This is a genomic window from Thiothrix winogradskyi, assembly GCF_021650935.1.
GTDB lineage: Bacteria > Pseudomonadota > Gammaproteobacteria > Thiotrichales > Thiotrichaceae > Thiothrix > Thiothrix winogradskyi.
In genome coordinates, this window is record NZ_CP091244.1 from 1,879,363 (window position 1) to 1,992,283 (window position 112,921).

Consider the following 112,921-nt stretch of genomic DNA (forward strand, 5'->3'; position numbering starts at 1 on the left):
GGGCATGGATATGCCGCAAGACCGGATTGTGCCTAGCCGTCAGGAGATGCAGCAGCGGATGGCGGCGAAGAATCAGCCGCCACCACAGCAAGTTCCCCAGCAAGCACCGATGATGCCACCACAGGGCGGGCAGGGCGTGCCTGAGTTAATGCCGGATGGTTCGCCGATGGGCGGTCAAGATGCGAGGTTGTTCTGATATGAAGTTTGGTCGTGGGTGTGTGGGTTCTTCGCCTGCACGTAAGGTTTTGTCACCCGGTATGCCGTTGAACTTGTTGTTTGATGAGAGTACGCGGGTGTTGACGTTATCGCTGGATGGCTTGCCAGCATTGAAGGCTGAGATTCCTGACCTTGGTGGCGGCGGCGCTGGCAAGGATGGGAAGGATGGTATCAATGGGAAAGATGGCAAGGACGGCGTTAACGGTACGAATGGGACTAATGGTGTCAATGGCACTAACGGTACGAACGGGGTTGATGGTAAGGACGGTCAGGGCGTGCCAACGGGTGGCGCTATCGGTCAAGTGCTGGTTAAGACTGGTGCGGCTGACTTTGCCACTGGCTGGCAGGATGCGCCGTCTGGGTCTGGGGACTTTGACCCTAACGACAATGCCGACCTTAACAACCTCTTTGCAAGGATTGCAGCGCATCCAAACGCGGTTGTTGTAAGCGATCTGGCGGGGAATCCCATCGGTTACTTGATTCCAGCAACAGGCGCACCGACAACACCAACATTTACAGCATTGCCAGCAATCGCTGCGCCTAGTGCAATGCTTGCATCTGCTACAGCGGCGCTTACTGCAGCTGGCGGCGCAACTTCTGACGGCAACCCCGTCACTTATTTATGGACATACCCACAGGTAAACGGCTCTATGACAACTAGCACAAACAATCCACTCAACTGGACTGCCCCATCTACTCCCGGCACTTACACGGTATCGTTGCAAGCGGTTGCGTCGGATGGTGTAACCAAGTCGACTGTTGTAACGCACGATATTGTGGTGAGTGCGGCAGTGATTACGTTCACGTCGCCGCCTACAATCTCAGGCGCTGACAACATTGTTGCAGGCACTACAGGTAACTACTCTGGAGCTGGCGCGGCTGCTTCTGACGGCAACCCAGTTACATACGAGTGGATATTGCCAGATGGCTCAACCAGCACAACCAACCCGCTGGCTTATACCGCCCCGACTACCCCGGGCGATTACACTCTCACTGTTCGCGCTGTTGCGTCTGATGGTACTAAGTCTGCCCCTGTTACCAAGACAATTACTGTTGATGCAGTCACATTTACTGCGCAACCCACTATTAATGGTGACACAACCGCCACAGTAAATGGCACTGTTGTCTTGACCGCATCAGGCGGCGTGGCTTCCGATGGCAACCCGGTCACTTACGAGTGGACACACTAAGGGGGTAGGGATGGCTACTAGCACACTTAACCCTTTGTCTTGGGTGGCTCCTGCCACTCCCGGCACTTACACGGTATCGCTGCAAGCCGTGGCTTCAGACGGGGTGACTAAATCAAATGTCGTTACTCACGATATTGTGGTGAGTGCGGCGATGTATTTCAGTGACGGCTTTGGGGTTGACACTCAGGCGTTGCCAGTCGGTACGGGTGACATAACAGTGGATGATGGCTTTGGGGTTTCGTCTTTCGATGCTTTAAATCCGGGTGTTGGTACAACTGAATTTGATGATGGCTTCGGCGTTCCGCTGTTTTCTATCTAGGGAGTTTTACAAATGGTTTCATTGGTGCATGAAAATCGCTTACTGGGCGATATGGAAAAAGATACGGGGCTTGGTAAATACAAAATCAAGCTGTCTGGTGACGCTGGTAATTTACTGAGTCGTGGTACTGACGGCGGGCTTCTGGCTGTTGGTGTGCATAGCGTGGTCTTATCGGACTATGCCGATTATTTGGCAATAGACCCAAAAGACCCTAATGCGTTGTATACATGGGCATCACCCAGCGCGGGGATGGCGGTTGGAAGTCTTGTCGTGTCAGGTGGTGTTGCTCCGCCTCCCCCGCCCCCTAGCTTAACAAGCCTAAATCCCGACAACTTTACGGCATCAACAACTTACAGTGGAGGTCAGCCCGGACTGTTAGCTGATGGAGACCTCTTATCGGGTTGGGGGACTGATAATGTTACATGGCCACAATGGGTGGCTGTCGACGCTGAGGCTATTGTGCAGGTATCGGCATATAAAATCTCTCGCGCTGATTACATGCCTGGGGGCTGGGGCGATCCTAAATGGTCGCCTAGACGGTGGGAGTTGCAGGGCAATGATGTAAGTGCTGCCCCAGGGTCTCCGTGGCAAACAGTTGATACCCGCCTGATTCCAGCACCGATTACGACAGCAAATAGCCCGCAGGTGTATACGTTAACCGCACCGGCATCCTTCCGCTATTGGAGATTGCTGATTTCGGAAGGGTTTGACCCGGCGACAACATGGGTCAACATCACTGAATTTGAATTGATTTAATTATTCGAGGATTTGTATATGGCTACTATTCGCACGGTTATCGCTCCTACCGACCTACACACTGACCACTTTGAAACTGTCAGTAGCAAGGTTGTACTGAAAGGCACGCTGATTAACCCGTTTTTTAAAGATGTGACGCTGGATAACACGACCGACCCTGCGAATCCGGTCTATGTATTTACCGCCCATGACGGTACGACTAAGAGCGTTCCGGCGGGTGTGAATGACGTTCACGTCACAGATGCAGGCACGACTTTTGATGCGGCTACCTCGGTGCTGACGCTTGGTTTCACGAGCGGCGGCGCACCAGTCACCATCAATTTGCTGGAGCTTAGCAAAACCAGCACTCAAGACAGCACGTCAATTGCATTCACGGGCGATGGTCAGGCGGCTAACAAGCTGTCAGCAACGGTCATTGTTAAAGCAGCGGGCGGTATCTTGTCTGGTGCGGATGGCTTGGAACTTGACCCTGCAAACGTCAATGACATTACGCACGATGTGGTGCTGACGGATTTAGCGGGTAATTTCCTGATCTCTGGCGGCTCTCTGCCAACTGCTTAATGACTGAGGGTCTGGCATGACTACTACAAAGCAAGTTCTTGCGCCGGGTGATCTGGGCAGCGGTCATGCTATTGACCTGCTGAACCAAAAAGCCATCGTCCCATCGGCGGACGTTTGGCGCAAACAGTCGGACAACACGCAAGCAGGCGCGGACAGCGACAACATTCAGCACGCTGGTAACGTTGCAGTAAAACAAAACCTTGCTGCACGTACCAAGACGCTGGCAACGGTTGCGCAATTGGACGCGACGAATACTTCAAACATTCGCCTGACCAGTGCGGGCGTGATTGAGGGCATTACTGGCGGGGAAGATGGAAAACTGTTGGTGCTGACAAATGTCAGTGCTGGTGAGATTACCCTGACCAATGGTAGCACTTCAGCCACGGCTGAGACCGCTATCAAGATCGGCGATTCGTTCAACTTCGTGATGGCTCCAAATGCCAGCGTGACATTGAACTATGACCCGGTAGACCAATGCTGGCGCTCTGTCAGCCAAACTGTGTTGGGGTTTGCGCCTGAGTATTTTGAGGCTATTAACAACGTAGCGCAGACTGGGGTGGTGACGAATACTAACGTGGTGTTCCAGTCGCAACAGGGGACAAGCGGTAATTCCATCACTGCACCGACTACCAGCAGTTTTCTGCTGAAGGCGGGGCGTAAGTACAAGCTGACGGGTGTTATTGGGCAAGCGACAATACCGACAAATGGATTCGCTGCTTTTCGTTGGCATAACGGTACTGCGTATTTCGGCGGCATGGGACAGCTTGTGCAGGTGGCTACTCGCCCCGGCACTTGTGTCTGTGAGGCATTTATCGCGCCGCTGGTGGATACGACGGTTCAGCTTCGGTGCTTGAGCGCATCCGGGTCTACAGGTATTGACGCGAATGCAGCTTATGCACGGATTGAAGTGGTTGAAGGGCTTGCGCCTGCCAGTAACATCAAGCTGTTGAGCCGGGTGCATTTTGGCAGTCAGTTAGACCCGAATGTGGTTTCACCTGCGGGTGATGCGATTGAAGGCGAGACTTTCTTTCAGACGGTGGATGGCACGAAGACGGGCAGCAAGTTGGCAGTGTGGAAATACGATGGCACGACTTGGCATCGGATGACTCAGTTCAGCTTAGTGGGTACAAGCTCAACGGCTGACGGTATCCGCACGTATTACCCGTCTGTGGTGGCGTTGCAAAGCAAGTGGACTGTTGCATTCAATGCCGCGTCTATTGCTGCTAATGGCTTTACTGCCGTGGGTGGGGCAACGGTTGCGGATTATGGCAGTGCTTACGGTAGCCCTGCACAGCGGATGTTGGCACTCGATGCAACACGACCAACGGTAACAACATCAGCTAACACACTGCGTTCATTGCCCACTAGTTATATTCGGCACGAGATTGCAGTCAAGCCGACGACTGCAAACCATTACATGCTGCAACTGCTTACTGGTGGTGGTTGGCGGGAAGTGACGGCTGAGGTTTGGTTGTGTAACCCAACAACGGACGCTCCTGAAAAGCGGCTATACGGTCAAGCAGCTACCAACCCTGGCGATACGAATGGGGCTGGCTGCGGGTCATTGTGCAAAGCACCGGACAACGCCACGGCTTATGAAGATTGGTATCGTCAATGGGTAGGTTGGGAATTGCCACTGTCTGTTATCACGGCTTACAAGACGGCAAGCGACACGATCAAGCTTGCGATTCGCCCCAGTGGGGACAATGCTAGTAATACGTCTATCTTTGTTTGTGGTTATGCAATGCTCGAATCTGCGCACAGCATGATCCACATGCCAATGATGGCGTATGAGAATACTGTCAACATTCCGGGGAATCGCGTTGCAGCGTCTGGCGGAAACCAACCAGTGTGGTGGGTGGTTTCCGCCGGGTATGGCGCTGTATACATTCCGCCTGACCAAAACCGCATCTTCGATATTCCGTTGCCTGACACGAGCAAAGACATTTACCTGAATGCGCTGGGTTTGTGGCGTGATGGCACTGATACCGACGGCTACGGTGAGCCTCAGACGTGGTTCACCATTATTCATGCCAGCGGTGATGTGGCACTGGGTCGCCCACGACCTGACATTGTTGCACCGATTGCGCGGCAACAGCGGTGGGGTTGGAAGCCGATGGGCTTTGTTATCCCCGCTGCGGTGCTGCAAGCCAAGGCTACACAGCTAAATGCAATTGACGCAATCCCTTATCTGCGGGTGCGTATCAACGCGCCTAACCGTGGAATCAATGCGCACTTTGCGGCGCTGATTACTGAACAAGTTTAACTTCAAGGATAAATTCTCATGACTAATATTCAACTGTATCAATACCTTACTACTCAGTCTGGCGCTCAGACTGTGGCGACTATTGCCATCAACACCGGCATCAGTGAAGCTGAAGCGTTTGCGCTGCTGGTCGATAATGAGGGTGCGTTATTCACGCGCCAGAACACCGACCCTGACGCTATGCTTGATACGTGGGGTGTGAACCCTGCTTATGCTGACACGCTGAATGATGCGGATGCACTCACTGCATTGACGGCGGCTATCTGTACTGCACAAACCTGTAACAACGACGTTGATACGGTGTTGGCGGCGACGGGTGCAACTAAGGCTGACTGGCAGCGTGGTAGCAGCAATATGAACGCTCTGGTTGATATGCTACGTTGTGGCACGTTGCGCACCAAGCTGCAAGGTTTGGGTCTGGATGTCGCTAAGCTGGACGGCATGTTGGATAGCTGCGACACGGCGTTGCTGGTCAATGATGCGATGATTACGCATCACGGCGTGGCGGGCGTGTGATGGTGACGGGCGATGATGCGGATGTCATCCGGTCGCTCAAATCTGCGGTTTGCTGTGCATGTAACTCAATCCGAACTTTTGTCATGGGGGCATTGTTTGCGGCGCTGTTATTGTGGTTGGCGGCGGTCGCAGGGTTATGGGCAGCCGATCAGTACGCGGCTCGTGATGTGGGCGCTGCGGCGGTAGCTGCTCCGGGGTTGGCGTGTCCTGCTCCGGTTGTTGATGTTGATCGGTTGGCGCAGGTTTGTATGGATTTTCATAACAAGCCGAAAGCGAAAAAGTAACTCTCCTAGTGACTTGGGAGAGAACTGAAGCCTGTCTGGTTTATCTGGATGGGCTTTTTTATTGGGGGAACACAGGGTGATTGATCGAAAGTGTTTTTTTGACAGTGTACGGAACACGCTGTTTGACGGTGCATTGTCACAAAAGCAAGTCGATGGCATGGAAGCTGTGCTGGTGGAGTGGGATGCGCGGGGGTTGGCTGATCTTGGGCAACTGGCGTATATCCTGACGACGGCTTACCACGAGACTGGCCGCACGATGTACCCGGTTGAGGAAGTGGGCAAGGGCAGGGGGTATAAGTACCCACCGTATTACGGTCGCGGCTTGGTGCAGTTGACGTGGTTACGCAATTACCAACTGTTCGGTAAGCGTATCGGGGTTGATTTGGTTGGTCGCCCTGATCTGGCGTTGCGGCTGGATTACTCGGTGACAATCCTCATGGAGGGTATGTTGTTCGGGTTGTTCACTGGCAAGCGGCTGGAGCAATACGACCTGACAACATACCAAGGCGTTTACGATGCGCGGGCAATTGTGAACGGGGATAGGGATTACCCCAGTAAAGACAGACGGTTTAAGACACGCGGCGCGATGATTGCCTCATATTTTGAGAAATTCCGCGCGGCGCTCAAGGTGCAGGATGCGGAAGCGAAAACTCAAACAACGCAAGAGACGGGCGAAATTGTGGTACACGACGAGACAGATACAGCGGTCATGTATGAACGCGATAATACGGCACTGGTGCGCGGTGACACTCAGGGGATTGAAACCGACACGGTTGACCCTGAATACATCGCATGGCTGCAAGAGAAGCAGGCGCGTGAAATGCAGGAAGAATACCGTGCCAGCAATAACAAGCCCTTGGTTTCTAGTGTAGTGACGCGCTTTGTAATTGCGGGCATTAGTTCGTTTCTGGCGGTGCGGTTCGGGTTTGAGATTCCGGCGGAGTTTCAGCCGATGATTGAAACGGCAATCGTCACGATTATGGGGGCTGGTGCGGTGTGGGGAAGATCACGGGCGACAACGTTTATTTCGGGGGTGTTCAGTGGAAAATCTTGAGGTGTGGTTTGCCGAGACGCAAATGCAGCTTTATCGGAAGGCGCAAGAGATTGTGAATAAGCATCATTTGGTGATGCGGGAAGAGATTGAGGCGGTGCAGTTGAAGCACCAGCAGGCAATTGATCAGGATTTGGCGGTGCTGTTCGGGCTGGATGGTGCTGGCGTTGCCGAGGATGGCGGCGGGTAATGCAGGGATAGGGCTATGTCTGAAAAGTTGGGGAACATGACGGACGTGATAACAATCAAGGGCGGTATCGCGTCTACGCTGATTACCGCAACTGTTGGCTTTGTCCAGCAAAATAACATTATGTTGCTCTTGTCGGCGTTGGCGGCGCTGGTGACGATTGTCGCGGGGATTTCGCGGATTTTGACGGATTGGCGCAAGGATGCACGTGATCAGACGTTGTTTGATAAGCAGCAGCGCAAGCGTGACGATGAGTAATGGTTTCTGTGTGCAAGCATTGCCCTCTTTGGAGGGCTTTTTTATGTTGAGGTATTGGTGATGGCTGATTGTTCGGTTGGTTCGGGTTGCGGTAGCGGCGCGGGTTCGGCGCGGCTGGATGCGGTTAATGATCGGTTGACGGGGATTAACTCGTGCAAGCAGTCATTTACGGTGTCGCCGCAGTTGATTGCGCTGAAGGGCGCTATTTCGCTGGGTGGCGTGGCAGGCGACTGGGAGACGGTGCGCTTGTTGTTCGCGGCTGATAGTGAGCACATGCCTGCTGGTACGCGGGTGATGGGCAGCAATGGCATGGTGTATAAGCTGATCGGTGATGACAATGTTGACCCTGTGACCGATGACGGCACAAATTGGGTGAATATGTCGTCTGCACCGTTGGCGGGCATGGAAGAGGCGGCGAAGGCTGGCGCACCCATTGGCGACTGGCAGAAGGCGAAAGATGCGTATGCGGCAGCGGGGAAGAAGATTCCGCTGGGCGCTTATGTGCTGGGGTCTGATGGGGTGTTGTACAAGCTGGTGGGCAACCCTGACGTTGACCCGGCGACGGATAGCGGGGCGAACTGGCAACCGGTTGCGCCTGCTGTTGCTGATATTGCGGGGGCTATCAATACGGGCGCACCCGCTGGGGATTGGGCTAAGGTGTTGGCAGCGATGCAAGCAGCCAATAAGCCGATTCCGGCGGGTACGATTGTGGTGGGTTCGGACGGTGCGCTGTATCGCTTGATTGGGGATGCGACCAAGGACCCGACTACAGACAGCGGTAGCAACTGGGTGAACCTCACTTTGGCGGCGCACCATTACAGTCAATTGACGTTCTGAGGGGGATGGTATGTATCAACATCAACATCATCATGAGTGTGTGGTTGTGCCGGTGTCGGCGGGGATGGCGGTCAAGCCGTTGCTGACGGACAGCTTTACGCTGCATGACTTTTGTCAGTTTGTGGTGGTTGGGTCGGAATGTGAATGTCAGGTGGATATTCCCAGTGACCCGAATACGGGGCAGCGGGCGCGGTTTGTGACGTTTGTGCCGGTGAAGGGGGATTACACGGTTTCCATTACGGGGGCTACGGACTTTTCCCATGTGGGGGTGAATTGCCCTTTGCTGAATCCAGCCGGGTTTGATTTGACGGGTATTTCTGATTTGCGGGTGTTTTCGATGTCGGGGGCTATGGTGAAGGTGTGTTGGTATCGCAGTATGCCGCGCGGCTTTCAGGCTGACCGCTCGCCGTTGAATCAGGATGCTAATTTTGGGTTTTCTACGTCCATCCGTGATGCGACGCTTTAATAAGGTAGGTGATGAGTATGGCTCTTCAAAAGATTAAGCCGCTGGACGATTTTCTGTTTGGCGCACGGGTGTATGACGCGGTGAAGAAAACGGCAGACGATGAGTTTGTGATTCACCCCGCTGATAACTTTATTGCGTGTGCGTTGGCGATGGGTGCGCCACTGGGGAATTGGTCAACGGTGAAAGACCATTTTGCTGATTCCGGTGCGGTTATGCCGACTGGGGCGCGTGTCATCGGCAGTAATGGCAAGGTGTATCAGGTTGGCAGTGGCTCGGATGGTATGACTGACCCGACATTGGGCGGTGCAGGCTGGACGGATGTATCCGCCGGAAATGGAAGTAGTAGTGGTGGTGGTGTTAATGGCTCAACACCAACGGCGTACAGCGGAGACACTGCGCCAGCAGCCGGTAATGTGAAAGTTGGAGACACTTTTATGACCGGCACGGGGATTGCAGCACCGTTTTCAAAAGAAACACTGTATACGTGGAATGGTACTGCTTGGGCGTTTGTAGGAGGTGCAGCCTGCGCTTTCTTTGACTGGGTAGCCCCGGCTTATAATTCGGGTGGGGGTCATGCGTACAACTTCGGATCTGCTACTGCGGTTGTCAACAACTTAAATGTGGCAGTCAGCGGGGATACAATTACATTGCCAAGCGGTGGGATTTACGAAGTAAATTCCTATATCAACAACCTCGAAGTTGTTGATGGTCCTCTCGGTGCATACGAGTATGTTGGTACGAAGCTGTCAATTAATCTTAACGATACTGAGTTTGCGGCAGACAGTTCTCTTCGGGTGTTGGGCGCTGAATTCCCGGTAGGGTCAAGCATGAGCTTTTGGATGGGGCATACGGTAACAGCTAAAGCGCCAGTTGGACCGGGCATGACTGTCAAGGTCTTTCTTGAGACTTCGCGCGGGAAAATCCCTGCTGGCTCTGCTTGGCGCGTATCTGTTATTCGGGTTGGGTAATGCGCCGTCGTAGCTTTCTGCTGGCATTGCCATTAATGCCAGCAGTTCTGAATGGGTGTGGCGGTAGTGCCTCTGCAATGCCAGAGACACTTGACATTCCAGAGGCAGAACCGATCATCGGTTCTGCGGAGGCATCCATGTTGCAACAATTGATTGATGCCGCCGCCGCTAGTGGTGTCGGCGTTGTTAACGTCCCGCCAAGCACTGTTGTTAGCAGTACAATTCACGTCAGGGCTGGTGTTTCCTTAGTGGGCGCAGGCACAGGCAGAACGGATTCTGCTAACGGCAAGCTGATCGTATCTCGTGACTTGGATACAGCATTCGTGCTGTACCAAGGGTCGTCAATCAAATCCCTAGGAATCCACAGGGATGGGGTTGTTTTCGGTCAAGCAGATACTTCGGGTTTCGGGGGCAATGCTATTGTGGCGAACGGGGATGATGTTGAAGTTTCAGGCTGCATGATCACGGGTTTTGCTCATGCGTGCCGCTCGGTGCAGTTTGGTAGAGCCATCATCCACAATAACAAAATCGACTGTCTCAATGGTATCTGGTTGCACAATGTCTATGACATCTCGCGGATAACGGATAATCATTGCTGGCCGTTCGTAACTGTTGGGTGGGCGAACGCAAACGAACGTGGCGTATCACCGGCTTCTGCTAACAGGGAAGGCGTGGCGTACCGCTTGACTGGGGTGAATGACTGGACGCAACTGCGTGGTAATTTCTCGTATGCATACCGAATTGGCTATGAGGTCGCCGATGGCAGTGATGTGACACTGGTGCAGTGCGGGGCGGATGGCGCTCCGGGTACTGCTGATAATACTGGATTTTACATACACGGTAGATCAACCCTTGCCACATTACAAAGCTGTCAGTGTGCTGGCAATAGAACAGCGTTCCATTTTGACCTAGATGGCGCAGTTGTTGGCAGTGGAAACACTGTGTGGGGAATTCATGGATCGCCGTTGCGCATTGACCGTGGGGATGCTTCACGTTTCCAGTTTATCGAGAAGGGCGCGAGTGGTCATGACGTGCCAGGGTGGGGTTGGTGAATAATCAGGACGCTCATGCACTGTGCCGTTTGGCGCAATCGGATGATTTTGCGGTGTTCATGCTGTTCCTGGAAGAGCTGGAGCAGGGCAGCAAGGCGGTGCTGATGGTGAATGAGCATGAGGTGGAGTTACGCCGTCAGCAGGGTGAGTGCCGCCGTCATCGTAAGATGCTGTCGTTATTGGAGGCGGCTGAGGCGATTGTGAAGGGTGGTTGATTGAAATGATTGGTTTGCATAGCGAAAGCCTACTTTGCGGAGTGGGCTTTTTTTATGCCTGAAACTAAAGAACCCCAGTGCCAGCGCAGGCGCATGGCTTCTTGGTGATGTGCATTTTAGTTGTAGGCGCAATTCCCATCTGATCGGGTTCATTCCGGTTGGATACGGCTTGCGTCGTGTGCGTTAACTCCCCGGTTGGGGCTTATGCAGAAGGTATTGTATGGCTGGAATTCCTGAGCGCGTTCTGAGAATGAACGCGGAGACTGATAAGTATTTGGATGAGGTTGATCTTGAGGCGGGTGTGGTTGATGAAACTGAAACCCCGCTGGTTGATTCCGTGGATGAATCCCACGCCTTTGAGGGCGATGGCTCAGACGTGGCTCATGATGAAGGGGAAACCGATTCGGTAGGTGATGGTGGCGTGCCTGTGCCGCTGGCGGATAAGCCAGAGGCGACGGGCGCGGGTGGTGATAACTGGGAACATAGGGCGAAGATTGCGGAAGGGCGGTTGCGGTCACAGGGTCAGGAGGTGGCGCAATTGCGGGCGCAGTTGGCGCAGTTCCAGAGTGGTTTATCGCAGACGGTTGAGCAGGTGATTGCGCAGCGTGAGGCGGCTTTGAAGGCGCAAGCTGAGAAGGAGAAGGCGCGTCATGCGGCGCGTAGCAAGGTGTTGGAGACGTTTGATGAAGATACGTTGACGGCACTGGATCAGTATTACCAGTCAACCAAACCAGAAACCGCACCCGCACCCATTGCCAATAGCCAGACACAGCAGGTTGTGCCGATGGAGCAGCTTCACGCGATGCGTGCGGAAGTGTTTGAGGCGGATGTGCTGGACGCTGTGCCGGATTATGCCGAGGTTATCAGTAACCCGGAATTTCAGTCGTGGGGTCAGCAGGTGGATAGCGCCAGTGGCGCGACGTTCTATGACCTGATGGTGCAGGCACGGACTCAGATGCAGGCGGGTAGGCTGATTGGGATGATGCAGCGTTTCAAGGCGGACGTGCAGACCACCCAGCAGCGCAAGCAGGCGTTACAGAGTCAGGTTTCACCGGGTCGGAGTCGGGCGGGGACTGCCCAACCGGCTACCCCGCAATACCTTAACCCGCAACAAATTGAGCAGTACCGCGCGGATTTTCGGCGCGGGAAGTATCGGGAGCAAGCCATGTGGGACAAGTGGAGCAAAATTGAGAAGCTCATTAATTTGTCGGAAAAACACATGGGGATTGCGTAGTGTTTTTTTTGAGAGGTGTTTTAGATGGCTGTACAACGTGCGCCGGGCTTTCAAGACCAGAAAGCCAGTGGCTATATTCCAGAGGTGTGGAGCGGTAAGTGGTTGCATGAGTTTTATACTCAGACAGTCGCAAGCTCGATCACCAATACCGACTTTGAAGGCGAGATTCGCAGCAAGGGCGATAAGGTCATTATTCCGCGTGTGCCGGATATTCAGTGGGCGAAGTATCACAAGGGTCAGAAGCTGGAGCTAACGGGCAAGCTGGAAAGCGAACCGGTGGTGATGGAAGTGGGTCGTGCGCATTACTTTATGTTTGTGGATGATGACGTGGATACCGTGCAGCGTAACGAGAAGTCGTTGCCGATGAAGGCTATCAAGAAGTCGTCTATCAATGGTGCGAAGCGCATTGATGCGGAATTGTTGTGTGATTTGCCGTTCCATGTTGCGCCGTGCAATCAGGGTTGTGAGGCGGGTGCGGTATCCGGTGCTTATGACTTGGGCGGCATTGGTGCGGGTGGTTGTAACCCGTTGGAGCTGCTGTGTGGCGGCAATGATTGCCAGAACTCGGCAATGAATGTGCTGATCGACTTGATGAGCGCGTTGGAAGAAAACGATGTGCCGAATAGCGAGGGCAACTTGTTTGTGGTGATTCCGCAGTGGTTTAAGAACCTGGTGTTGAAGCACCCGCGTTTTCAGGATGCGTCGGCAATGGGTGAGAGTAAGTCGCCATTGCGTAACGGCAAGATCGGCATGATCGACGGCATGGAAGTGTTTATGTCGAATCTGGTGCGTAACTACGATGTGAGCGGTAAGCGCGTGTTTGACATTGTGGCGGGGCATACGTCGGCGATTACGTTTGCGACGCAGTTGACCAAGACGGAAAGCAAGTTGCGCTCGCAGGAAACGTTTGGGGATATTTACCGTGGTCTGCAAGTGTATGACTGGATGGTGACGAACCCTGAGTATTTGGCGCTGGCGCGTGTGACTAAAGGTTAAGGAGTAGGTTATGAATTGCTGTCAGAGTAACCCGTGTGCGTTTTCGTGTGACCCGCCAATTCCGGCGTATTCCACGATTGCGGGGCGTGCGGATTGGGTGCGGAATTTCTGTAAACACCCTGCGAAGGCGGGGGAGAAGTTCCAGTTGACGGATACGCTGTTGATGCCGGGGCATTTTATTGATTGGGCTTCGTTCATTGTGGAAGTGCCTTCTAGCGCGTCTGTGCCGTTTAAGGTAGGGACTGAGGCTGTGCCGGATAAGTATTTCAGTTCTGATTTGAATGTGGGTCAGAACGTGAAGGGCTTTAAGGATGTGCGTGAGTTCGTGACGGTGGATACGCCGGTTTTCATTACCTTTGACGCGGATGCGAATGAGGGGATTCTTGGCGTGGCGATGTGGCTGGCGGATGTGACCCCGATGGGTACGCGACTGGGTGGAGGCTGATCATGGGTAACTTGCCTGCTGGTACGTGGGTTCGGGCGGCGAATGGCACTGTTCACGGGTTTTCCCGTGGGATGGTGTTGCCGAAGGGTGCGGAGGTGTTTGTTGTGCCGGAAGGTGCTGAAACGCCGGATGATGTGGCGGTGGCTGCTGAAGAAGCGCCAGCCGTTGAGGTGAAGCCTGCTGCTGGTAAGAAACGTGCTGGCGGGTGAGGTGATTACCCGTGTGCGGGTGACGTTGCGGGATGAAACCAGCTCGCAACGTTGGCCGGATGCGGAGTTGTTCCAGTGGTTGCGCGATGGCGTGGACGCTGTGGGCGATGCGAAACCGGAAGAGTCGGCGGCACATCGGGTGCTGGTGATGGTGGGTGATCACCGTCAGGCAGTGCCGGATGGGGTGCGGCGGCTGTTGCGGCTGGAAGCTAATGTGGACGAAAACGGGAATATGGGGCGGTCGGTGAACCGCGCTGACCGTTTTGCGTTGCAGATGGCGGAACGCCAGTATGCGTTTTACAAGTATGCCCGCGAGGTGTGGGATTACTGGCAGGATGATGTGGCGGGGACGGATTTTTATGTGTTCCCGTTACCGCGTGATGGCGTGAAGGTTCGCGCTTATGTGTCGGTGTATCAGCCTGAGATTGTGGGTTTTGGTGATCGGCTAGTGGTGGCGGATTCGTATCGGGCAGCATTGGTGGATTATGTGGTGTCGGCGGCTTATGCGAAGGATGCGGAATACGCGGATAACGTGAATTTGGCGGCGGCGTTTGCGCAGTCGTTTGCGCAGAAGGCAGGTATCAAGGTGCAGGGTGGGCGCGATAAGCCACCGACTGTTACCCATTACGATAGGCAGAGGTCTGAATGAGCGATTGGCTGGATTTGGCGTTGGGCGAGGTATTGGTTCATGCGCCGGAATGCCCATCGTTGACGGCGCGGTCGTATTTGGACAGTGCGTTGCGGTCGGTGGGTAATGATATTGGGCTGGAGACGTTTCAGCGGCGTTTGTTGGCGCGATCGGGGTGTCGGGAGTATCCGTTGGATGCGCCGGTTGGTCGGGCGGTTGCGGGGGTGTTGGGGGTGACGTTGGCGGGAACGCCAGTGGCTTACCAGCGCACGCGGGATGGGATTCGGCTGGATGATGCACCTCACGAGGTTGGGGCGGTGTTGTTGGCTGAGATTCAGCTTGCACCGCAGGCGGTGATGGATGCGCCACAGGCATTGCAGGATGCGGTGGTGAATCTGGCGTTGGCGCGGTTGTTGATGATTCCGCAGCAGCGGTGGAGTAACCCGGCATTGGCGGGGACGTTTTTGGCGTTGTATCGGATGGCGCTGGCGTTGATGGCTTCGGATGCGGCGGCGGCTGATCGGGCGCAAAAGGGCGTGACGATGCCGCGTATGAGGGGATTGCGATGGGTGTGATTCATGAGGGGTTGCGGTTTGACCAACCTCAGACAGTATTTTATCTGGAAGGCGTGGACCTGATTGAGGGGATGGCGGCACGGGTGCGGATTGCGCCGCGTGGGTGGCTGTCGGCTTGTGGGTTGCCGCGTGTGGGTGATGTGATTACTCAGGCGCTTGGGTGCGGGTGTCGTGATGAAACACGGGTGACGCGCTTCCCGGTGGATTTGGATGCGACGCTGATGATGGATGAGCGGGCGGTGTTGTTGGAGGGGATTCCTTTCAAGCAGTGGCCCGATGGTTTGTATGAGGCGCAAGTGGTGCTGCTGTACCAGGGCAGTGAAATGCCGGTGCAGGAGTTGGTGTTGTTTGATATTGGGGAGGTCTGCTAATGGCTTGTCAATTTGCGGTAGTGGCGTGTCGCCCACGGGTGGCGCGGGTGGTGCAGGGTTGTGGGTATCGGGCGGGGTATAACCGCCACCACATGGCGTTGTTGCCAGTGCATGAGGTGCGCCAAGAAACAGAGGCTTATCAGATTTTGCCAGCGTACCCGGCGCAGTTTGCGCAGGATTGTGTGGTGGCGGATTATCGGAGTTGTCAGCGGTGCGGTCAGGTGGTGACGGGTGCGGATTGCGGGTGTAGCTCGCATGGGCAGCACGCGCACCCGCACCAGACACGTTATGGTTTTAGGAGTGCTTTCTGATGGGTAAGGTGTTATTCGGGGATGCGGCGCAGACGAAATTACGCGCTGATCTGTATGCGAATGAGGGCTTGATGATCGTGGCGGGGACGGCGTGTTTCCCTAAGGTTGCGCCGGATTCGGGGGATTATTTCTTTGTGTCGATTGTGCGCCCGGCGACGGGGTGCAATGGGGTGTACAAGGAGCTGGTGAAGGTGGTGAACACCAATGGGGATAAGTGGGGCATTGAGCGGGTGCAGGATCAGTGTTACCGGCTGGCAATGGATTTCCGCATGGGGGATATGGTGTATTTTGAGCCGCATGTGCCACAGATGGTGTTTGGTGCGCTGGTGGACGGGGCTGCATTGGGTGATCGTGAGGTGGCGGGTAATGGCTCGTGCGGTGATGTGACCTTTCAGCAGCAGTTAACGTTCTGATGGCTGAAGGCTTTGATTTGACGGTGTTCAATGGGTTAAGCCCACGGACTTCACGGCGGTTGTTGCGTGAGGCAATGGCGACGGTGGCGGAAAATGTGTATTTGTTACATGGGAATATTGAGCCGTCGCGCTTGCCGCTGGATGCGGGCGTTGCCTTATTGGCTGGTGCGCGGACGCTCTACCGCCACTGTGGGACGTGGTTGCAGTATCCAACCAAGGTCTACTTCGCACACCGGGCAACACCGGGGGAGGTAGGCGATAGGCTGTATATCGCGGGTAGCGGTGCGCCGGTGGTGCGCAGTTGTGCGGGTGATACGTATCCTTTGGGTATCGGCAAGCCTGTTACCAAGCCCGCTGTGGCGGTGACGGCGGCGGATTACAGTAGCTATACGTTTCGGCTGTTTGGGTTTTATGAGGGGGTTGATGGGGCTTTGTATGACAAGGCTGCATTGACCCCTATCACATTGGAAAACGGAAAGTCGTATGAATTCGTTCCGTTTCAGCGTGTTACTGCGCCTGCTGAATCGGAATTCGGGGTGTCGGTGGAGGCGCTGAAGGCGGGGGATTTGCTGGGGATTGTGTACAGCAGTAACACGTACCGCGCGGGTAATTCGGATTTGTATTTGAATGGCAATCAGGTGATTGCGTCGTTGTTTGACCGTAGTAGTGGGTCTGACACGGCTTATGATGATGGCACGGTGAACCCGACGTTGATGGCGTTGAAGTTGTCGTATGCGGCGGCGAATAGCGCCAGCTTGACCCGATCGTATGCTTACACGTATGTGACGGCGTGGGGGGAGGAGTCGCAACCTTCCACCGCGTCGGAATTGGTGTTGGTGGAGGCAGGGAGCAATGTGGTGGTGTCGGGGTTTGTGCCGTCATTGCATGGGAATGTGGATAGGATTCGGTTGTATCGGACGGATGCGAGTGGGCAATTCCGGTTTGTGGATGAGTTCCCTGGTGGTGCGGCGACGTATACGGATAATAAGCTGGATACGGAGCTGGGGGAGGTGTTGCCCTCATTGACGTGGGAAGCGCCACCGGCTGACCTTGCGGGGTTGGTGGCTATGCCGAATGGGTTTATGGCGGGGTTTGCGGGGAATGTGTTGTATTTCTCGGAGATTAACCAGCCGCACGCGTGGCCCGTTGCGTATTCGTTGACGAAGATCGACGGGGATATTGTGGGGATTTGCGGGACGTTTGAGAACTCGTTGGTCGTGGCAACCACTAAGCACCCTTATATTGTGACGGGTTACACGCCGGATACGATGACGGCGACCAAGGTGTCGGCGTTTGAGCCGTGTGTGTCGGCGTTTAGTTTGGTGGATATGGGGGTTTATGGGGTGGGGTATGCGTCACCCAATGGGTTGGTGATTGTGCGGGCGGGGTCGGCTGAGGTGTTTTCTGAGGCGTTGATGACACCGGAGCAGTGGCGGGAGTATAAACCGGAGACGATGCGCTGTGCTTGGCAGCGGGAGCGGTTGCATGTGGTGGCGGATAGCGTGCATTGGGTGTTCCATTTGCGCGGTGGTGAGGATTTGTTGTCGACTGAGAGTAGCTTGCCTACGGCGCTTTGGCAGGATGTGGATAGTGATACGCTGTGGTTGGGCGAGGCTGGCAGGCTGTGGAAGCATGGCGCTGGCATGAAGGCGGTGATGGAGTGGCGTAGCGGTGAGACGCAGTACCCGCGACCCGCGTCGTTTGTGCGGGCGAAGATTGAGGCGGATACGCACCCGGTGACGTTGTTGCTGTTTGCGGATGGTGAGGAAGTGTTTCGCTATGATGCGGAGGATGATGCGCCGTTTTATTTGCCGGTGTTGCCACGGTCTAAGCATTGGATGGTGGGGATTATGGGGCTGGCGGCGGTGCATCGGGTGGTGGTGACGAATGGGCATATCCAGCTTTAGGCTGGTCGAGATAAGTTAAAGCCCGATCAGGGTGGTATCTGATCGGGCTTTTTTGTTTCCGGTGCGATGCGGGGAAGCATCCAGCGGTGTGATTGGAGCAATAAACGAGGATTCCAATGTGGATGATGATAGCAACTTTCGCTTGTCAGTGACAGGTAAGGATTTGTTGAAAATGATTAAGGAATTGTTTCAATCCACTCCCGACTAATAAAGCAGGGAGAGAGTCACGATAACATATTCATAGAGGAAAATAGAAGTGAAGCAGGTGGCGGTGGCTGACCCGGCGTTGGTGGCGGATGCGTATTTGCGCCAGATTTTGCAGGCGTTGCGGCATAACCAGATTGAGTTGTTTCGGTCGGTGGGTGTTGATGCTGGTAGTGCGACAGTTGCGACGGAAACGCCCAAGGCGGCGAAATTGCCGGTGCGGTCGGCGGGTAGTGCTGGTGTGACGGCGGTGGAAGTTAATTTTTCACTTCCGGCGGATGCGACGGCGGGGAATGTGGCAGGGATTGCGGCATTGGCGAATGCGAATAAGGCGGCGCTGCTGGCGTTAGCCGGTGAGTATAACAAGCTGCATGGTGATGTGGCGGCGCTGGTAGCTGTGGTGAAGAATTTGCAGGGCCAGCAGGCTGAGTTGGTTAATCGATTGAACCAAGGGGTATAACAATGGGACTGTTTTCGGCGATTGGGACAATTGCGGGTGCGGCGTTTGGTGCGCCGACACTTGGGGCGGCGGCTGGTGGCATAGTCGATGGGCTATCAGCGAATTCTACCGCGAAGAAAGCGAGTGCTGCTCAGAATGCGATGATGGCGGAGCAGACGCGGTTGTATGGTCAGCAGGCTGATATGGGTCAGCATTTCTTTGATCAGTACAAGGATAATTATGAGCCGTTGGCGTTGTCGCAGTTGCGGGCGGCGCAGACGGGGGTTGACCCGAATTATTACGCGGGGTTGGCGGATAGCGGGGTGGTGCAGAATCAGGGGCTGGCGTTGCAGTCGGCGCAACGTAACCTTGAGCGTAACGGCGTAGCACCTACTGATGGTCGGTGGTTGGCAATGCAGAATCAGAATGCGTTGGCGTTGTCGGGTAGTCGGGCGGCGGCGCAGAATCAGGCGCGACAAGGTGCGCTGGAGTTGAATTGGAATCGGCGTAATCAGCAGGTGGATTACGGGGCGGGGTTGGTGAACCGTGGCTCTGGGATGATGGCGGATGCGGCTTCGGGGTTTGATGGAATGGGGCGTGCTTATGGGGCGCAAGCGTCGGGCGCAGCGTCAACGGCGGGCTATGAGTTTGGGACGATTGCGGGGAATTTGGTAGATGCTTACCGCAAGCCGGATACGGTGGCTACGGCGAATGTGCCGCAGGCTAACCCGTATACGACGGAGTGGGGTACGTTGAAGAGTGCGTGGAATAATGGCGGCTTTGGTGGTCGGTAGGGTTTGATGGGATTTTGATAGAGGAAAGCCCGGCAGGTGGGGACTTGCCGGGCTTTTTTGTTTCCGGTGCGGCGCACGGTACGCCCATCGGGTTGGTAGCAGAGAAAGGATACTACGTGGAAAAGAGTAGCAGATTTTTAACGGTGAATATACGTATGCAAGCAAGAGCGTCTTCGGGTGGTGCTGATCGTGCCATTAATAAGTTTGGGTGGGCGGCTATTATCCTTGCCGTTGGTGTTTCGGCTGCTGCGATTATTGCGGCGATTGGTGCGACGGGGTGGCTGTCATGAATGGTTTGGCGTTGAGTGGGTTTTTGGATGGGCAGCGGTTGGCGCGGAAGGATGCGTTGGCGCTGACGAAGGAGCGGCGGATTGCGGAGCAGCATCCTCTGGATATGCTGGCGTTGCAGCAGCAGAATTATCAGCGGGATTTGCAGAATCAGCAGACGGCGGCGATGAATCCGTTGACGCTTGAGCAGCAGAAGCAGGGCAATTATGCGCGGGATTTGGCGAATTATCAGAATTACCAGTTAAGCCCGATGCAGGTGGAGCAGCAGCGCCAGTTGAATGCTAAGCGGGGGTTGGAGTTGCAGTCGGCTCAGCAGTTGACCCCAACCGAGAATGCGTTGGCGTTGCAGAAAATGCAGGCGGATATGCAGTTAAGCCCGATGCAGGTGGAGCAGCAGCGCCAGTTGAATGCTAAGCGGGGGTTGGAGTTGCAGTCGGCTCAGCAGACACAGCCTTCGACCAATGCGTTGGCGTTGCAGATGACGCGGGATGATTTGCATGAGCGGGCGTTGCAGAGTGGGGTGAAGGCGTACCAAGCCACGGGTGATATTAGCCCGTTGAAGCAGTCGATTGCGGCGGCTTACGGTGGGAATGTGAAGCTGGATCAGTTGCCGGATGGTAGCGTGCAGGTGCAGGGCGCGGGCGGGGTGAAGCGGTTTGATTCGATGAATGCGTTTATCACGGCGGTGAGTGGCGCGGAAACACCAAAGCCGCTTGCGCCGATGAACATGGGGAATGGCTGGATTTATGACCCGAATACTAAGCAGGGGACGCAGTTGTACCAGGAAGCACCGAAGGTGGAGAAGCCTGCTGAGTTGCCAGTGGATGGGCTTGCGCTGAATTCGATGACGGCGACGTATTTGAAGGATCAGGGGTTGGCGCTTTCCAATAATGATCGTGCGTTGTTGGTGGCTGATATGAAGGCTAGGGCTGCGGGGTTGATGCGTGATGGTGCTGACCCGTCGGTGGCGGTGCGGGAGGCGTATAAAAGCGTAGTGCCTGGGCTTTCTGAGTCACGCCCTTCTTTGGGGGAGATGGCGCTGAACCCTATTGGCGCGGTGTTGAATAGTGGCGTTAGGTATGACCCGGCGGCGTTGTCGTTGTCGGGCAGTGGTGCGCCTGCGCCTGCGACTTCTGCGGGGTCTGCACCCGCGTCTGCGATTAATTATTTGAAGCAGAATAATACGCCTGAGGTGCGGGCGATGTTTGAGCAGAAATACGGCTATTTGCCTTAAGCACCGTTTTAACCCGTTAACCTACGCCCCGGCAGCCTTAAGCGCTTGCCGGGGCTTTTTTCGTTTGAGGATTCGTGATGAGCAATGTATTCGACCAGTTTGATGAAAAGCCAGCGGCAAAGGCGCAGCAACAGCCAGCACCGGCTAATGTGTTTGATCAGTTTGATGCGCCGGTGGCGGTTGGGGGGTCTGATTTTTGGCGGGGGCTGGAGAATTATATGCCGCAGACGAAGCAGACGTTGGGGTATGCGGCGGGGATTGCGGGTGAGGGCTTGCGCCGTGCGGGGCTGGATGAGACGGGCAGTGAGTTTCGGGATTATGGGCTGGGGGTGGCTGATGAGAAGGCTAAGGTGATTCAGGGGAATAGTAAGGCTTCTGATCGGTTTAGCGGGATTCGCTCGGCAGGGGATTTGGTGGATTGGGTGCAGTATAACGCTGGGCAGGCGGTGGGTAATCTGGGTGAGTCGCTGGCAGTGGCGGGGGCTGGGGCGTTGGTTGGCTCGGTTGCGCCGGGTGCGGGGACGTTGGCGGGTGCGGCGACTGGCTTGTTGGGTAAGCAGGCGACGAAGACGGTTATTAAGGAGGCGGGCGAGAAGATTGCGGCGAGTATGGCGCGGGATGCGGTTAAGAAGCGGGCAGGGACGGGGGCAACAACGGCGTTGGCGGCGTCGGCGTTGACGCATGGGTTGGGTGAGACGACTGGCAATGTGGTGCGTGATGGGCGTGAGCTGGAGGATTTGAGCGGTACGCAGTATGCGAAGGTGTTGGCGGGTGGTGCGGTTGCCGGTGGGTTGGAGTTTGTGGCGGATAAGGTGGGGTTGGATGCGGTGTTGGGGCGCTCTGGGGTGGCGGGCAATGTGGTGCAGCGGGCGGCGGCTGGCGCGAAGAATGTGGCAGCGAAGGAAGCGGTGACGGAGTTGGGGCAGTCGGTGGCGACGCGGGCGGGAGCTGAGTTGCCGTTGGGTGATCGTGAGGCGTGGCTGGAGTATTTGGATTCGACTACGGCGGGGGGCTTGCAGGGTGGGGTGATTGGCGGGGCGCTTGGGGCGGCGCGGTCGGGTGGGGGTAATCCGCCGGGGCAGGCTGTGCCACCTGTGGATGCGTGGTCTGCTGATGTGGCGCGAGTGCCGCCTGTGGCGGACGCGCAGGCGCAACCCCAGCAGAACCCGCCAGCGGCTAAGCCTAGCGGTGGGTTGTCGGGCAAGATTATTGAGACGGCGAATGCGCTGGGGATGAACCCGGTGGATTTGGCGACGATTATTAGTTATGAGACGGCGGGGACGTTTGACCCGACGAAACGCGGCCCTACGACACAGTGGGGGCAGCATCGGGGTTTGATCCAGTTTGGGGAGCCGCAAGCTAAAGAGTTTGGGGTGGATTGGAATGACCCGATTGGCAGCCAGTTGGGTGAGAATGGGGCGGTTGTTAAGTATTTTCGGAAGCATGGCTGGCAGCCGGGCATGAATCTGACGAACGCTTATAGCATTGTGAATGCGGGTGCGCCGAATAAGTTTAATGCGACTGATGAGAATAATGGTGGGGCGCGGGGGACGGTGGCTGAGAAGGTGCGTGACCAGTTTGCACCGCATCGGCGTAAGGCTGAAAAGCTGTTGGGGGGTGAGATTGATGTGACCGTGCCGCGATCTGATGGTGAGCCTGTGGGTGAGCAAGCGGCGCGTGACCCTGATCTGTGGAACTCGGCGGAGTCGGCGATGGATGCGGCAGGGCAGCAGCGCGATACGGGTGATGCTGGATTGTGGAATAGCTCGGCTGATCGGATTATGGATGAGCAAGCGGCGCGGGATGCGGAATTGTGGAACCCTGTGGAGAATTCGGGAGATGCGTTTGCGCCGTCGCATGTGTTGGCGGATGGGCGTGAGGTGATGGAGTTGCCGGATGAGGCGACGGGTGAGAGCGTGTGGGTTGATCGGGATTTGAATGAGGTGGAGCCGGTGGCGTTGGGGCAGGCGACGGCGCTGCCTGAGAAACCCGTTTCCCCGGTGGTGGATGTGGCGGTTGGTCAAAGTGGAGTGGTGGATAATGTTGAAGCCGGTGAAGTCGTTGCGGAAAACGCAACAGTTGTGGATGGTGCTGGACAAGCAGCAGCGCTTGCGGAAGCAGCGCCGCCAGCGCGGGGTGTTGGTGAGTCGGCGGTTGAACGTTTGGGGGCAGACGCTGGGGCTGTATTGCCGTCGGCGACTGGATTGGACGCGCAAGGATTGCCGTTTGAGCCGCAATCCCCGGATGTTGTCGCGGGCGTTAATGGTGAACATATTCCAACGGTCATGCCGCAAGGGGCGGACGGCGGGCAGGGCGTTGAGCTTGGCGGCATTCTTGCGGGTGGCTTACCCGACAATGGGGGCAAGGTTGAGCCGGGTGTTGGCGGGGCAGAGGCGCTTGCCCGTGCGGTAAGGGGTGATCAGGTTGTCGACGCTGGCAAGGTGATGGGTGGGCGTGGTCAGGCGGCGGCGCGGGGCGTTGATGCTGTTGCGCCGCAGTCGGTTGGGCAGGATGCGCCGGTGGATTTTGTGGGTGGCGGCGTTGCTGATTTTGGGAATCCGGCGTTGCCGTCAAATGACCGTCAAATGGAAAGCCCTGTTGTGCCAGCGGCTGGGCAGGTTGATAAGCCTCAGTATGATGGGCTGTTTAGTGTGACTGAGGATGCTTCTAATAGTGCGCAGGGCGGCACGGTGGCGGCAGTGCGGGCGGAATTGGTGGCGAAGCTGGGTAAGCGGTTGGCGTTGTTGGAGCGTAGCGGGAAGTTGGTGTTGTCGGATAGCCCGCCACGGGATGGGGCGCAGGGTAGTTTTCTGAATGGGGTGGTGACGTTGTACCCTCAGAATATTCAGCCAGGGAATGCATGGGGGGTGTTTTTGCATGAGGCGGGGGAACATGCAAACTTAGCGGCGATGTTGAAGGATAAGTATGCGGTGGTGGTGGCGCAGTTTAATCGCTTGCTGGAAAGCGGTAATGCGTATGCGTTACGGGCGGATTCTCGACAAAAAGCGGCACAAACGGCGGCGAACGATGTGGATTCGGAGCGTTTGGCGTATTTGGTGGAGGATGTGACGAATAACCCGAATCAGCAAGGCTATGGTGCGGCGCGGTTGTTGGCGGCGCGGGTGGTGGCAGCGGTGCGGGCGTGGGCGTTTGCGACGTTTACGGGTAAGTTGGCGTGGGTTGCGCCTCAGAATTTGACCCCAGCGGATATTCAGGCGTTGGCGGTGCGGGCCGCACGGAGTTGGGCGGATGGAAGTGCTACACTCAGTCATTCCCCAGTGAGTGAAGGCAGAAAGCTGATGGTGGCTAGGAATGATGCGAAAATTGAATTAGAACCCGCGATGATTGGCAACCCGTTGGGTAGCTTGAATAATCACCCGGATTATCAGGCGGCTAAGCAGGGGGATTCCGCTGCGGCTAGTCGGGTGGCGCGTGATCTTGTTACGGATAAGATGATTGCGGATATTCAGCGGCTGGGTGATGTGTTGGTTATGCCGGTGTTGGCTGAAGAGAGCCAAGGGCGGAATAAGATTCCGTTGGCGGTGGCGCTGGAGATTGAGCGCAGAACGGGTAATACGGTGGTGCTGGAGGTTATCCAATCGAAGAAGGTGGGGCGTACTGAGTTGTCGGGGCTTGACCGTATCTTTAATGTGCCTGAGTTTGATGGTCAAATTGCCGAGAATGCAAAGTATTTATTGGTGGATGATACGCTGACTCAGGGCGGTACGTTTGCGGCACTGGCTTCGCATATTCAGCAGTCTGGTGGGGTGGTTGCGGGGTCGGTGGCGTTGACCGGAAAACAGTTCAGTGCTACTTTGAAGCCTTCCGATGAGATCCTTTCTAAGCTCAGAACAAATTATGGGGATATTGAGAATGCGTTCAGAGAAGCCACTGGCTACGGCTTTGCAGCCCTTACCCAAAGCGAAGCCCGCTACCTTGCCAACTTCACGCCTGTTGAGTCCGTTAGAAGCCGAATCCTTGCGGAAAGAGATGCGGCAATCAGCCGACGAAATTCGGGCGCTGCTACGGGCGGCGTAGACCGACAAAACAATCAGCCTGTTGATGACCAAGCCCCTCCTCGTGAGGGGCTTGGTCGTTCTGGGGCTGGCGAAAGTGGGGTGAAGTTTAGCGTGGCTGACCCTAACCCTAAGTGGTCGCCGGATGCGGCGGTGTGGGATGGGGTGGATTTGCCGGACGATAAGGTGGGAATGAAGCGGGCGCGGGAGTTGGTTGATAAGTCGTTGGCGTGGTCGGCGAATCAGGCGTCGGAGGTGGTGAAAAATGGCTTTGCGGGGATGTTGACGTTGCGCCAGTTGGTGGAGGTTGGGGTTGAAAATGGGGTTGCGTCGATGCAGCAGTATTTGCGGCGCTTGGATGAGATGCAAACGGCGCGTAGTGCGATGTTGGCGGAGTCGGCAGAACTGGCGCAAGACTGGAATGCGTTGCCACGTCAGGTGAAGGTGGCGTTGTCGCATGTGATGCACGAGGCGACGCGCTTGGGGGTTGACCCGTCGTTACCGAAGTATGAGCCGTTGAAGGCGAGTGTGTTAGGTGGGGTTGACCGGATTCGGGAGGATTTGGGGGTGGCGGGGGTGTCGGTGACGCAGGCGCAACGCCGTGTGGCGGTGGAGGTGGCAGCGACGCCGGAGGTGGTGGAGCTGGCGCGTAAGTTGAAGGTGGCGCGGCAGATGCGGGTGCGGAAGTTGGCTACCAGTAACGCGAGTGCGGATACGTTTCAGTTGGCGCAGGATGCGGCGGAGCGGGCGGCGACGGATTGGCGCAATTTGAAGAATGCGTTGCTGGAGTCGGAGAAGCGTAAGGTGCATTACCCGGAGTTGGCGCGGAAGTTTGGGAATTTGCCGGATGCGGCGAAGGCGATCTTTACCGGTGCGCGTGATCAGTATGAGGCGCGGTTTGAGCGTGCGCAGTTGGCGATTGAGGCGAATGTGGCGAAGGCGGAAATGGGTGAGTCGCAGAAGGCGGCGCTGCTCAGGAAGTTGCGGGCGGATTTTGAGTCGGCACGCTTGAACGGTATTTATTTCCCGCTGCACCGGGCGGGGCGCTATTTTGTGTCGGGTAAGCGTAAGCGCACGGATTTGGTGGGTGGGGTGACGACGTATATGAAGAGTGCTTCGCCGATTGATACGGTGACTGACCCGACGACGGGGGGGGTGCGTTGGCAGATTCGGGGGGATGGGCGTTATTTTGCGTCGGAGGCTGAGGCGAAGTTTGATGCGGGGACGTGGGCGACGGAGGCGCAGGCGAAGGCTTCGGCGAATTCGCGGGCGGATTTGATCGGTAAGCCGTTGGTGGCGGTGCAGGTGGATGTTCCGGGGGGTGGTAAGGCGTGGGTGTTGCAGGATGACCCGAATGAGCGGGTGTTTTCGATGGTGGATAGCGAGAAGGAGGCGCTAACCCTGAAGAAGGAGTGGACAGATAGGGGGTTTGAGAATGTGGATTTTGGGGTGCGTAGCGAGAAGAAGACGCAGGATGATTTGGCGGAAATGAGCGCGTTCATGGGGTTGATGAAGACGATGGAGGCGACGGGGCAGAAGGTGGATGATGATGTGTATCAGGCGATGTTGCGGTTGTTGCCGGATATGTCGATGCGCAAGAGCCATATTCACCGCAAGGGGACGGCGGGGTATAGCGAGGACGCACTTAACGCATTTGCACATAGCATGATGCACCAAGCGCACCAGATTGCGAAGCTGGAAGCACGGGATGATTTGGTGGCAATCTTGAAAGAGATTGAAACGGAATCGCGGTCTGTGCCGGAGGCGAATCGGGCGCTGGCGGGGAATCTGCGCGAGGAAATGAAGCTGCGGCATGATTGGGTGATGACGCCGACTAGCTCGGCGTTTGCGACGGGGATGAGTGCGTTTGGCTTTTTTATGTACCTTGGGGTGTCACCGGCAGCGGCGTTGATTAATACGACACAGACGGCGGTGGTGGCTTACCCGGTGTTGGGGGCTGAGTTTGGGTTTGATGTGGCGGGTAAGGAATTGTTGCGGGCGACTGGGCAGTTGAGCGCGAAGGGGTCATGGACAGATGGGCAGTCGGCTATTCGGGATGAGGCACTGAGTGCGGATGAGGCGGCGGCAATGGCGGATTTGCAGAAGATGGGGTTGGTTGATCGGTCGCAGGCGTTGGCGTTGGCGGGGCTGGGGGATACGGATAATTTGCAGAATTCGGTGACGTACCAGAAGTGGATGGGGAAGGTGGGGCATTTGTTCCAGCGGGCTGAGGTGGTGAACCGGGAGGTGACGGCGTTGGCGGCGTATCGGTTGGCGCGTCAGGCTGGCAAGCCGCATGATGTGGCGGTGTTGATGGCGTTTGATCTAACGGTGACATCGCATTTTGATTATTCCAATGCGAACCGGGCGCGGATTATGCAAGCACCGCACATGAAAGTATTGCTGATGTTTAAGTCGTATAGCCAGCACATGTTGTTTTATTTGCTGAAGAATGCGCGGGATTGGGGTAAGGGGGATGTGAAGGCACGCGGGCGCTTGTTGGGGTTGTTGGGGGTGACGTTTGTGTTGGGTGGGGTGTCGGCGTTGCCGCTGGGCTTTACGGGGTTGGCGTTGGGCGCGATGGTGGCGGGTGGTAAGTTTTCGGCGGGTAAGCAGGTGCAGGGGTATGTGATTATGGCGGCGTTGGCGGTGCTGGCGGCGGCAATGTGGGGCGATGATGAGGATTGGACTGAGGAGATGCGCCAAGCGGTGCTGGAGTATGGCGGGGAGGATATGGAGGCACTGCTGTTCCGTGGGGCGGTGAATGCGGGGCTTGGGATTGACCTTTCTAGCCGGATTGGGATTGGGGAGTTGTTGGTGCGCTCGCCGGATCGGGAGTTGGAGGGTAAGGATTTGGCGTTGCATTATTTGGAGCAGGCTGCTGGCCCCGGTATTGGGTATTTTCTGGGGTTGCCGGTGGCGGGCGCGTTGTGGGCGGATGGGCATGGGGATAGGGCTGCGGAGAAGGTTGTGCCTAAGTTTGTGCGTGACCCTCTGGCGGCGTTGCGCTGGGCGAGTGAGGGGGTGTTGGGGTTGAATGGCGACCCGGTGGTGGAGAATCTGAATGCGTGGGAGTTGTTTTGGAAGGCGAATGGGTTTACGCCGGATGCTGTGACCCAGCAGTATGAGTTGATCGGGTACGATAAGCGCCAGGAGAGCCGGACGGCTAAGAGCCGCCAGCGGGTGTTGAATCAGTATTGGTTGGCGAGTTTGCATGGGGATGTTGAGGGAATGAGCGAGGCGATGGAGGCGGCGATGGCGTGGAATATTGATCACCCGTTGGAAAAGCCGATTGATGGGAAGACGTTGGCGCGGAGTTTGAAGGCGCGTGCTAACCATCGGGCGAAGGTGGCGGCGGAGCGTGGGTTGTGATTGAGGATTAGATTATGTCAAATAAGCCGGTGAGTTTGCGGATGGCGCGGCGGCGGGTTTGGCGTTGTGCGTCGGTGTTGCCTTGGGCGTGTTCGGCGTAGTGGCGGGTGATTTCGCGCATTTCGGCGGGGGTGAGCCGGGTGATTTGGTGGTGGAGGCTGAGCGCGTCGTCGGTGTTGATGGGCGCGGCGTGGTGTTGCCAGTAGCCGGTGTTGGTGCGGATTGGGGCGAAGTCTAGGAGTTTGCCGCTGGGGGATTGGGTGATTTTGCCGGTGTCGCGGTTGATGATGAGTTGGTTGTTGGCGTACCACCAGCGACCCCAGTTGGTGAGGCGTTGGCGGGTGTTTTCCATGAGTTGGCGTTCTAGGGCGTGGGCTAGGGCGGCGTTTTGGTCGGGCAGGAGCATGGGCTTTCCTTTTGTTTTATGGTCGGCATAATTTTGTATTATACTGATTTGCTACATTTTTGTGTTTTTTTTGGGGGCTTTAATGGCTGACTTGGTTATTCCCAATGGGTATTTACAGAATGCGTTGGGGCATTTGGTGCCGGTGGCGCAGATTCGGGAGCAGGATTTGTTGCGGGATGAGGTGGTGCGGACGTTGGCGCATGATGCAAAGCTGTTGAGCGAGGCGTTGCGGGAGTTTAAGGAACGTGCGATGCGGGATGTGGAGGATTTGGTGACGGTGGCGGCTGAGAAGTACGGGGCTAAGGTGGGTGGGGATAAGGGGAATCTCTCCCTGGTTAGCTTTGATGGCAAGTATAAGGTGCAGCGGTCGATGGCGGCGGTGATTACGTTCACCGAGGAATTGCAGGCGGCTAAGGCGTTGATTGAGGCGTGTATTGAGGCGTGGTCGGATGGCGCGGATAATCGCTTGAAGACGCTGGTGATGCGGGCGTTTAAGCCAAATACCAAGGGTGAGCTGAATACCAAGGCGGTGTTGGGGTTGTTGCGGCTGGAGATGAAGGGTTTTGATGGGGAGGTTGATGTGGAGTGGGCGGCAGCAATGGAGGCGTTGCGGGATTCTATTCAGACTAGCGGGACAACGGCTTATGTGAATGTGTATGAGCGGGTGGGGGTGAGTGATAAGTACCGCCATATCGCGTTGGATTTGGCGGCGGTGGGGTGAGTTAGACCGGTTTCGTGGGGTCGGCAATAGTGTCGGCTTCGATCTTGGCGACGCGCTTCATGAAGGAGTCTTCGCCGGTGTCGCCTGAGTAGAGCCATTCGGCTTCGCGCATGAGCTTGGAGACGTGGGCGGCAAGGTTGGCTATTTCGAGGAGTTTGGCGCGGGTGGCTGGCTCGTACTGATAGTGGAGTTCGCCGTATTCGTCGGGTTGGTCGGCGGTGTCGAGTTCCATTTTGAGTTCGTCGGCGAAGTTGCCGGGGTGGTAGTATGCGTATTGAAAGTGTCCGCCGCTCATGTGTGTCGCCCTGCCCTGCTTTGCTGGTAAAATGGGTGTGATTGTAGCAATGGCGAGTGAAAAAAGTTAGGAAAAAGGCTTTGTAACTTGTTGTTTTCTTGGCATTGCTGGCGGATATATAGGAAATTAAAAACGACTTTTGTGCTTATTTTTGCTTTGTTTTGAGCCTGACTTGTAATCAGTAGGTCCCGCGTTCGATTCGTGGTGCCGGCACCAAATTACAGTTCGAGCCAGTCTTCATCTCTTGATGTTGACTGGTGATCGAACAAATACTGCATACACACCACTGGCAGTTCGTACATCAATCTCAGTGGTGGTGTGTCAGTTTTTAAGCTGACACAATCTAAAGCGGATACGATTCGCACTCGTGTCCGCCTTTCATTTTCGGTTTAAGCTAAACCGTACCCCGCAAATTTCTTACTTTCCCCAACTTTTTTCAAGTATTTTCTCATTGCTGTACCCAAATTTCTGCTTTTATGCAGAAACGACCTGTAACACAGGCCGTTTCAAGCAGGCTGTGCGTTAAATTTCCCCTAATCCCCCCAGCATTTGCCGCATATTATTCAGGTCAGGCTGAACATAACCTAAAGTAGTGCGTACATCGCTGTGCCCCATCATTTGTTGCAGGTCGCGTATTTTACCCTGTTTTGCCAGTTTTGTGGCAAATGTGTGACGAAAGCGATGTGGGCTGACCTCAATCCCGGTAGTTTCACGGATACGGCGGAAAGCAGCGGACACGTGTTCCACCGTCAGCACCTTGCCCTTGTAGCCTGATTTGAACAGGGTGAGATTGAAAATCTGCTCATCAGTGCGAAACATCCTGCCCAGGCGGGCTTGGGTGAGGCGAGCCAGTTCGTCGAAGACAGTCTGCAATGGTGGAGCGACAGGGATGCTCCATTCTTCACGGGTCTTGCTGTTTTCTGCCCGCAGCATCAGGGTGCTGTGTTGGCGGTCGATGTCACCCCAGCATAACCCCACCAGTTGCCGCCGCCGGATGCCCGTGTAGTACAGGGTTTTGACGACTGCTTCCCAGAACCAGCCGGGCATGTTGTGCTGCTCTTCCAGGCGCAGGTGGATAATGATCTTTTGCACGGATTCATTGGTCAGTGTGCGTTTTTTCTTTTTGTGTTCAGGCAGGCGGCGGATACCTTTGAGGACGGCAGTACCCTCCCAGCCCATTTCTCCGGCAAAGTTCAGCAGGGTCTTGAAATGGCGCAGATAGTTGTTGTAGCTCGCTACCGCCACTTGCCGTTCCGTCAGCAGATGTTTCCGCCAGTCCAACAGGTGGTCACGGCGGATGTCGTCCAGGTGGTGGACTTTGGCAAACTGGCGGAAGGATTTGGTCACTACCCAGAGTTGCTGCACCATGGCTTTGGATGGGGTGCGTTCACGGGTGTAAAGGCTTATTAATTCATCAAATGAGTAAAGTTTACACATACAATCTCCTTAAAAGCGGCAAACTTTTACCCGCTTTTCAACAGAGTGTGTAAATGTAATGGCTGATAGGAGTATAGGCGGGCATTCCTGCTTTATCGGGGTGTAATCTGTGCTTTTATTGACCAGGCTTTTGGTATCTTTTATTCAGCTCGTTTTTGGCGTGTAGGCGCTGGGTTGCTGTTACTTCTCCGGCAGCTTGACCATCCAGCCCGTAGCGCTGGCTGTGTTGTAGAACATTGCGTAAGTATTGGGTGCGGGATGTGTGCCAACGCAGGGTTTTATGTATGACCCGTTTGGAGTAAGGGGAATTGTCGCCCAAGAGGACATAGATGTCTTGGATGATGCCGAGCTTGAGAGGGTGTTGGTTACGCCAGGTGTTGGATTGTTGACTGAGCCATTCAGCCAGTTGGTTGGCGACTGTATCAGAGCCTTTTGGTTCTGGGTGCGTGACTGGTTTGGTGTGGGGCGTTGGTGCGGAAAGTGTGCATGTGTTGCCTTTGGGTCTGCTCTTCAGACTCAATATGGGGCGTTTGGTAGTAGTTTGAGGGCTGTTCTTGTCCATGTAGTTATTTTAAAAGATGGGAGGAAAAAGGCTATGTTTGGGCGGATCTGATCACTGCTACTAAAATGATGGCAAGGGAAGGGTAATGTAGCCAAAAATTTATTCAGGCAATTTTGAAATAGACAGTATTAATCTGCTATTATTATAAACGCTTCTTTTATCTTGTCCTTATGTGTTGTACCCTCCGGGTATCACGAAGTGATGCTGTATTTTTTGCCTGTGTTAGTTGGGCTTTACTGGCAGGCAGTATTTCTTTCGTACCTCATTAATCGTCCGCAATCGGGAAGTTGGAAGACGATGGCTGAAGAACCGCTTTATTTTGATACTGCGTCCACTACACCAGTTGCTTCGGAAGTAATAGAAGTGATGATGGCTTATCTGGGAGTGGGTGGCTGCTATTACAATCCATCATCTACCAAACATCAACCAGGACAAGCGGCGGCAGCTTCAGTGGAGTTATCCCGTGTGGAAATTGCCAAAGCACTGGGATGTGAAAGCGATGAAGTTGTCTTCACTTCTGGTGCAACTGAAGCAAACAATCTGGCTCTACGTGGCGTTGCACTTGCCCATGCTTCTCATGGTCGCCACCTGATCACTTCGGCAATAGAACACAAGTCAGTATTGGATACCTGCCATGCTTTGGAGCGGGAAGGTTTTGAGGTTACTTACCTGATCCCCAACAGCCAGGGATGGATAGAACCGGAAGCGGTAAAGGAGGCTTTGCGCCCTGATACCTTGCTGGTCTCCTTGATCCATACCAACAACGAAACAGGTGTGATACAGCCCATTGAGGCGATTGCCAATATCTTGATGGAAGCAGGGGTACTGTTCCATGTTGATGCGGCTCAGGCAGCCGGAAAACTACCGATTGATCTCGCTGCGACACCGATTGATCTGCTCTCACTGTCAGCCCACAAATTCCATGGCCCTAAAGGGGCGGGATGCCTGGTCATCCGTAATCGGCGTCAATTACGTCTACAACCCATCTTGTATGGTGGGGGACAAGAGTTTGGGCTGCGCTCAGGAACCCTGGCTACCCATCAGATTGCAGGCATGAGTACCGCTTTACGGCTTGCTACAAGTCGTCGCCAGCAGGATTACCCTTATGTTGCCAAGTTAAAGAAAGTATTTATTGAGCAGTTAGAACAGCAGTTTTGCATAAAAATCCATGGTGACAGGGAACGTTGTTCGCCTTATATTGTCAATTTTTCCATCAATGGGATAGGCAGTGATGCACTACTCAACCAGCTTGCAACAACAGTAGCCTTGTCTTCCGGCTCTGCTTGTTCATCAGGGACAATCGACCCCTCCTATGTATTACGGGCAATGGGAGTGGAAGGTGATGCCTTATACGGGGCTGTCAGAGCGAGTTTTAGCCGTTATCACACAATGACAGATATTTCACAGGCTGTAGAGCGGATTACTGCTGCTGTGCGCCGGATGCAGGAACTGGATTGAATGAAATTGAATAAAAACAAAACTACGTTTGGACGCCATGAAACCTTCCCATTGCGGTATGGCTGGCTGACCAAAGGGGTTGAAGTTGTGGGCAAATATAGGGACATTTTTCATGAGCGTGAACATGAGAACGCCATGACCAAGCTGGGTATTGGGCGCAACATGGTCAATGCCTTGTATTACTGGTTACAGGTAACAGGGCTAGTGAAGTTTGAAGGAGGTGTTGGAGAAGTCTCTGAATTGGGCAAGGCATTACTGGGCAATGATGGCGACCCTTATCTGGAAGATGAAGCGACCCTTTGGATTGTCCATTGGCTGATTGCCTCGAATGCTGAACTCGCAACCGGCTTTTTCTGGTTCTTCAACCACTATTCCGCACCCCGTTTCCGTGACAAGGATGCTTTGCAGTCGTTGGAAGATTTTGTAGAACAGGAACTGGGCATCAAGCGAGCGCATACCACTCTCAAATCCGACCTCTCTACACTGTTACGCATGTATTCCCCCGTTGCCAGCCGTGGCGGGGAGGATCATCTCGATTCACCCTTGGCGTCCCTGCAATTGGTGGATACGGAAGAAGGCTATGGTTACAGCAGTTTGAGGACTTTGCGCCCATTTTTACCGCCGGTTGCCATGCACTTTGCTTTGCAACAACGCTTTGCGGATCAAGTTGGGCAACAGGGGAATAAACAGGAAGCAGCGATTCCGGTGCGTGAGTTGCTCTATGGCGGAACAGGTTGGGCAGCACCTGGTGCTGTTTTTCGTCTGACTGAAGAAGGGCTGATGACCTGTTTGAACCAAGTGTTGGAACACTACCCTCTCACGTATGAGTTACGTGATACAGCAGGCTTGAACCAGTTATACCGCTTAACACCGCCTCAGCAGCCGAAAGACGTGCTATCAAACTACTACAAGGGAAAAGCAGTATGAGTGGTTTGAACGAACAAATCCGCATTCGGGCAGGCTATACCCGTTCCGTTAATTTGCAGCGTGATGTTGGCAATCTGGAATTGGTGAAGGCTTATCTGCCGACTGCCAAATCGTTGCAAGCCCTTGAGCAAGTTGCTATCAGCATGGGTCAAGAGCCAGCCGAACGGGCTTTGGCTTTGGTTGGCCCCTATGGCTCAGGAAAATCGGCTTTTGCCTTATTCCTTTCCGCCTTGCTGGCATCAGCAGATGACCCTTTGCATAAGGCGGCGATTGCCGTGCTGGGGCAGCATGATCATACCAAGGCATTACTGCCACGTTTCATTCAAGCAACGGCTGGCAAGCGGGGGTTTCTCCGGGTAGTCATCAATGGCATCCCTGCGTCGTTGACCAAGCAATTGCTGGCGGCTTTTGCCCATGCACTGGAACAACAGCAGGTGGATGCGAAGCTATGCCGCAAAGTTAGGGTTGCCTCTCAAACCACGACACCGTTGGCGATGGATCAGGTCATTGCCCTGATAGACGAAATCCAGTTGGAATGGGCTGCTCTGGGCGGGAATGGGGTATTGCTCGAAATTGACGAGTTGGGGAAATTCCTCGAATACGAAGCTTATCACCCACAAAACCGCGAAATCCATCTGTTGCAACTGCTGGCAGAACATGCGCGTCAAGGCAATGCTGCGCCATTGCATATCATTGTGATGCTGCACCAATCGTTTGAGCATTACACCCAGCGTTTGGGCAAACACCTGCGGGATGAATGGCAGAAAATACAGGGGCGTTTCAATACGCTGGCTTTCCTCGAACCGGCGGAACAGTCATTGCGGATAGTCTCGGCAGCTTTTGACAACCGCCTCCAGTTACCTCCAACCACGCAAGCACAACTGGATACATGGGTAACGGTACTCACTGATGAGGGTGCATTACCGCATGGGATGGATCAGCGCAGCGCCAAAGACCTGTTCGGGCAATGTTATCCGCTGCATCCACTCACAACGCTGATATTGCCGGTGTTGTGCCAGAAGGTCGCTCAGAACGAACGTACCCTGTTTTCATACCTTGGTAGCCAGGAGCCGTTTGGCCTGCGTTTCCGTCTCGCCCAATTGACGCTGGGCGATTGGATCATGCCCGCTGATTTGTACGATTACTTCATGCTGAATCACCCCGGTGGTTTCTCTGATCCTTTGACCTACCATCGTTGGGTTGAGGTGGTGACGGCACTGGAACGCTTTGATGTTGCCCCGGATGACCCAGCCGTGGGCTTGCTGAAAACCATTGGGTTGCTCAATCTTGTCGGTGGGCAACGTGGCCTGAAAGCGAGCAATGCCATACTGCGCTTGGCATTTGGTAATGCCTTTGAGCAGCATAGCCAACGGCTGGCTGATGCTTCCATCATCCACTTCCGCAGCTACAACAAAGAATTCAGGGTCTGGCAAGGCACTGATTTCGACTTGGCTGGCAACCTGCAACAAGCGGTGACGGAATTCGAGAGTTTATCCCTTGCAGACAAATTGAATGTCTTGTCTCCCTTCAAACCGATAGTTGCGCGTCGCGCCACGATTGAAACCGGCACATTACGCAGTTTCACACCGTATTTTGCGTCCCGCACGACACGCAATAAGGTGAAACCGGGTTCATCGCCCAGAATCGTGTTCTACCTTGCTGAAGAGGGCGAATCAGTACCTGATTCCCATGAATTTGGTCGACACGATGTGCTTGCTATTTGCACGTTCACCGAGCGGCTGCGGGAAGCGGTTATCACCCAATTAGCGTTGCAGGAATTACCCAAACACCATGCAGCCCTGCACCAAGACCCAGTTGCCCAGCGTGAACATCGGGACTGGTTACACAATGCCGATCTTGAAATGGGCAAGCTGCTACGTACTTTGCTGGAAGAACCGGAATCCCTGCGATGGTCAGATGATCGTAGTGTGTGGGATGTGCGTAACCGCCGCGTGTTACAGGAAAAACTGTCTGAATGGATGACAGTGTATTACGCCAAAGCACCCCGCATCCGTAACGAGTTAGCCAACTGGGACAAACCTTCCGCTAGTGCCAATACCGGGCGCAAACGGCTGATCAATGCCATGCTGTCAGCAGCAGACCAGCCTTACCTTGGCATTGAAAAAACGCCAGCGGAAATGAGCTTGTATTTGTCCTTGCTCAAAGAGACGGGATTGCACCGGGAAGAACAGGGGCGTTGGGGGATTCATGCACCTGCACCAACCAACATCCTTGATAATGGGAAACCGTTGTTCCAGCTCCCGAATAGTTTGCAACCCATGTGGGATGAAATTACCAACCTATTGGGGAATACCGGGGCTAGGCAAGTACCGCTCACCGAAATCTACAACACCCTGCGTCAACCGCCCTACGGTATCAAACTGGGCTTATTGCCTATCTTCCTGATTGCTTACTTCCTTACCTGTCGCCGTGAAGTGGCACTGTACCAAGAAGGCGTGTTTTCTGACGAAATGACCTTGGCACAGGCTGAATTATTGTGTCGGCGACCGGAATTGTTTGCACTGGAACGTTTCGAGCTGAAGGGTTTGCGCGGCGACCTGTTTGACCAGTACATGGGAACAGTCGTGGGTAAGGTGCGTGAAGATGCCACTTTGCTGGACATTGTGGGGCCACTGGTACGCTTTATTTCCAATTTGCCACTCTACACCCAGCGTTGTTCGGGGTTGAGTGCGGATGCTGAGCGTGTGAGGAAGATTTTCACACAGGCCAAAAGTCCAGGAATCCTGTTGTTCCAGGAGTTGCCACTGGCGTGTGGGGTTGATCCTGAGGCTTTTGCGGCGGGTGATTCAGCGGTGGTAGAGCCGTTTATTCAGCGATTGGTGGCGGTGTTACGTGAGTTGAATGCTGCTTACGGGAAACTGTTGGAGCATTGGCAGGCAAGATTGAATCAGGTGTTGCTGGATGAGGTCATCCCTGACTTACCGTCATTACGGGCAGAACTGGCAAAGCGGTATGAGGGGCTGGACAAGTACACGCCTGACCAAAAGGTACTGGGGGCATTTATCCGTCGCCTTGGGGATGCGGGTTATGATTCTGATCAGGCTTGGCTTGAATCCATTGCGACACTGATAGAGGGCATACCGCCGAAGAAGTGGACGGATGAAAACCGTTTGCAGGCAGAATTGCGGCTGGAAGAGCGTGGGCAGCAGTTGCGGGACTTGATGAAGCTGCGGCTGGCAATGCCCAACCCAGAGCGTACTCAAGATGCCGTATTGATCCGTTGGGTTGATACTACGCATGGGGAAATGAGTCGGGTGGTGCAATTGTCTGATTCGCAACGGGCGGCAGTTGCAACACAGGCGGGGAAAATTGCAGAAGGTTTGAATGGTATGGACGAATCACAGCAACTGGCGATTATCGCAACGTTACTGGGGCGTTTATCACAAAAAGGGCAAAGTGGAGATCTTCAACAATGACTGATGTAGCAGAAAAAAAACCAGTTCGGCATTTATTGGGATTGTCTGGTGGCAAAGACAGCTCGGCACTGGCTATTTACATTCGTGATAAATACCCCGAAATTCACGAAAAGATGGAATACTTTTTTTCTGATACTGGTGCAGAACTCCCCGAAACTCTGGAGTTTATTGATAAGTTGGAAGATTATTTGTGTAAGCCGATAGTCAAACTTATGCCTGATGGATTCAAAGATGATCCTAGTAGTGAGGATGGTCTTTTTGGTTACTATTTAAAGTTGCATAAAGATTATCTTCCCTCGCCACAACAACGGTGGTGTACGATTAATCTTAAATTGATTCCTTTTGAGAAGTTCGTAGGTAACGATGAGGCGGTTAGTTATATTGGTATCCGTGCAGATGAGCCAGAAAGGGTCGGCTATATTTCAAGCAAGCCTAATATAAAAACCAGAATGCCATTTAGAGAGGATGGCTTAGATAAGGAAGATGTTTTTAAAATACTTGACTCTTCTGGGGTTGGCATACCCGAATACTATAAATGGAGAAGCCGTTCTGGTTGTTATTTTTGTTTTTTTCAACGAAAAGAAGAATGGATTGGGCTGAAGGAACACCATCCTGATTTATTTGAAAGAGCAAAAAAATATGAGAAGCCGGATGAGAAAACAGGCGTTCGTTATACATGGAGTTCAGTCGGTACTTTAGATGAATTAATTTCACGACCTGATAGTACTTCTTCAAAAAACACCATGAAGAAATCGAAAAGACTAATTGACAATATTGATGATGATGACTCTGATGGAGGGTGCTTGATTTGCACATTATGAAAAATGAAAGACATCCTTAATCAGTTTTCTAATATATCAGTTTACAAGGAAGATGGGGAATTTTTTCTTCACAAGCCATTGTTGTTGTTGGCTTATCTTGGTTTTTGTTGGAGAGGGCGAGAGCGACTCATTTCTTTTGATGAGGCAAGTCAGAAGTTAATGAGTCTATTCAATGGCTTTTATTTGGCAGGCTCTGAATATGGCAATACACACTACCCATTTGGAAAGCTTGAAAACGATGGTATCTGGGAAGTAGAAAAAAGCTCTACCTTGAAAAGAACATCCGCAGGTCATTTATTTAAAACTGAACTGATTGAGGATGGCATTAGAGCAGGCTTTTCTAAAGAAGTATATGATGATTTATCTAACAATAAGTGCTTGGTGTTAGATGCGGCTGATTTGCTATTGGGGCGTTATTTTGCGCCTGAACAACATCAGGGGCTGCGTGCAGCGGTCGGGCTACCGAGCGCAGATCATGCAACGACTTACAATACATTGTATGGAGTGAAACAGGATATGGGGACTGTATCTGACTTACCAGAGCCAGTGATGGCTGAGCGGAATGATGGTATTGGTGAAGGCAATCTGGATTTATTTGACATAATCGCTGTGTTAAAGCCAAAAAACAAAGATCATCAAAACGCTTATATTGGTTATCTGAATTCTTTGCATAATCTCTCCGCCGATGGCTCCAATGCCTTGGCAGAGTCACAAGCATTGAGTCCTTATTTTGATGAGTTGTATGTCGCATTCCCTTTAGCCAAAACGGTAAAAGACGCGCTAACCTCTGGTGAGGATAAGGTCATTATCCTGACAGGTCATGCGGGTGATGGTAAGTCCACAGTTGCCTTGGATGTCTTTAAGCATTTGCACGGTTACGCACCCAATCAACCGCTTCAGCACAAGCTGAAAGAGCGGGAAGTGATGCGTGCTGGTAATCGGGAGATTTCCATCGTCAAAGATATGAGCGAGTTGAGCGCCCCAAATCGCTTAAGGTGGTTAGATGATGCCTTTGGCAAACCAGGTAGTTGGTTGATTATCAGCAACACGGGGCCGTTACTGAACAGTTTGTCTGAGTTCGTCAAAAATCACGGTATTGCGGATGTTGCTTGGGTTGAGAATGAAGTCCTGAAAAAGCTGGATACGCCCTATAAAGAAGCTGAGCTTACCACTCATACCTTGCGATTAGGCGATACCAGCAAGCCCTTGGTGATTCTGAATATGACGCGCCTGAACAATGTGGATTCAGGTGCAAGAGTGTTGGAGAAAATGCTGCTGCACTCTGGTTGGTCAGAGTGTCAAGGGTGTGACGTTGAGGATAGTTGCCCTCTGCGCAAGAACCGGCAAGCCTTACGGCAAGGTGATGTTATTGACCGGGTACGCTGGGTTTATCAACGGCTAACCGCTTATGAACAGCGTCTGACACTGCGGCAAATCGTTGCCCATCTTGCCTTCTCCGTAACGGGTGGGCTGAGTTGTACAGAAGCGCATGATCATGCCTACGACACCCAAGCCAGCAGTGGCAATGTGGATGAGGGGCTGGAAGGTATCCTGTTCAGCGAAAGTTTCTTTGGGTATCGGCGTGGTGAAATCGCAGAGAAGACAGGTGCTTTCAAGGCAATAGAGCTAATACGGCGGCTGGAGTTTGGCAGCCCATTTGCGGTTGATTTCGAGCGTAAATTGATTGCCGATGATGCAACCTCTTGGGTTGATTTGCCACCAGCATTAGCACCAGTAGCAAAACGCTGGCGTTCCTATGCCCGTGACCCGGCAGGCGTGCGTTGGCGTTTTGCATTGCGGCGCATGGCTTACCTTTACGGGCAGGTTGTTGATAAAAACGATAAAGGGCTGGATGCGTTTCTGGACAATTTCCTACAAGCACCCAAACTACGCCAATTTGACCGTTGGCAACGCAATAAGGCTTTCGATATATCTTATTCAGAACAAGATGTCTTTAAAGATAATATTCTGAAGGTATTGTTAGAACTCTATTCTGGCTTTAGTGCAAGGCAATTTGAAAGCCATGATTTCTTATACCTAACATTACGTCGTGCTGACCGTGTAGCAGTTCAACCTGTGCAGATCGTCATGGCCAGCCTAAGCAATGAAGACTTTTCACTAAATTATGATGACAATCAATATTTACCTGTTCTGAATTATCGAGACGGTCAGGCTCGACTAATGCTCACTCTGCCATTGCTTGATTATATCCAAGCCCGAAGCATTGGAAGTCTTGGAGGGCAATTGACGCCTATTCACTTAGCACAATTAGAATGGTTTCGTTCCAAACTATTGCAAGTTTCACGAAAAAATTCTCAAATCAACAATAAAATTGTGTTACTAAAAACAGGAATAGATGGAGCTGTCAATATCCATCGTTTTCTTTTTGATAGTAATAATGGCAAGACCAAACTAAGAGTTAAGTGAGAATTGGAGTTGAGCTTATGAACCGTGAAAATTTAATACTTCAACGATTCCCTGCAAATAATTTAGATGAGAAAGACAAAGCTAAGGAAAATCCTGCCATAAGGTTGTATGGTAAACGCTATTACAAGGATCAAACGCCAGTTGAGTACCTTGCTGAGTTTTTATTGGTCTTTGCATCTCCAAAGAAAAAAGAGATGCTCGAAAAAGATCATGTAATTTCTCATGGGGAGTTTCAATTTTACATTGATAAAAATAAGCCAGCTTATTATCCTGAAGATAAGGTTGCGTTGAAGCTTTTTTCATTTTTTTCCAACTCAAAATTGGAAACTCGTCATCCCGCACACCGTCAGGCGTATATGGGTTCTTTAAAAATACTTGCTGAAAAAATTGATGGGGATGCAAATAACAAGAAAGAAACAATTCAGCTTCTACAAAGTTTACTCAATGGGTTTGTTGGTGTATCTAGTAATAGGACATGGGTTACACAATGTTTCTTACCTGCATCAACAAGTCTTTTGTCACGAGAAATAGATTGGTTGCACAGTGGAAAAAGTGGTGCTAAAGATAAAGACTTAGATTGGGTCTACAATGATAAACTAGGATGCAATCCTGAGAAGCAATCTGATGATGATGGAGTCATGAACTATTTTGTTCATGATAGACATAATTTCATGGCAAGAGGAGGAGAATCGCTTTTTTTGCAATTGGTGAATTTATTTGACAATATTCAATCCGAAGACATAAAGATTTTCTCTGAAATTCCTTCCTATTATCATCTTAAAGCTTTTATTGGAAATATCAAAAAAGATGTTGAAGATGGATTGTCTGCATTACTAACAAGTGGATCTGGATCACTGAATAATGCAATAGATTTTGTTAGCAGTGCTTTACATGGATATGATATTAATCCTAACCATGCAACATTGGGATGGATTCCCGCTTCAAGTAAAATTGAAGCTTTGTTATTTGCGATGGAAGTTAGAAATTTATGTGCATCTAACTTAGGGAACTTAGAAAAATTAGATCTATTGCAAACTTTGTGTTGTATGCAAGTTTTGAGAAGTCACTGCTTTCAAGCAAACCGGCTTGATGAGTGTGAATTACCTACTCATGGGTTTGTGGGAAATTATGTTTGGATTGCAGTAAATGAGAATGCGCCTCCTACTGACTCTCTTAGAAAAATGGCACATGAATCATTTAAAAAAATTGATAATATACTTTATCGCGTCTTACGTCATGAAATGTTACCTAAACCTGTCTCTCGGTCTAATAAAGATGCGTATAGCGAAGCAAACAAACATGGATACGATATATTCAAGAAACTTGCCAAAGACCTCGGCTTAGTCATCCCACGCCAAGGTCAAGGGACACGTTTCGTATTGCATCAAGGGTTGTTACGCTTCTTGGTTGCGGCATTGATACGTCCCGGTGAGCGCATCCGTCTGACCCACTTCTATCAACGTATTTTTGCCCATTACGGCATTGCCATTAGTGGTGACCAATTGAAAGTCGCTTTGCAGTGGATTGGCAAGGAAGCGGATGGGGATACTTACGCCGTTGCCTCCAGCAGTACGTGGGTGGAGGAGGCACTAAAGCAAGGCGGCTTTTTGGTCGAGTTATCAGATGCTGTTTCGATGGTCATGAATCCGGGCGAAGAGCAAACCATCTAATCCGTCATGAAGAGCCTATTGGATGTCAGAAGGAGGATATACGTTGATTTTGCATATTTAGTTTGATTAAATCAAACTAATCAATCATTTTCAACGGTCATGCTATGCGCAATGCGGAGTTACAGCTTAAGTCTTTCGGCAATATCCCCATCATGCACCAGACCTTGATGTCGGCGCTCAAAGACTACAAAACACCCAATAACAAGATTTCCCGCTGGCTGGATGAAGGCGTGCTGCTGCCCGTAAAACGCGGTTTGTATGTGGTATCCCCCGAATTGACCGGCAAGCCAGTGGAACGCTTGTTGGTTGCCAACCTGCTGTATGGGCCTTCGTGTGTGTCACTCGACTATGCGCTATGGCATCACGGTTTGATCCCGGAAAAAGTGCTGGAAATTACCTCAGTAACAACCCGGCGCAGCCAAACATTAGAAACGGGTGTAGGGCGTTTTTCCTACCAACACCTACCCAACCCTTTGTACCCGATTGGCATGGAGTCAGTAGCAGCGGAAGGTGGTGGTTATTGCCTGCTCGCCACACCTGCAAAAGCCTTGTGTGACCGCTTGGTGTTGACCCGCAACCTGCGGGTGCATTCGGTTAAATCCATGCAGCGTTTCCTGCTGGATGACCTGAGGTTTGATGCGGATGAAGCGGGCATGATTGATCTGAAAATCATCGCAGCCTATTCACAATCCGGGCATAAAACAGAACTGCTAGGGCATTTACACGAGGCTATCAAACAATGGCAATGAGCTTGCTGGAACAAATGCTGAGCCGCTACCCGCTGACTACTGCCGAGCAGCATGATCAAGCACTGCGGGAAGTCATGCAGGAAATTGCCCTCGCGGGTCTGAACCGCGCCGGTTTCTTTGAACAAGCGGCTTTTTACGGTGGCACTTGCCTGCGGATTTTTCATGGCTTGCCACGCTTCTCTGAAGACCTGGATTTTTCATTGCTACAGCCAGATGCCGGGTTTTCTTTGCAACCGTATTTCAAAGCAGTCATTGCCGAGTTCAAGGCACTGGGGCTGGAGGTCGACATTGCGGTCAAGCAGAAAACTGCCGACAGCCAGATAGAATCTGCCTTTTTGAAAAACAACACCCAAGTGTTCAGCCTGAATATTCGCAGTACCCGCAAAGTCAAAATCAAGTTTGAGGTAGACACCCTACCGCCACTGGGCTTTGCGACCGAAGAAAGGCTGTTGCTCCAACCGTTTTCCTTTTACGTCAAGTGCTATTCCTTGCCCGACCTGTTTGCCGGGAAGCTACATGCACTGCTGTTCCGCCAATGGAAAAACCGGGTTAAAGGGCGCGATTGGTTCGATTTTGAGTGGTATGTTCGCCATGCCGTTACCCCCAATCTGGCGCATTTTGCCAGACGCGCTTATGAAAGTGGCTCTCTTCAGCAAGAGGCCGTGACCCATGCTGAGCTACAAGCATTGTTGCAGCAACGCATTAGGTCGGTAGATTTTGAGAATGCCAAGCAGGATGTTGTGAAGTTCATACCCGATGCCAAGGTACTGAATATCTGGTCAACAGACTACTTTCTACAACTGGCTCATAGGCTGACAGAGCCGTTCTAATTCTGGAGAAATACGTATGAACCTGTTTGTTGAAGACTTGGCAGATTACCTGATCGGTGAGTGGACAAGAATTCAGGATGCCAAGGGTGGTACACAAGAAGCCCGCTTTATCATCGAAAGCCTGTCACCCGATAACACCTTCCAGCTTTTAGCAACATTGGAAGAAAAGCGTTTGCAGGCTTCCCAATCCTCGCGTCTGGAATGCCATTTCAAAGTAGCCAAAGGTTTGTGGGACGCATGGCAAATTCACTCCGGTGAATCGCGTGAAAGCCTGACCCGCAAAATGCAGGATTTGGGTGGTGTGGATGCCGACGGCACATTACGCTGGATTGACGAAGCAGATCGCTTGACTTGGTATCGTAATAAACTTAAGTCAAGTGACACTGATGCTTTGATTGTTGTACTGATTGGCTTAAGTCATACCTCAGACCAAGGTGGACTTCAAAGTTTCCACTTGATTGACGAGTCCCGTATCTGGAACAAAATGGGGCAAAGCTATCAACCGTGGCTCATCAAACTAGCCAAACGTGTGGGGCTTGCCGATCACAACGAACCAGACATTGCGCGTTTTGATAATGCCTTACAGGAATTATTTTCCATCAAACCCCGGCGTTTGCTCAGGCTTGCCGAGTTCTTTGAGTCTGAACTGTTACCCGCGAAAGGGAATGTTGATAGCTTGAATGAAGTGCTGGCTCGTTTCTACCAGCACCTGCCGTTCTGGGGCATTCCACCCTTGGCGTTATCGACTGAGCAGGTGAAAAAAGCCAAAGAAACCAAAGGGATCATCAAAGATTCGGATTCATTGATTTCCCACCAGAAGCTGAAAAGCAAAAATGACCAGAACAAGGCGTGGGCAAAGGTGGATAAGCTACTCAAAGAAGCTGAATTTGTATTGCCTCAAACCTTTGGAACAACCGTCGCTTACGAAGATGTCAAAGACTACAGCGCAACGTTGGAGAGCTTTATTTTCAGCGGTGATGCGAATGCCAGAGATCGTCTATTACACACGGATATGGTCACGCTGGTCAAACGGCTGAAAACCCGCGAAAAAGCCCCCAAGGTTATCCGTGATAAAAATACCCGCTTGCGTGGCTCCAGCATGGAAGCGTTCCTGCTGGCTATTTGGGAAACTGTGCAACAGTTTGCCAAGGAATGCAAAGACGAGTCTGAAACATGGACAGATTACGTAACCGAAATTCGGGTAGTGGCTGAACAATTTAACCACGATCTGGATACCGATGCCGATGAAAGTATTGGTGGTAATGAGCTGGCAAAAGTCTTATTGCAAGGGTGTTTAGGTGGTTTGTCTGAACTGTTGGAAGAAATAGAGTTGCGCCTGCCGGTTGATGATGAACAGGCGGTTCTTCCCCCTAAAGAATGGGAACGCAGTATCAAACTTATCTGCAATCTGGAGCCTGAAAGTTACCGCGTTAGCCGCAAACGGCCTCATTTGCGCTTTAAAGTCAGCCTCATCAGTCATCAAGGTGAAGAAGGAACGGAATATTCCAGCCGCTATGAATGGGCATTCGAGTCTACCCATGCAGAACGGGTACGTTTCCAGTGTGCCAAAGCAATCTTGGATGAGTGGAAACCCAAAAAGCTGTCCCCTTCCATATTGCCTGCATTTACGCTGGGAACAGAAGAGATGACTGCCCTGTATTTTGCAGCCGATGAAGAAGAGGCAAACCGTCTGGTCAATAACGCCATCGGCATGGTGAAGGTCATTGACCTGATGGAGGGGCTTGACCGACAACACCCGAAAAGTCTTGATGCCGAGTTGAATGAACAAGTGCGGGCTTTGGCGCAAGTCTACCGTACTTGGCTGAAAACCTATGTTGAGCAAGGCTATTTCGTCGCGACCCGCCAGTATTACCCACAACTTGAACCAGCCTACGAAAAGCTGGCAACTGGGGTACTGGATCGGAGTAAGCAAGGTAGCATGGAGTTGTTGCGGCGGTTTTATAAAGCCTTCCTGTTGCTTGACCCAGCCATACAGCCGAATGACCCATTTATACGCTCTGCCGTTGCTGTGGGTATTTCACCTGCTGTCCTGGAGCTGACGTGGGCGCGTGAGCTGTTTTTACGGGATCATTTTGATGAAGTGATTGCCGAATATGTGCGTGAGCAGGACATAAAAGCCCCCAAAGCCAAGCAAGCATTGGAACGACTGTTGAATCTGGTCACGATCCAGCGTCCTTTAGCAGGTTTGGTGGTGGATGACATCCCCAAGCTATCCGCCAAGGTCAAGAGTTTCAACTTGTTGCATTATCTGGGGGAACAGCCTTCAGGTGAGAAAAGTCTTGCTGTGCAAACCCTGCTGCGGGAAGACGATGATAATGAGGATGACCTGAGCGAGATCAAACACGCCTCAGAAGACGGGAAAATCATTAGCAATGTGCTGAAACATTACCAAAGCCTGTATGCCTTCGCGGCTGATGGTTTGCGTATTATTGCTGTCCATGTTGAGAATGTACCCTTGATCCTGTCCGGGATTGATAATTTCCTGCGCGAGTATCTGAAAGACAAGACTGGCAGTAACCAGCCTGCTTTTTTCTGTGAGTTAATGGTGTATTCCACTTCCTCATCCCCGATTTCAGTCGAGAAAAAACTCACCCTGTGGCGGGATGATGTGGTTGAGCAGTTCCGCGAAAAAGGTCGGCGGCTTAATTTGTCGGTTGGGCATCGTTTTGCCCCTACCCGCAAAGACATTAATGATTTGCTCAAAAAAGAACAGCGTTTACGTTTATATGACATCGCGTTCCTATTCCGTTTCCTTGGTGACGATATGACGGGGCATGTGGAGGCAGCAGAACCGTTTGAACTGAATTTCAATGACCTGGGCAAGTTCCCTATCAGTGAATACCCAAGACCAATCCAGCAAGGCGATGATTTAAAACGGCAAAGTTTGCTGAGTAACCGCCGCTTGCGGATACAAACGTGGCACGCTGACCTCTCGGCGCGTTTGCGCCATCCGCAGGGGTCAGGTGCTGAACACTTGATGTTTGGGGCAGTCAACTATGCCCCCTGGCATGAAGTGGTTGAGACCTTGCACCAAACAGCCCAATGGGTGGCTTGCGTTGACCCCTTCATTGATAAACGCCTACTCGGCAAACGCGGTAACGACAGCCAGCGTAAGATTGTCGGTTTCACCTCCGGCCTGGGGGCTTATGGTGAATTGAACCTGTCGATTTCAACCGAACAGGACACGCTGACACACTTAACCATGCTGGTGAAAAACCATCTAAACGGATTGTTACCGTTCCATAATGGGCAAATGTTGGATGCGACCGCGAGCCGGATTGTGGAAGAAGCAGAAGAGGTCATTGGTTTGTCTTCGCTACGTGCCGTGGTTGGACAGGGTGAAAAAATCCGTGAGGTAGTCGGTTTTGCTGCCATACACCGGATGTTGGCAGAACCCCGGCAGGCAGTGATGACGCAACTCCTCCCGCTTGATGCATTCACGCATTGGTTTATCGGCAGCGACACCCCGTTGCGCCCGGATTTGCTCCAGCTTTCGCTAATCCTGCGTGAGAACGACATCCCGCTGGTTCAAGCAACGGTGATTGAATGCAAGTTGGCGAAACAATCCGAACGCCACCTGGGAAAAGCCGTTGACCAGGTACAGGACGGTTTGAGCCACTTGACACAATTGTTTGCACCACACCGCCAGGATATTCAGCGGGTCTACTTCGACCGCCGCTATTGGTGGGCGCAATTGCAACGGGCGTTGACTTCCCGCACAGTCGTTTCACTTTCCGATGATGAACAGAAGCAGCTTAATACAGCTTTGGAGAAGGTGGCGGAAGGCTATTACGAAATGGCTTGGCAAAGTACCATCTTCACGTTCTGGACGGATATGCCTGATGCACAGCCTGTCTTGAATAAATACGCTTTGTCGCCTTATGCCATCAGAAAACCCTTCCAGATACCGGATGGGTTTATGCTCAACCATTGGGTAATGGGCTACAAAGGTTTGCTGGCGTTGTTTGAGAATGTAGCCCCTAAAAACTTGGTTATTGAGGGCGAAGCTATCCGCATTTCCCCGGAAATGGAAGGCTCCACTACGTTTGTGACGGATACCTACACAGTGGCAAAACCTGTTGCTGAACCAGTAAATACAGTATCTACGCCAGCGTTCCCATCAGTAGAACCACCCAGCATAGTGCAACCTGTTGTTATCCAAGCAACCGCAGTAGCAGCAGTGGAAAGACTACCAGTACATGAAGGGCAGCCAGTACAGCCAGTTCCTGTGCCGGAAATTATTCCTGCTGCTGAAATCAAACCTACACCGCCTATTTCAGACCCAGCTCCCATAAGTGTGAGTGTATTGCCTAGCGTGCCAGAAAAGTTATTGATTGGTAAGAATGTTGCCAATGGAGCGCCTGTTTACTGGCATTATGGACACCCCGGACTATCTAACCGCCACATGCTGCTGTTCGGCTCATCGGGTTCTGGCAAGACGTATGGTATCCAGTGCTTACTGGCTGAAATGGCAGCCCAACAGCTCCACTCTGCCATTATTGATTACACGGACGGGTTCCTGCCCAATCAGGTTGAAAAACGGTTTGCAGAAGTAGCAAAGCCCAAAAATCACTATGTCCGTATTGATAAATTGCCACTCAGCCCCTTCCGTCGGCAGATGCAAATTATTGACCCTGATATGCCAGCGTTTGAAGAAAGCCCATTTGACGTAGCAACCCGCATTACCAGTATTTTTACATCCGTATTCAATATGGGTGATCAGCAGTCAGCCACTTTGACGCGCGTGTTGGAAGCTGGCATTGCTAGCGGACGTAACTTTACGTTAGATGACATGCTACCAATGTTGCGTGATGAAGGGGCTACGGGCGAAGGTTTGGCAAACAAACTGGAGCCTTTCGTTAAATCCCAACCCTTCCGGGAGAGTAACGAGTCGGCTTGGGACGGCATGATGACTTCAGCGGATGCCTTGGTGAATGTGCTGCAACTTAAGGGGCTTTCACGCGATATTTACCGGATTGTGACTGAGTTTGCCTTGTGGGATTTATACGACCATGCCTGCAATACTGGCAGTAAAAACCGCCCCATTCCGGTGGTGCTGGATGAAATCCAGAACCTGAATCACAGTAGTGATTCCCCCATTGACAAAATGCTGCGGGAAGGTCGCAAGTTTGGTCTTTCCCTCATGCTCGCAACCCAAACCACTAGCAACTTTGATCAAGAGCAACGTGACCGACTTTTCCAGGCAGGACATAAATTGTTCTTCAAACCGGCTGATACGGAAATCAAGTCGTTTGCCAAGATATTAAGTGTTACTTCCCGCAATGGCACAGAGGCCGAGTGGGCTGAAAGGCTATCGAAACTGGAAAAGGGACAATGTTACTCACTGGGGCCGGTGCTGACTTCCACTGGGTCTTTGAGGGTCATGGCGGTACTGGTGTCGGTGACTGCGCTTGAACAGCGTAATTTCGGCGGATGAAGGATAAGATACACATGATAGAACGCAAATCCTTACCGCTGAATTTCCCGCAAACCTTCTTGCCAGAGCGGCGTTTGCTGGCAAAGCTCTTGGCATTTGCTGCTGAGAATGGGCGAGGTGAGAAGACGGTCATTGGTAAACAAACAGGTATCCCTACGGGGAAGGATACTGGCAAGGTTGAGCCGATGATTTACTACTGCCAAGGCATGGGTTTGGTGACTGCGTATCGGGAGTCTGGGGAATGGCAACTGGGTTTGACTGCATTAGGGCGGGTAGTGTTTCAGGAAGACCGTTATCTCGGTGAATCCCATACACTTTGGTTACTGCATTTGATGTTGTGCCGTCGTTTGGACTTGGCTTCCCCACCAGCAGGCGTAGCAGATGCCTGGTTTACCTTGTTTGCAGGAAGTCATTTCCGGCTTGGCACGAATTTTAGTCAACAGGACTTTCTCGCTTTCCTGATTGAACGACACGGTGAGAAAAGCTACACGAAATCACTGGTGGGCGTGGCGATACGGACTTATCTAGAAGAAAGTTGTCTGGGGATGATCACTGCCTTGCGTCAGCAAGGCGGCGGGGATGATGCCATTATTGAGCGTTGTTCCGCACCCTCTGAGCGGAGCTATTACCCCGTTTATGCCGCCTACCTTTATCTTATTTGGGATGAGTTGTTTGCAGGTGAAAACCAGATAGCACTAGACCGCTTGGCGGGGGAAAGCCGCTGTTTCGTGCTAATGGGCTGGGACGATGTAGCCATCAACCGTTGGCTGGAATGGATGGTCGACAAGGGTTTGATACAACTGGATCGGTACACCGGAACAGCAATGCTGCTGCGTTTGGGGACGACAGCGCAGGCCGTGAGCAATATCTACAGCGAACTTATTTAAACAGGATTGAACAGGGGCAGGGACATGAAAATTGGGGACTTGGTTAGTTTTCATAGCGAAAACTTTTTTGACGGCGCAGTACAACTACGTTGGGTCAGTGATCGGCCTGAACAGGCAAAACAGGCTGCCAACGCCTTCGTGTTTCATGGTCCGCGTTATCATGGTGCTGCCGATGCAGAAACGGATGGTATTGCAGGTGGCTACAGGCTAAAAGACAGTGCCAGTTTCGTGCATGAGCTGCTTGGCTCCATTCAGGGTGGTTTGCATGGAGAAGAACACAACCCTTACTGGCTGGTGGTCGCAGGCTATGGTTCTGGTAAATCTCACCTTGCATTGACCTGTGCCACCTTGCTGGCTGAACCAACCTCAGCAACTGCCCAGTCGATTATTGCCAATATCACCAAGGCAGATGAAGAGCTTGGTCTGAAAGTTCAGCAAGCTATTGATGCTTTGGAGCGTCCCGCATTAGTCATCACGCTGGATGGCATGTCAGGTTTTCATCTTGGCAATGCCCTGACACAAGCCACCCTTTCCCAGTTACAACAGCATGGTGTCGATACCGGCGCTATTCTGGCGTTATCGCCCCGTTTCCAGCTCGCAGAACAATTCGTCGAGCGTAACTATGCCTTCCGTACCACCCGGTTTGCAGAGCGCTTGCCGGGAATGAGTGCAGAGGCCATTTACGCCCATTTGCGCAACAATAACGAAGATGTTTACACCGCCGTTGACGAACTGTATAGCGAGACCAATGGTTCACATATACCCGTTGTTGGACAGGAATCCGCCCAGGAATTGCTGAATACCTTGTGTGAAGTGTACTGCGGCCCGGAAGGTGCTTTTTCCAATGTTGTGATTATGTTCGATGAGTTTGGGCGTTATCTGGAGTATGCGGCGGAAAAGCCGTTGCTTGCTGGGGATGCAGCCTTACAACAAGTCTTTCAGGGTGTGCAGGACAATAGCAACAAGATTCGGTTTGTCGGTTTCATTCAGTATGAACTGAAAGCTTACTTGAAACGCTTTGGTAGTGCCGATTTGCGGCAATTGCAGCGTTATATCACCCGGTTTGATTCTGCCCAGAAGTGGTATCTGTCCACCAATCTGGAAACCCTGTTTGCGCACATGATTGGCAAAAAACAGGCTGTATTGGATGGGGTTTGGCAGGATACCGCCTCCCAACGCAGCAATGAAACAGCCCGGCAGTTAATGAGCCATGCCTTACCCGGCTATGTACGCTTTCCTGTCTGGACAGACCCGGAAAAATTCTCCCGTGTGATTGCGCAAGGGTGTTGGCCTTTGCATCCATTGGCGACGTGGTTCCTGACCCGTCAAAGGGATGTGGTGCAGTCCCGTTCGGCGTTGACCTTCATTAAGGAAATGGTCGAACGCATTGCATCTGAAGATGCATTAATAGCGGGACGTTTGCGTCAGGTCAGTGCTGCTGAACTGGTGCTGCAAAGCATGTTGCCGGAAATGATTGCCGCCGAACGTGAAACAGGCGGTGTCGTTGCGGAAACACTGCAACTGCTGCTAGAAAAGTTTCAGGCACATTTGAATGCTGACCAGCGGCTAGCATTAGCTGGGGTGGCTATTCTGGAAAGGATGCGCGTCGGCAAGCTGGATCAGGAACGTATGAACCGGCTATTAGCTGAAGCATGTGCGCTGCCGTTACAACAACTTGACCGTGCTTTGATCAGTTTAAGCCAAGAGTTGGGGGCTATCGAGTGGAATCGTGATCTGGGGCAGTATGAGCTGATTGCGGATGCTTCAACACGCGGGCAGTTCCAACAATGGTTGCGGCAACAACAAGCCAAGCTTAATAGTGATAGTATCCGCGAGTTGTTCATGCGGCGTGGTGCATTGGATATGGGCTTGGAAACGACCCTTTCCGTCCCCGATTTTGCACAACACAAACAGATTTCCACACCCGATTGGCAGTTCAAGCCGCATCTTGCCCACAGCCAGAATATAGATAAAGTGGTCGCGGGAGCTTTCCATGACTGGAAAAAAGCATCCTTACCGACAGACCCGAAAGGCAATGTCATTTATCTTTACATTCAGCCTAACGAGGATGTGAGTGTACTGGATGCCAAGGTAAATGCGGTTCTGCAAAAAGAACTAAAAAACGCAGCAGCAAACAAAGCCCCGGTTTGGATCATTGGGTTGAGTGATACGTCCGCAAGTCTGGCGGAACATCTCGGTCGACTCTATTTGTTTGATGAAAAAATTACTGAGGCAGACAAGGAACGCTTCCGCCGTTTTGTCCCTGAAGAAAAAGACCGTAGTGATCGGGCGATTAAAGAAGCTGTTCAGGATGTCATCAAGCAGCGTTTGTTCTGGATTGCGGGATTTTCCAGTATTCCAGCAGGTCGTTTGAAGCATGTGGGTGAAGCTGTGTTTGATGCGGTCTATCCACAAACAGTGCCGTTTCCATTTGATGGTTTTGCGAGTTCAGCCGGTGCAGGAGCGGCGGATTGTGCGCAATTGACCCGTAGTCTGGTTTCCCGACAGGTAAATGGTGCATGGATACAGGCTCAACCCAGAAAGCTGCAAAATCGGGTAACAACGCTGCTTAACCAGGGCTGGGGTAGCTTGCGAACATCGGGGCAACTAGCAGACCCCTCCAATCCACAGGCCAAAATTGCTTATGAACACCTGGTGAAGCTGCATCAGGATAATCCCAGCCAAACCTTATTGCAGTCATTCCAGATGCTGCTTGCACCTCCCTATGGTATGAATGCCGCTTCTGCTGGATTGTTGCTCGGTTTGTTCTTGGGGTTGGAAACACCGCCACGTCGAATTGAATACAATCATCAGATGGTGGCAGCAGGGGATTGGTTGACTGATGCTTTTCCTGCCCAAAAAGGTAAACACTTTCTTGATCAGACTGTACTTGGAAAAAGTGCTGTGCGTTTCCTATCCGCAGATGCAGCAGGACGTTGGCGGCAACTGTTGAACCAATGGGAAGCAGAGCAGCAATATGAGGTCATTATTCGCCTTACTGATCAGGTTGATAAAACCCGAAAAGTTGAACCTTTGCCTGAATCAATGGAAGGACTTTACCGTGTTCTGCTTGATCGGGCAGACAAGGTGCTGGAACAAGTACATGCGGCACAGAAAAAACTGGATCAGTGGGAACGCGACATCGAACACGCAGAAAGGCAGGCTAATGTCGGATATTTATTAAAGGCTGGTTCTCAGCTACTACGACAACAAGCTGTTTTTGTGGAAGAAGGCTGTTGGCCTGCCAAAATGCATGAGGATAGTCAGAAACTGTTGGCATTAGTGAAAGAATTTGTTGCCCAACGGATTGCCGCTTGGCTTCCTCGGCAAGGTTGTAACAGCATCCTTCAAGTTGGTGAATACAATCAACGCATGGAAAAGGCCGTGGCAAGCCTTAAACACCTGGGTTTTGCTGCCGAGTCTCAAAAACTCGAAAACTTGGCACGGGAAAGTGTTGCCCAAATCGAAGAGCGGGAGAAACACCGGGCTATCCTTGACCGGAGTAATGATTACCCTCTCCAACCAGACCCAACCGACTCAACACCAGTACGCACACTGCGTGACGAAATAGCGACGGGTGATGCCTTGATTGAAGGCATTCGCCAAACCCACCCGGTGCTAAAACAGGATGAAATAAATTCGCGTGTAACAGCTATCCAACACCGCCAGACCCGGCTACGGGAAGCAGTACGCCGACATACCGATGCGTTTGGGAAAATCTTTGCGCAATCCATCACCAGTCAGGCTGAATTAGAAGAAACACTGGTTCGGGTAAAGCGTTTGCAGAACATCTTTGTGGGAACACCGGATGCACAGGAAGTACAAGACCTGAAAGCACAACTGGAACGTATTCGTGCCGATGTATCTGCATGGGAATGTCAAGATGTGGGTGTGGAGCGTCTGGAAGCATTACTGCAACACCAGACGCTGGGACAACTGGCAGAACTTGATGCTTACCTGCAAGAACAAGAAATTGACCCCGCATGGGAAATGGCAGCAGTGTATCAGGCTATTGCTAGCGAACGTATTGAGGTTGCACGCAAGCGTTCAGCAGACTGGCTTGCCCCCAGGCTAGGATTATTGCCGCAGGTTGCTGATCTGGATAGAAACCGTTGTGCTAGCCTTGAAAGGGAGCTTCAGGCCGCGCCCGGTTATTTGGCGGAAAAGGATCAGGAAAAGGTTGCCGAAATACTCCACCTGGTTAGCCAACGCCGTACTGAACTGGAAGAGGATGCCCGCAGCAAGCAGGTAAAGGTTTGGCTTGCACAATTTCTGAGTTTGCAAAATATTGAGGTTTTGTCCAGACCTGAAACTGAGCAGTGGTTAAAGTCATTACGAAACCCGCCAGACGATGCCAAGCCAGATGAATTGTCAGTATTGCAACCTATTGAAACCCAACTGACCGCGCATCTTGATCAGATGAGCATGGATGAAATCATTGCACGCATTGAGAGGTTGCCAGTGAGAGCCCAACGTAAATTAGTCCTACTACTTTCGCAGCGCCTGATGGAGCAACAGGATGCCTGATACAGGCAGCAAATCTCACCAGAGCCTTTTGGGCAAGCAGGTTGGCTTTCATACGTATTGGCATCATACCATGACTGTTTTGCAGCCTTCCGCTGTCCAGCGTTTGGTGGCGGAAGCAGAGAATATTGCGGGAGCGGTGGCAGGCAAAGACTTCAATATTATCAAGTTTGCCCAAACCGAAGATTCGGTGTCGTTACTGGATTACCTCGGTTTTTTCGATGACCCGTTCCCTGCGTTGGGTTGGAGTTGGGGGGTAGATTTAGTCACGAAAACGGTGAAGCGACGCAGCTATGCGGAATCGCTCAATCCCCCCATTCTGCACCGCAAAGAGCTATTTCTTCCGTCTGATCATCCGCGCATCCCGGAATATCGGGCGCTAACCGAAAGTGCCGAACAACTGGGTTTGTTTGAAAACAGCCGTACTATCGGTTTCCGGCTGGCATGGAATGCTTTGATTGAGGCGCGTGGCTACTTTCTGGATGGGCATCAGCTCCTTCCCATTGGCAATGAGGCGAATGCTGATGATGGGCATCATGATGTTGCCGCCGATGCCGAGCAAACCGTCATGCGGCATCGCACCGCCTTAACCCGTTACAACCTCTCAGCCCCCATGCAGGCACTTGCCCGTTTCGGGTTCCTGGATGGACAGAAGTCCATTTTTGACTACGGGTGCGGCAAAGGTGACGATGTTCGCAACCTGCTTGCTAACCAGCTTGAGGCGGCAGGATGGGATCCGCATTTCGCTCCCGACCAACCCAAGAAAACGGCACACATTGTCAATTTGGGCTTCGTCATCAATGTCATCGAAAATATTGAGGAACGGGCTGATGCTTTGGCGGGTGCATTTGCGCTTGCAGAGGAATTGCTGGTTGTCTCAGCAATGCTCTATAACCAAAATTCGTTCAAGGGACAGCAGTATCAAGACGGGGTGCTGACTGCCCACAATACCTTCCAGAAATACTACTCACAAGGCGAACTGAAAGCCTTCATTGACGAGATTCTATCAGCCGATGCCATTCCTATCGGGCCGGGGATTTTCTTTGTTTTCCAGGATAGTGAAGCAGAACAACGTTTCCTGTTAGGTCGGCAACGCAGTCGAGCTAACTTATTACGTTTAACCCAAAGACCTGCACCAGAACCGCGCATTTCTGTCCGCGATCAGAAATATCAGGCCAGACTGGAAGCTATCGAGCCATTACGCAACCGTTGGCTGCTCTTGGGTCGCCAACCCCACAAGAGCGAAGTCGATGATCTGGTTGAACTGACCAACGCCTTTGGATCGGTTTCCAAGGCATTGCACTTTGTGGTCAGCGAGACAGATGCTGACTTGTTAGCTCGCGCTCGCCAGAACCGCATGAATGACCTGCTGGTTTACTTTGCGTTGTACACCTTTAGCCGCCGGAAACCTTACAGCCGATTGGATGCTACTCTCCAGCTCGATATTAAGGCGTTTTTTGGCAACTACCTTCAGGCACTGGAGCAGGGCAGGGCATTGTTATTCCAATTGGGTAACAGCAAAGCCATCGAAGCAGATTGCCAAGCGGCTGCCGAACAGGGTATTGGTTACTACGATGAAGAACACGCCTTATCTTTGCCCAGTGACCAGGTTGAACGCTTGTCACCCTTGTTGCGTACTTACATTGGCTGTGCAGTCATTTTGTACGGCGACATTTCCCAAGCTGATTTGGTCAAAATACACATCGAAAGCGGCAAGCTCAGCCTGATGCGTTATGACGACTTTAGCGGGAGTGCCATACCGCGATTACTGGAGCGCGTGAAAATAAAGTTCAGGACGCTGGATTTCGACTACTTCAGCTACGGTGAAGACTACGAACCCACCTATTTGTATTTGAAGTCACGTTACCTGAATGAAGATTTACCCGGCTATGCCGAACAGCTTGAGTTTGACGAAAAACTTCAGGCGTTGGGTTTGTTCAACTTTGCCGGTTATGGCCCAAAGCCACACGTTTTCCGGGAAAAGCTGGCAGCCGCACGGTGGGAAATTGACGGGCTGCAATTAATCCGCAGTCGCCGGATTCCTGAGCTGGATGAACCTTGCGGGCAGCATTTCACTTATCGCTCGTTGATAGAGTGTGGTGAAACCTGGCAACGTACCAGAATGAGCAATCTGCCCCAGCAACCTGACAGCTATACCGCACTCCATGATTTGGTAACGGCAATCCTTGAGCCAGTGATTGATTACTTCGGCATGATCCGCCTCACTTACGGTTTCTGCTCTGCTGCCTTGGCAAAGGAGATTCCGGGTTGCATTGCCCCAAAACTGGATCAACACGCCGCCTATGAATTGAACCGTTTGGGCAACCCTATTTGCCCTCGTTTAGGCGCAGCCGTCGATTTCATTGTTGACGATGAAGATATGCTGGAAGTGGCGGAATGGTTAGCGGAGAACACCCCGTTTGACCGGCTGTATTTTTACGGCAGCGACAAACCCGTGCATGTCAGTTACGGCCCGGAAAAGAAGGGTGAGTTTGTTGAGATGCGGGTGGGTTCTTCGGGCAGGCTGGTTCCGTTTGTACGACGGTAGTTCTGCTTTCAATTGCCCACCACCACATTCCCAAATGGCGGATCAGCCATCCCATCCTTCCTCAACTGTACCGCCACCACCTGCTTCGGCCTGATATGCTTCAGCGTCTCCACACTAATCCGCAACTTGCTGGTTGCCCGCTGCCAGTGGCTACCATGCAACCCCAAAATCAGCGTAGACCCCACATTGGTCAGGAAACTGTCCGGGAAATCCGTCGGGCTTTGGCTGGCACACCACAGCCCAATCCCAAACTTTCGCGCTTCCCGCGCAATCACATTGATAATGTCATCGTCATCCTTGCTGAAAAACTTGTGCGCTTCATCCAGAAAAATGACGTGGCGCAATTCCGTGCCACTGCGGGTTGCCCCGGCTTGTTTGTGGCGCTCAAAGATGGCACGCAGCCGCAACTTCACAAACAACACCTGCTGTTCCGTGCTCAATGACTTGATCTGGTGTACCCGTGCTTGGGCGTTGCCAAACGGTGGCGGGTTGGCGCGGAATATCCCCGCCGAGTTGAGCAGTTCCAGCCGTTGCAATACGCTGGCAAGGGTATCCGCCGAATCGTACTTGAGCATATCCTCCAGCTCCCGCCCGGTCTGCATGGCGGCAATGAACTCGGCATAGCTGCTGGTGCAATGCTCTTTGCTGGTGTTGACCTGTTTCCCCAGCTTATCCAATTCATCGTCACTGCTAGCTTTGGCGTATTTGCCTTGCAAGGTAGTGAGGCGTTTGTACTGGCGGGTAAGCTGTTCCAGCGCACTGATGCACGGGTTGTCGCCACCAATGTTCAGCGCGGTGAGCTTGCGCCGCCCGTAGCTTTTGAGGTCATCCAGTGTGGGGTAATACTGCTTTAAGGCTGCCCAGTTGCGGGCATCGGTCAGTTGCTTGCGTTGCGCTTCGGTGATGCTGTCCCGCTGCCACGACGGCGGGTTATCGGGGTAAATGCCCGCCAGCGCGTAAGTGTCCAGCAACAGGTTGCGCAGCACCATTTCCTGCCTCACCCCCAGTTGCGGGGACGCCTCCCGCAGCAAACCTACCAAGTATTCGGTTTGGCGGTTGACCCCGCCCGTGTGTGGGTCGGTATCCAGTTCCAACGGGTTATAGCCATAGCCGGTAGCCTGCGAATAACGGCAAGCCGTTACGCCGGGGATGCGTTCCAACTCGTCATGCACATCAAACACATCCACCTCAATGCCTGCCTGTGCCGCACTGCCCAACAAGCGGCTGGACTGGAAGGACTTGCCTGTGCCGCTCATCCCGCATACCAGCAAATGCGCATTGATCAGCTTGTCCGGCTCGTAGTTGACCGGGTAATCCTGCTGCTTTTGGCGCAAGTGGTATTCGGACTTCCCCAGGTAGTGCTTCATCTACAGGTACTTTTTGAAATAGCCGACAGCCAAGCGGGTTGCCAGTGCCACCAATAACAGGGCAGGGGGGATCACCCAGTGTGGGTCAATCACGATGGGCGGCAACAGGTACAGCACCCAAACGCCACGCAAGGTGTTACTGAAGCCGTGCTTGGCAACATGGTAAATCAGCCCGGATTCGCGCCCGACACTGGTACGGCGTTTGTACCAGCCCAGTAACCCATCGGTCGCCGCCGCTAGCATCACCACCCCAAACAACGGCGCAGACAGTGCCAGCACCGCCAGCCGTTGGGCAAACAGCAATACGCCGATATAAGCCGTTTGTAGTTGTTGCCAGAAACCGTGTGCCAACCCTTGCCCAAAGTCACGACCACTCCCGGTAATCACCGCCGCTGTTGGCTCTGCACCTAACACCAGAAAATCATGCAAACCCGACCATACAAAAGTGGGCTGGTACACCCATGCCTGCACCGTCTTGATGAAGGCAAGCCCTTGTGGGTTTGAAAGTTTGGCAATGATCTGGCTTTCCGCCGCCAGATTGTGCTGGAACACCGCCACACCCCGTACCGCAGGCCAAGGCCAGAACACGTACACCATGTCCACCAGCAGTGCCAGCAGGAAAACCAACATGAACCACTTCACGTACCACAACAGTCCCGTGACCTTTTCCATCAGACATCCTCCCCACGGGTTTCCTTGACCCAGCGGATAATGGCTTGCATATCCTTGGGCAATAGCGGGTCAGTCCCCGCCAACGGTAAGCGCAGCTTGAACAGCTTGCCACCATCCAGCAGCGCGAAGGGGAACCTCTAAAAACCCACTGATACCCACACAAATGTGAGAAAATGCTCATCTGAGCCACCGCCCCGTTACTAGCCATGCCCAAGAAAAGTGCCATCAAAACCAGTCTGTTTGCCGCCGAAGAGCGTGAACAGAAACTCGACCGCAAGGGCGACCTGCTGTCCACGCTGAACCAGCACGTCAACTTTGTCGCCTTGGCAGCAGAAATCGACCACATCGCCCCACGCCCAAGTGACAAGCGAGGAGGCCGTCCACCCTACCCAACGGAACTGATGGTACGGGTCTTGGTGTTGCAACACCTGTACAACCTGTCGGACGAGGCATTGGAATACCAATTGCTTGACCGGCTGTCGTTCCAACGGTTTTGTGGCCTGCGTCATTCCAGCACGATCCCGGATGCCAATACCTTGTGGGTATTCCGTGAACGGATCAGTGCGGCAGGTGGTGCGGATGCCCTGTTTGATGCCGTCCAACGGCAATTACAACAACACGGTTTTATTGCCCGTGGTGGTCAAATCGTCGATGCCACGCTGGTGGAAGCCCCTAAACAACATTTCCACAAAGAAGAAAAAGCGCTGTTGGAACAAGCGGCAACACCCGCTGGCTGGACACCTGCCCAACGTCGCCAAAAGGATACGGAAGCAAGCTGGACGAAAAAACACGGCAAAAGCTACCACGGCTACAAACTCAGTATCAGTGCCGATCGGAAATACAAACTCATCCGCAAACGCCACATCAGCACCGCCAAAGAGCATGACACCAACCATTTTGAAGCGGTGCTTGACCGAGCCAACACCAGCCGTGACGTATGGGCGGACAAAGGTTATGAAGACCAATCCCGTGAACAACGCCTCAACCAAGGTAGCTGGCGGTTACACATCCAGCACAAAGCCAAGAAAGGCAAGCCGCAATCCGACTGCCAGAAACGCCGCAACACCCGCATCGCCAGACCCCGCGCACGGGTTGAGCATGTGTTTGGGTCAATCTGTGCGATGGGTGGCAAAGCCATCCGCAGCATTGGGTTGGCACGGGCAGTATTCGGCCTCAGCATCAAAGCAACCGTGTATAACCTGCGTCGGCTCTGTTCGCTCAGAGAGGGCGGAGTTGTGCCCATTTGATGGAGAAATTCCCGAAAAAACAGCAAAAATGCGGAAAAACAACCTGATTGTGGCTTGGTGTGCTAAAAATTGAGATGGGTTGGTGTTTTTTTAACAAAATGCCGATAGGCCAACGCTAACCGTTGCAATACGCCGGGTTTTTAGAGGTTCCCGAAGGCTTGCCCCTTGGGTAATTGCACCAAATCCGCCGGGGTAAGGATGTCGGCTTCTGCTTCGGTGATGCGGTCGGAATTGCTGGCAGTGAAATCCACGCTGGAATCCGGGTCGTTATTGTCCGTAGCAGCGGATTGCGCGGTCTTGGTGTAGATGCGCACCTTCGCCAATTGGTCGGTCAGCACCGCCGCCGTTTCTTCGTTTTTCACCCGCAGCATGATCAGGGTATTGAGGTTGCCGACGATTTGCCCCGCTTTGGGTTTCTCACCTATCCCGGCTTCGATGTCGGACGCAGTTTGGGTGTAGGCCGTGACCTGTACCCCGGAACCACCGGCCTTGTTGAGCAGCGGGATGAACTCATTGCCCACCAGTTCGTTGAATTCGTCGGCATGGATGGCGATTTTCGCCCGCCGATGCCCCGGCATTTCTGGCAAGCCCAAGTTGTCGCCGTGCTTGTAGAGTTGCCCGGCGATGGAGGTGAGGTCGGCAAACATTGAATTGCCCACCGCACCTGCGACTTCCGCATCCGAGAGCGCATCCAGCCCGACGTAGACCACGCCTTTTGCGCGGATCACTTCCATCCAGTCCAGAATCGGACGCGGGTCATGGCGGTCAGCATAATCCGGGGCGAGCAGTTCGCCGGACTTGCCGGAGGTGAGCTTTTCCAGCAAGGGCAACAGTGAGGCGGTGAGCTTATCGAAATAGGTCTTGTCGTACTCGAAGGCTGACCGTAGCCCATCCGCTACCGGGTCATACAAGTCGCGGCTTTTTGCCAATTGGGTGTAGGCAATTGCTTTGAAGTCGCGGCTTTTGAGCGCCATGGTCAGGGTCTTGGGGTCAATGTTCTGGGCGATGGTGTTGACCTGTTCGCGCCAGTTTTCAATGCCTTCGCGGTCAAACCAGAAGGCGTAATACTCCATCATCAGCGGTTCGATATTGGTGACATAGCGGGCAATGGCGGTGTAATCCGGTCGCCGTCCCAGTGCTACCAGCGCGTTGGAGACGATATTGGTGAAACGCCAGGCGAATTCCTTGAAAGTGGCAGAGTTGCCGGAACCGGGGAGTTGCCCGGCAATCCGTGAGGCGACTTCGGTGATGCGCCCGAAACTGCCCACCGGGTTGTAGCGTTCGGAAATGTCGGGGAAACCGAGGTGGAAGATGTGGAACTGTTCCAGCCGCCCGGCACGTTTGCATTCCGCCCACATCCGCGCCAGCAGTTCGGTGTCGCCCTTGGGGTCGAACACCACCACGATTTCACCGCGCCGAATGTCTTGTGTCACCAGCAATTCTGCGAGGCGGGTTTTGCCTACGCGGGTGGTTCCCAATACCAGTGTGTGTGCCACTCGGTCGCCGAGGTCAATCCAGATGTCGCGTTCGTCTTCCACGCCGACACCGTGCAGGGCAGGGTCGCCACCGACCGGGGGCAGTGGCTTGACCACATTCCACCCGGCTGGGGAACGGGTCAGGTTGAGCAGCCACTGCATCCGGGGATTGTGTTCGTGGCGGATTTCGAGTGCCCGCGCCCACTGGTACAGCTTGCCGGGTTGTATCCAGACACGCCCATCCGGCGAACGCGCTTCTACCAGCCGCTGGCTGTGGGTTTGCGTCCACTGGAAACCTTTGCCCAGAAACAGCTTGTGGCGTGACATCGGGATGGCAGCCGCATCCAGCCCGTAGGTGGGCAGGCGCTTGAGGTTGCTGCGGTATTGCAGGATGCCCCAGCCCTGATAGAAGCGGTACAGTGCCAGTGGGATGAGGAGCAATGCCGCCCAGATGGCGAGTTCCGGCAGCAACGGTGACAGCCGTGGGGCGTACAGGATCAGGACACTGGCGAGTACCAGCAGGATGACCGCCACCCACAGTTCCAGCGCCGGACGCAGGCGGTTGTCGAAGATGCGCTGGCTCATGAATCCCCCGTGTTACTGCTAGTTTCCGTTTCCGGCAATGACAGCGCCTTGTTGGGGGAAGGCAGGTAGCCCAGCCCCAGTACGCCGAGTGCGTCGGGCAGCAACATGCCCTGCACCACACCGCGTTTCTTTTGCCCGCTGACCTGGTAGCGCCAGATATTGGTGTTGCCCTGTTTGCGGTGCAGGCCGAGTTTGCTGAAACGTTTCTGCACGTATTCCCAGTTGCCCAAATCGTAGTCCTTGAAGATGGCGGGGCTGACCAGCAGCAAGCCTTCGCGCACCACATGCAGGCGGGCATCAGCGGTGTTGAGCTTGTGTTTGCCGGTGCGCAGACCGGTGGTGAGCCAGTGCAGGAAGTGTTGCCCGGCATCGTCGGTGTCTGGTGTGGGGGAGGGTGGCGTTGGTGCTACAGTTTCCGGGTAGGAAGAAACCCCTCCCGGCCTCCCCTTGTCAGGGGAGGAGTCAAGAGGGACGGCAATGGCATCTTCTTCTTGTCCCTCCCCTGACAAGGGGAGGTTAGGAGGGGTTTCTTCAACCTTCTGCCCAGCCGGGGTGATGCTGCCTGCCAGCCGTTCGGGGTAATGGCTGGCATCCGTCCACAGCAGCATAGCCGGAATCTGTAGCAAGGTGAGGCTTTGCACCCAGTCGCTGAGGCGGATTTCGGCATTCCAGATGGCTTGCCCGGCAGCAGTGGGGGTGAGGATATTGTGCTGTTGCAGCTCGTCCATCAGCCGGTCATTGCGGGTGGGGATGCCGGTTTGGCCTTCCTTTTCCAGATGGGTGCGCAATTCGTCCAGTACCCGTTTGCTGACCAGCCACAGGGCTTCGCCGTCGAAGAACCCGGCAGCGCCTTTGCGGTTGAGGGGCAATTGCTGTTCGTCCAGCAGAAACCGCAAGCCAGTGAGCAAGCGCTGTGACAGGGGTTTGGCTTTGGCGGCGGGGATCTGTTGGGTGTGGAGGGGGTGTCCGCCGGAGAGGTCAGCGGCGACCGATTGCCTATCCGCCTCCGTGACTATTTGCCCCATGATACCGGCGACTTCATCCTGCCCGGAGAGGTAGCCCAGCCATGCCTTGAACACGCCGGGGAAATCCTGTTGCAGCCATGACAGTGCCGCCGCTGGGGTCAGTTGGCGTGCCAAGAGTGGCGGTAACAGTTCGTGGGTGCGGTATTGGCGCTCCCGCACAAACTCGACGCGGTAATAGCCGGACTGTAACGCACCGTGGAGGGGTTGCCAGTAACTGGGTGTCGCTTGCCCATCAGCCCCACACAGGCGCAGCTTTTGGTCACTGCATGGCTTGCCCACGTCGTGCAGCAAGGCGGCGCTGGCGATGGCATACGTCCAGGCGTGTTGTTGTTGGTTTACGTCTTCGGCAGCCGCACCGGGTGGCAGCATTTTGCCCTTGCGGGATTCCAGTGCCAGTTTCATCACTTGCAGGCTGTGGGTGAGCATCCCGCCTTGGCAGCAATGATGGTGGGCTTCGGAAGCCGGGGTTTGCTGGACGAAGGTGGCGAAGTTGTCGAGTAGGGGTTGGTAGAGATTGTGCCAGTAGTCGTCGGAAACAGCCGCTAAGGCGCGGATGCGTGCCAGCAGTTTGGCATGGGGTTGCAGGAGTTCAGTGGCGCTCTGCACTGGCCAGACCCCGGCAGGCAATGCCGGAACCACCGCCAACGGCGGGTTGGCGGCAGGTTTGGAGCGGAAGCGGTTGAGCAGGCTGGCAGGTAGCATCGGTGAATGGCGGCTTGGCAGTTGTTGTTGTCCGCCAAGGGTGCAAAAGCAGCGGCTGATGGGCAAGTATTGGCGCTACGTCCGCAGTGCTGGGGAGCGCCGAAACTTGCCAAGCAACAGGGTTTATGGTCAGGATACGGGTATGGAACAGCCTGTCAGCCAATTGTGGAAAAACCCGCTCAAGCGCCGGTATTACCGGGTGCAGGTTGCGCCTGATTTGTTTGGGGAGTTGTGTCTGGTGCGTTCGTGGGGATCGTTGGATACGGCACGGGGGAATTGCAAGGTGGAGCTGTTGCATGATTGGCGGGAGGCTGAGCGCCGGGTTGCCCGAATTGCGAAAGAACGGGTACGCAGGGGGTATCGAAAAGTCTGTGAGTAATATGATCTAGCACCTGGTCAGCAAGGCATACAGCTTTGAAGGTGCGTTCGGCATTTGCTTTGGCTGTAATCATTGCCACAAGTCTGCGACTCTTTTCCAAGGTTTCCGTCTATATAGGTCTCTATACTGTTACCAAAAGGAGCCAAACATGAAACGCTTTCACGTCCATATCGCTGTTGATGACCTTGCCAAGAGTGTTGATTTCTACAGTAAGCTATTCGGGCAGACCCCAAGCGTTGAGCGGGCAGACTATGCCAAGTGGATGCTGGATGAGCCACGGGTGAATTTTGCGGTGTCGGCACGAGGCCATGCGGTTGGGGTCAACCATTTTGGTTTTCAGGCCGAAGATGCGCAAGAATTGCAGGAGTTACGCCAACGGGCAGCCGCCGCAGCGGGAGATTCGGTGCTGGATCAGGGTGACACCACCTGTTGCTACGCCATGGGCAACAAACATTGGACAGTCGACCCTTCCGGCCTTGCGTGGGAACATTACCATACCGTGGGTGAAACCCCGGAATTTGGTGTTGAGATGGTCAGCGAGTCCGGGGCGTGTTGCCTGCCTGTGGTGGCAACATCCGGGGAAGCCTGCTGCGTACCGGGAACCCAGGCAGGAGGCTGCTGCAATTAATGGGTAAACCACAACAGGTGGAAACGGCACAGGTGCTGGCTCAAGCCTATCAGGAACTGCACGCTAACCTGCACCGCTGGTTGCGCTATAAGGTTGGGGATGAAACCGTGGCTGAAGACTTGTTACAGGAAGTATTCAGCAAGGCACTGGCTGCTAGCCATCAAAACGGCCTGCCAGCCAATCCGGCTGCGTGGTTGCGTACCATTGCCCGCAATACACTGGTTGATTTCTATCGGGTAAAACAACCGCTGGTGGAACTGCCCGATGACTTGCCGGAGGCGATGGATGAGGGTGATTCTGCGGCCTTCCAGTTGTCACAGTGCCTGTTGCCGCTGGCAAAACAATTGCCGGACATTTACCGGGATACCCTGCTGGCAGCCGACTTTGACGGGCGAACCTTGCAATCTCTGGCAGACGAATGGGGCGTGTCGCTGTCTGCGGTCAAAAGCCGTGTCAGCCGTGGGCGCAGGCTGTTACGGGAACGCTTGCTGGATTGTTGCGCGGTGGAACTGTCCCGTTCCGGGCAGGTGATGGATTTTCATCAGAAACAGGCTGCTCAGATGCAGCTCTGCCCTGGATCTGTCAAATAACATCACCCCTCACGGATCGCCAGCCGTTTGATTTTGTCCCACAACGCCTTGCGACTAATGCCCAACGCTTGCGCGGTGTTGGTCATCTGCCCCTTGTGCGCCTGCAAGGCTTCATTAATGAACTCACGTTCGCAGCTTTGCAGGTAATGGTTCAAGTCATACGACTCCGGTTCAGGGTGTAACCTAGCAGGATTGCTGGTACTGATGGAGGCTACCGGCAAGGTTTCCCACAAATCTTGCGGGCGAATCACTGGGGTAGTGGTCAGGATGCACGCCCGTTCAATCACATGGCGCAATTCACGCACATTGCCGGGCCAGCGGTAGTGTGACAACGCCTGCATGGCAGTTTCATCTAGTGCTTTACGTCCGCCCACCAAGGTGCGCGAGAGTTCGGTAACAAAACTCTGTGCTAACCACGGGATGTCTTCGCTGCGTTCGCGTAACGGCGGAATGCGTATCTGGATAACGTTAATGCGGTAAAACAAGTCTTCGCGGAACGCACCGCGTTCCACTTCCTGACGTAAATCACGGTTGGTGGCGAAAATAATGCGGGTATCGAAATGCACGGGTTGTGTGCCGCCGACGCGCAAGAATTCGCGCTCCTGTACCACCCGCAGCAGTTTCGCTTGCATTCCCAGCCCCAACTCGCCAATTTCATCGAGGAATAAGGTGCCGCCATTCGCGGTTTCCAACAAACCTTGTTTACGGCGGTCTGCACCGGTATAAGCGCCTTTTTCATGCCCGAACAGCTCGCCTTCAAACAGACTTTCCGGTAAGGCAGCACAATTGAGGGCAACAAACGGGGCAGTTTTACCCACTTCCCCCAACAGGTGGATACGCCGCGCCACGCACTCCTTACCAACACCGGATTCGCCTGTCAGCAACACGGTGCGGGCGTGGCTGGCAATGCGTGGCAGCATTTGTTCCAGTTGGCGCATGGCGGGGGAAACCCCTAACGGTGGGCAATTCAAACCTTCCGGCGATTGGCTTAGGCACAAGCTATCGACCTTTTCCACCAAGCGGTTTAGATCGAACGGTTTGGTGATGTAATCCGAAGCCCCTTCTTTAAGAGCAGCAACAGCATCATTGACCGAACCTCCCCCCGTGATCAAAATGACAGGCGGCAATACCCGATTCTGGCTGGCGGGTTGCGCATAGATTTGCCTCAGCAACTCGCGCCCATTCATCCCCGGCAAGCGCAAATCGCTGATGACCAAGCCAACGGGATGTGCTGCCAAATGCGTGAGTGCAGCTTCGGCTGTTTTTACCCAAGCAGCTTCGTAACCTTCCAACCCAAAGCGGTCAAGCAGGGATTCGCCCATAATCGGGTCATCTTCAACAATCAGTAGACTACCTTTCACTATCCTTCTCCTAATGCGGCAAGGCAACGCTGAAGCACGTGCCTTGTGCGTCACTGGTGACGCTGATGCGCCCATCCAACTGCTGGACAATCTGATAACTGACCCACAGACCCAGACCATGACCTTCGGTACGGCTGCTGGCAAATGGCTCAAACAAGCGCGTCATGCGTTCCGCTGGAATGGATTCCCCCTGATTGGCGACTGAAAATGTCAGCAAATACGCATCCATCGCTGCCTGCACCACCACTTTGCCGCCTTCGGGCGTCGCTTGTAGGGCATTCAATAGCAGGTTGAACAAGACTTGCCGTACCAAGGCGGCGGGCAGTGGCAAGCCGTTATCGGGCAATGCCACCTCCCACGCCAGTTGCACCTGCTTTTTGCTGATTTCTGCGCCCAACAGGGTACGGACATCTTCAAAGTCGAAGCGCGTCAAGGGCTTGCCTGATGGACGCACATCCACCAGCATGGCGGAAACCGTATCACGGATTTGCAATAAACCGCGTTCAATCAACGACAAGGTTTTACCTACCTTGGCAGCGTCACCGCCGTGACGGTTGAACGTATCCAGCGCATTCAGCATTCCGCCCAAGGGATTATTGATTTCATGCGCCACCCCTGCCGTCAATCTGCCAATCGCCGCCAGTCGCTCATTGAGGATCATTTCCTGTTCCAGTACGGCTTTTTCCCGCAACGCCTGTAACATCTGCCGGAACGCTTTACTGGCGCGACCGATTTCATCATCCGAGGTTTCCAGATGTAACTCAGCATCACTGGGCAGGGTTTTGCCGACTTTACCCATATTATCTGCCAGCGCCATTAACGGATGTGCCATGCGCCACCCCCAATACCATGTTACCGGCAACAACACTGCCAGCAATGCCAAGGTATACAGCACCGCTCCGTTTACCAGACTCACAGCACGGGCGCGTAAACCCGTGCGGGAATACCCCAGTAGCAAATACCCCAGCGTCACCCCATCGGCTTGCACGCTGGATACTTGACCCAACACATCTCCGGCTTCATCCAACAAGGTACGTGACGCTGGAATTTGCCGTTCGCCCCGCACCCACGGCGCAAAACCCTGTAGCTCCGGCAAGGTTTCCGGGTAAGCCAATATCGGGTAACGTGCTGGGTCAGAACTTGCCAGTACCCGAAACTCACGATCAAACAACACAATCGCAAAGGGCAAACGCTGCTTTGCCCGCTCATCCAGATCCAGCAAGGGGGTGCGTAACAATTCATACGCTCGCCACACATCATCCTGCAACATCGGATTAATCAGGTTCTGCCCCAAGGTTTTACCGAGCAGCACCGCATTTTCCTGCAAGTCACGCTGCAACTCCTGCTGTTCCCGCACCACCAACAACGTAGTCAGTAAAAACACCGTGACGACCACCAAAACCGTGGCTCGCAGCGGAATTTTGTAGCGGAAACTCAGATCGTTCAGGATCAGCATGTCAACGCTCCACAATCATTTCCCCGATGCTGGCAAACAGCTCAGGGTCAGCATGGGTAAAACCATCCAACGCCAGTGTTTTCAGCAGGGCTTTGCCTTCCGGGTCATCGCTCATCCCCTTCAGGAGTGACTGGAATTCGCTAAACAAACCGGTGTCCACGGTCTGAGCCGCGACGACGGGTGGAAAACCAAACCATGCCGAGCGTTCAAAAATGTCGGTTTGGCTGGTCAATTGTGGATGCAACTGCGCCAATACGTCCCACACGTAACCATCCACTGAACCCGCGTGAGCCAGTTGCACGGCAACCGCCTCCACCACCTTACGGTGTGACCAAGTAAAAAAAGTACGCCCGAAAAAGTGGCGGCTATCCAAACCTGACTGGCGCAATTGGTGCTGTGGGTACAAAAAACCGGAATTGGAATCGGGGTCGGAATAGGCAAACACTTTACCCTGCAAATCGCTCAGTTTAGTAATGTCGGCGTGCTGCTGATGGCGGATCAGGTAAGCCTGATACAGCGGTTTCCCTTGGTAAACGGGTGTGGCAACCAGCTTGAGCCAGTCGCGGTTACGCCAATACGGAAAGCCGCATAACCACGCAAAATCCACCCGCCCATCTTGCAATAGGCGCAACACTTCGCTGTAGCTGCCTCGTTGGAAAAACTGCACAGGGCGTTGCAGACGCTGTTGCAGGTACGCTTGCCAGCTTTGCAGGAAGGCGATTTGATCATCCAGAAACACGGGGGTTAAACCAATGCTGACCGGCAGTTTATCTTCAGCCCACGTGGACTTTGCCGCGCAAATCACTGGCACACACGCCAAGCCTTGCAAGAATTGGCGGCGGCTTCCCGAACCTCCTGCTTGCACCACGCGGTTTTCTCCTATTGGCTATGTTACCGAAGGGTAACGTTCATTATAGTGGTAACTGTTACCCTACGGTAACGTCAAATATCAGCCACCCGTGACACTCATGTGTCGGAACAAAATGGGTTGCTCGTGCAAATCAAAATGATGCCCCTTGGGTTTAATAGTCATTGCCTGCATCAGGGCTTGCTGTAAATGGTCATCGTCGGTTGGATAGCCGCGTAATACCCGGCGCAAATCCACCGAATGCTCTTGCCCCAGATACAACAACAACCGTCCGGTAGCCGTTACCCTGACACGATTGCAGGTATCGCAAAAATTATGGCTGTGCGGAGAAATGAATCCCACCCGTTGGTCACTGTCGGGTCGGCGGTAATAACGTGACGGCCCGCTGGTGCGGTCAGTGGCTTCCTGCAAGGCGTAGTGTTGACGTAAAATCCCGCAGGATTTCATCACTGGAATAATAGGCTTCGGCGCGATTATGGTCGCCAATCATTCCCAGCGGCATTTCTTCGATGAAACTGATGTCCATCCCGCGCTCGTGAGCGAATGCCACTAAATCGTGTACTTCATCGTGGTTACGGTTTTTCAGCACCACCGCGTTCAGTTTGATGCGTTTGAAGCCCTGTTCCAACGCTGCATCAATGCCTGCCAGCACTTTGTTGAGGTTGCCCAAACGGGTCAATTGCTGGAAACGTTGCGGGTTTAAGGTATCCAGACTGATATTGATGCGCGTGACACCAGCGGCTTTTAGGTCTTTGGCGTAACGCGCCAGTTGCGTACCATTGGTGGTCAGGGTTAAATCATGAAGACCCGACTCTTCCCCCAACATATTGAAAAGTTGCAGGATATTCTGTCTGACCAGTGGTTCTCCCCCAGTGATGCGGATTTTATTGACCCCCATGCCGACAAAGGTTTTACCCAACCGCGCCAATTCCTCCAGCGTCAGCAATTGCGCCCGTGGCACAAAGGTCATGTCTTCTGACATACAGTACACACACCGCAGGTCACAACGGTCTGTGACGGACAGGCGCACGTAGGTAATGCGGCGGTCAAAGTTATCAACCAAGTGATTATCCGTGGAAGCTGACGCGGCTGAAAAGCTGTTGTGCATGGTTCATAGCCTTTTATTGGGTGACGACGGGTTTCAAAGGCAAGACAGGCAACTTCCATACCAATCAAAACAATCATTCTTTTATCAACTACTTAAACTGTCTTGCCCCAACAAATGAACCGCCATGATGGGGTGAGGTTACGCTAGGGTAACGCTCTTTTGTCCTTGGTGTTACCAGTGGGTAACATCAAAGCTGACTCCCACCATTCAATCAGGCATAACCACTTGTTTTAATGTTGTTTTCATCCATTGGCACAAACCCTGCATTTATAACGGGAATCCCCTTGCGGGGTGGGAATGAGAGCTTAAATTTAGCCCAAGTCGAATCAGGAGGAGGCTTCCCTATGAGTGAATTGCTCGTCTCTAACATAGAAACGCGCGGCGTGCCGGGCAAGCGACGGTTTGCGATGGTCATTGACCTGCGCCGTTGTATTGGCTGTGACGCTTGCATGACAGCGTGCAAAGCAGAATACGATGTGCCGTTAGGCGTGTTCCGTACTTGGGTTCCGTACCGCGTCGTCGGCACATACCCGAATGTGCGCAAACAGTTTATGCCGCGCCTGTGCAACCATTGCGATGATCCACCGTGTGTGCGTTCATGTCCGGTCGGTGCTACCTACAAAATGGAAGACGGCGGTTTCGTCTTGCAACGTTATGAACGCTGCATCGGCTGCAAGGCGTGTATGGCTTCCTGCCCGTACAATGCTCGTTTCATGCTGCCCAAGAACCGTACCTACACCGACATCCACAGCGTGGTGGACAAATGCACCTTCTGCCATCACCGCGTCATGAACAACCTTGCCCCTGCCTGTGTGCAAACCTGTATCGGGCGTTCACGCATTTTCGGCGACCTGAATGACCCGAATTCGGAAGTCTCCCATCTGGTTAATACCTTGCCAACACAGGTGTTGCGTCCCGAAGAAGGGACAAAGCCGCATGTGTTCTACATCGGTCTTGACCGTAATACATCCGAAATCGGGCGGGGTATTTACAGCGCACCGGAAGTGCTTGAAGAAGGCCGCAATGCGTTTGGCGCAGTCAAAATTTAGAGGTGAACCATCATGGGTGACTATAACGTTTTTCATCACATCCCCTGGACAGGGGCTTACGCCATTTACTTTTTCACCATTGGCATCTCGGCTGCCCTGTTCTTCTTCTCGGCACGTTCGTGGTTTGCCAGTTGCAGCATTCTGGAACCCATCCGCAAGCCAGCCGCTTACGTGTCGTTTGTATTGCTGGTTATCAGTGGCCTGTTGCTGATCAGTGACTTATCCCAGCCAATGCGCTTCCTGAACACCATGAACCCGTTCTACATGAACTTCAACTCACCGCTGGCATGGGGTGGTCTGAACCTGATGTCGTTCGGCATCGTGTCCGCCCTCTATGTTTTCATGATGTGGAAAGGCAATGACGCATTGGCAAAGAAACTGGGCGTGGTTGGCGCAGTGCTGGCCTTGGGTCTGCCGATCTATACCGGCTTTGACCTGACGGTTCATCAAAATCGTCCGGTCTGGAACACGCCGCTGATGCCGGTGTTGTTTGTGGCAATGTCACTGGTTTCCGGCGCGGCGGTAGCCATTTTCTTGGCGCTGAATAATGCCTCTGTTACCAAACACTTGCGTACCTATATGTTCTGGTCAGCCGCTGCGGTGGCCGTCATGTTGATTGCCCTGATGGGCACAACTGCTTACGGCGGTGTGGGTGCTGAACTGACCTTTATGAGCCTGACTTCCGGTTCGCTGAGTTTCGCTTTCCTGTGGGTCGGTGTCATCCTTGGGACAATCATCCCCATCGCGCTGTTGCTGACCCCTGTAGGCACTAACCATGTTGGCACACTGGCAGCCGCAGCCCTGATTCTGGTGGGCGGTTTCGCCTTGCGTTATTCCATCCTGATCGGTGGCCAGGTTGTACAAAGTTACTTCTGATCATCCCGGAGTAAAGGAGCAAAGATTATGTTGGAAATGAACCGTAGAACTTTCCTGAAAGTTACCGGGACGACTGCCGCCGCTGTAGCGGTTGCCCCCAAGCTGGTGGGTGCAATGGAAACCGAGCTGGGCGGCAAGGACATTGATCCGGTCGGCGCTGGGGAGCGGGTCGGCATCCCCGTTACCTGCCACGTCTGTAACATTCAGGACGGTGCCATTGCCTATGTGCAAGACGGGCGCATCGTCAAGCTGGAGGGCAACCCCGAACACGTCTCTACCCGTGGCAGGCTGTGCGCCAAGGGCAACTCCGGGATGTGGTATACCTATGACCCTGACCGTATCACTTACCCCCTGAAGCGGGTGGGCGCACGCGGCGAAGGCAAGTGGAAACGCATTACGTGGGATGAAGCACTTAAAGAAGTTGCCGGAAAACTGGACGAAGCCATCAAGGAAGACCCCAATTCGGTGTTCCTCAAATACGGACGTAACCGCACAGGCGGCGCAATTGACCGTTTCATGCACACTTTGGGTTCTGACAGTATCCTCAACCACACCTCGGTGTGTGAGTCCTCTAAAAAGGTGGGCTTGGAACCGACGTGGGGACCGGATATTGAGACCCCTGACTTTGCCCACGCCAAGTACATCCTCAACTTTGGCTCCAACATACTGGAGGCGGCTTACTTCCATAACCCGCTGTCCCAACGGGTGATGGAAGGTACTGTCGAAAACAAGGCCAAGCTGGTCACGTTCGATGTGCGCCTGTCCAACACTGCCGGGCGTTCCGATGAGTGGATTCCGGTGTTCCCCGCCACCGATGGCGCAATAGCACTGGCGATGGGGAATGTTATCCTCAGCAATGACTTGCAGGATTCCGATTTCATCAACACCTGGACGAACGTCACGGTGGATGAACTCAAGGCGCACTACAAGCAATATACCCCGGAATGGGCATCCAAGCTGTCTGGTGTGCCAGTGGAGACCATTGAGCGCATTGCCCGCGAGTTTGCCACCACCAAACCGGCGACCCTGTTCACTTACCGTGGCCCCGCCAAACACTTGTATGGCTCTTACAACGAGAAGGCGTGCATGATGCTGCCAATCATGACCGGCAATATTGAAAAGCGCGGTGGCTATTGTATGCCGCGTGGCATGGGTTGGCCGCAACCGGAGCCGCAACCACCCAAGCCTGCCAAGCACGCTTTCATGAATGCCCACCATCACCCGGATTACCCGCTGGCAAGCCACGGCACATCCCACATGCTGCCTTACCACATTGCCAATGGGGATGTGAAGGTGAAAGTGTATTTCACCTATCAGGATAACCCGGTGTATACCAACCCCGGTGCGCAGGCGACATGGGGAAAAATGTTCCGCGATGAAAAGCTCATCCCCTACTACGTGTCGATGAGTCCGTTCATGGGTGAAGAAACCGCCCTTGCCGACCTGATCCTGCCCGACTGCCCGTATCTGGAACGCTGGGAACCGGAATCCATGCCCAACTCGCTGCACCCGTGGCTGGGTATCCGCCAACCGGTCATCAAGCCGCTGGGTGAATCCCGTGAAAACCGCATTATCCTGCGTGACATCATCCATACGCTTGACCCGGACGGCAGCCGTGGCATGAAGAAATACTGGGAATTTGCCGACGGTGAGGACTACATGCGCCACCACTTCGACAATGTGCCCAAGCTCAAGGAGGACGGCGGTCTGGACTTCCTCAAAAAGCACGGCGTATGGCCTATTTATGGCAAGCTGGATGGGACAGGCAAGATCGTTGATAAAACCGGGCGGGAAATCGAGGCAGAATACGGCCTGCACATGAAGGAACTGTCTGCTGATGAAATGCTCGGCGCAATCGTTGACCCGACCGCTGGCACCATCACCAAAAATGGGGAAGCCATTGGCGTGCAACGTAACGGCAAGAACTACGTCGGCTTCTCCACCCCTGACCGCCGCTTGAATGTGCGGGTGGATGGTTGGGCGAAGTACGGTTTCAACCCGATGCCGACCTTCAAGCAGATCCCGTGGCACAAGGATATGCAAGATGACGAAATGATCCTGACCACTTACAAGATCAACGTCCACAAGCAGTCGCGTACCGCAGCGGTCAAATGGCTGGCTGAAATCATGCACAGCAACCCCGCGTGGATGAATAGCGAAACCGGCAAGAAAATCGGTGTCAAAACCGGCGATCTGGTGCGGGTGGAAAGCAAAGTGGGTTATGTCGTCACCAAAGCCTATGTGTTTGAAGGCATCCACCCCAAGGTCATTGCCATCCCTACCGGCTTCGGTCACTGGGAATACGGGCGGCTTGCCAACCTCAAGCACAAGGAAAAAGCGGGCGGTGAATACGGTGCGGCGGATGATGCCGACCTGAACAACGTCTGGTGGGATGACCGGGGCGTACACGCCAATGCCATGATCCCCAACGTGGTTGACCCGATTGGTGGCTCTCAAGGCTGGTACGATACCGTGGTGAAAGTCACCAAGGCCGGGCCGGAAGACAAATACGGTGATGTCAAAGGGGACTGGGACAAGCACATGGAAGCCTACAAGGAAAGCCTGCGCTATGCCTACACCGGCGACCTGCACCGCACCATGCACCCGGAAATGGCCGCATGGGGTGGCCCGGACAGCGTGAATCAGGAAGCTGCCCATCAAGCCGCGCCTGCCCCTGAAAAAGCCCCTGAAGCTGAAGCTGCTCCAGCGGAAGGCGCGGAAGCTGCCGCCAAGGAAGCGGCGCACTAAGGTAGCCTTGTTGACTGTAAACTTCTCCACAAAATTGCCCCGGTCTTAACGACTGGGGTCTTCTTGTGTGAACCAACGAGATAAACCGATGCAAATTGAACCAATCCACTTCATCCCCCCCGAACCCAAAACGCCGTTCAACCCGCAGGAAGCGGCTGAAGATTGCGCAGCACGTGCTGGGGTCTATCACCTGCTGGCAGGGGTGTTTGCGGAAGAGTCCAGCCGTGAATTTCTGGCGGCACTCCGTCAACCGGAGAGCATGGCAGCCTTAGCCGAAGCCGGGTTACGCTTTGATGCCGACTTTACTGATACGCCCTTGGAACAACTGGTGGACGACACCGCTTGTGAATACGCCAGCCTGTTCGCCTCCCCTGGCGGGGCTGCCCCGGTTGAATCGGTGCGCCGTACCGGACGGATGCAGCAAGAACCGTTCTACGAAGTCAAAGCCGACTACCAGCGGCTGGGTTTTGCCCTGCAACACGGGCGTTTCAGCACAGTGGAAGACCATCTCGGTGCAGAACTGGAGTTCGTTGCCGCGTTACTGGATCGTGCCGCCGCTGCCGCTGAAGCCAGCAACGAAAAAGCATTCCGCCGCATGGATCGGGAAATCAAACGCTTCTGGACAATGCACCTGGGGCGTTGGGCGCGTGGTTACGGGCAAGTCGTCGCCAGAGCCACAGACCATTCCTTCTACCGTGAAATGGCAAAATTCCTGCACGCTTTCGGCGAAGACGAAGTGCTGCGCATGAAACTCAAGGTAGACGATGCCGACGGTCGCCCACCGGAACAACCCAAACAGGAAACTGACGAGTTGGATAAAGCTGACAGCGGTAGTTGCTGCGGCGGTGCGGCGACCCCGCCACCGATGCTGGAAGACCCTGCCTCTGAACTGCCTAAATTCCTGCTATAAGGAGACAGTGATGACAAACGCCACAGAAGAAGACCTGAAACCGCTGAACCTCAACGTATTCTGGCCGGAACTGGCAGCGTTGTGGGATGCGGGGGATTTTGGTGCAGCACACGACTGGTTGGGTGAACGCTGGAATGTGCTGATCCAGTCGCGTCCGCAAGGTCACGACGACCCCGACGCACGTTTTCTGCAAGGGCTGGCGTATGCGGTGCTGGCATTCCATTTTACCCAGCACGCCAATCAGGACGGCGCACGTTTGATGGTCGAGGATACTTTGCGGGTATTGCCGGAATTCACCCCCGCTTGGGCAGGCATGGAAACCGCGCCGGTCATTGCCAGCGTCAAGGTCTTACAACCGTTACTGGAAGGGCTGGACAATGAAGCCCCTTGCCCGTTGCAGCCATTCCGCTGTGAACCGTTGAAATTTACTGCGAGTGAGATGAGCTTATGAGCATCGACAATACCACTGGAATCCCGCTGCCTGACCCGTTGGCAGACAGCCCACAACTGCCCGTTATCCGTTACTGGCGTACCCTCGCGGATGCACCCTTTACGGAAACGGTGTTCATCAATGCCGCCACCAGTCTCCTGACCGCTGATGTTGACTTGAGTCACGCCACGGTGATCTTGCCCACTGGCGGGGAAGCCGAAGCACGGGACTGGCTGGGCAGTGGCGCGGAACGCATCCTGTTCACCGATGCAGCCGTCAAGGACACCACGCTGGTCAGCCGCATGGCGGCGGAACTGGGTGAAGGCAAAGTCGGGGTATGGTTGCCCGTCAAACGCATGGGCATTTCTTGGGTGCTGGACAAAACCAGCAATGCCGATTTCAGTTGCATGACCCCCAGTTGCGGCAAACCCAGTTGGGAAGTGCTGCTGACCGACGGCAAGCGCACTGGCATTGATGCCGATTGGTGGTCACGGCAAATGCTGCAACAGGGTGCTACCTGTATCCTCATCAGTGCCGATTACACCGATACCCACGACCACAATATTGCGGCGGAACTGGTAGAAAAACACGGCGAACCGTTGTGGCTCTCCCCCCTCAGCCAAACGGGGGTAGAATGGAAGGTAGAAGACTGGCAACAATACGCGAATGCCCGTCAAATAGTGATGCCGCCTCCAGTCGAGGAGGCAGGAGAGGAAAACGTATGAACCTGACTAAATCCTGCTTAATGGCAGTTCTGGCATTTACCCTGAGTGCTTGTGGGGACGAAACCAGCGTCACCCACGTAGCCGCTGTTGCACCCGCACCTGCTGCAACCAGCAATGCGTTGACGCAATCCAGCGTCCCGGCGAAACCTGCTGGTGTGGTCGAGGAATTTTTCACCTCATCCATGCCGGACACGTTCACCATCCCGCACAACACCTGTGCGCAGGGTGAAGCCTTACAAACCTTGAAGAAAGAGTGATGCAGACAACCCCTGAATTCCGCCGCGAGCGGTGTACCCGTTACCGCTTCAAGTACAGTGAATGCAGCCGCTGTCAGGATGCTTGCCCGCACGCAGCCATCAGCCTGTCGGATGAAGGTGCAAGCCTTGACCCGGCGCGTTGCCGCGAATGCGGCTTGTGCGTGGCAGCGTGCCAGACCGAAGCACTGGTGACGGATAAGCTCCCGCACATCCAGCTACTCAAACAGGCAGGGGCAAAAGCGGACGGTTTCAGCATTGCCTGTACCCCGTCGCAGGCAGAGGCCGATGCCAAAATCCCCTGTCTGGGTGCGCTGGATGCTACCGTGCTGGCTTACCTTAGCGCACGCAAGGTCAAGCTGGAACTGCGCGGCGCGTGGCATTGCGAGACTTGCCCGCATGGCACATCGGGGCAGGCGATGATCGCTTACGCCCGTGACGGTGTGGCGCATGTGCGTGAACAAGCCGACAATGGCGAACGCTGGTCAGACATCGTGTTCGCCGAACCGCCGGAAGATGCTGCGAAACCCGCCGCCGTCAACCATGCCCGCCGCCAAATGTTCCGGCAGGTATTCGGGCGGGCAGTGGAGGCAGCACTCAAGGATACGCCAACCGCACCCGTGCCCCTGAAAGCGGTCAGGATTGCCGCACCCACGTCCACCATCCGCCGCGAATTGCTGCAAATCGTCTGGTCGCGCACGGCAGTGGGTGAATTTGCGCTGGATGACACCTTGCCCACCAGCCGTTTCGAGGTCAATGACACCTGCAACCAGTGTGAGCTGTGTGTCAGGGTTTGCCCGACCGGGGCGTTGGGGCTGGCAGAAACGGATCAGGCATGGCGGCTGACTTTCCAGTTCAACCGTTGCGTGGGCTGTGATGTGTGCATCGAAGCCTGCCAACCCCATGCGCTGGAACGTCAAACCAGCGTCCCGCTAGCTACGGGTTTGGAGAAAGAACCTGTCACCCTGCGCAACCGCCCCAAACAGCGGTGCAGCCGTTGTGACCGCTTTTTCATGCCTGCCAGCCCGGCGGAAACCCTGTGCCAGATCTGTGCCGATGACGACAAGGATTTCGGCGCGATGTTTGGCTAGACCCATAATATTTACGAGGAGGAGATCACAATGCAGTGGGAATTTACCCCCGAACAGGTCGTTAAGGCCGAAGTCGATTACACGCTGGAGAACTTCCGCCATGACTTGCGGCAGGAAGTGGAGCAAAACCTGCCCGGTACGGATGACGGCGCGATCGACCGCGTATTCCGCCTGCTGTACGACCTGTGCTACTGGCTGGCGACGGGCAAGGATTATCAGGAATTTGAGGACTCGATTGATAGCCCCAGCACCAAGATGTTCCTCCAGTCTGCCAAGGTGCATCAGCAAGCAAACGTGGAAATGCTGGGCGCAATCCTGCAACGCAGCATCATGGATGGGGTGGAGGCGGGTATGTCAGTGGATGATGCCGTGGCGCACGCCGCCAGCCGCCACCAACAGCAAACTGCCGTGCATTAAGCGCAAGGAAATACCGTGTTACTGAACCCCAACAGCGATACCGCAGCCTCTTTCGACCGCCCATTGCAACTGCTGCACGCCTGCCACGGCAAGCTCATGCACCAGTGCGGTACACTGCGCAATCTGGTGGATCACCTGAACCAGCACGGTAGTGATGGGCAGGCACAACAGGCGGCGCAAGCGGTGTTGCGCTATTTCACCACAGCGGCTTTGTTGCACCATCAGGATGAGGAAGAAGACTTGTTCCCGGCACTGCGGGCGACAGTTCCGGCAGGTGATACCCACATGGGGGCATTGCTGGCAGATTTAGAAGCTGCGCATATCGTACTGGAAACCCAGTGGCAGGCATTACAGCCCTTGTTGCAGCAGCTTGCCGAGGGTACGGGTACGGAACTTCCCGCTGAACAGGTGGAAGCGTTCGTGATGGGCTATTTTGCGCACATTGCGGTGGAAGAAAAAGAGCTGTTGCCCCTTGCCGAGTACCTGCTCAAGCCTGACCAGCTTGCAGAGATGGGGCAACGCATGGCGGCACGGCGAACATGAACTACGGAACTGGTGGCACAAATACCCCCTGTTTCCCACCAAATCGTGAACGTTCAAATGCTTGTATCTGAATGCGTAAGTTATCCGCTACACCGTAATGCTGTTCCCAACAGCTTAACCATTGCGCCACACTGAGATTTTCCGCCCAACCGTGGGCAGTAGCACACTCACACATCGCTTTTTGTACCATGTGTGGGGAATCCGGTGTTTGTAATGCCTGTAAAATACGGCGTTTACCGCGCCATTGCCGCCAGTGTTTTCCCGCCAGCTTTACGCCAAACCATAGGCTTGCCAACAATGCCAGCAGACTAAACACACCCATTACACCACGCCAAATCCAACCCAATACCCACGGGCGTGGTGGCGTGTATTGCCTGTGTTCCAAACGTGCCGTTTCAGGGTCAAACCAATGCCATTGCAAGGTGGGTAAATCCAGCGGTCCGCTGCTTTGCGGCTTGAAGGGGATGTGGTATTCGAGCCGGTATTGCCCGCCGTCACGGGCAGGTTTGGCGACTTTCGCAGGGAATAATTCCACTCCACTGCTGCGCATTTGTTTGAGAATCGGCGGGAATTGCGCCGTGTTTACCGCGTCGCTGTGCAAACGGATGTGCCAATACGCCAGATGCCCCGGTTGCAACACACCGCTGGGTTCGATGTGTGATTCAATCTCGACATTACCGACGGGGATGGTAGGCGGCAAATACGGTGGCAGGGCTTGCACGTCCAGCGTTTGCACGGGCGGTTGCCATTGTGCGGCATCGCGTCCGTTGAGGTTGTAGCGAATGGTGGGCAGTTGGATGGTTTGTGTGCCGGGGGTGTGGGCAGATAATTGCCATGTCAGGCGTAGGATGCGTTTGCCATCCTCGCTTGCTTCGTTGGTGGCAGGCATGGCTTGCACATCGACACCTTCAATGCGCGGCAAGCTAGCTTCGAGGGTGGCGAAACGGTCGGTGGTTTCGACGGTTACTGTCAGGGTGGTGCGTTCGCGTTGCCAAACTTGCGCATCTTCGAGCTGGATTGTCCACGGCAAATCGGCGGCTACCACGGCAGGACTCCCGGTAATTCGTTGGGTTGGGTTTGCGTGGCGGTGTAGCCTTCTTCGACTTCAAACAGACGTTTCCATAAAGCAGCAGGGTCGTCGTCAAGCTGTTGCTGGGCAATACGGGCATCGTCAAGCGATTGTTGGCTTTTGCGCCATGTTTGTGGGTTGGTTGCGCCGGTTTCTGCCAGTCTTGCCATGCCTTTGTTGACCAGTTGCTCGATGTTTGGGGGTAAAGCGGGTGGTGGGGCGTTTGCGGGTGCGTCTTTGCCTTCGCCTAACGTTAGGGTGCTGGCTTGATCCCAGTCGAGGGTATTGGTATTGCGTTCGCGGCGTGCGCCTGTGCTGGCGTTGTTGGCGGCGGTACGCTGTCCGGCTGCACGGCGGCGTTCGAGTTCGGCTTGGACTTCGGCGGCAAGGTCGAGGTTTTGCTGGGTGGCTGGATGATTGGGGCGATAGGTTAGGGCATCGCGGAACACTTGCGCGGCGGCGGCGTAATCGCCTTGTTGAAAGTAGCTGTTGCCGAGGTTATGGAGGGCGCGGGCGCGTTCGGTGTCGTTGGTGGCGGCGAAGACGGCGGCGGTGAAATGTTGGGTGGCGGTGTCGTAGTGTTCGGTGCGGTAGGCTTGAATGCCAGCGGTTAAGTCGACTTCATCAGCGTGTGAATACATCGGCAGCAGTAACACCATGAGCAGTAACTTAGTTTTCATCATGCCGCATCCACACTGCCAACCACACGCAGACCATCCCCAGCAACAATGTCCACACATACAATTCCCGCCACTGTTGCGCATTGCTGGCAGTAGCTGGAAACACTTGCGCAATGCCGTTGGTGTACAGTGTTTGCCAATCGCTGGCATCGTCTTTCACCGCGCTATACGCACCGCCCGCTTGTGTGCTCAGGCTTTGCAGCAAGGCACTGTCGAGGCGCGACCGTACCGCTTGCCCGTCGTGTTCCAGCCATTTGCCGCCGGGGAGTGGGATGGCTTCGCCGTCTTCTGTACCAACGCCAAGGCTGTAAAGCGGAATGCCAGCCGCTTGCAGGGCTTGCACACGGGTTTGCAAGGCGGCGTGTTGGTCAGCGGGAATATCGCCATCGGTAATCCACAACACGGCGGCGGGTAATGTTTGTTTACGAGCCGCGAGTTCTTGCTGGGCAAAGCCGAGTGCGGCGGCATGGTCAGTGCCAAGCGTCGGCAGCACCAGTGTTTCCAGATGTTGCAGATAAAAGCGCACGGCGTTGGCATCGTTAGTCAGCGGCACGAACAGGTGCGGACGTGCGCCATACACCACGATGCCGACGCGGCTTCCTTGGGCAAGGCTGAGGAATTCGTGCAATTCCAGCGCGGCGCGTTGCAGGCGGTTGGGGGCAAGGTCGGTGGCTTGCATCGAGCGCGAAATGTCTAGCACCACCAGCACGTCGAATTGGGCGGGGCGCAGGTCATCGGGCTGGGTTTGCGGAATGCGCGGCCCGGCAAGGCTGATGGCGAATAGTAGCCACGCGATAGCCCACAGCGTTTGCGGTGACAGCCATTTGCACCAACCGTGCTGGCTGGCGGTTATTTGCACCCACGGTAATAAATGCAGGTCGGCGTAGGTTTGCGCTTGGTGGCGTTGCTGGAAATAGCCCCATGCGGCAAGCAGTAGCGGAAACAGTGCCAGTAACAGCCATAAGGGTTCTCGCCAGTGTAAGGCTTGCCACAGCGTCATGTGTTTGCTCTACGTTGCCAGAGTTGCCACAACATCAGCGGCAGCAAACCTGCCAGTAATAGCCAGTGGTACAGCGGTTGCTGTTCGTAGCGTGGGATTTGTTCCGCTACGTTTTGGTGTTGGCGGGTAATGTCGGCAAGGGCTTGCTCGACGGCTTGCGCATCACCGGCTTGGTAAGTTGTTGCGCCCGTGCGTTTTGACAATGTTTGTAGCAGGGCGAGATTGACGGGTTGGTAGGCTAATCCGCCGGTGTCGCCTTCCATCGTGGCTGCTGTGGAGCCGATAGCGATGGTGTACAGCGGAATCTTGCTTTCGGCGGCGAGTGAGGCGGCAGCTTCGGGGTCTACGCGCCCGATGGATTCGTCAGCGTCGGTGAAGAGTACGAAAATGGGTTTGCGTTGCGGTTGTTTGCCCGCTTCTTTAAGTGCGAGGGTGATGGCATCGCCGACGGCACTAACGCGCCCTGCCAAGGTTGGGGTGAGACGTTGCAGTTGGCGTTGCACCAGTGTTGGGTCGCGGGTCAGCGGCACGAGCAGGTAGGGGTTTTCGGCGAACACGATCATGCCGAGGCGTTCGCCTTGCAGACGGTTGGCGAAATCCTGGAGTAGGGTTTTGAGTACATCCATGCGGCTGCGTTTTTGCCCATCGAGGGCGTAGTCGGTTAGGGTCATGCTGATGGATACATCAACCAGTAGCAGGATGTCGCGTTCGGGCGGCAGGTCGGGGAGTTTTGTGCCGCGTTGTACGGGTTGGGCGATGGCGAGGGTTAGGCAGAGCCACAGCCAGAGGATGATGGCGCGTTGTAGGTGGCGTTGCCATGTGGGGATTTTGGTGGCTGGTAGTAGGTGTGCCAGTGGATGGAGGAAGACTCCCCCTTTCCCCATGTTCCTTTCGACTTCGCTCAGGGAACGGTCGGTGCGTTGGCTGAGCGTAGTCGAAGCCAACAATAACACTACCGGTATTAGAGCCAGATACAGGGTAAGCCAGTCAATGTTCATCGGGCTTGTTCCAACAGAGTGCGGGCTTCGCGTTTAAGAGTGGCGAAGGTTTCTGGCGTGCAAGGTGTTGGGGCGAAGCGGGCGTGGTCGAGTGCTGCGGGGGAAGTAAGCCCTGCTTCGCGCACTATTTTCGCCAGTTGTGGCAGGTTGGAGGGATCGTTCGGCAGCGTTGCCAGTTTGCGCAAAGCCTTCGTAGCAGGATGTTGGCGTTTGCGCCAGTACCCAAATAAGCCAGCCAACAACAGGATGATTACGACCGCTGCCAGCCAGCATACGATGATGGGCAATGGTTCTGGCGGTAGTTCGAGATCGTGCAGACTGGTGTTCATGTCCCCATCCCGTGTGGTAAAGGCACTGCCAATTCTGGTGCATCCACATCTGTGAGGAGTTGGGTGTAATGGCAACCCCAACCGCGCAAACGTTGCGCTTGCTCATCGTGCAACGTCGCCGCTTGCTGGCGAAACTGTTCGCGTAAGATGGGGTCGGCCAGATTGACGCAGTGGGTAACGCCATCCAGTCCTTGCAGGTTCAAGCGTCCGGCAGCGGGTAATTCGCATTCGGCAGTGTCCAGCACTTGCACTGTGAACAGCGGGTGATGATGGAGGAGTTGCAGGATATGTGCCTCACAAGCTGCGTCCAGATCGGCGAAATCGCTGAGTAGATAGACGTGTGTGCCGCGTACCACAGACGCATTGATGAGCGGCAGAATACTTGCCAAGGTAGGTTCATGCGTAGTCGGTAACGGTGGGCACGTTGCTGCGCATTGACGCACGAATTCCCATACGGCATGGGTGTCGGTTGAGGTGGGAAACCAGTGGGGCGGCGCTTCCAAGATTACGCCGGAGACTGCCCAGCCTTGTTGTGTGGCGGCGAACGCGATCAGTGCGGCAACGCGGGCAGCTTGCGCGGCTTTGAGGCGTACTTTCGTGCCAAAACGCATGGCTCTGCGCCGATCAAACACGATGAACACGGCGGGGCGGCGTTCTTCGCGGAACTGTTTGACGTGCGCTTTGCCAGTGCGGGCGGTAACGCTCCAGTGCATGAAACGCGGTTCGTCGCCGGGTTGGTAGGCGCGGCTTTCGGCGTAATCCAGCCCTGCCCCGCGATAGCGTGAAGCTACGTCACCGGCTTGGCGTTGTTCCAGCAGGTTTTGCAGGGAACTGTCAGCGGTTGCACTGCGGGCGCGTTGGTATAACGCTTGTAATTCGGTTTCGGTAAGGAGTGGGGGGAAGACCATTTTCACGGAATCGCCACGCCCGCCAATACCTTACGCACCACCGCATTCGCATCCACACCCGCCGCCCGTGCCGCATACCCCAGCACCAGACGATGGCGCAACACATCCGGCGCAATCTCCAAAATATCATCCGGCACGACGTATTCCCTGCCACGCAAATACGCCAGCGCACTACTGGCTCGCAGCAACGCAATCGACGCACGCGGCGATGCCCCTACCTGCAAATAATCTGCCCACGCTGCATCAAACTGCTCCAAATCGCGGGTAGCCCCGACCAGCGCAACAATATACCGCTCCAGTTCCGGCGCAACATGCACTTCGGCGACTTCGCGGCGGGCTTGCAAGACTTGCTGCGGGTGCAAGGGCGAATGCAGCACGGGTTTATCCGCGCCGTAATGCCGCGCACGGTCGCGTTGCAGGATCAGCAATTCGTCGTCAGCCGTGGGGTATTGCAGCACCACATGCAGCAAAAAGCGGTCGAGTTGTGCTTCGGGCAAAGGGTATGTGCCGCTTTGTTCCAGTGGGTTTTGCGTCGCCATCACGATGAAGAGTTCGGGCAAGGGGCGGGTCACGCCGCCGACGGTGATCTGGTGTTCCTGCATGGCTTCGAGCAGCGCGGATTGCACTTTGGGCGGAGCGCGGTTGATCTCATCCGCCAACACGATTTCGTGGAATAATGGCCCTGGTATGAAACGGAAGGTGCCGTGTTGCGGCTCGAAAATATCCGTCCCCGTCAAATCCCCCGGCATCAAATCCGGCGTGAACTGGATGCGCTGGAAACTGGCGTGAACACCGCTTGCCAACGTGGTGACAGCGGTGGTTTTCGCCAGACCGGGCAGGCTTTCCAACAGGATATGTCCGCCCGTAAGCAGCGCGATCATCAGGCGGTCGAGTAAGTCGGATTGCCCGACAATCACCTGTTCGAGGTGGGAACGCAGTTGCAGGAATTCGGTTTGGGTTTGCACAGTTACTCCTTGTTAAATGTCAGCGCAACCCATGCGCCAGAGAGCAGCATAGCTACCCCGACCAGCCAAAAGGTTACGTCCAAGCCTTGCGTCCATTGTGCCAGCAAGCCCATGCTCAGTGCGCCGACAGCATAGCCGAAGTCACGCCAGAAACGGTATACGCCGAGCAAGGTGCTGCGTTGCGCGGGCGGGCTGACATCGGCAACTGCCGCGCCCAGTGTGGGGTAAAGCATTGCCATGCCGAAACCGATTAGCCCTGCTTCCAACGTCCACAGCCAGACGGTGTGGGTGAGTACCAGCAGCAATACGCCGATGCCGCACAGCCACATACCGCCGACAATCAGTGGCTTACGTCCGAAACGGTCAGATGCCGAACCCGTGATAAGCTGGCTTGCACCCCACACCAGTGCGTAAACACCAATGATGGAACTGGCTTGCACTAGCGTCAGGTTTTGCGATACGAACCACACGGGTAGAATGATCCAGACCAGCGCATCGGTAAATTTTTCCACCAATCCAGCCTGATTCAAGGCTAACAGATTGCGATTTTGCCAACTCGCGTACCAAAAGGCTTGCCCTAATGATGGTGCGGGCGCAGGTTTTATTCCCTGCGTGTGCGCCAATGCCCACGGGCGGGTTTCTTTTATCACCAGAACCGCCAATAGCAAGCCCAGCACAATCACCGTTGTGCCAAACATAAACAAGCCCAACCGTGCGCCGTACACCTCCACCAACCATGCGGTAACAACACCCGCCAAAGCAACGGCGGCGTAGCCGGAAAACTCATTCATGCCATTGACCAGCCCTTTTTGGTTCAGGTTGGTCATGTCGAGTTTGCTGTTGAGGGTCATTGACCAGCACAAGCCTTGGTTGATGCCGAGCAAGGCAGTGGCGGCGACGACCCAACCCCAATTCGGCGCGTAAAGCAGCAGCAACGGAATCGGCAACGCAGCAATCCATCCCGCCACCAACACGCGCTTGCGCCCGAAACGGTCAGAAAACCGCCCTGCAAACAGGTTCATCACGGACTTTACCGCACCAAATACCACCACGAAGGTAGTGAGCAAAAAGAACTGCTGTCCGCCCAGCCCGAATTCTGTTTCTGCCAGACCGGGGACAACGGTGCGCGTCATACCAATGGTTAGACCGACAAGGAATACCTGTAGTAGCTGGTGGAGGATTTGGGTGAGGTTGGCACGGATGCCGTGTTGGATGGGGAGTGAAGTGCTGTGCATGGGTATGAATACTGGCTTTAAATTAACATTCAATCAAAGAATTGAATATACGATTTAAACCCGCTACACTGCAAGCACAATGACAAATACTTTGGATAGGAGCTTCAGCCATGAAAATACTGCTTATTCTCAACGATGCCCCTTACGGCACGGAAAAAGCCTACAATGCCCTGCGGTTGGCAATGGCATTGCAAAAGGAACAAGCGGATACCGAAGTCCTCATCTTCCTAATGGCGGATGCGGTCACTTGCGCCATGCCCAAACAATCCACCCCGCAAGGCTATTACAACCTTGAACGGATGCTGAAAGCCGTGATCCAGAAAGGTGGGCAAATCAAAGCGTGTGGTACATGCCTTGATGCGCGTGGGATGAAAGACATCCCCTTGGTTGAAGGTGTGGAAGCCAGCACCATGCAGCAACTGGCACAATGGACGCTGGCAGCCGACAAGGTACTGACGTTTTAGGTACAGGAAACCGCCACACATGGACATTTTCATCATCCCGCTAGCAGCATTGCTGGCTTCCACCCTGACCCTGTTTTCCGGCTTCGGTTTGGGGACGCTGCTCATGCCCGTGGTGGCGGTCTTTTTTCCGGTGGAAGTCGCCATCGGCATGACCGCGCTGGTGCATTTTGCCAATAACCTGTTCAAGCTGGCCTTGCTGGGGCGGCAGGCTGATGTGGGTGTCATTGCCCGTTTCGGCATCCCGGCAGTGGCGGCAGCATTGCTGGGGGCAGTGTTGCTGGGTTGGTTGGCAACGCAAGCCCCTTTGCTGGAATACCCGTTTGCAGGCGGTTTGGCACAGGTCACTCCGGTCAAGCTCATGATCGGAACACTGATCTTGGTTTTCGTGCTGCTGGAGTTTTTACCCGCGTTCAAACAACTGCGTTTCGGGCAGGAACTGTTGCCATTGGGTGGGCTGGTCAGTGGGTTTTTCGGCGGGCTTTCCGGGCATCAGGGCGCATTCCGCAGTATGTTCCTGCTCAAGTCCGGGCTGGACAAAGAGGCGTTTATCGCTACTGGCGTGGTACTGGCAGTGTTGGTGGACATGACCCGGCTAGTGGTTTATGGCTGGGAATCATCCAGCATGACTGCCAAAAACATTGACTGGGTGCTGGTCGGAATAACAACCCTGGCTGCCTTCACCGGGGCATTCGTCGGCAAACGCCTGATGAAAAAAATGACCATCCATTCTATCCAGATGGCGGTGTCAGCTTTGTTGGTGGTGGTGGCGCTGGGGTTGATGGCTGGGGTACTTTAATACAATCGCTTGCCAACACCGCGCTGGTGACAGACAAGGCTGGATTTGTTGCGGCACTCCTCAACTGCGGCGGGCGATTTCACGGTACAAGGCTTCCGGGCTGACCCCCAACTGTTCCGCCAGCGTTTTCCATTCGCCTTTGGGGGGAAGCCCGCCGCCCCGCCAGTTCAGCCACGCTTCCAGCCGCGCCGCCACGGTTTTGAGGGAAAGCAGTTCGCTGCGGAAACGCGCTTGCTGCACTTCCTGCGCCAGATAAGCCATCCAGTTTTGGGCAAAACCGCAGTCAGCCTGCAAACGGGCAAGCACAGCTTGTCGGGGCAAGGCTTGTACAGTGGCGGCTTTCTGGGCGGTGGCATGGCAATGGTAACAACGGGAATACAACGATGCTTCCGCCAGTATTCCCCCGGCTCTTCCCCGCTGGAGGGTGATGCTGCTGCCGTCAGGTTGGTGGCGCACCAGATGGATTTCACCTGACAGCACCAGAAACAGGGATTCCACCTCGTCCCCCTGATAGAACAGGAATGTACCGGCGGCAAGGTGGCGTTCCTTGCCGTCGGGGATGGCGTGTAATTGCGTGACTAATGTATCAAACATGATTGCAATCATGTCATGTCGTCGCCAGCCGTGGCAAGATTGCGCAATATCAAGGGATAAGGTAGAGGGATAGTATGGGCAAGGTATTCGGATTTGGTGAGACGCTGGCAGATTACAGCGTCCCTGTCCTCAACGAACGTGAAGTGCGGGCGGCAGCAGGTATCCTGTTTTTTTTCGCCATTGTCACTTTCATGAATGCGTTTTTGATGGGCAACTTCTACCCAACACGGGTGTTCATTGTCGCGTTCCTGATGGATTTCACTATCCGGCTGTTTATCAACCCACAGTTTGCACCCAGCATGATTCTGGGGCGTTTCGCGGTGCGCAATCAAACCCCCGAATACGTCGGCGCACCCCAGAAACGTTTTGCGTGGGCTATTGGCTTTGCCTTGGCGCTGCTGATGTTTTACCTGATGGTGCTAAACCGGGTGATTGGGCCGATTAATATGCTGGTGTGTTCTGCCTGCATGACGCTAATGTTTTTTGAAGCGGCTTTTGGCATTTGTCTTGGCTGCAAGGTTTACAACCTGTTTTTCCGCGAAAAGGCTAAACTCTGCCCCGGTGATGCTTGTGAAGCCAATACGCGCCATAACATCCAAAAAATTGGTATGGCACAAGTCGCCAGTCTCGTGGTATTTCTGGGTTTGGTCGGCGTGGTTGGGCAACAGCTTCACAGTGCAGCATCCAGTGCAATAACGCACGAAGCCGCTGCTAACGATGAATGCACCCCGCCTGATTGGGCAGTAAAAATGGGTCATGACGATATGTGGAAGCTGCACCATAACTGCCAATAAGGGAATGCCGATGGATTGGTTGCACGTCACCTTTCCGGTATCTGGGGTCACGACTTGGGTGTTCATCCCGCCCTTGGTCGCCTTTGTACTCTCCTTTTTTGCCTCGATGGGGGGTGTTTCCGGGGGCTTCCTGCTGTTGCCATTCCAAATGTCGGTGTTGGGCTATACGGCCCCTTCGGTCAGTGCGACCAACCAGCTATTCAATGTGGTGGCCATCCCCAGCGGGGTGTGGCGCTATGTGAAGGAACAGCGCATGGTCTGGCCGTTGACGTGGGCAGTCATCATCGGCACATTGCCGGGGGTGCTGGTCGGGGGATGGGTGCGGCTGGAATACTTGCCTGACCCACGGGACTTCAAGTTTTTCATCGGGCTTGTCCTGCTGTATCTGGGGGTGAAATTGTTGGCGGATTTTGCCAAGCGCCGCAAAGTAGCCGCCATCGCTGCCCCGCCAGCCCCAGCGGAGTATGGCATGGACTACCGGGTGTCAGATGCCCGGTTTTCATGGGACGCTATCGGATTTACGTTCATGGGGCAGGCGTTCAATGTGCCCTTTCTTGGCGTTTTCCTGCTGTGCGCCAGCGTAGGCATTATCGGCGGTATCTATGGCATTGGTGGCGGGGCGATCATTGCACCGTTTTTTGTGGCGTTTTTTCGCTTGCCTGTCCATGCCATTGCTGGGGCGGCATTGATGGGGACATTGGTCACGTCGGTGGCGGGGGTTGCCATTTTCCAGCTATTGGCGTTGTATTACCCCGGCGTATCGGTCGCACCCGACTGGCAACTGGGGCTGCTGTTCGGTCTGGGCGGCATGGCGGGCATGTACCTTGGCGCACGTTGCCAGAAATACATCCCAGCGACTGCGTTGAAATTGCTCCTGCTGGTGTGTGTGCTGGCTTTGGCGGGGAAGTATATTGTGGAGTTCATGCACACGGTATAGGGGGGTATAATGGCCTATACTCAACAATCAAGACGGACAGGATTATGTGGAAACCCATTGTCGCCATTGCCATCGGGGCTGCGTTAGGCGCGTTATTGCGCTGGCAGTTCGGCATCAGGCTTAATAGCCTTTTTCCCTTGCTGCCACCGGGTACGCTGGTAGCCAACATGGTTGGCGGTTACATTATCGGCATTGCCATCGCCTTTTTTGCCCAAGCCCCCAGCCTTGCACCTGAATGGCGGTTGTTGGTCATCACTGGCTTCTGCGGTGGCCTGACCACGTTTTCCACCTTTTCTGCCGAAACCATGACGCTGTTGCAAGCTGGACGGCTGTGGTGGGCAATGGGGGCAATCGCCACCCACGTCGTCGGGTCGCTCATCATGACGTTCGCTGGTTTGGCGACATGGCAACTGTTGAGGCAAGCATGAGGAGGATCATCATGAAAGGCTACCAATTGACGTTTTTTACCCAGCAAGACTGCAAACACGGGCGGGAGCCGCTAGCGGAATGGCTGCTGCTGACTGCCCGCAAACTGGGCATCGGCGGGGCAACCATCATCGCCGCCAGTGAGGGCTATGGGCATGACAAACGCATCCATGCTGCCCATTTTTTTGAACTGGCTGACCAGCCGCAGGAAATCGTCATGGCGGCTACCGAGGAGGAGGTCAGCCATCTGTTCGATACCTTGCAACAGGAAGGTGTGCATCTCTTTTACATGAAAACACCTATTGAGTTTGGGGTCATTGGCGAACCTTGAACCACAACCAATGCAACAAAAACAGGATATAATTATGCTTATAACCTTATTGCGCCGCACATTGTTCGGTGGTCTATCCATGTTGGCGATACTGATTGCTATTCTGGCAGGTGCATACTGGGTGGTGGAATATGACGGCAATTTCCATGCGGTAGTGCCTGATGTGGTTTACCGTTCCGCACAATTGGATGGCGAGCAACTCCAGCAAGCCATTGCATCCCATCACATCAAATCCATCCTGAATCTGCGCGGTGGAAACCCCGGTAAGCCTTGGTATGATGATGAAGTTGCGGTATCCAAGACATATCAGGTCGCACACCTCGACTACGCACTGTCAGCAGGGCGAATGCTCTCGGCAAACCAGATGCGGGAGATTCTGGACTTGATTGAGAAATCCCCCAAACCACTGTTGATTCATTGTAGGGCAGGCGCTGACCGCACTGGATTGGTTTCGGCACTGTATTTGGCTTCCCATGGTTACGCTGAACAGGACATCCGCCAGCAGCTTTCAGCCCGGTTCGGGCATGTGCCGTGGGCTATCTGGGATGAAACCATTGCAATGGACAACAGCTTAGACAACTTTCTTCTTGGACACTAAGCAATAGTTGACTGTTACGCCATGATTTTTAGCATCGCTTTGAAAATGCCGTAGCAACCAAAGCCCAGCACCAGCGCCCCACCCACATAACGGAGAAGCGGATGCCGGGTCATGTTACGTAGCCGGACTGCCATTAAGCCCGCCAACAGCAGGTTGGGGAGTGTCCCCAAACCAAAAGCCAGCATCAGGTAAGCCCCACCCGTGACCGATGCAGCACTCAACGCCGTTGCCTGCAATCATGTCAAGTCAATAACAGTTATGGCAGAATTGAGAATTATCAACCCATTAAAGATGACCATACCATGACACGACTGTTTGCTTGCCTGCTGATTTCGCTGCTCGGTTATGCCTTGCCTACCGTTACCTCGGCGGAAGATACCCATATGACCGACCCGCGCACCAGCCTCGGCATGACACCCGTGGAACGCGCCGAATTCCTCAGCGAAATGCGCAAAATGCTCGGCAGCATTCAGGGTATTTTGCAAGGCATCAGTACTGAAGACCGCAAAATGATTGCCGAGTTTGCCACCCAATCCGGCAACCGCATGGCACGGGCAACCCCGGACAGCTTGCGCAACCGTTTGCCACAAGCCTTCAAAGACATTGGCGGCCCCACTCACCTGATGTTTGAGGAACTGGTAGTGCGTGCCGAAACCGATGATATGGGTGACCTGCTCAAACACACCACCGACATCATGGGGCAGTGCATGAGTTGCCACTCACAATTCCGCGCCGACTGACCAACAAGGAAATCCCATGAAACTGCTATTGACTAAAACCGTGGCAAGCCAGCACGAACAAGAACCCATGAACCGGATGCGCCTCTCCAGCGGGATCGGCGGCAAGCCCGAAGAGTTGAAAGTGGGATACGCCAGCGAAACCTTTCCGGTGGACGAAAAGACCCTGACCATCGGCGGGGTGGAAATGTCGCTGCGCTACCTCGGTGATGGGCATTTCCCCGGCGATGCGGTGCTGTGGTTACCCAAGGAAAAAGTGGTGTTCACTGGCGACATCGTGTTCAACGACCGGATGCTGGGTGTACTGCCAGACATTACCGGATATTCAGCAGACTTATCTTCAGCTTGAAGCGGAGTAATGTCGGGGAAACCCATACTCCACACGATTTTGAAAACCGCTTGCAGTCCGCCCTTACCCGTGCAATCATTCAACGAATCAATTGAATGAGGATAGCAGGCGTGACCACCCCCACCCCGAAACAACAACTGAACACTCAGTTCGCCCTGATTGCACAGGCACTCGCTTCCCCGCAACGCTTGGAAATCCTCGACTACCTCGCCCAAACCGAGCGTAGCGTGGAAGAACTCAGCCAGCTTGCCAGCCTGAGTGTGGCGAATACCTCGCGCCACCTGCAAACCCTCAAACAGTCTGCGTTGGTCAATGTACGCACAGACGGCAAACGTCGCCTCTACCGCCTCGCGGGGGATGACGTAGTGCAACTGATTGCCAGCTTGCGCCGTACTGCCGAATTGCATCTGGCAGAAGTGGAACGCCTTGCCCACACCTACCTGACCAACAAGGCTGAAATGGAAGCCATCAGCGCGGAAGAACTCCTCGCCCGCATCGGACGCGATGAAGTGACCGTGCTGGACGTGCGCCCCGCTGCCGAATATGCCGCCGGACACATCCCCGGCGCAATCCACCTGCTGCCGGAAGAAGTCGCCGAACGCCTGCACGAACTCGACGACAGCAAGACCATCGTGGCCTATTGCCGGGGGCCTTACTGCGTGTATTCCTTCCAGATGGTGCAAGCCTTGCGCGGACATGGCATCACCGCACTGCGCCTGCAAGATGGCTTGCCAGAATGGAAAGCTGCCGGATTACCCACGCAAACCACGCACTGACCATAAAACCGCTCCGGAGGATTCCCCATGTTTTTCTTGCAACGCACCGTGCCGTCTGACGCATCCTCACTTGCCTATTTGTTTGGCTGTGGTGGCAAAGGCCACGCCATTGCGGTGGATGTCCATGCCGAAGATGTGGACTGGTTTTTGCAGCAAGCCGCCCAACAAGCGGTGAAAATTGATTACGTCATCGACACCCACATCCACGCCGACCACGTATCCGGCGGGCGTGAGTTGGCGCAACGGTGTGGTGGGGAGTATTGCTTGCACGAAAGTTCTACGCCGCAGTTTGCATTTACTGCGCTCAAGGATGGGCAGGTGCTGACTATCGGCAATGTCACTGCGCAAGTGCTGCATACGCCGGGGCATACGGCGGACAGCATTTGCTTGCTAGTATCCGATGTGCGCCGCAGTGCTGAACCGTGGTTTTTGTTGAGTGGGCATACGCTGTTTGTGGGCGGTGCGGGACGACCGGATTTGCGCGGTGAAGAAGAACGTATGGGCGGTTTGCTGCACGATTCGTTGTTTAACAAGCTGCTGACCTTGCCGGATCACGTCGAAATTTTTCCCGGTGCGCAAGCGGGTAGCGTGTGTGGGGCGGGAATTTCGGGCAAACCGTCTTCCACGATTGCGTTTGAAAAGCGGTTTAATACGGCGTTGTTGGCGGATAAAGACGAGTTTGTGGCGACGATTTTAGGCAATCTACCGCCACACCCCGAAGGAATGGCGGAGATTATCTGCCGCAATGTGACCGGTGAGTAAATAGATCTGATAAACCGGACGCTATCCCGTTCAACGCAACAACAGTGTCGGAATGATTGATGCCTGCAACAAATCATTAGTCGTGCTGCCAAACAGCCAGCTACGCAGCGGCGAATGCGTATATGAACCCATAATCAGCATATCAATGCTACGCTCCTTCACCTGACTGGCAATCACGCTTTCCGGGTCGCCTGCCAACAGTGCGGTATGGGTTTCAAACCCTGCCGTTTCCAGCGTGGTTTTCGCCCATTCCAACTGTTTGCGCAAACCTTTGCCCGGTTCGCCGGAGGTAATCACATGGATCGGCAAGCCCACAAACAGCGGGCAAGCCGCAATCATTTCCACACCCTTGCGCGACATACTACCGCCATCAAACGCCATCATCACCTGTTGCGGTGCTTTGAAATCGTCGGTAATCGTCAGGATCGGGCTATGCAAGGCACGCACCACGTTTTCGACATTGCGCCCCAAATCACGCGGAGTGGTTTCCGCCGATTGCCCGCGCCGACCGAGGATGAACATGCGCACACCCTCCTCCTGCTCGATCAAGGTATCCACCAGCGCACCGTGACGCTGGCGCACATCGGGCGCTTCCACCCCAGCGGCAATGGCACGTTCCCGTAAGCGGTTGAGAAACAGCCTCCCGCCTTCCCGCGCTTGCCTGCTGAAATCCTCATCCTCTTTGGACAGCTCATCCATCAACACTTTTTGCGCATTGAAGCCAATCGCGCCGCTGTGATCCGTGTTATGACGCGAACGTTCCGGGTGACGGTCGAGGATATGCAGGAATTCCAGCGGCAATTCCATACGGGTTGCTACCCACGCGGCATAATCCGCCACATGGTCGGCATAGTGTGACTGGTCAACGCAAGCGAGAATCTTGTTTTCAGGTTTCATGGGTTTTCTCCTTAGTGTCCAGCCAACAGGTCGTCGCCGCCTGCCTTGTCGTGTGTGCCGAAACGGTCAATGATGGTGGCACTGGCTTCATTCAAACCGACCACCTCCACTTCCGTGCCTTCGCGGCGGAATTTCACCACTACCTTGTCGAGCGCACCTACAGCGGTCAAATCCCAGAAATGGGCGCGGCTGACATCAATCTGCACTTTTTCCAGCACATCCTTGAAATCAAACGCTGCAATGAACGCATCGGCGGAAGCAAAAAACACCTGCCCCACCACGTCGTAAACCCGCATCCGCCCTTCGTCTTCCGAACGTGATTTGACATACATAAACCGCCCGATCTTGTTGGCGAAGAAGAACCCGGAAAGCAACACCCCGACCAGTACGCCTTGTGCAAGGTCATGGGTCGCTACCACCACCGCTACCGTAGCAATCATGATGGCATTGAAACTTTTCGGGTGTTCGCGCAGCTTGCGCACCGAATCCCAATTGAACGTACCAATCGACACCATGATCATCACCGCCACCAGTGCCGCCATTGGGATTTGCGCGACCCAATCGCCGATGAACACAATCATCAGCAACAGGAATACACCCGCTGCCAAGGTCGATAACCGCCCGCGCCCGCCGGATTTCACATTGATCACCGATTGCCCAATCATCGCGCAACCCGCCATGCCACCGAGGAAGCCGGAGGCAATATTCGCCACGCCTTGCCCCATGCACTCACGCTTTTTGTTGCTGGTGGAATCGGTCAAATCATCCACAATCGTCGCCGTCATCAAGGATTCCAGCAAGCCGACCACCGCCAATGTCAGTGACACGGGGAAAATGATCGCGAGGGTTTCAACATTTAACGGCACATCCGGCAACAGGAATACTGGCAAACTATCCGGCAACGCGCCCATATCACCCACGGTGCGGATGTCCAGCCCAAAAGTAATCGCCACAATGGTCAGCACAATGATAGCCACCAGCGGCGATGGCACGGCTTTGGTCACATACGGCAACAGGTAAATAATCCCCAAACCCGCCGCCACCATCGCGTAAACTGTCCAGCCCATGCCGATCAGTTCCGGCAATTGCGCCATGAAAATCAAAATCGCCAGCGCGTTCACAAAGCCGATCACTACCGCCCGTGACACAAAGCGCATCAGCAAATCCAGCCGGATCAACCCAGCGATAATCTGCAATACCCCGGTGAGCAAGGTTGCTGCCAGCAAGTATTGCAAACCGTGGTCTTTCACCAACGTGACCATCAATAACGCCATTGCACCCGTCGCGGCGGAAATCATCCCCGGACGACCGCCCGCAAACGCAATCACCACGGCGATACAAAACGAGGCATACAGCCCCACTTTCGGGTCAACGCCCGCAATAATTGAAAAAGCGATGGCTTCGGGAATCAACGCCAAAGCGACGACGAGTCCGGCAAGCAGGTCATTTTTGACATTGCCGAACCAATCCTGTTGGAGGGATTTCATGGTTCAAATTCCATTGTTGTGAAACGAATACGGCAGGCACTGCTAGGCACGCCACCGACTGTGGTTATGAAAAATGCGGTGGCAGGTCGCCACTGTTACCCCGTGTGGGGAAGGTGCTTACACTGGTCTGTCTCCAGAATCGGCAAAATGCGGGTTAATCGTGAGAAGGTGCGGATTATAGGTGGCTACGGCGGGAAAGGAAAGCTGCCTGCCAAAGCATTGGGGATTTCTAAACAGATGATACGCTTATGATATGAATTCGCCAGTTGAGGAATTTCTGGTCAGATTATCCTGACAAACTCAGTGGCTATGAAGATTATGGTTAGCACCTTGGTTCACATCAGATTACAATTTAGTTAACACAACAACCGACTACTGACCCTGTATGGAATCCAAAACTGCCCGCCTTACCATCCTGATCGACCCGGACAAGAAAAAGGCATTTGAGGCATTGTGCGCCTCGCAAGACCTGAACAGTTCTCAAGTGGTGCGCCAGCTTATCCGCGATTACCTGCTGAAACATGGCATTGATTACGGCAAAGCCATCAACAACCCCAATGTGAAAGCCTGACGCTTACCCCCAAACAAACGTTTTCCTGAAGCCATGCCTGCCAAACGGGAGGTCGGGCTTTATTGTGTCTAATGACATTATAATAGTATTAACATATAATACTAACTTCATTCTCACGATTACCTAAGTTTGAGTTCACACTGTCGTCCAACCGTTAGGGGGATATTCAAGATCAACCGATCTCCAATCAGCCCCCAACTTGGCGTACCTATCCCTCCGACGGGTACGCCTTTTTTTCTGCCGATACCATGAAACCAATGCAGCAGCCAATCCTACTCAACCTGTCTTCAGAAGCTCCCGCCCCATGGGCAAAGGAGGCTTGATAGATGGATAGCATCCCCAGTTTCAAGGATATGCTCCGGCAACCCTCCATTCTGTGGGGTGCTGCTTACCGGAAAATAAACGGGTTTGTGATGTTTGAAGATGAAATCCTGCTCCACCAGCAGCAAGACCGCTGGGGAAATATCTTGGTGCTTGACCAGCAAGACCATCGGGTACTGTCGTTCGACTCGATATACGAGCAAAGCCGCATGGATCTGAACCGCCCTAGCGAACTGGTACACCAATACACCCGCGCTATGCTATTAGGGCTGGCATTTGGCAACCCGGCACACATTACCCTGTTTGGCTTGGGTGGCGGTTGCCTGTTGCGGGCAGCCCACCAACTCAACCCCAGCCTGCACCTGCAAGCGGTTGAATTGCGCCCTGCGGTGGTGGCTGTGGCGCGGGACTACTTCGGTTTGCCCGAATCCCCCCACCTCAGCATCGAAGTGGCAGACGGGCGCGACTACATCACCCGCCAGCCCGATGCCTGCACCGACCTGATCTGGGCGGATATGTACCATGCACTGCGGGCTGACCCGTTCCAGATGCAGAAACGCTTTTTCCGCGAGAGTCAGCGCACCCTGACGGCTGATGGTTGGCTGGTCATCAACTGCCACGAGCTTCCACCTGCCAAAGGGATGTTTTTCCATTTCCTCAAGGAATACTTTGAGGAAATTTTGATCTGCGCCGTACCGGGGGGGAACTTCGTGGTGTATGCAGGGAAATCCGGCAAGGGCAAACCCAAAGCACTTGTACCACTGGAAGTGGAAGTGATGGAACTGAAAACCCGTACCAAGCTGGGATTCCTGCTCCCACACGTCCAGCCATTGGCTTAAACAGCAACCCAAGGAGGCCGCATCATGAAAACGTGGCAAGATTACCGGGCTTGGGCAGCCACCCAAGCCAAGCTATTACGGCAACACCAGTTTGCCCAGTTGGATCTCGAACACCTGGCAGAGGAGGTGGAAGCGATGGGTACAAGCGGAAAACGGGTGCTGGAAGTGCTGCTGACTGACTTACTGGTTAATCTGGTGAAATGGCAATATCAGCCAGTCTATGTGATGCGCCGCCAATTCGCCATCAGCGGGCAACGCAAGCGGCTGAACTGGTTGCTCAAGGATAACCCCGATATGGCGGAACAACTCCCGCAAACCCTCACCCGTGCGTATGAACTGGCAGTGTTGGCGGTAGCGGAAACCACGGGTATCCAGCCCAACCGCCTGCCCGACCAATGCCCGTGGACATTCGCACAAATCAGCAGTGCCGATTTCCTGCCCCCAGCGGAGGGTACGTCATGCGCCAAATAACCCCCGTAAAAAAAGCCCACGGGCTGGGCGTGGTCAACGCTGGCCCACACCATTGGTGGCAGCAACGGGTCACTGCCATAGCCCTGATCCCACTGACCCTCTGGGTGGTTTTTGCGGTGGCTTCACTGGTCGGGCAGGACTACACCAGCGTGAAAAGCTGGTTCGCCCTGCCCCATAACACCGTATTGTCGGTGCTGTTTGTCGTGACCGCCATTTACCATGCCAACCTTGGCTTGCAGGTCATTGTCGAGGACTACATCCACCACCCTGGCATCAAACAAGCGGTATTGGTCACACTCAAGGGAACCTCTAAAAACCCACTGATACCCACACAAATGTGAGAAAATGCTCATCTGAGCCACCGCCCCGTTACTAGCCATGCCCAAGAAAAGTGCCATCAAAACCAGTCTGTTTGCCGCCGAAGAGCGTGAACAGAAACTCGACCGCAAGGGCGACCTGCTGTCCACGCTGAACCAGCACGTCAACTTTGTCGCCTTGGCAGCAGAAATCGACCACATCGCCCCACGCCCAAGTGACAAGCGAGGAGGCCGTCCACCCTACCCAACGGAACTGATGGTACGGGTCTTGGTGTTGCAACACCTGTACAACCTGTCGGACGAGGCATTGGAATACCAATTGCTTGACCGGCTGTCGTTCCAACGGTTTTGTGGCCTGCGTCATTCCAGCACGATCCCGGATGCCAATACCTTGTGGGTATTCCGTGAACGGATCAGTGCGGCAGGTGGTGCGGATGCCCTGTTTGATGCCGTCCAACGGCAATTACAACAACACGGTTTTATTGCCCGTGGTGGTCAAATCGTCGATGCCACGCTGGTGGAAGCCCCTAAACAACATTTCCACAAAGAAGAAAAAGCGCTGTTGGAACAAGCGGCAACACCCGCTGGCTGGACACCTGCCCAACGTCGCCAAAAGGATACGGAAGCAAGCTGGACGAAAAAACACGGCAAAAGCTACCACGGCTACAAACTCAGTATCAGTGCCGATCGGAAATACAAACTCATCCGCAAACGCCATATCAGCACCGCCAAAGAGCATGACACCAACCATTTTGAAGCGGTGCTGACCGAGCCAACACCAGCCGTGACGTATGGGCGGACAAAGGTTATGAAGACCAATCCCGTGAACAACGCCTCAACCAAGGTAGCTGGCGGTTACACATCCAGCACAAAGCCAAGAAAGGCAAGCCGCAATCCGACTGCCAGAAACGCCGCAACACCCGCATCGCCAGACCCCGCGCACGGGTTGAGCATGTGTTTGGGTCAATCTGTGCGATGGGTGGCAAAGCCATCCGCAGCATTGGGTTGGCACGGGCAGTATTCGGCCTCAGCATCAAAGCAACCGTGTATAACCTGCGTCGGCTCTGTTCGCTCAGAGAGGGCGGAGTTGTGCCCATTTGATGGAGAAATTCCCGAAAAAACAGCAAAAATGCGGAAAAACAACCTGATTGTGGCTTGGTGTGCTAAAAATTGAGATGGGTTGGTGTTTTTTTAACAAAATGCCGATAGGCCAACGCTAACCGTTGCAATACGCCGGGTTTTTAGAGGTTCCCTCAAGCTATTGTTGGTGCTGTTGGGTACACTGTGCGCTGTTTTCCTGTTACGGCTGGCATTCGTTCATTGAAAAAGAACTCACTGAAGGTGGCGGTACATGGCCTGTACTGCCCCTCTCCTACTGACAGTTACAGGAAATGCTGCTGACAACCGCATTCCGCCGCCTGCGTCTCAATCTGCACCGTCGGATGCTGGATACCGAAATGCTCGCGCAATTCCGCCGCCAATTCGGTCAGGAAGACATCGCCTGGGCTGCCATCAGGCATCAGCAAATGTGCAGTCATCGCCACTTCCGACGTACCCAATGCCCAGATATGCAAGTCGTGTACCCCTGTCACACCGGGCAGGGTTTGCAAATACGTTTGCACCTCCGGCAAGCTGACCCCCTGCGGCACACCGTCAAACAGCAAATGCAGCGACTGGTGGAACAAACTCCACGTCCCCCACACAATGACGACAGCAATTGCCAGACTCACCACTGGGTCAAGCCAGCCCCAGCCAAACCACAACGCCAGTGCGCCGGATACCACCACACCTACCGACACCAGCGCATCCGCCGCCATGTGCAGGAATGCGCCGCGAATGTTCAGGTCATCCGAGCCGCGCATGAATAGCAGGGCAGTAGCGGTATTGATCACCACCCCGACACCCGCCACCGCCATGATGGTATAGCCATCCGGCGCGGTTTCCGTCCCCAGCCGCCCGACTGCTTCCCACATCAACGAACCCATTGCCACCAGCAGCAGCAAGGCGTTGGCAAACGCGGCGAGGATCGAGGCACGCTTCCAGCCGTAGGAATGGCGCACATTCGGCAACAGACCACCCGCCAGCATTCCGCCCCACGCCACCAGCAAACCTGCCACATCACTGAGGTTATGCCCCGCGTCTGCCAGTAACGCCAGTGAATTGATGCGCCAGCCGTAAAAGGCTTCGACCAGCACAAATCCGAAATTCAGCGCAATCCCGACCGCAAACGCACGGTTGAAGGTTTTGGGTGCGTGATGATGGTGTTCATGCCCGTGGTCATGTCCGGTGTGGGCATTGTCAATCGCTGTCATGTTATGTTCCTCGTGGCTATGCACCACCTATTTTTTCGCAATCACCAATAATCCGCCCATAATCATGGCTGCCCCCACCAACATGCGCAGGGTGATCACTTCTTTCAGAAGTAGCCAAGCCATTATCATGGCAATCACCACGCTGCCTTTGTCAATCAGCGCAACCGTCGCAACATCACCCAATTTCAGGGCTTTGTAATAAAAAATCCATGACAGCGTGGTAGTCACGCCAGACATCCCCAGCCAGAACAGGTTTGTTTTGCTGACCGTACTCCAAGCTGCCGCTGGAACAGCGTACCAAGCAAAGCCAAGCACCATTGCAAACACAAAAATCGTGCGGATTGTCAGCCCCAGTTCACCGGAAATCCCCACCAGTCCCTGTTTCGCAATGACCGATGTAAAGCCTGCGAAAAACATCGAAATAAAGGCATACGTCACCCAGCGTTCCATGATTTGTTGACTCCCTAATGTGATGCCGTTATGCCTGCCAAACCCACTAAGGAACGTGCACGAAACAATTTCCCTGAGTTAATTTCGACACAGGCGACCTTGGCTAAAGCATATTGAAACCCTGCCAGACCCACCATGCCCCCGCCAGCACCAGAATCACCGCAAAGGTACGCCGCCCCGGCAACCAGCGGTCATAATGCGCAATGTGGCGGATCAGGGTATTCGCCGTCGCAGGCATTGCCCCCGCCACCAGCAGCAGGATGCTATGCCCGATACCGTAAACCAGCAGCAGCAACATTCCCCACCACAACGATGACCCCAGCCACGAACCCGTGCTAACCAGCGTCAACACCGCCGCCAATGCAGGAGTGGCACACGGGCTAAGCACCGTGCCGATCAACCCACCCAGCACAATAGCCCCCCACGTACCGGAGTTGGCAAAACGTTGCTGCACCCCGCTTGGCAGGCTGATACCGCAGGATGAAGCCGGACGCAACCACAGCCACGCACCTGCCACCACCAGCAGCAAGCCGACTGCAATCGACCAGGTACCGGAAATATTGCCAAACAACAGCCCCATCCGTGCCGCCAGCAAGCCGAAGCCCAGCAACGTCAGGTTCATCCCCAGCACAAACGCGCCAGATAGCCACCACGCACGGCGCGGGTTATCGGCACGGCTGCCAACATAGCCAACCGCCACCGGAATGGCTGCCAATGCGCACGGCGAAGCAGAGGTGACAATGCCACCCAGCAAGGCTGCCAGTATGCCTTCCCAGCCACCCATCAGGATTTCTCCTTGTCGGTAGCGTTATCTTCATCGGTGGGTTTATTTCCAGCCGCAGGTTTATCGGCATCGGCTTCCACGCCCAACGAGTCCAGAATTTCCTGCCCGGTCAAAGGCCCCATGTGCCGCCCGATTTCCTGCCCCGTCTTATCAAAAAATATCTGGGTGGGGATCAGCATAACCCCGTAGCCACGCGCATAATCCGGCTGGTCAATCACGCTAACATGCGCTACCGCCACTTTGTCGCCATGTTCGGCTTCGAGTTGTGCCAGCACCTTGTTCATTTCCTTGCAGGTAAAGCAAGTCCCCGCGCCAAACTCGGCAATGGTCGGTTTGCCTGCTTTTAGGGTTTCCGCCACAATGTCCTTGTCTTTGGTCGCGGTGGTTTCTTCTGCCAGCAACGGCGCACTGGCAAAACCCAATGCTGCCGCCAATACCAAGCCCATGATATGAGTCTTCATTCCGTTTGATCCTTATTGTTTTACCGTAAAAGTTTACGGGCGCGGGTTCGCCACGCCCAATTTGTCGAGGATTTCCTGTGGGGTCAGTGCACCCATGTGCCGCCCGGTTTCATTGCCGTTGGCATCAAAGAAAATCTGGGTGGGCATCAAGGCAATCCGGTATTTTGTAATGTAATCGGGTTGCTTGATGATATTGACGTGCGCCACCGTCAGCCGGTCGCCGTAATCCTGCTCCAGTTGGTGCAGGACGACCGCCATCTTTTTGCAGGTGGCGCAGGTGTCAGAACCGAATTCAGCCAGCGTGGGTTTACCGCGTTGCAAGGCTTGTACTACCAAGTCATTTTCAATGGTTGGCACTTCGGAAGAAGACAGTTTGACGGCGGCAAATACCACCATGCCGCCAAACAATGCCACCATCAGCCAGGTTATCAGGGGAAGCTGGAATGCCCCCGCTTGCTGTTTCATCACGCTAACCCTCAGCCTTTAGCCGCCACATTTGCCGCCACTGCAACAGCCACCTGCGCTTGCTGCCGCTGCCGCTGGCGTGGTCATTGCGCCTGCCAGCCAGCCGTCAATCGCGGCTTTGGAAGGGATGCCGCCTGCGTGTACTACTTTGCCATCTACCACTACGCCGGGGGTAGACATCACGCCGTAGCCCATGATGGAAGGCAGGTCTTCGACCTTCTCCAATTCCACCGCCACGCCTTTTGCTGCCGCAGCCTCTTCGATCAGTTTCAGGGTGGTTTTGCAGTTGGCACAACCCGTGCCGAGAACTTTAATTTGCATGAAATGCTCCTTGATTCAGTAAAAATTATAAAACCAGATTGAATACATACCCCACCAGCAGAATGCCAGTGGCTACCACGCCTACGAAGGTGGCAATCAAGCGCGGTTTGAGCACCTTGCGTAGGATGATCATTTCCGGTGCAGACAGCGCAATCACGCTCATCATGAATGCCAGCACCGTACCCAGCGCCGCACCTTTTGCCAGCAATGCCTGCACGATGGGGATGACACCAGCGGCATTGGTATACATCGGCACACCCAGCACGACCGCAGCAGGCACAGCCCACCACGCATCCTTACCCATGAAGGAAGCCATGAAATCTTCCGGCACGAAACCGTGGATCAGCGCACCCAAACCCACGCCAGCAACGATGTAAGGCCAGACCTTGCCGACGATTTCACGCACATGCTGGAAACCGTGCTGGATACGCTCCGCCCACGGCATCGCGCTTGCACCGACATTGCCAGCGGCTTGGGTGTTTTGCATCTGGCGTACCCAGTCTTCGAGGTAATTTTCCATGTTCAGCTTGCCAATCAACATCCCGGCGAAAATCGCAATCAGCAAACCCATCACCAGATACAGCACCGCAACTTTCCAGCCAAACAAGCCGAACAGCATGATTAATGCCACCTCATTGACCATTGGCGCAGAAATCAGGAAGGAAAACGTCACGCCCAGCGGCACACCCGCTTGCAAAAAACCAATGAACAGCGGCACGGCGGAACAGGAACAAAACGGGGTGACAATCCCCAGGCTTGCCGCCATCGCATTGCCTACGCCTAAACGTTTGCCAGAGAGCATGGCACGGGTGCGTTCCGGTGAAATAAAGGTGTGGACAATCCCCATGACAAACACAATGCCAGTGAGCAGCAGCAATACTTTCGGCGTATCGTAGAAAAAGAACTGCAATGCTCCGCCAAGGTGACTGTCGCGCTCAACGGGCAGAGCGGCAACGAGTGCTTCGGAAGCCGGAATCAGCGAGCGGTAAAGCAGGAACCACGTCACAGCCGCCAGCAGCATAAACAGCAGCGGTTGTTGTGCGGGAAAGCGTCGTAATTGTTGGATGGCTTGCATCGGTCGTCTCCTAAAGCGTCAGCAGTTGTGCATTATATACGGGTAGACGGATGTGAGTGGAAAAGGATGCACATCCCGCCATCATTTACACCAAACCCCATGCAATTTTGGCAGCAATCGCCAGCAGCACCACCCCGATAACCAACTTCACCTGACTGTTTTGCAGTTTTTTGCTCATCAGCCAAGCACCTACCGCTGCCCCGCCAGCCGATGCCACCCCAGTGGTCAGCAACAGGTCGGAATTCATGGCGGACAAGCCCACATGCCCCAGAAAACCGGATAACGAAGCAAAAATGACAATAAAGGCGGTGCTTGCCGAAGCCTTTTTGGGTTCAACCCCCAGAGCCACCAAGGCAGGCACAACAATATTGCCGCCGCCCACACCCAACAGCCCGCCAATAAACCCGGCAAGCCCACCGACTACGCCACCGATGCCCAGCAACGTCCCGGTTGAAAACTGTGCATCCCGTGGTTTCGGGCGGTAAAACAGCATCATTAACGCGGCAAACACCAAAAACGCGGCAAAAAACCACAACAGGGTATCGCGGTCAAGACCACGGCTGACCCATACTCCAACCGGCGACAGCAGCGCCGCAATCACCGTAATGGGCAATGCCAGTTTCCAGACCACCAAACGGTTGCGGATAAATGTCCACGACGCAATGCTCATGGCAATACTGTTCAACAGCAAGGCAGTCGCCATCGCGGTATGCAACTCAATGCCCAATGCTATGAACACGGGGATCAGGATAAAGGCAGCCCCAACCCCCGCAACAGTCAGCACGGTCGTAAACAGGAAGGTGAGGCCACCCGCCAGTAATAATTCCATGCGGCTTAACCTGCCAACGATGCAGCGGAATTTATCGACTCAGGTAAGGCAATGTCACCCGCCATTCCCCCTTTCAGACGATCCATCAACCCCAGCAGACCATCTTGCAGATATTTGACCTGATAACCGTGGGCGGCAAGGTAGGTGCGGGCAATGTTGGAGCGGTCAGTCATTGGGCAAGCCACCACCAGCAGCTTGTCCTTGGGCAATTCACCCAAACGCTCTGGCAGTTCCGTAGCAGGAATTTTCAGACCAAAATTCAACTGCCACACTGCCACTTCTTCCGGCAGGCGAATATCAATCAGTTCTGCCTCGCCCTTGTTATAGGCGGCAATAAAGTCATTGAGGGTAATCCGCGCCATTCCCATTTTCTTGGGGGCAATTTGTCTGGCGAGTTCATCAAGTGCTGTTTTCATGCGGTATTTCTCCTGTTAATTATCCAACAATGCCATGTAATCGCGGGCAGTGTCGCCGCGCAGGTGATTCACAATCCCCAGCATCCCATCAGTGAGGTAGCGCGAATGGTAGCCTTTCAGGGTGAGATACAGGCGGGCAATTTCAGCGCGGTCGTAATGCGGACACATGGTGACGATGGTTTTAGCCGGGTCAAGTTCACCCAAACGATCCGGCAACTCATTCAGCGGAATGTGCTGACCTATCCCCACCTGCCAGGCGCGGTATTCTTCATGGAAGCGGATGTCGATGAGTTGCACCTTATCCGCTGCATACAGTTTCAGCAGTTCGGGCAACTGGATTTTCATCGCCACCCGTTCGTCGTAGTCAAAGCTGCGTAAATAGCTGTCAAAATCGTTGGCTTGCATGTGAGTTATCCTCATTTCAGGTTAGGTGATGTTCTGGGGCAGCCGCTTGGCGTTATGTACAGGGAGACGGATTTGGCTGAAAAAGGATGCAGATTATTTTCCCCATTTAACATTATCGTGTATTGCTTATGCTTGTTCCTCGTTATTCCCTGTGATACATAACGAAACCATGAATACAGCTTCCCTTACCTACCACTTGCGTGGACGCTTCTGGATCGAAAGCCCTCAAGGAACATTCCTTGGTCAAGGGCGTGTCATCCTGTTGGAACGTATCCGCGAACACGGTTCCATCAGTGCGGCGGCGCGTTCCATGCAAATGTCCTACCGTCAGGCATGGGAACTGGTCAACTCCATGAATACCCATAGCACGACAGCCTTGGTCAGTAGTGCTACAGGCGGCAAAGGCGGCGGCGGGGCAAGCCTGACTGAAGCGGGCGAAAAAGCCATTGCGCTTTACCACGCTGTGCGAGCAGATTTTGATGTATTCCTCGCCCAACGCTCCGCAGGCTTGATTCTGTAAAAATTTTTGTAGCACGTTATGTTTTTTTAGGAATAGCGAAAGGAAATGATGATGAAACTGTTCAAACAAACCCTGCTTGCCGCTGCGATTGCTTGCAGCACTGCCAGTGCGTGGGCAGACGACCTGAAAATTGCCGCCGCCGCTGACCTCAAGTTCGCGCTGGAAGAGATCAAGACCGCTTACGTGGCTGCCAACCCCGCTGACAAGGTGGACATCACCTTCGGCTCATCTGGCAAACTCAGCACCCAAGTCGAACAGGGCGCACCGTTTGACCTGTTCTTTTCCGCCGACATCAAATACCCCAAACAACTGGCAGCAGCCAAACAAGCTGCTTCCGAGGTGAAACCCTATGCCGTGGGGCGGATTGTGTTGTGGAGCAATACCCACGATGCCAGCAAACTGACGCTGGAAAACCTCACCGAAGACAAATTCAAGCACATTGCGATTGCCGACCCTTCGCACGCGCCGTATGGCAAACGTGCCGAAGAAGCCCTCACTGCCAGCAAACTGTGGGATACGGTCAAGCCTAAACTGGTCTACGGTGAAAACATCTCGCAAACCGCCCAGTTCGTGGAATCCGGCAATGCTGACATTGGCATCATCGCCCTGTCACTGGCACTGAACCCGGAACTGTCCAAGCAAGGGAGCTACTATTTGATCGAGGACAAGCTGCATGAACCGCTGGAGCAAGCCTTCATCGTCACTGCCCACGGCAAGGATAATGCGGCTGCCCAACGCTTTGCCGATTACATGCAAGCCCCCGAAGCCCGCCAGATGATGGTGAAATACGGCTTTGTACTGCCGGGTGAAGGCGCGGATACGGCTGGTAAACCAGCGACTGACAAACCTGCCACCACGAGTGCGCAATAATGGATTGGCTGCCTTTTACTGCTGAAGATTGGGCAGCCATCCGCCTGACGCTGGAACTTTCCGCCGGGGCTACCCTGATCCTGTTGGTGTTGGGTACGCCGCTGGCGTGGTGGCTGGCGCAAACCCGTTCCCGCTTCAAGCCCGTGGTGGCTGCACTGGTGGCAATGCCGCTGGTGTTGCCGCCAACGGTACTGGGGTTTTACCTGTTGATGCTGATGGGTCCACATGGTTGGGTGGGGCAAGCTACCCAAGCCTTGGGATTGGGGCGGTTGCCGTTCAGTTTTGGCGGGATGCTGGTGGCTTCGGTGCTGTTTTCCATGCCATTTGTGGTGCAGCCGCTGCACAATGCCTTTGAAGGGCTGGATAAACGGATGCTGGAAGCGGCGGCGACCTTGCGGGCGAGTACGCTGGATGCCTTTTTCAGTGTGGTGTTGCCGTTATCGCGGCGCGGTTTCCTCACCGCCTCGATTCTGGGGTTTTCGCATACCGTCGGTGAATTTGGGGTGGTGTTGATGGTCGGTGGCAATATCCCCGGTCACACGCGGGTGGTTTCCATGCAGATTTACAACCATGTGGAATCCATGCAATACAGCCATGCGCACTGGTTGGCAGGGCTGATGGTGGCGTTTGCCTTCATTGTGCTGCTTTCCATGCACCTGATGAACCAGAAGCTGGATGTGGAAAAGGCGGTGAAAACATGATCGAAGCGCGTTTTCATTTGCAGTTTGCGGATTTTACGCTGGCAACCGATTTGCACTTGCCGGGGAGCGGGGTAACGGCATTGTTTGGGCATTCTGGCTCTGGCAAAACCACCTTATTGCGTTGCATTGCCGGGTTGCAACGCCCGGACAATGGTTTCCTGCAAGTGCGCGGGCAGGTGTGGCAAGACAGCGCGAACGGCGTGTTTTTGCCGACGCACCAACGCCCCTTGGGGTATGTGTTTCAGGAAGCCAGCCTGTTCCCGCATCTGACCGCCCGCAAGAATATGGATTACGGGCGCAAACGTGCCGCGCAATCCACCAATGATGACGAACTGGCAGCGATTGTGGACATGTTGGGGATTGAACATTTGCTGGACAAAATTCCCGCGCAACTTTCCGGCGGCGAACGCCAGCGGGTCGGTATTGCCCGCGCCCTTGCTCTCAAGCCGCAAGTGCTGCTGATGGATGAACCGCTTGCCGCGCTCGACCTCAAGCGCAAACAGGAAATCCTGCCGTTTCTGGAACGCTTGCACCGCGAACTCGACATTCCGATTTTGTACGTGACGCATTCACCGCAGGAAGTGACCCGGCTTGCCGATCATCTGGTGGTGCTGGAAGCGGGCAAGGTGCTGGCTTCGGGCGCATTGGCAGAAACTCTCACGCGGCTGGATTCACCGCTGGCAGAAGGCAAACAGGCATCCAGCGTGCTGGAGGTGCGTGTGTGCGGGCATGAACCGGAATTCCATCTGAGTCAGGTACAATTTGCGGGCGGTATCTTGCACATACCCTACCAGCAAGCCGCCGCTGTCGATACCCCGTTACGGGTGCGGGTGTATGCGCGGGATGTCAGTCTTACCCTCCGGCAACCGGAACACAGCAGCATCCTCAATGTGCTGCCTGCACAGGTGACAGGGTTGGCACATGGGCAGGCGGGGCAGACGGTCGTGCGCCTGAACCTTGGCGGTGCGCCGCTGTTGGCGCACATTACCCGGAAATCCGCCGTGCAACTGGGTTTGCAGGTGGGGATGGCGGTGTTTGTGCAGATCAAGGGGACTGCGATTGTGTAGTATCGGGGGCAATCAGGGGCGTGGGGCAAACAGGATGATCCCCATTCCTCCCAATGCCAGCATACTTCCCGGTAACATTAGCCAGTCAATTTTAACAGAATTGGACAACCTATCGTGGCATCAGGACGTTTTTCACACGCCTCGATCAAGGTTTCCAGAGCCTGTTGCATGGTCTGCAAGTCAGCAATTTTTTGCCGGATCAGGCTTAACTTATGGGTTGCCAAAGCATGGGTTTCCCGACAATCACCGGCTTGTTCGAGCTGAAGTAACTGAGTGATTTCCGACAGGCTGAAACCCAACTGTTGTGCCCGTTTGATGAATTGCAGGTGTGTGGCACAACTAGCAGGGTAATGGCGTTGCCCGTTAGTGGACTTGGGTGGCTCAAGCAACAAGCCACGGCGTTGGTAATAGCGAATGGTTTCCACATTCACCCCCGCTATTTTGGCTAATTTGCCGATGGTTAAGTTATCACCCATTTGGAACTTGACTCCGTACCTGACTACGGCATTTATACTATGCTAACTTGCCACACAGTTATAGGGTCAGGATAGTGAAGTTTGATGAAAAAACCTCGTTAATTGCCAGTGTTCTGGCGGCGGTTGGCGCATCCGTGTGCTGTGTTGGCCCGTTGGTGTTGCTGGCACTCGGCATTAGTGGCGCATGGATTAGCCATCTGACGTTAATGGAGCCATTCCGCCCGCTATTCATCGGCTTGACGCTGCTGTTTCTGGCGTTGACCTTTTACCGCTTATATTGGCGACCACGCCAGTGTGTCATCGGTGCAGCCTGTGCGGATAGTAACGTCTTGCGTCGGCAACGTTGGTTGTTTTGGCTTGTGACCGTTGCTTTGCTGGCATTACTTGCCGTTCCGCTGATTGCCCCTTGGTTTTACTGACAGGAGAATAACTTATGTATCGCTTTATCACTTGTTTATGGATGAGTGCCGGATTGCTCTGGTCGGTGTCTGTTGATGCGGATACGCTGGAAACAACCACGCTGGCAGTCAGCAATATGACCTGTTCGCTGTGTCCGATCACCATTAAAAAAGCCTTGAGTGCTGTTGAGGGGGTCGATGAAGTCACGATGGATTTGGCAACCAAAACTGCCCAAATCAGCTATAACCCTGAAAAAACCACCGTGGAAACCTTGGTACAGGCAACCACACAAGCGGGTTTTCCATCCACCCCTCAAACTGCCCCAACCCAATAGGTATCGGATGAACGCCATTATCCTCGAATCGACCCTGACTTGCCCGGAATGCGGCTTCAGCAAGCAGGAAATCATGCCCACCGATGCCTGCTGGTTTTTCTACGAATGCGAACACTGCAAAACGCTGTTACGTCCCTTGCCGGGGGATTGCTGCGTGTTTTGTTCTTACGGCACGGTGAAATGCCCGCCGATACAGGAGCAGCGGGGTTGCTGTACGGCTGCGGGCTGTGGTTCGTCTTAAGTACTGCTCAGCCGAACAACTTTTGCCACCAGCGTTTGCGGTTGCCCGGTAACGGGGCGGTTTCCGCCAGCGGCTCTGGCTTGAGACGGCTCAACACCCAGCGCGGCCAAATCCGCTCCCCACTGCACCCGCAGGAACTCCCCATGTTATGCGGGTCGTAAACCTTGATCATGGTAGGCTCGGCGGGGTTATCAGCGTAGACCACCCCGCAATAGTCGTAATCGTGTTCCTCACGCAACAGTGTATCCAGTTCGCTGATGAACTGGTGCAAGGCAGCGGCACTCATGGGTTCATCCGGCAAGGCTTCACCAACCAGACTGGCATACCAGCCTTCTGGTTGTGCGCGTACCTGTTCCCACAGCGCGTCCAGTTGATGCCAGCGCAGGATGCCTTGAAACGAACCATCAAAATATTGGGTAAACGTAATGCTCATGTACTGACTGCCCCCTTATTCCGGCAAATACAGGGTTGCGCCTTCCGCCAGTTCCAGATCGCGGATATGCCCCGCCTGTTGTTTGCCATCCAGCACCACATGGGCGTGGAGGTTGTAACCGGGAACCATGAAATAACGTACCTTCTCGTTGCGGTTGTATAAACCCACAATCGTGACCGTTTCATCGGTGGAATCTGTCACCAGCGGTTCAGGCAGGGTATCCAGACTCCAGGAAACCTTGTTGGCTTTGCCGGTAATCTTGAAGGGTATCAGGGCTAAATCCCCGCACCCCATGTCATCTACCAGTTCGTCGAAGGCAAAGCTCAGGTCGTCGAATGAACTGATTGCATCCAGCTTACTGTGTTCTTTCCAGCTTTGCGGGGAAGCCAGTTGCAACATGAACGCGCCGCCTTCGCTAGGGGTGTCGGTCAGCACTTCAATCCCGCCTTTGTCGTCCGGGCGTACCCGGT

At 54.2% G+C, this 112,921-nt stretch carries 116 protein-coding genes, 1 tRNA gene and 2 pseudogenes (2 of these 119 running past the window's edge); 82 read left to right on the plus strand and 37 right to left on the minus strand.

The annotated features are described in order from the left end of the window. The 31 genes from L2Y54_RS09550 to L2Y54_RS09695 all read left to right on the plus strand — a co-directional run. On the plus strand, window positions 1–196 hold the end of the coding sequence (locus tag L2Y54_RS09550) for a portal protein (RefSeq protein WP_236501631.1). 1,805 nt of this gene lie to the left of the window's left edge; 196 of the gene's 2,001 nt are visible here — the last part of the coding sequence; its start codon lies beyond the left edge, outside the window; its stop codon occupies window positions 194–196. A gap of 1 nt (window position 197) precedes the next feature. Further along, entirely contained in the window at window positions 198–1,406 is a 1,209-nt protein-coding gene (locus tag L2Y54_RS09555) for a PKD domain-containing protein (protein WP_236501632.1), read from the plus strand. Between the two features lie 10 nt (window positions 1,407–1,416). Beyond that, on the plus strand, window positions 1,417–1,725 hold the full coding sequence (locus L2Y54_RS09560) for a hypothetical protein (protein ID WP_236501633.1): 309 nt from the start codon (window positions 1,417–1,419) through the stop codon (window positions 1,723–1,725). A gap of 12 nt (window positions 1,726–1,737) precedes the next feature. After that, entirely contained in the window at window positions 1,738–2,481 is a 744-nt protein-coding gene (locus L2Y54_RS09565) for a discoidin domain-containing protein (RefSeq protein ID WP_236501634.1), read from the plus strand. Window positions 2,482–2,499: 18 nt separating this feature from the next. Continuing rightward, the gene (locus L2Y54_RS09570; RefSeq protein ID WP_236501635.1) at window positions 2,500–3,042 is read left to right on the plus strand and encodes a hypothetical protein; all 543 of its coding nucleotides are present in this window, start codon (window positions 2,500–2,502) and stop codon (window positions 3,040–3,042) included. A 16-nt stretch (window positions 3,043–3,058) separates the two neighbouring features. Continuing rightward, window positions 3,059–5,308: a hypothetical protein gene (locus L2Y54_RS09575; protein ID WP_236501636.1), complete on the plus strand. Its 2,250-nt coding sequence runs from the start codon at window positions 3,059–3,061 to the stop codon at window positions 5,306–5,308. An 18-nt stretch (window positions 5,309–5,326) separates the two neighbouring features. Next, window positions 5,327–5,824, plus strand: a complete 498-nt coding sequence (locus L2Y54_RS09580) for a hypothetical protein (protein WP_236501637.1) — start codon at window positions 5,327–5,329, stop codon at window positions 5,822–5,824. A gap of 83 nt (window positions 5,825–5,907) precedes the next feature. Beyond that, a complete protein-coding gene (locus L2Y54_RS09585; RefSeq protein ID WP_236501638.1) occupies window positions 5,908–6,108 on the plus strand; it encodes a hypothetical protein in 201 nt (66 codons plus the stop codon). A gap of 76 nt (window positions 6,109–6,184) precedes the next feature. Beyond that, a complete protein-coding gene (locus L2Y54_RS09590; protein ID WP_236501639.1) occupies window positions 6,185–7,162 on the plus strand; it encodes a glycoside hydrolase family 19 protein in 978 nt (325 codons plus the stop codon). Further along, complete coding sequence (locus L2Y54_RS09595) at window positions 7,149–7,349, plus strand: hypothetical protein (RefSeq protein WP_236501640.1); 201 nt, start codon at window positions 7,149–7,151, stop codon at window positions 7,347–7,349. Before L2Y54_RS09590 ends, L2Y54_RS09595 begins: the two co-directional genes overlap by 14 nt. Window positions 7,350–7,364: 15 nt before the next feature. Beyond that, the gene (locus tag L2Y54_RS09600) at window positions 7,365–7,604 is read left to right on the plus strand and encodes a hypothetical protein (RefSeq protein ID WP_236501641.1); all 240 of its coding nucleotides are present in this window, start codon (window positions 7,365–7,367) and stop codon (window positions 7,602–7,604) included. A 60-nt stretch (window positions 7,605–7,664) separates the two neighbouring features. Then, a complete protein-coding gene (locus L2Y54_RS09605; RefSeq protein WP_236501642.1) occupies window positions 7,665–8,441 on the plus strand; it encodes a hypothetical protein in 777 nt (258 codons plus the stop codon). Window positions 8,442–8,451: 10 nt separating this feature from the next. After that, window positions 8,452–8,907, plus strand: a complete 456-nt coding sequence (locus L2Y54_RS09610) for a hypothetical protein (RefSeq protein ID WP_236501644.1) — start codon at window positions 8,452–8,454, stop codon at window positions 8,905–8,907. 17 nt (window positions 8,908–8,924) lie between these two features. Continuing rightward, complete coding sequence (locus tag L2Y54_RS09615; protein WP_236501646.1) at window positions 8,925–9,875, plus strand: hypothetical protein; 951 nt, start codon at window positions 8,925–8,927, stop codon at window positions 9,873–9,875. Next, complete coding sequence (locus L2Y54_RS09620) at window positions 9,875–10,927, plus strand: hypothetical protein (RefSeq protein ID WP_236501648.1); 1,053 nt, start codon at window positions 9,875–9,877, stop codon at window positions 10,925–10,927. Before L2Y54_RS09615 ends, L2Y54_RS09620 begins: the two co-directional genes overlap by 1 nt. After that, window positions 10,924–11,142 carry a hypothetical protein gene (locus L2Y54_RS09625; protein WP_236501650.1) on the plus strand — a complete coding sequence of 73 codons (219 nt, stop codon included), beginning with the start codon at window positions 10,924–10,926 and terminating at the stop codon, window positions 11,140–11,142. The genes L2Y54_RS09620 and L2Y54_RS09625 overlap by 4 nt, the downstream gene beginning before the upstream one ends. Window positions 11,143–11,392: 250 nt before the next feature. Then, a complete protein-coding gene (locus L2Y54_RS09630) occupies window positions 11,393–12,376 on the plus strand; it encodes a hypothetical protein (protein ID WP_236501651.1) in 984 nt (327 codons plus the stop codon). A 24-nt stretch (window positions 12,377–12,400) separates the two neighbouring features. Further along, entirely contained in the window at window positions 12,401–13,372 is a 972-nt protein-coding gene (locus L2Y54_RS09635; protein ID WP_236501652.1) for a hypothetical protein, read from the plus strand. A gap of 10 nt (window positions 13,373–13,382) precedes the next feature. Further along, window positions 13,383–13,817 carry a hypothetical protein gene (locus tag L2Y54_RS09640; RefSeq protein ID WP_236501653.1) on the plus strand — a complete coding sequence of 145 codons (435 nt, stop codon included), beginning with the start codon at window positions 13,383–13,385 and terminating at the stop codon, window positions 13,815–13,817. 2 nt (window positions 13,818–13,819) lie between these two features. Continuing rightward, on the plus strand, window positions 13,820–14,026 hold the full coding sequence (locus tag L2Y54_RS09645; RefSeq protein WP_236501654.1) for a hypothetical protein: 207 nt from the start codon (window positions 13,820–13,822) through the stop codon (window positions 14,024–14,026). Continuing rightward, complete coding sequence (locus L2Y54_RS09650; RefSeq protein ID WP_236501655.1) at window positions 14,013–14,675, plus strand: phage adaptor protein; 663 nt, start codon at window positions 14,013–14,015, stop codon at window positions 14,673–14,675. The genes L2Y54_RS09645 and L2Y54_RS09650 overlap by 14 nt, the downstream gene beginning before the upstream one ends. Next, complete coding sequence (locus L2Y54_RS09655) at window positions 14,672–15,229, plus strand: hypothetical protein (protein ID WP_236501656.1); 558 nt, start codon at window positions 14,672–14,674, stop codon at window positions 15,227–15,229. Before L2Y54_RS09650 ends, L2Y54_RS09655 begins: the two co-directional genes overlap by 4 nt. Further along, window positions 15,220–15,600, plus strand: a complete 381-nt coding sequence (locus tag L2Y54_RS09660) for a hypothetical protein (protein WP_236501657.1) — start codon at window positions 15,220–15,222, stop codon at window positions 15,598–15,600. Before L2Y54_RS09655 ends, L2Y54_RS09660 begins: the two co-directional genes overlap by 10 nt. Beyond that, window positions 15,600–15,911: a hypothetical protein gene (locus L2Y54_RS09665; protein WP_236501658.1), complete on the plus strand. Its 312-nt coding sequence runs from the start codon at window positions 15,600–15,602 to the stop codon at window positions 15,909–15,911. Before L2Y54_RS09660 ends, L2Y54_RS09665 begins: the two co-directional genes overlap by 1 nt. Further along, a complete protein-coding gene (locus tag L2Y54_RS09670) occupies window positions 15,911–16,324 on the plus strand; it encodes a hypothetical protein (RefSeq protein WP_236501660.1) in 414 nt (137 codons plus the stop codon). The genes L2Y54_RS09665 and L2Y54_RS09670 overlap by 1 nt, the downstream gene beginning before the upstream one ends. Further along, the gene (locus L2Y54_RS09675; RefSeq protein WP_236501661.1) at window positions 16,324–18,231 is read left to right on the plus strand and encodes a hypothetical protein; all 1,908 of its coding nucleotides are present in this window, start codon (window positions 16,324–16,326) and stop codon (window positions 18,229–18,231) included. The genes L2Y54_RS09670 and L2Y54_RS09675 overlap by 1 nt, the downstream gene beginning before the upstream one ends. 256 nt (window positions 18,232–18,487) lie before the next feature. Further along, window positions 18,488–18,895 carry a hypothetical protein gene (locus L2Y54_RS09680; RefSeq protein WP_236501662.1) on the plus strand — a complete coding sequence of 136 codons (408 nt, stop codon included), beginning with the start codon at window positions 18,488–18,490 and terminating at the stop codon, window positions 18,893–18,895. Window positions 18,896–18,897: 2 nt separating this feature from the next. Next, a complete protein-coding gene (locus L2Y54_RS09685; protein WP_236501663.1) occupies window positions 18,898–19,668 on the plus strand; it encodes a hypothetical protein in 771 nt (256 codons plus the stop codon). A gap of 155 nt (window positions 19,669–19,823) precedes the next feature. Next, the gene (locus tag L2Y54_RS21700; RefSeq protein ID WP_255697928.1) at window positions 19,824–19,958 is read left to right on the plus strand and encodes a hypothetical protein; all 135 of its coding nucleotides are present in this window, start codon (window positions 19,824–19,826) and stop codon (window positions 19,956–19,958) included. Further along, on the plus strand, window positions 19,955–21,190 hold the full coding sequence (locus tag L2Y54_RS09690) for a hypothetical protein (protein WP_236501664.1): 1,236 nt from the start codon (window positions 19,955–19,957) through the stop codon (window positions 21,188–21,190). Before L2Y54_RS21700 ends, L2Y54_RS09690 begins: the two co-directional genes overlap by 4 nt. Window positions 21,191–21,267: 77 nt before the next feature. Further along, entirely contained in the window at window positions 21,268–28,578 is a 7,311-nt protein-coding gene (locus tag L2Y54_RS09695) for a PLxRFG domain-containing protein (protein WP_236501665.1), read from the plus strand. Window positions 28,579–28,585: 7 nt separating this feature from the next. On the opposite strand, the gene L2Y54_RS09700 is transcribed toward L2Y54_RS09695, so the two are convergent. Beyond that, a complete protein-coding gene (locus L2Y54_RS09700; protein WP_236501666.1) occupies window positions 28,586–28,984 on the minus strand; it encodes a hypothetical protein in 399 nt (132 codons plus the stop codon). Window positions 28,985–29,066: 82 nt separating this feature from the next. Here L2Y54_RS09700 and L2Y54_RS09705 point away from each other — a divergent pair, with 82 nt between their 5' ends. Then, window positions 29,067–29,705, plus strand: coding sequence for a DUF3164 family protein (locus L2Y54_RS09705; protein WP_236501667.1), 639 nt, complete (start codon window positions 29,067–29,069; stop codon window positions 29,703–29,705). 1 nt (window position 29,706) lies between these two features. On the opposite strand, the gene L2Y54_RS09710 is transcribed toward L2Y54_RS09705, so the two are convergent. Beyond that, the gene (locus L2Y54_RS09710; RefSeq protein WP_236501668.1) at window positions 29,707–30,000 is read right to left on the minus strand and encodes a hypothetical protein; all 294 of its coding nucleotides are present in this window, start codon (window positions 29,998–30,000) and stop codon (window positions 29,707–29,709) included. A gap of 106 nt (window positions 30,001–30,106) precedes the next feature. Here L2Y54_RS09710 and L2Y54_RS09715 point away from each other — a divergent pair. Then, a tRNA-OTHER gene (locus L2Y54_RS09715) sits at window positions 30,107–30,216 on the plus strand. A gap of 306 nt (window positions 30,217–30,522) precedes the next feature. On the opposite strand, the gene L2Y54_RS09720 is transcribed toward L2Y54_RS09715, so the two are convergent. Together L2Y54_RS09720 and L2Y54_RS09725 are read right to left on the minus strand one after the other, a co-directional pair. After that, window positions 30,523–31,437, minus strand: coding sequence for a tyrosine-type recombinase/integrase (locus L2Y54_RS09720; RefSeq protein WP_236501669.1), 915 nt, complete (start codon window positions 31,435–31,437; stop codon window positions 30,523–30,525). A gap of 115 nt (window positions 31,438–31,552) precedes the next feature. Continuing rightward, the gene (locus L2Y54_RS09725; protein ID WP_236501671.1) at window positions 31,553–31,999 is read right to left on the minus strand and encodes a ProQ/FinO family protein; all 447 of its coding nucleotides are present in this window, start codon (window positions 31,997–31,999) and stop codon (window positions 31,553–31,555) included. Window positions 32,000–32,200: 201 nt separating this feature from the next. On the opposite strand from L2Y54_RS09725, the gene L2Y54_RS09730 reads away from it, so the two are divergent. The 12 genes from L2Y54_RS09730 (at window position 32,201) to L2Y54_RS09785 (ending at window position 57,735) form a co-directional block, all read left to right on the plus strand. Then, window positions 32,201–33,457: a cysteine desulfurase family protein gene (locus tag L2Y54_RS09730; RefSeq protein ID WP_236502018.1), complete on the plus strand. Its 1,257-nt coding sequence runs from the start codon at window positions 32,201–32,203 to the stop codon at window positions 33,455–33,457. Further along, window positions 33,458–34,384 (plus strand): DUF4007 family protein, encoded by a 927-nt coding sequence (locus L2Y54_RS09735; RefSeq protein ID WP_236501673.1) that lies wholly within the window; start codon window positions 33,458–33,460, stop codon window positions 34,382–34,384. After that, window positions 34,381–37,821 carry a hypothetical protein gene (locus tag L2Y54_RS09740; protein ID WP_236501674.1) on the plus strand — a complete coding sequence of 1,147 codons (3,441 nt, stop codon included), beginning with the start codon at window positions 34,381–34,383 and terminating at the stop codon, window positions 37,819–37,821. Before L2Y54_RS09735 ends, L2Y54_RS09740 begins: the two co-directional genes overlap by 4 nt. Then, entirely contained in the window at window positions 37,818–38,642 is an 825-nt protein-coding gene (locus L2Y54_RS09745) for a phosphoadenosine phosphosulfate reductase domain-containing protein (protein ID WP_236501675.1), read from the plus strand. Before L2Y54_RS09740 ends, L2Y54_RS09745 begins: the two co-directional genes overlap by 4 nt. A 3-nt stretch (window positions 38,643–38,645) precedes the next feature. Continuing rightward, a complete protein-coding gene (locus L2Y54_RS09750) occupies window positions 38,646–41,069 on the plus strand; it encodes a phosphorothioated DNA-binding restriction endonuclease family protein (protein WP_236501676.1) in 2,424 nt (807 codons plus the stop codon). Window positions 41,070–41,086: 17 nt separating this feature from the next. Further along, window positions 41,087–42,739 (plus strand): hypothetical protein, encoded by a 1,653-nt coding sequence (locus L2Y54_RS09755; RefSeq protein WP_236501677.1) that lies wholly within the window; start codon window positions 41,087–41,089, stop codon window positions 42,737–42,739. A gap of 104 nt (window positions 42,740–42,843) precedes the next feature. Next, window positions 42,844–43,488, plus strand: coding sequence for a type IV toxin-antitoxin system AbiEi family antitoxin domain-containing protein (locus L2Y54_RS09760; RefSeq protein ID WP_236501678.1), 645 nt, complete (start codon window positions 42,844–42,846; stop codon window positions 43,486–43,488). Then, complete coding sequence (locus tag L2Y54_RS09765; protein ID WP_236501679.1) at window positions 43,479–44,318, plus strand: nucleotidyl transferase AbiEii/AbiGii toxin family protein; 840 nt, start codon at window positions 43,479–43,481, stop codon at window positions 44,316–44,318. The genes L2Y54_RS09760 and L2Y54_RS09765 overlap by 10 nt, the downstream gene beginning before the upstream one ends. Before the next feature lie 16 nt (window positions 44,319–44,334). Then, on the plus strand, window positions 44,335–49,776 hold the full coding sequence (locus L2Y54_RS09770; protein WP_236501680.1) for an ATP-binding protein: 5,442 nt from the start codon (window positions 44,335–44,337) through the stop codon (window positions 49,774–49,776). Window positions 49,777–49,790: 14 nt separating this feature from the next. Continuing rightward, entirely contained in the window at window positions 49,791–50,663 is an 873-nt protein-coding gene (locus L2Y54_RS09775) for a DUF4007 family protein (RefSeq protein WP_236501681.1), read from the plus strand. A gap of 24 nt (window positions 50,664–50,687) precedes the next feature. Further along, a complete protein-coding gene (locus L2Y54_RS09780) occupies window positions 50,688–55,190 on the plus strand; it encodes a hypothetical protein (protein WP_236501682.1) in 4,503 nt (1,500 codons plus the stop codon). Next, entirely contained in the window at window positions 55,183–57,735 is a 2,553-nt protein-coding gene (locus L2Y54_RS09785) for a DNA phosphorothioation-associated putative methyltransferase (protein ID WP_236501683.1), read from the plus strand. The genes L2Y54_RS09780 and L2Y54_RS09785 overlap by 8 nt, the downstream gene beginning before the upstream one ends. An 8-nt stretch (window positions 57,736–57,743) precedes the next feature. On the opposite strand, the gene L2Y54_RS09790 is transcribed toward L2Y54_RS09785, so the two are convergent. Together L2Y54_RS09790 and L2Y54_RS09795 are read right to left on the minus strand one after the other, a co-directional pair. After that, window positions 57,744–59,102, minus strand: a complete 1,359-nt coding sequence (locus L2Y54_RS09790; protein ID WP_236501684.1) for an ATP-binding protein — start codon at window positions 59,100–59,102, stop codon at window positions 57,744–57,746. After that, window positions 59,103–59,774, minus strand: a complete 672-nt coding sequence (locus L2Y54_RS09795) for an IncC plasmid conjugative DNA transfer DtrJ family protein (RefSeq protein WP_236501685.1) — start codon at window positions 59,772–59,774, stop codon at window positions 59,103–59,105. A 206-nt stretch (window positions 59,775–59,980) separates the two neighbouring features. Here L2Y54_RS09795 and L2Y54_RS09800 point away from each other — a divergent pair, with 206 nt between their 5' ends. Continuing rightward, window positions 59,981–61,021, plus strand: coding sequence for an IS5 family transposase (locus L2Y54_RS09800; RefSeq protein ID WP_236497348.1), 1,041 nt, complete (start codon window positions 59,981–59,983; stop codon window positions 61,019–61,021). 140 nt (window positions 61,022–61,161) lie between these two features. Here the strand turns inward: L2Y54_RS09800 and traD are convergent, their stop codons facing one another. Together traD and mobH are read right to left on the minus strand one after the other, a co-directional pair. After that, window positions 61,162–63,081, minus strand: coding sequence for a type IV conjugative transfer system coupling protein TraD (traD, locus tag L2Y54_RS09805; RefSeq protein ID WP_236501686.1), 1,920 nt, complete (start codon window positions 63,079–63,081; stop codon window positions 61,162–61,164). Continuing rightward, window positions 63,078–64,874 carry a MobH family relaxase gene (mobH, locus tag L2Y54_RS09810; RefSeq protein WP_236501687.1) on the minus strand — a complete coding sequence of 599 codons (1,797 nt, stop codon included), beginning with the start codon at window positions 64,872–64,874 and terminating at the stop codon, window positions 63,078–63,080. Before mobH ends, traD begins: the two co-directional genes overlap by 4 nt. A gap of 76 nt (window positions 64,875–64,950) precedes the next feature. On the opposite strand from mobH, the gene L2Y54_RS09815 reads away from it, so the two are divergent. The 3 genes from L2Y54_RS09815 to L2Y54_RS09825 all read left to right on the plus strand — a co-directional run bounded on the left by L2Y54_RS09815 (window position 64,951) and on the right by L2Y54_RS09825 (window position 66,405). Next, entirely contained in the window at window positions 64,951–65,187 is a 237-nt protein-coding gene (locus L2Y54_RS09815) for a WGR domain-containing protein (protein ID WP_236501688.1), read from the plus strand. 148 nt (window positions 65,188–65,335) lie between these two features. Next, the gene (locus tag L2Y54_RS09820; protein ID WP_236501690.1) at window positions 65,336–65,815 is read left to right on the plus strand and encodes an ArsI/CadI family heavy metal resistance metalloenzyme; all 480 of its coding nucleotides are present in this window, start codon (window positions 65,336–65,338) and stop codon (window positions 65,813–65,815) included. Further along, window positions 65,815–66,405: a sigma-70 family RNA polymerase sigma factor gene (locus tag L2Y54_RS09825; protein WP_236501692.1), complete on the plus strand. Its 591-nt coding sequence runs from the start codon at window positions 65,815–65,817 to the stop codon at window positions 66,403–66,405. Before L2Y54_RS09820 ends, L2Y54_RS09825 begins: the two co-directional genes overlap by 1 nt. Window positions 66,406–66,407: 2 nt before the next feature. On the opposite strand, the gene L2Y54_RS09830 is transcribed toward L2Y54_RS09825, so the two are convergent. The 4 genes and pseudogenes from L2Y54_RS09830 to moaA all read right to left on the minus strand — a co-directional run bounded on the left by L2Y54_RS09830 (window position 66,408) and on the right by moaA (window position 71,198). After that, a complete protein-coding gene (locus L2Y54_RS09830; RefSeq protein ID WP_236501693.1) occupies window positions 66,408–67,766 on the minus strand; it encodes a sigma-54-dependent transcriptional regulator in 1,359 nt (452 codons plus the stop codon). Between the two features lie 10 nt (window positions 67,767–67,776). After that, window positions 67,777–69,222: a sensor histidine kinase gene (locus tag L2Y54_RS09835; protein WP_236501695.1), complete on the minus strand. Its 1,446-nt coding sequence runs from the start codon at window positions 69,220–69,222 to the stop codon at window positions 67,777–67,779. A gap of 1 nt (window position 69,223) precedes the next feature. Next, window positions 69,224–70,090, minus strand: a complete 867-nt coding sequence (locus L2Y54_RS09840) for a substrate-binding domain-containing protein (RefSeq protein WP_236501696.1) — start codon at window positions 70,088–70,090, stop codon at window positions 69,224–69,226. A gap of 81 nt (window positions 70,091–70,171) precedes the next feature. After that, window positions 70,172–71,198 (minus strand): annotated as a pseudogene (gene moaA, locus L2Y54_RS09845) (GTP 3',8-cyclase MoaA). Between the two features lie 344 nt (window positions 71,199–71,542). Between moaA and L2Y54_RS09850 the strand changes: the two are divergent. From L2Y54_RS09850 to L2Y54_RS09895, 10 genes are all read left to right on the plus strand, one after another. Beyond that, window positions 71,543–72,247: a 4Fe-4S dicluster domain-containing protein gene (locus L2Y54_RS09850; RefSeq protein WP_236501697.1), complete on the plus strand. Its 705-nt coding sequence runs from the start codon at window positions 71,543–71,545 to the stop codon at window positions 72,245–72,247. A 12-nt stretch (window positions 72,248–72,259) separates the two neighbouring features. Further along, window positions 72,260–73,123 (plus strand): NrfD/PsrC family molybdoenzyme membrane anchor subunit, encoded by an 864-nt coding sequence (gene nrfD / locus L2Y54_RS09855; RefSeq protein WP_236501698.1) that lies wholly within the window; start codon window positions 72,260–72,262, stop codon window positions 73,121–73,123. A 27-nt stretch (window positions 73,124–73,150) separates the two neighbouring features. Continuing rightward, window positions 73,151–75,871 (plus strand): molybdopterin-dependent oxidoreductase, encoded by a 2,721-nt coding sequence (locus L2Y54_RS09860; protein ID WP_236501699.1) that lies wholly within the window; start codon window positions 73,151–73,153, stop codon window positions 75,869–75,871. 88 nt (window positions 75,872–75,959) lie between these two features. Beyond that, entirely contained in the window at window positions 75,960–76,781 is an 822-nt protein-coding gene (locus tag L2Y54_RS09865; RefSeq protein ID WP_236501700.1) for a TorD/DmsD family molecular chaperone, read from the plus strand. A gap of 10 nt (window positions 76,782–76,791) precedes the next feature. Then, window positions 76,792–77,232, plus strand: coding sequence for a DUF309 domain-containing protein (locus tag L2Y54_RS09870; protein ID WP_236501701.1), 441 nt, complete (start codon window positions 76,792–76,794; stop codon window positions 77,230–77,232). Then, window positions 77,229–77,936 (plus strand): beta/alpha barrel domain-containing protein, encoded by a 708-nt coding sequence (locus L2Y54_RS09875; RefSeq protein ID WP_236501702.1) that lies wholly within the window; start codon window positions 77,229–77,231, stop codon window positions 77,934–77,936. Before L2Y54_RS09870 ends, L2Y54_RS09875 begins: the two co-directional genes overlap by 4 nt. Beyond that, window positions 77,933–78,193, plus strand: a complete 261-nt coding sequence (locus L2Y54_RS09880) for a hypothetical protein (RefSeq protein ID WP_236501703.1) — start codon at window positions 77,933–77,935, stop codon at window positions 78,191–78,193. Before L2Y54_RS09875 ends, L2Y54_RS09880 begins: the two co-directional genes overlap by 4 nt. Then, window positions 78,193–79,281 (plus strand): NADH-quinone oxidoreductase subunit I, encoded by a 1,089-nt coding sequence (locus L2Y54_RS09885; protein WP_236501704.1) that lies wholly within the window; start codon window positions 78,193–78,195, stop codon window positions 79,279–79,281. Before L2Y54_RS09880 ends, L2Y54_RS09885 begins: the two co-directional genes overlap by 1 nt. A gap of 30 nt (window positions 79,282–79,311) precedes the next feature. After that, a complete protein-coding gene (locus L2Y54_RS09890) occupies window positions 79,312–79,698 on the plus strand; it encodes a hypothetical protein (protein WP_236501705.1) in 387 nt (128 codons plus the stop codon). Between the two features lie 15 nt (window positions 79,699–79,713). Further along, window positions 79,714–80,241, plus strand: a complete 528-nt coding sequence (locus tag L2Y54_RS09895; protein WP_236501706.1) for a hemerythrin domain-containing protein — start codon at window positions 79,714–79,716, stop codon at window positions 80,239–80,241. Between the two features lies 1 nt (window position 80,242). Here L2Y54_RS09895 and L2Y54_RS09900 read toward each other — a convergent pair whose 3' ends face one another. From L2Y54_RS09900 to L2Y54_RS09935, 8 genes are read right to left on the minus strand one after another with little or no spacing between them, the layout of a single operon-like run. Then, the gene (locus L2Y54_RS09900; RefSeq protein ID WP_236501708.1) at window positions 80,243–81,286 is read right to left on the minus strand and encodes a hypothetical protein; all 1,044 of its coding nucleotides are present in this window, start codon (window positions 81,284–81,286) and stop codon (window positions 80,243–80,245) included. After that, a complete protein-coding gene (locus L2Y54_RS09905; RefSeq protein ID WP_236501709.1) occupies window positions 81,280–81,993 on the minus strand; it encodes a tetratricopeptide repeat protein in 714 nt (237 codons plus the stop codon). The genes L2Y54_RS09900 and L2Y54_RS09905 overlap by 7 nt, the downstream gene beginning before the upstream one ends. Next, complete coding sequence (locus L2Y54_RS09910) at window positions 81,980–82,990, minus strand: vWA domain-containing protein (RefSeq protein WP_236501710.1); 1,011 nt, start codon at window positions 82,988–82,990, stop codon at window positions 81,980–81,982. The genes L2Y54_RS09905 and L2Y54_RS09910 overlap by 14 nt, the downstream gene beginning before the upstream one ends. Beyond that, a complete protein-coding gene (locus L2Y54_RS09915) occupies window positions 82,987–83,988 on the minus strand; it encodes a VWA domain-containing protein (RefSeq protein WP_236501711.1) in 1,002 nt (333 codons plus the stop codon). Before L2Y54_RS09915 ends, L2Y54_RS09910 begins: the two co-directional genes overlap by 4 nt. Continuing rightward, on the minus strand, window positions 83,985–84,317 hold the full coding sequence (locus L2Y54_RS09920; protein WP_236501712.1) for a DUF4381 family protein: 333 nt from the start codon (window positions 84,315–84,317) through the stop codon (window positions 83,985–83,987). Before L2Y54_RS09920 ends, L2Y54_RS09915 begins: the two co-directional genes overlap by 4 nt. Next, complete coding sequence (locus tag L2Y54_RS09925; RefSeq protein WP_236502020.1) at window positions 84,314–85,225, minus strand: DUF58 domain-containing protein; 912 nt, start codon at window positions 85,223–85,225, stop codon at window positions 84,314–84,316. Before L2Y54_RS09925 ends, L2Y54_RS09920 begins: the two co-directional genes overlap by 4 nt. A 2-nt stretch (window positions 85,226–85,227) precedes the next feature. Beyond that, the gene (locus L2Y54_RS09930) at window positions 85,228–86,190 is read right to left on the minus strand and encodes an AAA family ATPase (RefSeq protein ID WP_236501714.1); all 963 of its coding nucleotides are present in this window, start codon (window positions 86,188–86,190) and stop codon (window positions 85,228–85,230) included. Between the two features lie 2 nt (window positions 86,191–86,192). Continuing rightward, window positions 86,193–87,425 carry an MFS transporter gene (locus L2Y54_RS09935; RefSeq protein WP_236501715.1) on the minus strand — a complete coding sequence of 411 codons (1,233 nt, stop codon included), beginning with the start codon at window positions 87,423–87,425 and terminating at the stop codon, window positions 86,193–86,195. Window positions 87,426–87,535: 110 nt separating this feature from the next. Between L2Y54_RS09935 and L2Y54_RS09940 the strand changes: the two genes are divergently transcribed. Beyond that, window positions 87,536–87,889 (plus strand): DsrE/DsrF/TusD sulfur relay family protein, encoded by a 354-nt coding sequence (locus L2Y54_RS09940; protein ID WP_236501716.1) that lies wholly within the window; start codon window positions 87,536–87,538, stop codon window positions 87,887–87,889. Window positions 87,890–87,908: 19 nt separating this feature from the next. Beyond that, window positions 87,909–88,685, plus strand: coding sequence for a sulfite exporter TauE/SafE family protein (locus tag L2Y54_RS09945; RefSeq protein ID WP_236501717.1), 777 nt, complete (start codon window positions 87,909–87,911; stop codon window positions 88,683–88,685). A 60-nt stretch (window positions 88,686–88,745) separates the two neighbouring features. On the opposite strand, the gene L2Y54_RS09950 is transcribed toward L2Y54_RS09945, so the two are convergent. Further along, the gene (locus L2Y54_RS09950; RefSeq protein WP_236501718.1) at window positions 88,746–89,279 is read right to left on the minus strand and encodes a Crp/Fnr family transcriptional regulator; all 534 of its coding nucleotides are present in this window, start codon (window positions 89,277–89,279) and stop codon (window positions 88,746–88,748) included. A gap of 74 nt (window positions 89,280–89,353) precedes the next feature. On the opposite strand from L2Y54_RS09950, the gene L2Y54_RS09955 reads away from it, so the two are divergent. Genes L2Y54_RS09955 through L2Y54_RS09975 form a run of 5 tightly spaced genes read left to right on the plus strand, consistent with a single transcriptional unit; the run spans window position 89,354 to window position 92,365 of the window. Continuing rightward, window positions 89,354–90,073 carry a DUF4395 domain-containing protein gene (locus L2Y54_RS09955; protein WP_236501719.1) on the plus strand — a complete coding sequence of 240 codons (720 nt, stop codon included), beginning with the start codon at window positions 89,354–89,356 and terminating at the stop codon, window positions 90,071–90,073. Between the two features lie 10 nt (window positions 90,074–90,083). Continuing rightward, entirely contained in the window at window positions 90,084–91,010 is a 927-nt protein-coding gene (locus L2Y54_RS09960) for a sulfite exporter TauE/SafE family protein (protein ID WP_236501720.1), read from the plus strand. Between the two features lie 44 nt (window positions 91,011–91,054). Further along, complete coding sequence (gene crcB, locus L2Y54_RS09965) at window positions 91,055–91,438, plus strand: fluoride efflux transporter CrcB (protein ID WP_236501721.1); 384 nt, start codon at window positions 91,055–91,057, stop codon at window positions 91,436–91,438. An 11-nt stretch (window positions 91,439–91,449) separates the two neighbouring features. Beyond that, window positions 91,450–91,767, plus strand: a complete 318-nt coding sequence (locus L2Y54_RS09970; RefSeq protein WP_236501722.1) for a DUF190 domain-containing protein — start codon at window positions 91,450–91,452, stop codon at window positions 91,765–91,767. Between the two features lie 34 nt (window positions 91,768–91,801). Beyond that, window positions 91,802–92,365, plus strand: coding sequence for a tyrosine-protein phosphatase (locus L2Y54_RS09975; RefSeq protein ID WP_236501723.1), 564 nt, complete (start codon window positions 91,802–91,804; stop codon window positions 92,363–92,365). Window positions 92,366–92,379: 14 nt separating this feature from the next. Here the strand turns inward: L2Y54_RS09975 and L2Y54_RS09980 are convergent, their stop codons facing one another. Beyond that, window positions 92,380–92,586, minus strand: coding sequence for an urease accessory protein UreH domain-containing protein (locus L2Y54_RS09980; protein WP_236501724.1), 207 nt, complete (start codon window positions 92,584–92,586; stop codon window positions 92,380–92,382). Between the two features lie 81 nt (window positions 92,587–92,667). On the opposite strand from L2Y54_RS09980, the gene L2Y54_RS09985 reads away from it, so the two are divergent. The 4 genes from L2Y54_RS09985 (at window position 92,668) to L2Y54_RS10000 (ending at window position 94,989) form a co-directional block, all read left to right on the plus strand. Further along, complete coding sequence (locus tag L2Y54_RS09985; RefSeq protein WP_236501725.1) at window positions 92,668–93,105, plus strand: hypothetical protein; 438 nt, start codon at window positions 92,668–92,670, stop codon at window positions 93,103–93,105. 16 nt (window positions 93,106–93,121) lie between these two features. Then, on the plus strand, window positions 93,122–93,451 hold the full coding sequence (locus L2Y54_RS09990; RefSeq protein ID WP_236501726.1) for an MBL fold metallo-hydrolase: 330 nt from the start codon (window positions 93,122–93,124) through the stop codon (window positions 93,449–93,451). Window positions 93,452–93,561: 110 nt separating this feature from the next. After that, the gene (locus tag L2Y54_RS09995; RefSeq protein ID WP_236501728.1) at window positions 93,562–94,227 is read left to right on the plus strand and encodes an ArsR/SmtB family transcription factor; all 666 of its coding nucleotides are present in this window, start codon (window positions 93,562–93,564) and stop codon (window positions 94,225–94,227) included. 27 nt (window positions 94,228–94,254) lie between these two features. Continuing rightward, on the plus strand, window positions 94,255–94,989 hold the full coding sequence (locus tag L2Y54_RS10000) for an MBL fold metallo-hydrolase (protein ID WP_236501730.1): 735 nt from the start codon (window positions 94,255–94,257) through the stop codon (window positions 94,987–94,989). 30 nt (window positions 94,990–95,019) lie between these two features. Here the strand turns inward: L2Y54_RS10000 and L2Y54_RS10005 are convergent, their stop codons facing one another. Together L2Y54_RS10005 and L2Y54_RS10010 are read right to left on the minus strand one after the other, a co-directional pair. Beyond that, window positions 95,020–95,886, minus strand: coding sequence for a universal stress protein (locus tag L2Y54_RS10005; protein ID WP_236501731.1), 867 nt, complete (start codon window positions 95,884–95,886; stop codon window positions 95,020–95,022). 11 nt (window positions 95,887–95,897) lie between these two features. Beyond that, complete coding sequence (locus L2Y54_RS10010; RefSeq protein ID WP_236501733.1) at window positions 95,898–97,373, minus strand: SulP family inorganic anion transporter; 1,476 nt, start codon at window positions 97,371–97,373, stop codon at window positions 95,898–95,900. A gap of 385 nt (window positions 97,374–97,758) precedes the next feature. On the opposite strand from L2Y54_RS10010, the gene L2Y54_RS10015 reads away from it, so the two are divergent. From L2Y54_RS10015 to L2Y54_RS10035, 5 genes and pseudogenes are all read left to right on the plus strand, one after another. Then, the gene (locus tag L2Y54_RS10015) at window positions 97,759–97,944 is read left to right on the plus strand and encodes a ribbon-helix-helix protein, CopG family (RefSeq protein WP_236501734.1); all 186 of its coding nucleotides are present in this window, start codon (window positions 97,759–97,761) and stop codon (window positions 97,942–97,944) included. A 326-nt stretch (window positions 97,945–98,270) separates the two neighbouring features. Next, a complete protein-coding gene (locus tag L2Y54_RS10020; protein WP_236501735.1) occupies window positions 98,271–99,104 on the plus strand; it encodes a class I SAM-dependent methyltransferase in 834 nt (277 codons plus the stop codon). 24 nt (window positions 99,105–99,128) lie between these two features. Further along, window positions 99,129–99,575: a DUF29 domain-containing protein gene (locus L2Y54_RS10025; protein ID WP_236501736.1), complete on the plus strand. Its 447-nt coding sequence runs from the start codon at window positions 99,129–99,131 to the stop codon at window positions 99,573–99,575. Continuing rightward, a complete protein-coding gene (sdhD, locus tag L2Y54_RS10030; protein ID WP_236501737.1) occupies window positions 99,563–99,916 on the plus strand; it encodes a succinate dehydrogenase, hydrophobic membrane anchor protein in 354 nt (117 codons plus the stop codon). Before L2Y54_RS10025 ends, sdhD begins: the two co-directional genes overlap by 13 nt. A gap of 37 nt (window positions 99,917–99,953) precedes the next feature. After that, window positions 99,954–100,993 (plus strand): annotated as a pseudogene (locus L2Y54_RS10035) (IS5 family transposase). Window positions 100,994–101,274: 281 nt separating this feature from the next. On the opposite strand, the gene L2Y54_RS10040 reads toward L2Y54_RS10035, so the two are convergent. The 10 genes from L2Y54_RS10040 to L2Y54_RS10085 form a co-directional block, all read right to left on the minus strand. Beyond that, window positions 101,275–102,204: a cation diffusion facilitator family transporter gene (locus tag L2Y54_RS10040; RefSeq protein ID WP_236501738.1), complete on the minus strand. Its 930-nt coding sequence runs from the start codon at window positions 102,202–102,204 to the stop codon at window positions 101,275–101,277. Window positions 102,205–102,231: 27 nt separating this feature from the next. Next, window positions 102,232–102,654, minus strand: coding sequence for an EamA family transporter (locus tag L2Y54_RS10045; RefSeq protein WP_236501739.1), 423 nt, complete (start codon window positions 102,652–102,654; stop codon window positions 102,232–102,234). 103 nt (window positions 102,655–102,757) lie between these two features. Then, window positions 102,758–103,438 carry a cytochrome c biogenesis CcdA family protein gene (locus tag L2Y54_RS10050; protein WP_236501740.1) on the minus strand — a complete coding sequence of 227 codons (681 nt, stop codon included), beginning with the start codon at window positions 103,436–103,438 and terminating at the stop codon, window positions 102,758–102,760. Beyond that, the gene (locus L2Y54_RS10055) at window positions 103,438–103,899 is read right to left on the minus strand and encodes a thioredoxin family protein (protein WP_236501741.1); all 462 of its coding nucleotides are present in this window, start codon (window positions 103,897–103,899) and stop codon (window positions 103,438–103,440) included. The genes L2Y54_RS10050 and L2Y54_RS10055 overlap by 1 nt, the downstream gene beginning before the upstream one ends. Before the next feature lie 33 nt (window positions 103,900–103,932). Further along, a complete protein-coding gene (locus L2Y54_RS10060) occupies window positions 103,933–104,364 on the minus strand; it encodes a thioredoxin family protein (protein WP_236501742.1) in 432 nt (143 codons plus the stop codon). A gap of 18 nt (window positions 104,365–104,382) precedes the next feature. Beyond that, on the minus strand, window positions 104,383–104,685 hold the full coding sequence (locus L2Y54_RS10065) for a thioredoxin family protein (protein WP_236501744.1): 303 nt from the start codon (window positions 104,683–104,685) through the stop codon (window positions 104,383–104,385). 25 nt (window positions 104,686–104,710) lie between these two features. Continuing rightward, complete coding sequence (locus tag L2Y54_RS10070; RefSeq protein ID WP_236501745.1) at window positions 104,711–105,760, minus strand: permease; 1,050 nt, start codon at window positions 105,758–105,760, stop codon at window positions 104,711–104,713. A gap of 85 nt (window positions 105,761–105,845) precedes the next feature. Next, window positions 105,846–106,589: a sulfite exporter TauE/SafE family protein gene (locus tag L2Y54_RS10075; protein ID WP_236501746.1), complete on the minus strand. Its 744-nt coding sequence runs from the start codon at window positions 106,587–106,589 to the stop codon at window positions 105,846–105,848. A 5-nt stretch (window positions 106,590–106,594) separates the two neighbouring features. Beyond that, window positions 106,595–107,005: a rhodanese-like domain-containing protein gene (locus tag L2Y54_RS10080; RefSeq protein WP_236501748.1), complete on the minus strand. Its 411-nt coding sequence runs from the start codon at window positions 107,003–107,005 to the stop codon at window positions 106,595–106,597. Window positions 107,006–107,020: 15 nt separating this feature from the next. Beyond that, window positions 107,021–107,410, minus strand: coding sequence for a rhodanese-like domain-containing protein (locus L2Y54_RS10085; RefSeq protein ID WP_236501749.1), 390 nt, complete (start codon window positions 107,408–107,410; stop codon window positions 107,021–107,023). Between the two features lie 169 nt (window positions 107,411–107,579). On the opposite strand from L2Y54_RS10085, the gene L2Y54_RS10090 reads away from it, so the two are divergent. From L2Y54_RS10090 to modC, 4 genes are read left to right on the plus strand one after another with little or no spacing between them, the layout of a single operon-like run. Then, window positions 107,580–107,930 carry a winged helix-turn-helix domain-containing protein gene (locus L2Y54_RS10090; RefSeq protein WP_236501750.1) on the plus strand — a complete coding sequence of 117 codons (351 nt, stop codon included), beginning with the start codon at window positions 107,580–107,582 and terminating at the stop codon, window positions 107,928–107,930. 45 nt (window positions 107,931–107,975) lie between these two features. After that, on the plus strand, window positions 107,976–108,800 hold the full coding sequence (gene modA, locus L2Y54_RS10095; protein ID WP_236501751.1) for a molybdate ABC transporter substrate-binding protein: 825 nt from the start codon (window positions 107,976–107,978) through the stop codon (window positions 108,798–108,800). Beyond that, window positions 108,800–109,501 (plus strand): molybdate ABC transporter permease subunit, encoded by a 702-nt coding sequence (gene modB, locus L2Y54_RS10100; RefSeq protein ID WP_236501752.1) that lies wholly within the window; start codon window positions 108,800–108,802, stop codon window positions 109,499–109,501. Before modA ends, modB begins: the two co-directional genes overlap by 1 nt. Further along, window positions 109,498–110,568, plus strand: coding sequence for a molybdenum ABC transporter ATP-binding protein (gene modC / locus L2Y54_RS10105; protein WP_236501753.1), 1,071 nt, complete (start codon window positions 109,498–109,500; stop codon window positions 110,566–110,568). The genes modB and modC overlap by 4 nt, the downstream gene beginning before the upstream one ends. A gap of 77 nt (window positions 110,569–110,645) precedes the next feature. On the opposite strand, the gene L2Y54_RS10110 is transcribed toward modC, so the two are convergent. Further along, window positions 110,646–111,044 carry a MerR family transcriptional regulator gene (locus L2Y54_RS10110; protein ID WP_236501754.1) on the minus strand — a complete coding sequence of 133 codons (399 nt, stop codon included), beginning with the start codon at window positions 111,042–111,044 and terminating at the stop codon, window positions 110,646–110,648. A 74-nt stretch (window positions 111,045–111,118) separates the two neighbouring features. Here L2Y54_RS10110 and L2Y54_RS10115 point away from each other — a divergent pair, with 74 nt between their 5' ends. From L2Y54_RS10115 to L2Y54_RS10125, 3 genes are read left to right on the plus strand one after another with little or no spacing between them, the layout of a single operon-like run. Beyond that, window positions 111,119–111,463, plus strand: a complete 345-nt coding sequence (locus L2Y54_RS10115) for a mercuric transporter MerT family protein (RefSeq protein WP_236501755.1) — start codon at window positions 111,119–111,121, stop codon at window positions 111,461–111,463. A gap of 14 nt (window positions 111,464–111,477) precedes the next feature. Next, a complete protein-coding gene (locus L2Y54_RS10120) occupies window positions 111,478–111,777 on the plus strand; it encodes a heavy-metal-associated domain-containing protein (protein WP_236501756.1) in 300 nt (99 codons plus the stop codon). Window positions 111,778–111,784: 7 nt separating this feature from the next. After that, window positions 111,785–112,018, plus strand: a complete 234-nt coding sequence (locus tag L2Y54_RS10125) for a GDCCVxC domain-containing (seleno)protein (protein ID WP_236501757.1) — start codon at window positions 111,785–111,787, stop codon at window positions 112,016–112,018. 7 nt (window positions 112,019–112,025) lie between these two features. On the opposite strand, the gene L2Y54_RS10130 is transcribed toward L2Y54_RS10125, so the two are convergent. Further along, on the minus strand, window positions 112,026–112,451 hold the full coding sequence (locus tag L2Y54_RS10130) for a hypothetical protein (RefSeq protein ID WP_236501758.1): 426 nt from the start codon (window positions 112,449–112,451) through the stop codon (window positions 112,026–112,028). Between the two features lie 15 nt (window positions 112,452–112,466). Then, window positions 112,467–112,921, minus strand: partial view of a hypothetical protein gene (locus L2Y54_RS10135; protein ID WP_236501759.1) — the 3' portion only. Its footprint extends 241 nt past the window's final position; the window shows 455 of its 696 coding nt (coding positions 242–696); the start codon falls outside the window, past its right edge — the gene reads right to left on this strand; its stop codon occupies window positions 112,467–112,469.

What these genes read in the sequence shown, in the direction of transcription:
- L2Y54_RS09555 (WP_236501632.1), top strand. Translation starts at nt 198, where the DNA reads ATGAAGTTTGGTCGTGGGTGTGTGGGTTCTTCGCCTGCACGTAAGGTT.
- L2Y54_RS09560 (WP_236501633.1), top strand. Translation starts at nt 1,417, where the DNA reads ATGGCTACTAGCACACTTAACCCTTTGTCTTGGGTGGCTCCTGCCACT.
- L2Y54_RS09565 (WP_236501634.1), top strand. Translation starts at nt 1,738, where the DNA reads ATGGTTTCATTGGTGCATGAAAATCGCTTACTGGGCGATATGGAAAAA.
- L2Y54_RS09570 (WP_236501635.1), top strand. Translation starts at nt 2,500, where the DNA reads ATGGCTACTATTCGCACGGTTATCGCTCCTACCGACCTACACACTGAC.
- L2Y54_RS09575 (WP_236501636.1), top strand. Translation starts at nt 3,059, where the DNA reads ATGACTACTACAAAGCAAGTTCTTGCGCCGGGTGATCTGGGCAGCGGT.
- L2Y54_RS09580 (WP_236501637.1), top strand. Translation starts at nt 5,327, where the DNA reads ATGACTAATATTCAACTGTATCAATACCTTACTACTCAGTCTGGCGCT.
- L2Y54_RS09585 (WP_236501638.1), top strand. Translation starts at nt 5,908, where the DNA reads ATGGGGGCATTGTTTGCGGCGCTGTTATTGTGGTTGGCGGCGGTCGCA.
- L2Y54_RS09600 (WP_236501641.1), top strand. Translation starts at nt 7,365, where the DNA reads ATGTCTGAAAAGTTGGGGAACATGACGGACGTGATAACAATCAAGGGC.
- L2Y54_RS09605 (WP_236501642.1), top strand. Translation starts at nt 7,665, where the DNA reads ATGGCTGATTGTTCGGTTGGTTCGGGTTGCGGTAGCGGCGCGGGTTCG.
- L2Y54_RS09610 (WP_236501644.1), top strand. Translation starts at nt 8,452, where the DNA reads ATGTATCAACATCAACATCATCATGAGTGTGTGGTTGTGCCGGTGTCG.
- L2Y54_RS09615 (WP_236501646.1), top strand. Translation starts at nt 8,925, where the DNA reads ATGGCTCTTCAAAAGATTAAGCCGCTGGACGATTTTCTGTTTGGCGCA.
- L2Y54_RS09620 (WP_236501648.1), top strand. Translation starts at nt 9,875, where the DNA reads ATGCGCCGTCGTAGCTTTCTGCTGGCATTGCCATTAATGCCAGCAGTT.
- L2Y54_RS09630 (WP_236501651.1), top strand. Translation starts at nt 11,393, where the DNA reads ATGAACGCGGAGACTGATAAGTATTTGGATGAGGTTGATCTTGAGGCG.
- L2Y54_RS09635 (WP_236501652.1), top strand. Translation starts at nt 12,401, where the DNA reads ATGGCTGTACAACGTGCGCCGGGCTTTCAAGACCAGAAAGCCAGTGGC.
- L2Y54_RS09640 (WP_236501653.1), top strand. Translation starts at nt 13,383, where the DNA reads ATGAATTGCTGTCAGAGTAACCCGTGTGCGTTTTCGTGTGACCCGCCA.
- L2Y54_RS09645 (WP_236501654.1), top strand. Translation starts at nt 13,820, where the DNA reads ATGGGTAACTTGCCTGCTGGTACGTGGGTTCGGGCGGCGAATGGCACT.
- L2Y54_RS09655 (WP_236501656.1), top strand. Translation starts at nt 14,672, where the DNA reads ATGAGCGATTGGCTGGATTTGGCGTTGGGCGAGGTATTGGTTCATGCG.
- L2Y54_RS09660 (WP_236501657.1), top strand. Translation starts at nt 15,220, where the DNA reads ATGGGTGTGATTCATGAGGGGTTGCGGTTTGACCAACCTCAGACAGTA.
- L2Y54_RS09665 (WP_236501658.1), top strand. Translation starts at nt 15,600, where the DNA reads ATGGCTTGTCAATTTGCGGTAGTGGCGTGTCGCCCACGGGTGGCGCGG.
- L2Y54_RS09670 (WP_236501660.1), top strand. Translation starts at nt 15,911, where the DNA reads ATGGGTAAGGTGTTATTCGGGGATGCGGCGCAGACGAAATTACGCGCT.
- L2Y54_RS09675 (WP_236501661.1), top strand. Translation starts at nt 16,324, where the DNA reads ATGGCTGAAGGCTTTGATTTGACGGTGTTCAATGGGTTAAGCCCACGG.
- L2Y54_RS09685 (WP_236501663.1), top strand. Translation starts at nt 18,898, where the DNA reads ATGGGACTGTTTTCGGCGATTGGGACAATTGCGGGTGCGGCGTTTGGT.
- L2Y54_RS21700 (WP_255697928.1), top strand. Translation starts at nt 19,824, where the DNA reads ATGCAAGCAAGAGCGTCTTCGGGTGGTGCTGATCGTGCCATTAATAAG.
- L2Y54_RS09690 (WP_236501664.1), top strand. Translation starts at nt 19,955, where the DNA reads ATGAATGGTTTGGCGTTGAGTGGGTTTTTGGATGGGCAGCGGTTGGCG.
- L2Y54_RS09695 (WP_236501665.1), top strand. Translation starts at nt 21,268, where the DNA reads ATGAGCAATGTATTCGACCAGTTTGATGAAAAGCCAGCGGCAAAGGCG.
- L2Y54_RS09700 (WP_236501666.1), bottom strand. Translation starts at nt 28,984, where the DNA reads ATGCTCCTGCCCGACCAAAACGCCGCCCTAGCCCACGCCCTAGAACGC.
- L2Y54_RS09705 (WP_236501667.1), top strand. Translation starts at nt 29,067, where the DNA reads ATGGCTGACTTGGTTATTCCCAATGGGTATTTACAGAATGCGTTGGGG.
- L2Y54_RS09710 (WP_236501668.1), bottom strand. Translation starts at nt 30,000, where the DNA reads ATGAGCGGCGGACACTTTCAATACGCATACTACCACCCCGGCAACTTC.
- L2Y54_RS09720 (WP_236501669.1), bottom strand. Translation starts at nt 31,437, where the DNA reads ATGTGTAAACTTTACTCATTTGATGAATTAATAAGCCTTTACACCCGT.
- L2Y54_RS09725 (WP_236501671.1), bottom strand. Translation starts at nt 31,999, where the DNA reads ATGGACAAGAACAGCCCTCAAACTACTACCAAACGCCCCATATTGAGT.
- L2Y54_RS09730 (WP_236502018.1), top strand. Translation starts at nt 32,201, where the DNA reads ATGCTGTATTTTTTGCCTGTGTTAGTTGGGCTTTACTGGCAGGCAGTA.
- L2Y54_RS09735 (WP_236501673.1), top strand. Translation starts at nt 33,458, where the DNA reads ATGAAATTGAATAAAAACAAAACTACGTTTGGACGCCATGAAACCTTC.
- L2Y54_RS09740 (WP_236501674.1), top strand. Translation starts at nt 34,381, where the DNA reads ATGAGTGGTTTGAACGAACAAATCCGCATTCGGGCAGGCTATACCCGT.
- L2Y54_RS09745 (WP_236501675.1), top strand. Translation starts at nt 37,818, where the DNA reads ATGACTGATGTAGCAGAAAAAAAACCAGTTCGGCATTTATTGGGATTG.
- L2Y54_RS09750 (WP_236501676.1), top strand. Translation starts at nt 38,646, where the DNA reads ATGAAAGACATCCTTAATCAGTTTTCTAATATATCAGTTTACAAGGAA.
- L2Y54_RS09755 (WP_236501677.1), top strand. Translation starts at nt 41,087, where the DNA reads ATGAACCGTGAAAATTTAATACTTCAACGATTCCCTGCAAATAATTTA.
- L2Y54_RS09760 (WP_236501678.1), top strand. Translation starts at nt 42,844, where the DNA reads ATGCGCAATGCGGAGTTACAGCTTAAGTCTTTCGGCAATATCCCCATC.
- L2Y54_RS09765 (WP_236501679.1), top strand. Translation starts at nt 43,479, where the DNA reads ATGGCAATGAGCTTGCTGGAACAAATGCTGAGCCGCTACCCGCTGACT.
- L2Y54_RS09770 (WP_236501680.1), top strand. Translation starts at nt 44,335, where the DNA reads ATGAACCTGTTTGTTGAAGACTTGGCAGATTACCTGATCGGTGAGTGG.
- L2Y54_RS09775 (WP_236501681.1), top strand. Translation starts at nt 49,791, where the DNA reads ATGATAGAACGCAAATCCTTACCGCTGAATTTCCCGCAAACCTTCTTG.
- L2Y54_RS09780 (WP_236501682.1), top strand. Translation starts at nt 50,688, where the DNA reads ATGAAAATTGGGGACTTGGTTAGTTTTCATAGCGAAAACTTTTTTGAC.
- L2Y54_RS09785 (WP_236501683.1), top strand. Translation starts at nt 55,183, where the DNA reads ATGCCTGATACAGGCAGCAAATCTCACCAGAGCCTTTTGGGCAAGCAG.
- L2Y54_RS09790 (WP_236501684.1), bottom strand. Translation starts at nt 59,102, where the DNA reads ATGAAGCACTACCTGGGGAAGTCCGAATACCACTTGCGCCAAAAGCAG.
- L2Y54_RS09795 (WP_236501685.1), bottom strand. Translation starts at nt 59,774, where the DNA reads ATGGAAAAGGTCACGGGACTGTTGTGGTACGTGAAGTGGTTCATGTTG.
- L2Y54_RS09800 (WP_236497348.1), top strand. Translation starts at nt 59,981, where the DNA reads ATGCCCAAGAAAAGTGCCATCAAAACCAGTCTGTTTGCCGCCGAAGAG.
- traD (WP_236501686.1), bottom strand. Translation starts at nt 63,081, where the DNA reads ATGAGCCAGCGCATCTTCGACAACCGCCTGCGTCCGGCGCTGGAACTG.
- L2Y54_RS09815 (WP_236501688.1), top strand. Translation starts at nt 64,951, where the DNA reads ATGGAACAGCCTGTCAGCCAATTGTGGAAAAACCCGCTCAAGCGCCGG.
- L2Y54_RS09820 (WP_236501690.1), top strand. Translation starts at nt 65,336, where the DNA reads ATGAAACGCTTTCACGTCCATATCGCTGTTGATGACCTTGCCAAGAGT.
- L2Y54_RS09825 (WP_236501692.1), top strand. Translation starts at nt 65,815, where the DNA reads ATGGGTAAACCACAACAGGTGGAAACGGCACAGGTGCTGGCTCAAGCC.
- L2Y54_RS09835 (WP_236501695.1), bottom strand. Translation starts at nt 69,222, where the DNA reads ATGCTGATCCTGAACGATCTGAGTTTCCGCTACAAAATTCCGCTGCGA.
- L2Y54_RS09850 (WP_236501697.1), top strand. Translation starts at nt 71,543, where the DNA reads ATGAGTGAATTGCTCGTCTCTAACATAGAAACGCGCGGCGTGCCGGGC.
- nrfD (WP_236501698.1), top strand. Translation starts at nt 72,260, where the DNA reads ATGGGTGACTATAACGTTTTTCATCACATCCCCTGGACAGGGGCTTAC.
- L2Y54_RS09860 (WP_236501699.1), top strand. Translation starts at nt 73,151, where the DNA reads ATGTTGGAAATGAACCGTAGAACTTTCCTGAAAGTTACCGGGACGACT.
- L2Y54_RS09865 (WP_236501700.1), top strand. Translation starts at nt 75,960, where the DNA reads ATGCAAATTGAACCAATCCACTTCATCCCCCCCGAACCCAAAACGCCG.
- L2Y54_RS09870 (WP_236501701.1), top strand. Translation starts at nt 76,792, where the DNA reads ATGACAAACGCCACAGAAGAAGACCTGAAACCGCTGAACCTCAACGTA.
- L2Y54_RS09875 (WP_236501702.1), top strand. Translation starts at nt 77,229, where the DNA reads ATGAGCATCGACAATACCACTGGAATCCCGCTGCCTGACCCGTTGGCA.
- L2Y54_RS09880 (WP_236501703.1), top strand. Translation starts at nt 77,933, where the DNA reads ATGAACCTGACTAAATCCTGCTTAATGGCAGTTCTGGCATTTACCCTG.
- L2Y54_RS09885 (WP_236501704.1), top strand. Translation starts at nt 78,193, where the DNA reads ATGCAGACAACCCCTGAATTCCGCCGCGAGCGGTGTACCCGTTACCGC.
- L2Y54_RS09890 (WP_236501705.1), top strand. Translation starts at nt 79,312, where the DNA reads ATGCAGTGGGAATTTACCCCCGAACAGGTCGTTAAGGCCGAAGTCGAT.
- L2Y54_RS09905 (WP_236501709.1), bottom strand. Translation starts at nt 81,993, where the DNA reads ATGATGAAAACTAAGTTACTGCTCATGGTGTTACTGCTGCCGATGTAT.
- L2Y54_RS09910 (WP_236501710.1), bottom strand. Translation starts at nt 82,990, where the DNA reads ATGACGCTGTGGCAAGCCTTACACTGGCGAGAACCCTTATGGCTGTTA.
- L2Y54_RS09915 (WP_236501711.1), bottom strand. Translation starts at nt 83,988, where the DNA reads ATGAACATTGACTGGCTTACCCTGTATCTGGCTCTAATACCGGTAGTG.
- L2Y54_RS09920 (WP_236501712.1), bottom strand. Translation starts at nt 84,317, where the DNA reads ATGAACACCAGTCTGCACGATCTCGAACTACCGCCAGAACCATTGCCC.
- L2Y54_RS09925 (WP_236502020.1), bottom strand. Translation starts at nt 85,225, where the DNA reads ATGGTCTTCCCCCCACTCCTTACCGAAACCGAATTACAAGCGTTATAC.
- L2Y54_RS09935 (WP_236501715.1), bottom strand. Translation starts at nt 87,425, where the DNA reads ATGCACAGCACTTCACTCCCCATCCAACACGGCATCCGTGCCAACCTC.
- L2Y54_RS09940 (WP_236501716.1), top strand. Translation starts at nt 87,536, where the DNA reads ATGAAAATACTGCTTATTCTCAACGATGCCCCTTACGGCACGGAAAAA.
- L2Y54_RS09945 (WP_236501717.1), top strand. Translation starts at nt 87,909, where the DNA reads ATGGACATTTTCATCATCCCGCTAGCAGCATTGCTGGCTTCCACCCTG.
- L2Y54_RS09950 (WP_236501718.1), bottom strand. Translation starts at nt 89,279, where the DNA reads ATGTTTGATACATTAGTCACGCAATTACACGCCATCCCCGACGGCAAG.
- L2Y54_RS09955 (WP_236501719.1), top strand. Translation starts at nt 89,354, where the DNA reads ATGGGCAAGGTATTCGGATTTGGTGAGACGCTGGCAGATTACAGCGTC.
- L2Y54_RS09960 (WP_236501720.1), top strand. Translation starts at nt 90,084, where the DNA reads ATGGATTGGTTGCACGTCACCTTTCCGGTATCTGGGGTCACGACTTGG.
- crcB (WP_236501721.1), top strand. Translation starts at nt 91,055, where the DNA reads ATGTGGAAACCCATTGTCGCCATTGCCATCGGGGCTGCGTTAGGCGCG.
- L2Y54_RS09970 (WP_236501722.1), top strand. Translation starts at nt 91,450, where the DNA reads ATGAAAGGCTACCAATTGACGTTTTTTACCCAGCAAGACTGCAAACAC.
- L2Y54_RS09975 (WP_236501723.1), top strand. Translation starts at nt 91,802, where the DNA reads ATGCTTATAACCTTATTGCGCCGCACATTGTTCGGTGGTCTATCCATG.
- L2Y54_RS09985 (WP_236501725.1), top strand. Translation starts at nt 92,668, where the DNA reads ATGACACGACTGTTTGCTTGCCTGCTGATTTCGCTGCTCGGTTATGCC.
- L2Y54_RS09990 (WP_236501726.1), top strand. Translation starts at nt 93,122, where the DNA reads ATGAAACTGCTATTGACTAAAACCGTGGCAAGCCAGCACGAACAAGAA.
- L2Y54_RS10000 (WP_236501730.1), top strand. Translation starts at nt 94,255, where the DNA reads ATGTTTTTCTTGCAACGCACCGTGCCGTCTGACGCATCCTCACTTGCC.
- L2Y54_RS10005 (WP_236501731.1), bottom strand. Translation starts at nt 95,886, where the DNA reads ATGAAACCTGAAAACAAGATTCTCGCTTGCGTTGACCAGTCACACTAT.
- L2Y54_RS10010 (WP_236501733.1), bottom strand. Translation starts at nt 97,373, where the DNA reads ATGAAATCCCTCCAACAGGATTGGTTCGGCAATGTCAAAAATGACCTG.
- L2Y54_RS10015 (WP_236501734.1), top strand. Translation starts at nt 97,759, where the DNA reads ATGGAATCCAAAACTGCCCGCCTTACCATCCTGATCGACCCGGACAAG.
- L2Y54_RS10020 (WP_236501735.1), top strand. Translation starts at nt 98,271, where the DNA reads ATGGATAGCATCCCCAGTTTCAAGGATATGCTCCGGCAACCCTCCATT.
- L2Y54_RS10025 (WP_236501736.1), top strand. Translation starts at nt 99,129, where the DNA reads ATGAAAACGTGGCAAGATTACCGGGCTTGGGCAGCCACCCAAGCCAAG.
- sdhD (WP_236501737.1), top strand. Translation starts at nt 99,563, where the DNA reads ATGCGCCAAATAACCCCCGTAAAAAAAGCCCACGGGCTGGGCGTGGTC.
- L2Y54_RS10040 (WP_236501738.1), bottom strand. Translation starts at nt 102,204, where the DNA reads ATGACAGCGATTGACAATGCCCACACCGGACATGACCACGGGCATGAA.
- L2Y54_RS10045 (WP_236501739.1), bottom strand. Translation starts at nt 102,654, where the DNA reads ATGGAACGCTGGGTGACGTATGCCTTTATTTCGATGTTTTTCGCAGGC.
- L2Y54_RS10050 (WP_236501740.1), bottom strand. Translation starts at nt 103,438, where the DNA reads ATGGGTGGCTGGGAAGGCATACTGGCAGCCTTGCTGGGTGGCATTGTC.
- L2Y54_RS10055 (WP_236501741.1), bottom strand. Translation starts at nt 103,899, where the DNA reads ATGAAGACTCATATCATGGGCTTGGTATTGGCGGCAGCATTGGGTTTT.
- L2Y54_RS10060 (WP_236501742.1), bottom strand. Translation starts at nt 104,364, where the DNA reads ATGAAACAGCAAGCGGGGGCATTCCAGCTTCCCCTGATAACCTGGCTG.
- L2Y54_RS10065 (WP_236501744.1), bottom strand. Translation starts at nt 104,685, where the DNA reads ATGCAAATTAAAGTTCTCGGCACGGGTTGTGCCAACTGCAAAACCACC.
- L2Y54_RS10070 (WP_236501745.1), bottom strand. Translation starts at nt 105,760, where the DNA reads ATGCAAGCCATCCAACAATTACGACGCTTTCCCGCACAACAACCGCTG.
- L2Y54_RS10075 (WP_236501746.1), bottom strand. Translation starts at nt 106,589, where the DNA reads ATGGAATTATTACTGGCGGGTGGCCTCACCTTCCTGTTTACGACCGTG.
- L2Y54_RS10080 (WP_236501748.1), bottom strand. Translation starts at nt 107,005, where the DNA reads ATGAAAACAGCACTTGATGAACTCGCCAGACAAATTGCCCCCAAGAAA.
- L2Y54_RS10085 (WP_236501749.1), bottom strand. Translation starts at nt 107,410, where the DNA reads ATGCAAGCCAACGATTTTGACAGCTATTTACGCAGCTTTGACTACGAC.
- L2Y54_RS10090 (WP_236501750.1), top strand. Translation starts at nt 107,580, where the DNA reads ATGAATACAGCTTCCCTTACCTACCACTTGCGTGGACGCTTCTGGATC.
- modA (WP_236501751.1), top strand. Translation starts at nt 107,976, where the DNA reads ATGATGATGAAACTGTTCAAACAAACCCTGCTTGCCGCTGCGATTGCT.
- modB (WP_236501752.1), top strand. Translation starts at nt 108,800, where the DNA reads ATGGATTGGCTGCCTTTTACTGCTGAAGATTGGGCAGCCATCCGCCTG.
- modC (WP_236501753.1), top strand. Translation starts at nt 109,498, where the DNA reads ATGATCGAAGCGCGTTTTCATTTGCAGTTTGCGGATTTTACGCTGGCA.
- L2Y54_RS10110 (WP_236501754.1), bottom strand. Translation starts at nt 111,044, where the DNA reads ATGGGTGATAACTTAACCATCGGCAAATTAGCCAAAATAGCGGGGGTG.
- L2Y54_RS10120 (WP_236501756.1), top strand. Translation starts at nt 111,478, where the DNA reads ATGTATCGCTTTATCACTTGTTTATGGATGAGTGCCGGATTGCTCTGG.
- L2Y54_RS10125 (WP_236501757.1), top strand. Translation starts at nt 111,785, where the DNA reads ATGAACGCCATTATCCTCGAATCGACCCTGACTTGCCCGGAATGCGGC.
- L2Y54_RS10130 (WP_236501758.1), bottom strand. Translation starts at nt 112,451, where the DNA reads ATGAGCATTACGTTTACCCAATATTTTGATGGTTCGTTTCAAGGCATC.